Annotated in this window: 90 protein-coding genes, 1 tRNA gene, 1 rRNA gene and 4 pseudogenes (1 of these 96 running past the window's edge); 53 read left to right on the forward strand and 43 right to left on the reverse strand. The window is 60.0% G+C overall.

Annotation, left to right across the window (positions count from 1 at the left end):
- Together RS887_RS08740 and tyrS are read right to left on the reverse strand one after the other, a co-directional pair.
- Positions 1-682: ribosomal RNA gene (locus tag RS887_RS08740) — 16S ribosomal RNA — on the reverse strand; it reaches 855 nt to the left of the window's first position.
- Between the two features lie 494 nt (positions 683-1,176).
- Complete coding sequence (tyrS, locus tag RS887_RS08745) at positions 1,177-2,376, reverse strand: tyrosine--tRNA ligase (protein ID WP_322615275.1); 1,200 nt, start codon at positions 2,374-2,376, stop codon at positions 1,177-1,179.
- Positions 2,377-2,588: 212 nt separating this feature from the next.
- Between tyrS and RS887_RS08750 the strand changes: the two genes are divergently transcribed.
- Together RS887_RS08750 and RS887_RS08755 are read left to right on the forward strand one after the other, a co-directional pair.
- Positions 2,589-4,007 (forward strand): peptidoglycan DD-metalloendopeptidase family protein, encoded by a 1,419-nt coding sequence (locus RS887_RS08750; RefSeq protein WP_322615048.1) that lies wholly within the window; start codon positions 2,589-2,591, stop codon positions 4,005-4,007.
- 3 nt (positions 4,008-4,010) lie between these two features.
- Positions 4,011-5,102: an anhydro-N-acetylmuramic acid kinase gene (locus tag RS887_RS08755; RefSeq protein ID WP_322615049.1), complete on the forward strand. Its 1,092-nt coding sequence runs from the start codon at positions 4,011-4,013 to the stop codon at positions 5,100-5,102.
- 68 nt (positions 5,103-5,170) lie between these two features.
- On the opposite strand, the gene erpA is transcribed toward RS887_RS08755, so the two are convergent.
- Both erpA and argC read right to left on the reverse strand, forming a co-directional pair.
- Complete coding sequence (gene erpA / locus RS887_RS08760) at positions 5,171-5,521, reverse strand: iron-sulfur cluster insertion protein ErpA (protein ID WP_007906865.1); 351 nt, start codon at positions 5,519-5,521, stop codon at positions 5,171-5,173.
- Positions 5,522-5,687: 166 nt separating this feature from the next.
- On the reverse strand, positions 5,688-6,722 hold the full coding sequence (gene argC / locus RS887_RS08765; protein WP_085716545.1) for an N-acetyl-gamma-glutamyl-phosphate reductase: 1,035 nt from the start codon (positions 6,720-6,722) through the stop codon (positions 5,688-5,690).
- Between the two features lie 135 nt (positions 6,723-6,857).
- Between argC and hemJ the strand changes: the two genes are divergently transcribed.
- The 6 genes from hemJ to coq7 all read left to right on the forward strand — a co-directional run bounded on the left by hemJ (position 6,858) and on the right by coq7 (position 11,416).
- Positions 6,858-7,289 carry a protoporphyrinogen oxidase HemJ gene (gene hemJ / locus RS887_RS08770; protein WP_008017444.1) on the forward strand — a complete coding sequence of 144 codons (432 nt, stop codon included), beginning with the start codon at positions 6,858-6,860 and terminating at the stop codon, positions 7,287-7,289.
- Positions 7,290-7,322: 33 nt separating this feature from the next.
- The gene (locus RS887_RS08775; protein ID WP_322615050.1) at positions 7,323-8,291 is read left to right on the forward strand and encodes a nitronate monooxygenase family protein; all 969 of its coding nucleotides are present in this window, start codon (positions 7,323-7,325) and stop codon (positions 8,289-8,291) included.
- Between the two features lie 93 nt (positions 8,292-8,384).
- Entirely contained in the window at positions 8,385-9,350 is a 966-nt protein-coding gene (locus RS887_RS08780; RefSeq protein ID WP_322615051.1) for a DUF805 domain-containing protein, read from the forward strand.
- A gap of 61 nt (positions 9,351-9,411) precedes the next feature.
- Positions 9,412-10,200, forward strand: coding sequence for an SDR family oxidoreductase (locus tag RS887_RS08785; protein WP_322615052.1), 789 nt, complete (start codon positions 9,412-9,414; stop codon positions 10,198-10,200).
- Between the two features lie 80 nt (positions 10,201-10,280).
- Positions 10,281-10,619, forward strand: coding sequence for a histidine triad nucleotide-binding protein (locus RS887_RS08790; protein ID WP_007986008.1), 339 nt, complete (start codon positions 10,281-10,283; stop codon positions 10,617-10,619).
- 149 nt (positions 10,620-10,768) lie between these two features.
- Positions 10,769-11,416, forward strand: coding sequence for a 2-polyprenyl-3-methyl-6-methoxy-1,4-benzoquinone monooxygenase (gene coq7 / locus RS887_RS08795; RefSeq protein ID WP_322615053.1), 648 nt, complete (start codon positions 10,769-10,771; stop codon positions 11,414-11,416).
- 192 nt (positions 11,417-11,608) lie between these two features.
- Here the strand turns inward: coq7 and speD are convergent, their stop codons facing one another.
- Positions 11,609-12,400 carry an adenosylmethionine decarboxylase gene (gene speD, locus RS887_RS08800; RefSeq protein WP_322615054.1) on the reverse strand — a complete coding sequence of 264 codons (792 nt, stop codon included), beginning with the start codon at positions 12,398-12,400 and terminating at the stop codon, positions 11,609-11,611.
- Positions 12,401-12,639: 239 nt separating this feature from the next.
- A complete protein-coding gene (locus RS887_RS08805; RefSeq protein ID WP_007941657.1) occupies positions 12,640-13,062 on the reverse strand; it encodes an OsmC family protein in 423 nt (140 codons plus the stop codon).
- Positions 13,063-13,290: 228 nt separating this feature from the next.
- Here RS887_RS08805 and crp point away from each other — a divergent pair, with 228 nt between their 5' ends.
- Entirely contained in the window at positions 13,291-13,935 is a 645-nt protein-coding gene (crp, locus tag RS887_RS08810) for a cAMP-activated global transcriptional regulator CRP (RefSeq protein WP_322615055.1), read from the forward strand.
- Positions 13,936-13,945: 10 nt separating this feature from the next.
- On the opposite strand, the gene RS887_RS08815 is transcribed toward crp, so the two are convergent.
- The 4 genes from RS887_RS08815 to RS887_RS08830 form a co-directional block, all read right to left on the reverse strand.
- Positions 13,946-14,647, reverse strand: coding sequence for a lipoate--protein ligase family protein (locus RS887_RS08815; RefSeq protein WP_322615056.1), 702 nt, complete (start codon positions 14,645-14,647; stop codon positions 13,946-13,948).
- A 99-nt stretch (positions 14,648-14,746) separates the two neighbouring features.
- A complete protein-coding gene (gene trpC, locus RS887_RS08820; RefSeq protein ID WP_322615057.1) occupies positions 14,747-15,583 on the reverse strand; it encodes an indole-3-glycerol phosphate synthase TrpC in 837 nt (278 codons plus the stop codon).
- Entirely contained in the window at positions 15,580-16,629 is a 1,050-nt protein-coding gene (trpD, locus tag RS887_RS08825) for an anthranilate phosphoribosyltransferase (protein ID WP_111289415.1), read from the reverse strand. Before trpD ends, trpC begins: the two co-directional genes overlap by 4 nt.
- Before the next feature lie 9 nt (positions 16,630-16,638).
- Entirely contained in the window at positions 16,639-17,232 is a 594-nt protein-coding gene (locus RS887_RS08830; RefSeq protein WP_007980194.1) for an aminodeoxychorismate/anthranilate synthase component II, read from the reverse strand.
- A gap of 408 nt (positions 17,233-17,640) precedes the next feature.
- Here RS887_RS08830 and estP point away from each other — a divergent pair, with 408 nt between their 5' ends.
- Complete coding sequence (estP, locus tag RS887_RS08835; protein ID WP_322615058.1) at positions 17,641-19,551, forward strand: esterase EstP; 1,911 nt, start codon at positions 17,641-17,643, stop codon at positions 19,549-19,551.
- A gap of 171 nt (positions 19,552-19,722) precedes the next feature.
- On the opposite strand, the gene trpE is transcribed toward estP, so the two are convergent.
- The 10 genes from trpE to RS887_RS08885 form a co-directional block, all read right to left on the reverse strand.
- Positions 19,723-21,204: an anthranilate synthase component I gene (trpE, locus tag RS887_RS08840; RefSeq protein ID WP_322615059.1), complete on the reverse strand. Its 1,482-nt coding sequence runs from the start codon at positions 21,202-21,204 to the stop codon at positions 19,723-19,725.
- A 69-nt stretch (positions 21,205-21,273) separates the two neighbouring features.
- Positions 21,274-22,092 carry a phosphoglycolate phosphatase gene (locus tag RS887_RS08845; RefSeq protein WP_322615060.1) on the reverse strand — a complete coding sequence of 273 codons (819 nt, stop codon included), beginning with the start codon at positions 22,090-22,092 and terminating at the stop codon, positions 21,274-21,276.
- The gene (gene rpe, locus RS887_RS08850; protein ID WP_322615061.1) at positions 22,089-22,763 is read right to left on the reverse strand and encodes a ribulose-phosphate 3-epimerase; all 675 of its coding nucleotides are present in this window, start codon (positions 22,761-22,763) and stop codon (positions 22,089-22,091) included. Before rpe ends, RS887_RS08845 begins: the two co-directional genes overlap by 4 nt.
- A 115-nt stretch (positions 22,764-22,878) precedes the next feature.
- Positions 22,879-24,027: an iron-containing alcohol dehydrogenase gene (locus tag RS887_RS08855; protein ID WP_322615062.1), complete on the reverse strand. Its 1,149-nt coding sequence runs from the start codon at positions 24,025-24,027 to the stop codon at positions 22,879-22,881.
- Between the two features lie 237 nt (positions 24,028-24,264).
- Entirely contained in the window at positions 24,265-25,089 is an 825-nt protein-coding gene (locus RS887_RS08860) for an ABC transporter permease (RefSeq protein WP_322615063.1), read from the reverse strand.
- 12 nt (positions 25,090-25,101) lie between these two features.
- Positions 25,102-26,349 carry an ABC transporter permease gene (locus tag RS887_RS08865; RefSeq protein ID WP_057396328.1) on the reverse strand — a complete coding sequence of 416 codons (1,248 nt, stop codon included), beginning with the start codon at positions 26,347-26,349 and terminating at the stop codon, positions 25,102-25,104.
- A gap of 199 nt (positions 26,350-26,548) precedes the next feature.
- Complete coding sequence (locus tag RS887_RS08870) at positions 26,549-27,592, reverse strand: ABC transporter substrate-binding protein (protein ID WP_008017426.1); 1,044 nt, start codon at positions 27,590-27,592, stop codon at positions 26,549-26,551.
- A 48-nt stretch (positions 27,593-27,640) separates the two neighbouring features.
- Complete coding sequence (locus RS887_RS08875) at positions 27,641-28,765, reverse strand: ABC transporter ATP-binding protein (RefSeq protein WP_322615064.1); 1,125 nt, start codon at positions 28,763-28,765, stop codon at positions 27,641-27,643.
- Between the two features lie 294 nt (positions 28,766-29,059).
- The gene (locus RS887_RS08880) at positions 29,060-29,713 is read right to left on the reverse strand and encodes a response regulator transcription factor (protein WP_007993216.1); all 654 of its coding nucleotides are present in this window, start codon (positions 29,711-29,713) and stop codon (positions 29,060-29,062) included.
- A 46-nt stretch (positions 29,714-29,759) separates the two neighbouring features.
- Entirely contained in the window at positions 29,760-32,156 is a 2,397-nt protein-coding gene (locus RS887_RS08885) for a PAS domain S-box protein (protein ID WP_322615065.1), read from the reverse strand.
- A gap of 73 nt (positions 32,157-32,229) precedes the next feature.
- Here RS887_RS08885 and RS887_RS08890 point away from each other — a divergent pair, with 73 nt between their 5' ends.
- Positions 32,230-33,219, forward strand: coding sequence for an alpha/beta hydrolase family protein (locus RS887_RS08890; RefSeq protein ID WP_322615066.1), 990 nt, complete (start codon positions 32,230-32,232; stop codon positions 33,217-33,219).
- 152 nt (positions 33,220-33,371) lie between these two features.
- On the opposite strand, the gene RS887_RS08895 is transcribed toward RS887_RS08890, so the two are convergent.
- The 3 genes from RS887_RS08895 to RS887_RS08905 are packed head-to-tail and all read right to left on the reverse strand — an operon-like array spanning position 33,372 to position 35,828.
- A complete protein-coding gene (locus tag RS887_RS08895) occupies positions 33,372-34,139 on the reverse strand; it encodes a TerB family tellurite resistance protein (RefSeq protein ID WP_322615067.1) in 768 nt (255 codons plus the stop codon).
- A 1-nt stretch (position 34,140) separates the two neighbouring features.
- The gene (gene murU / locus RS887_RS08900) at positions 34,141-34,812 is read right to left on the reverse strand and encodes an N-acetylmuramate alpha-1-phosphate uridylyltransferase MurU (protein WP_322615068.1); all 672 of its coding nucleotides are present in this window, start codon (positions 34,810-34,812) and stop codon (positions 34,141-34,143) included.
- Positions 34,809-35,828, reverse strand: coding sequence for an aminoglycoside phosphotransferase family protein (locus RS887_RS08905; RefSeq protein ID WP_322615069.1), 1,020 nt, complete (start codon positions 35,826-35,828; stop codon positions 34,809-34,811). Before RS887_RS08905 ends, murU begins: the two co-directional genes overlap by 4 nt.
- Positions 35,829-35,958: 130 nt before the next feature.
- Here RS887_RS08905 and RS887_RS08910 point away from each other — a divergent pair.
- The 11 genes and pseudogenes from RS887_RS08910 to RS887_RS08960 all read left to right on the forward strand — a co-directional run bounded on the left by RS887_RS08910 (position 35,959) and on the right by RS887_RS08960 (position 50,139).
- Positions 35,959-38,756: pseudogene (locus RS887_RS08910) on the forward strand (LPS-assembly protein LptD).
- Positions 38,737-40,053, forward strand: a complete 1,317-nt coding sequence (gene surA, locus RS887_RS08915; RefSeq protein WP_322615070.1) for a peptidylprolyl isomerase SurA — start codon at positions 38,737-38,739, stop codon at positions 40,051-40,053. The pseudogene RS887_RS08910 and the gene surA overlap by 20 nt, the downstream one beginning before the upstream one ends.
- Positions 40,050-41,039, forward strand: coding sequence for a 4-hydroxythreonine-4-phosphate dehydrogenase PdxA (gene pdxA / locus RS887_RS08920; RefSeq protein WP_322615071.1), 990 nt, complete (start codon positions 40,050-40,052; stop codon positions 41,037-41,039). Before surA ends, pdxA begins: the two co-directional genes overlap by 4 nt.
- On the forward strand, positions 41,036-41,854 hold the full coding sequence (rsmA, locus tag RS887_RS08925; RefSeq protein ID WP_322615072.1) for a 16S rRNA (adenine(1518)-N(6)/adenine(1519)-N(6))-dimethyltransferase RsmA: 819 nt from the start codon (positions 41,036-41,038) through the stop codon (positions 41,852-41,854). The genes pdxA and rsmA overlap by 4 nt, the downstream gene beginning before the upstream one ends.
- A 115-nt stretch (positions 41,855-41,969) precedes the next feature.
- Positions 41,970-42,350, forward strand: coding sequence for a Co2+/Mg2+ efflux protein ApaG (gene apaG, locus RS887_RS08930; RefSeq protein WP_322615073.1), 381 nt, complete (start codon positions 41,970-41,972; stop codon positions 42,348-42,350).
- Entirely contained in the window at positions 42,350-43,231 is an 882-nt protein-coding gene (locus tag RS887_RS08935) for a symmetrical bis(5'-nucleosyl)-tetraphosphatase (protein ID WP_322615074.1), read from the forward strand. Before apaG ends, RS887_RS08935 begins: the two co-directional genes overlap by 1 nt.
- Before the next feature lie 33 nt (positions 43,232-43,264).
- Positions 43,265-43,594, forward strand: coding sequence for a thiosulfate sulfurtransferase GlpE (glpE, locus tag RS887_RS08940; RefSeq protein ID WP_060541633.1), 330 nt, complete (start codon positions 43,265-43,267; stop codon positions 43,592-43,594).
- Between the two features lie 297 nt (positions 43,595-43,891).
- Positions 43,892-45,814, forward strand: coding sequence for a PrkA family serine protein kinase (locus RS887_RS08945; protein WP_322615075.1), 1,923 nt, complete (start codon positions 43,892-43,894; stop codon positions 45,812-45,814).
- A gap of 204 nt (positions 45,815-46,018) precedes the next feature.
- A complete protein-coding gene (locus RS887_RS08950) occupies positions 46,019-47,290 on the forward strand; it encodes a YeaH/YhbH family protein (protein WP_008017412.1) in 1,272 nt (423 codons plus the stop codon).
- Positions 47,287-48,849 (forward strand): SpoVR family protein, encoded by a 1,563-nt coding sequence (locus RS887_RS08955; protein ID WP_085716517.1) that lies wholly within the window; start codon positions 47,287-47,289, stop codon positions 48,847-48,849. The genes RS887_RS08950 and RS887_RS08955 overlap by 4 nt, the downstream gene beginning before the upstream one ends.
- A 63-nt stretch (positions 48,850-48,912) precedes the next feature.
- A complete protein-coding gene (locus RS887_RS08960) occupies positions 48,913-50,139 on the forward strand; it encodes a multifunctional CCA addition/repair protein (protein ID WP_322615076.1) in 1,227 nt (408 codons plus the stop codon).
- Positions 50,140-50,222: 83 nt separating this feature from the next.
- Here the strand turns inward: RS887_RS08960 and folK are convergent, their stop codons facing one another.
- A complete protein-coding gene (folK, locus tag RS887_RS08965) occupies positions 50,223-50,741 on the reverse strand; it encodes a 2-amino-4-hydroxy-6-hydroxymethyldihydropteridine diphosphokinase (protein WP_322615077.1) in 519 nt (172 codons plus the stop codon).
- Positions 50,732-51,088 carry a dihydroneopterin aldolase gene (folB, locus tag RS887_RS08970; RefSeq protein WP_322615078.1) on the reverse strand — a complete coding sequence of 119 codons (357 nt, stop codon included), beginning with the start codon at positions 51,086-51,088 and terminating at the stop codon, positions 50,732-50,734. Before folB ends, folK begins: the two co-directional genes overlap by 10 nt.
- A 74-nt stretch (positions 51,089-51,162) precedes the next feature.
- Between folB and plsY the strand changes: the two genes are divergently transcribed.
- A complete protein-coding gene (plsY, locus tag RS887_RS08975; protein WP_007993197.1) occupies positions 51,163-51,732 on the forward strand; it encodes a glycerol-3-phosphate 1-O-acyltransferase PlsY in 570 nt (189 codons plus the stop codon).
- A 23-nt stretch (positions 51,733-51,755) separates the two neighbouring features.
- Here the strand turns inward: plsY and tsaD are convergent, their stop codons facing one another.
- Positions 51,756-52,781 (reverse strand): tRNA (adenosine(37)-N6)-threonylcarbamoyltransferase complex transferase subunit TsaD, encoded by a 1,026-nt coding sequence (gene tsaD, locus RS887_RS08980; RefSeq protein ID WP_008017404.1) that lies wholly within the window; start codon positions 52,779-52,781, stop codon positions 51,756-51,758.
- A gap of 199 nt (positions 52,782-52,980) precedes the next feature.
- Between tsaD and rpsU the strand changes: the two genes are divergently transcribed.
- The 5 genes from rpsU (at position 52,981) to RS887_RS09005 (ending at position 61,515) form a co-directional block, all read left to right on the forward strand.
- Positions 52,981-53,196: a 30S ribosomal protein S21 gene (rpsU, locus tag RS887_RS08985; RefSeq protein WP_002551877.1), complete on the forward strand. Its 216-nt coding sequence runs from the start codon at positions 52,981-52,983 to the stop codon at positions 53,194-53,196.
- Positions 53,197-53,676: 480 nt separating this feature from the next.
- Complete coding sequence (gene dnaG, locus RS887_RS08990) at positions 53,677-55,644, forward strand: DNA primase (RefSeq protein WP_322615079.1); 1,968 nt, start codon at positions 53,677-53,679, stop codon at positions 55,642-55,644.
- A gap of 67 nt (positions 55,645-55,711) precedes the next feature.
- Complete coding sequence (rpoD, locus tag RS887_RS08995) at positions 55,712-57,559, forward strand: RNA polymerase sigma factor RpoD (protein ID WP_322615080.1); 1,848 nt, start codon at positions 55,712-55,714, stop codon at positions 57,557-57,559.
- Positions 57,560-57,676: 117 nt separating this feature from the next.
- A complete protein-coding gene (locus tag RS887_RS09000) occupies positions 57,677-61,423 on the forward strand; it encodes a bifunctional diguanylate cyclase/phosphodiesterase (protein WP_322615081.1) in 3,747 nt (1,248 codons plus the stop codon).
- Positions 61,424-61,438: 15 nt separating this feature from the next.
- Positions 61,439-61,515, forward strand: a tRNA-Ile gene (locus RS887_RS09005).
- Between the two features lie 153 nt (positions 61,516-61,668).
- Here the strand turns inward: RS887_RS09005 and RS887_RS09010 are convergent.
- Positions 61,669-62,301, reverse strand: coding sequence for a peptidase M41 (locus RS887_RS09010; protein ID WP_322615276.1), 633 nt, complete (start codon positions 62,299-62,301; stop codon positions 61,669-61,671).
- Between the two features lie 181 nt (positions 62,302-62,482).
- A complete protein-coding gene (locus RS887_RS09015) occupies positions 62,483-64,837 on the reverse strand; it encodes a glucose/quinate/shikimate family membrane-bound PQQ-dependent dehydrogenase (RefSeq protein WP_322615082.1) in 2,355 nt (784 codons plus the stop codon).
- Positions 64,838-65,022: 185 nt separating this feature from the next.
- Between RS887_RS09015 and RS887_RS09020 the strand changes: the two genes are divergently transcribed.
- The 10 genes and pseudogenes from RS887_RS09020 (at position 65,023) to RS887_RS09065 (ending at position 75,922) form a co-directional block, all read left to right on the forward strand.
- Positions 65,023-65,484 (forward strand): Lrp/AsnC family transcriptional regulator, encoded by a 462-nt coding sequence (locus RS887_RS09020; protein ID WP_007980298.1) that lies wholly within the window; start codon positions 65,023-65,025, stop codon positions 65,482-65,484.
- Between the two features lie 221 nt (positions 65,485-65,705).
- Entirely contained in the window at positions 65,706-67,388 is a 1,683-nt protein-coding gene (locus RS887_RS09025) for a flavin monoamine oxidase family protein (RefSeq protein WP_322615083.1), read from the forward strand.
- Positions 67,389-67,400: 12 nt separating this feature from the next.
- Positions 67,401-68,195, forward strand: a complete 795-nt coding sequence (locus RS887_RS09030) for a carbon-nitrogen hydrolase family protein (protein ID WP_322615084.1) — start codon at positions 67,401-67,403, stop codon at positions 68,193-68,195.
- 48 nt (positions 68,196-68,243) lie between these two features.
- Positions 68,244-70,673, forward strand: a complete 2,430-nt coding sequence (gene pqqF / locus RS887_RS09035) for a pyrroloquinoline quinone biosynthesis protein PqqF (protein WP_322615085.1) — start codon at positions 68,244-68,246, stop codon at positions 70,671-70,673.
- Between the two features lie 158 nt (positions 70,674-70,831).
- Positions 70,832-70,906 carry a pyrroloquinoline quinone precursor peptide PqqA gene (gene pqqA / locus RS887_RS09040; RefSeq protein WP_003444522.1) on the forward strand — a complete coding sequence of 25 codons (75 nt, stop codon included), beginning with the start codon at positions 70,832-70,834 and terminating at the stop codon, positions 70,904-70,906.
- An 81-nt stretch (positions 70,907-70,987) separates the two neighbouring features.
- Positions 70,988-71,899, forward strand: a complete 912-nt coding sequence (gene pqqB / locus RS887_RS09045) for a pyrroloquinoline quinone biosynthesis protein PqqB (RefSeq protein WP_322615086.1) — start codon at positions 70,988-70,990, stop codon at positions 71,897-71,899.
- Between the two features lie 63 nt (positions 71,900-71,962).
- Positions 71,963-72,714 (forward strand): annotated as a pseudogene (pqqC, locus tag RS887_RS09050) (pyrroloquinoline-quinone synthase PqqC).
- Positions 72,711-72,986, forward strand: a complete 276-nt coding sequence (pqqD, locus tag RS887_RS09055; RefSeq protein ID WP_007959876.1) for a pyrroloquinoline quinone biosynthesis peptide chaperone PqqD — start codon at positions 72,711-72,713, stop codon at positions 72,984-72,986. Before pqqC ends, pqqD begins: the two are co-directional and overlap by 4 nt.
- On the forward strand, positions 72,958-74,130 hold the full coding sequence (gene pqqE / locus RS887_RS09060; protein ID WP_322615087.1) for a pyrroloquinoline quinone biosynthesis protein PqqE: 1,173 nt from the start codon (positions 72,958-72,960) through the stop codon (positions 74,128-74,130). The genes pqqD and pqqE overlap by 29 nt, the downstream gene beginning before the upstream one ends.
- Positions 74,096-75,922 (forward strand): S9 family peptidase, encoded by a 1,827-nt coding sequence (locus RS887_RS09065; RefSeq protein ID WP_322615088.1) that lies wholly within the window; start codon positions 74,096-74,098, stop codon positions 75,920-75,922. Before pqqE ends, RS887_RS09065 begins: the two co-directional genes overlap by 35 nt.
- Positions 75,923-76,026: 104 nt before the next feature.
- Here the strand turns inward: RS887_RS09065 and RS887_RS09070 are convergent, their stop codons facing one another.
- Positions 76,027-76,185 carry a YqaE/Pmp3 family membrane protein gene (locus RS887_RS09070; RefSeq protein ID WP_003228885.1) on the reverse strand — a complete coding sequence of 53 codons (159 nt, stop codon included), beginning with the start codon at positions 76,183-76,185 and terminating at the stop codon, positions 76,027-76,029.
- A gap of 203 nt (positions 76,186-76,388) precedes the next feature.
- Positions 76,389-77,671 (reverse strand): annotated as a pseudogene (locus tag RS887_RS09075) (aspartate aminotransferase family protein).
- A 169-nt stretch (positions 77,672-77,840) separates the two neighbouring features.
- On the opposite strand from RS887_RS09075, the gene RS887_RS09080 reads away from it, so the two are divergent.
- Positions 77,841-78,770 (forward strand): LysR family transcriptional regulator, encoded by a 930-nt coding sequence (locus RS887_RS09080; RefSeq protein ID WP_008017383.1) that lies wholly within the window; start codon positions 77,841-77,843, stop codon positions 78,768-78,770.
- A 227-nt stretch (positions 78,771-78,997) separates the two neighbouring features.
- Here the strand turns inward: RS887_RS09080 and RS887_RS09085 are convergent, their stop codons facing one another.
- The 4 genes from RS887_RS09085 to RS887_RS09100 form a co-directional block, all read right to left on the reverse strand.
- A complete protein-coding gene (locus tag RS887_RS09085) occupies positions 78,998-80,776 on the reverse strand; it encodes an acyl-CoA dehydrogenase C-terminal domain-containing protein (protein ID WP_322615089.1) in 1,779 nt (592 codons plus the stop codon).
- A gap of 264 nt (positions 80,777-81,040) precedes the next feature.
- Positions 81,041-82,837, reverse strand: a complete 1,797-nt coding sequence (locus tag RS887_RS09090) for an acyl-CoA dehydrogenase C-terminal domain-containing protein (RefSeq protein WP_322615090.1) — start codon at positions 82,835-82,837, stop codon at positions 81,041-81,043.
- Positions 82,838-82,922: 85 nt separating this feature from the next.
- A complete protein-coding gene (locus RS887_RS09095) occupies positions 82,923-84,215 on the reverse strand; it encodes a GGDEF domain-containing protein (protein ID WP_322615091.1) in 1,293 nt (430 codons plus the stop codon).
- Positions 84,216-84,366: 151 nt separating this feature from the next.
- Positions 84,367-86,508, reverse strand: coding sequence for a cytochrome-c peroxidase (locus RS887_RS09100; protein ID WP_322615092.1), 2,142 nt, complete (start codon positions 86,506-86,508; stop codon positions 84,367-84,369).
- A gap of 1,112 nt (positions 86,509-87,620) precedes the next feature.
- On the opposite strand from RS887_RS09100, the gene RS887_RS09105 reads away from it, so the two are divergent.
- Entirely contained in the window at positions 87,621-89,366 is a 1,746-nt protein-coding gene (locus RS887_RS09105) for a hypothetical protein (protein ID WP_322615093.1), read from the forward strand.
- A gap of 147 nt (positions 89,367-89,513) precedes the next feature.
- Here RS887_RS09105 and RS887_RS09110 read toward each other — a convergent pair.
- From RS887_RS09110 to bioB, 7 genes and pseudogenes are all read right to left on the reverse strand, one after another.
- Positions 89,514-91,318, reverse strand: a pseudogene (locus RS887_RS09110) (phenylacyl-CoA dehydrogenase).
- A 278-nt stretch (positions 91,319-91,596) separates the two neighbouring features.
- Complete coding sequence (locus RS887_RS09115; RefSeq protein WP_322615094.1) at positions 91,597-91,893, reverse strand: pyrroloquinoline quinone biosynthesis protein PqqE; 297 nt, start codon at positions 91,891-91,893, stop codon at positions 91,597-91,599.
- A gap of 123 nt (positions 91,894-92,016) precedes the next feature.
- A complete protein-coding gene (bioD, locus tag RS887_RS09120; RefSeq protein WP_111285614.1) occupies positions 92,017-92,697 on the reverse strand; it encodes a dethiobiotin synthase in 681 nt (226 codons plus the stop codon).
- Complete coding sequence (bioC, locus tag RS887_RS09125; RefSeq protein ID WP_322615095.1) at positions 92,694-93,506, reverse strand: malonyl-ACP O-methyltransferase BioC; 813 nt, start codon at positions 93,504-93,506, stop codon at positions 92,694-92,696. The genes bioD and bioC overlap by 4 nt, the downstream gene beginning before the upstream one ends.
- Positions 93,499-94,230, reverse strand: a complete 732-nt coding sequence (locus RS887_RS09130) for an alpha/beta fold hydrolase (protein ID WP_322615096.1) — start codon at positions 94,228-94,230, stop codon at positions 93,499-93,501. The genes bioC and RS887_RS09130 overlap by 8 nt, the downstream gene beginning before the upstream one ends.
- Positions 94,223-95,401: an 8-amino-7-oxononanoate synthase gene (gene bioF / locus RS887_RS09135; protein ID WP_322615097.1), complete on the reverse strand. Its 1,179-nt coding sequence runs from the start codon at positions 95,399-95,401 to the stop codon at positions 94,223-94,225. The genes RS887_RS09130 and bioF overlap by 8 nt, the downstream gene beginning before the upstream one ends.
- Positions 95,402-95,560: 159 nt before the next feature.
- Positions 95,561-96,616: a biotin synthase BioB gene (bioB, locus tag RS887_RS09140; protein WP_111285606.1), complete on the reverse strand. Its 1,056-nt coding sequence runs from the start codon at positions 96,614-96,616 to the stop codon at positions 95,561-95,563.
- A gap of 92 nt (positions 96,617-96,708) precedes the next feature.
- Between bioB and RS887_RS09145 the strand changes: the two genes are divergently transcribed.
- From RS887_RS09145 to rarD, 5 genes are all read left to right on the forward strand, one after another.
- Complete coding sequence (locus tag RS887_RS09145) at positions 96,709-97,449, forward strand: ComF family protein (RefSeq protein WP_322615098.1); 741 nt, start codon at positions 96,709-96,711, stop codon at positions 97,447-97,449.
- A gap of 63 nt (positions 97,450-97,512) precedes the next feature.
- Complete coding sequence (locus RS887_RS09150) at positions 97,513-98,277, forward strand: TOBE domain-containing protein (protein WP_322615099.1); 765 nt, start codon at positions 97,513-97,515, stop codon at positions 98,275-98,277.
- 66 nt (positions 98,278-98,343) lie between these two features.
- Positions 98,344-100,245: a PhoX family phosphatase gene (locus tag RS887_RS09155; protein ID WP_322615100.1), complete on the forward strand. Its 1,902-nt coding sequence runs from the start codon at positions 98,344-98,346 to the stop codon at positions 100,243-100,245.
- Between the two features lie 211 nt (positions 100,246-100,456).
- A complete protein-coding gene (locus tag RS887_RS09160; RefSeq protein WP_108231659.1) occupies positions 100,457-101,431 on the forward strand; it encodes a serine/threonine protein kinase in 975 nt (324 codons plus the stop codon).
- A gap of 205 nt (positions 101,432-101,636) precedes the next feature.
- Entirely contained in the window at positions 101,637-102,524 is an 888-nt protein-coding gene (gene rarD, locus RS887_RS09165) for an EamA family transporter RarD (protein WP_322615101.1), read from the forward strand.
- 215 nt (positions 102,525-102,739) lie between these two features.
- On the opposite strand, the gene RS887_RS09170 is transcribed toward rarD, so the two are convergent.
- The gene (locus tag RS887_RS09170) at positions 102,740-103,258 is read right to left on the reverse strand and encodes a glycine cleavage system protein R (RefSeq protein ID WP_008017358.1); all 519 of its coding nucleotides are present in this window, start codon (positions 103,256-103,258) and stop codon (positions 102,740-102,742) included.
- A 547-nt stretch (positions 103,259-103,805) separates the two neighbouring features.
- Between RS887_RS09170 and RS887_RS09175 the strand changes: the two genes are divergently transcribed.
- Positions 103,806-105,983, forward strand: coding sequence for a malate synthase G (locus RS887_RS09175; protein WP_322615102.1), 2,178 nt, complete (start codon positions 103,806-103,808; stop codon positions 105,981-105,983).
- Between the two features lie 109 nt (positions 105,984-106,092).
- Here RS887_RS09175 and RS887_RS09180 read toward each other — a convergent pair whose 3' ends face one another.
- The gene (locus RS887_RS09180) at positions 106,093-106,554 is read right to left on the reverse strand and encodes a response regulator (protein WP_085716483.1); all 462 of its coding nucleotides are present in this window, start codon (positions 106,552-106,554) and stop codon (positions 106,093-106,095) included.
- 253 nt (positions 106,555-106,807) lie between these two features.
- On the opposite strand from RS887_RS09180, the gene RS887_RS09185 reads away from it, so the two are divergent.
- The 7 genes from RS887_RS09185 to RS887_RS09215 all read left to right on the forward strand — a co-directional run bounded on the left by RS887_RS09185 (position 106,808) and on the right by RS887_RS09215 (position 115,251).
- Positions 106,808-108,748, forward strand: coding sequence for a putative nucleotidyltransferase substrate binding domain-containing protein (locus RS887_RS09185; RefSeq protein ID WP_322615103.1), 1,941 nt, complete (start codon positions 106,808-106,810; stop codon positions 108,746-108,748).
- Positions 108,745-109,452: a 3'-5' exonuclease gene (locus tag RS887_RS09190; RefSeq protein ID WP_322615104.1), complete on the forward strand. Its 708-nt coding sequence runs from the start codon at positions 108,745-108,747 to the stop codon at positions 109,450-109,452. The genes RS887_RS09185 and RS887_RS09190 overlap by 4 nt, the downstream gene beginning before the upstream one ends.
- A 226-nt stretch (positions 109,453-109,678) precedes the next feature.
- Positions 109,679-110,197, forward strand: coding sequence for an RNA polymerase sigma factor (locus RS887_RS09195; RefSeq protein ID WP_322615105.1), 519 nt, complete (start codon positions 109,679-109,681; stop codon positions 110,195-110,197).
- A complete protein-coding gene (locus RS887_RS09200; RefSeq protein WP_322615106.1) occupies positions 110,194-111,168 on the forward strand; it encodes a FecR family protein in 975 nt (324 codons plus the stop codon). Before RS887_RS09195 ends, RS887_RS09200 begins: the two co-directional genes overlap by 4 nt.
- A 269-nt stretch (positions 111,169-111,437) precedes the next feature.
- Positions 111,438-113,873, forward strand: coding sequence for a TonB-dependent siderophore receptor (locus tag RS887_RS09205; RefSeq protein ID WP_322615107.1), 2,436 nt, complete (start codon positions 111,438-111,440; stop codon positions 113,871-113,873).
- A 71-nt stretch (positions 113,874-113,944) separates the two neighbouring features.
- Positions 113,945-115,075, forward strand: coding sequence for a PepSY domain-containing protein (locus RS887_RS09210; protein WP_322615108.1), 1,131 nt, complete (start codon positions 113,945-113,947; stop codon positions 115,073-115,075).
- The gene (locus tag RS887_RS09215; protein WP_322615109.1) at positions 115,072-115,251 is read left to right on the forward strand and encodes a hypothetical protein; all 180 of its coding nucleotides are present in this window, start codon (positions 115,072-115,074) and stop codon (positions 115,249-115,251) included. The genes RS887_RS09210 and RS887_RS09215 overlap by 4 nt, the downstream gene beginning before the upstream one ends.
- Positions 115,252-115,343: the final 92 nt, after the last annotated feature.

The following is a 115,343-nucleotide window of genomic DNA, read 5'->3' on the forward strand; positions in this document are numbered from 1 at the left end:
CTACACAGGAAATTCCACCACCCTCTACCATACTCTAGCTTGTCAGTTTTGAATGCAGTTCCCAGGTTGAGCCCGGGGCTTTCACATCCAACTTAACAAACCACCTACGCGCGCTTTACGCCCAGTAATTCCGATTAACGCTTGCACCCTCTGTATTACCGCGGCTGCTGGCACAGAGTTAGCCGGTGCTTATTCTGTCGGTAACGTCAAAATTGCAGAGTATTAATCTACAACCCTTCCTCCCAACTTAAAGTGCTTTACAATCCGAAGACCTTCTTCACACACGCGGCATGGCTGGATCAGGCTTTCGCCCATTGTCCAATATTCCCCACTGCTGCCTCCCGTAGGAGTCTGGACCGTGTCTCAGTTCCAGTGTGACTGATCATCCTCTCAGACCAGTTACGGATCGTCGCCTTGGTGAGCCATTACCTCACCAACTAGCTAATCCGACCTAGGCTCATCTGATAGCGCAAGGCCCGAAGGTCCCCTGCTTTCTCCCGTAGGACGTATGCGGTATTAGCGTCCCTTTCGAGACGTTGTCCCCCACTACCAGGCAGATTCCTAGGCATTACTCACCCGTCCGCCGCTGAATCAGAGAGCAAGCTCTCTTCATCCGCTCGACTTGCATGTGTTAGGCCTGCCGCCAGCGTTCAATCTGAGCCATGATCAAACTCTTCAGTTCAAACATCTTTGGGTTTTGAGAAAACCCTAAACTTGGCTCAGCAATCGTTGGTTACATCTTTGATTTCTCGCGGAGTAACTTGTGATGCTGATAATCTGTTGACTAGCAGTCTGACTCCACAAGCACCCACACGAATTGCTTGATTCAGTTGTTAAAGAGCGGTTGGTTAAGAGCTTTCGTCTCAACCGAGGCGCGCATTCTACAGCAGCCTCATTTGCTGTCAAGTGATTATTTTCAGAAGTTTTCAAGGAATCCTTAACAACTTCAACCACTTGCGCTTTCGATCTCTCGTCAGCGGGAGGCGAATTCTACAGCGTCACACGCTGCTGTCAACGCCTCTTTTTCAACTTCCTTTCGGCTTCGATGACTTGAAGCAATCTGCTGCCGAAACCTGCGTAACTCTTTGTTTTCCAAGGAGTTTTCCGTTTCGACTGCGCCGGAAGTGGGGCGAATTATAGGCTTCTAAAATTCGCCGTCAACACTTTATTTCAACTTTATTCAGCCTTCAGCGTAATACGCGCAAATGCCTTCTTGCCAGCCTGGCAAACATGGGTTGCACCCAGCGCGTATATAAAGGTGCGATCAACCACCTCACCATCGATACGCACACCACCCGAACCGAGAAGATCTCGTGCCATCGCCGAGTTCTTCACCAGACCAGCCTTATTAAGGACAGCAGCGATCGGCATATCTTCGGCAGCCGTCAACTCGATCTCTGGCAGATCATCCGGCAGCTCGCCTTCCTTCATACGGTTACCAGCTGCACGATGAGCATTGGCCGCAGCCTCCTCACCATGGAAGCGTGCAACGATCTCTTCAGCCAGCTTGATCTTGATATCGCGCGGATTGGCACCCGCCTCCACATCAGCGCGGAACGCATTGATCTCATCCATGGAGCGGAAGCTGAGCAATTCGAAGTAGCGCCACATCAGCACATCCGGAATGGAGACCAGCTTGCTGTACATCACGCCCGGCGCTTCCTGGATACCGACGTAGTTGCCCAGGGACTTGGACATCTTCTTCACGCCATCCAGGCCTTCAAGCAGCGGCATGGTCAAAATGCACTGGGCTTCCTGACCATAGCCACGCTGCAGCTCACGCCCCATCAGCAAGTTGAACTTCTGATCGGTGCCGCCGAGTTCGACGTCCGCCCGCAGAGCTACCGAGTCGTAACCCTGAACCAGCGGATAAAGGAACTCATGAATGGCGATTGGCTGATTGGTCGTGTAGCGCTTGTCGAAGTCATCGCGCTCGAGCATGCGAGCCACGGTGTACTGCGAAGTCAGGCGAATGAAGTCGGCCGACCCCATCTGATCCATCCAGGTGGAGTTGAACGCCACCTCGGTTTTTGCCGGATCCAGAATCTTGAAGACCTGAGTCTTGTAGGTCTCGGCATTTTCGAGGACCTGCTCGCGAGTGAGCGGCGGGCGCGTAGCACTCTTGCCGCTCGGATCACCGATCATCCCGGTGAAGTCACCAATCAGGAAGATCACCTGATGCCCCAGCTCCTGGAACTGACGCAGCTTATTGATAAGCACGGTGTGACCCAAGTGCAGATCCGGAGCCGTTGGATCGAAGCCCGCCTTAATACGTAGCGGCTGGCCACGCTTGAGCTTTTCAATCAGCTCGGACTCGACCAACAGTTCTTCCGCACCACGTTTGATCAGCGCTAGCTGCTCTTCAACCGACTTCATAACAGACCCGCAAGGCTCAGATTCAAAGGGAACCAACCATACAAGATCGCGCGTCAAATACAAGGTTTGCCCGGCGCACGGACGCCAATCCGCAGACAGGGTGCCTGCGGACTTGCTTCAAAGATGATTTGGTTATATTTTATACAGTTATTTCATCTTCATCATGTCATTCATCTTTTCCAATTCATCTTTTTTCAAAGTCAAAATCACTTATGACCACAGAATCGTCTAAAGCGCCGCCGCTTTACCCGAAAACCCACTTGCTCGCCGCAAGTGGCATCGCCGCCCTTCTCAGCCTGGCGCTCCTGGTATTCCCTTCCAGCGATGTTGAAGCCAAAAAGACGACTCTGAGTCTTGAACTGGAAAGTCCTGCTGAACAACTGACACAAGATCAAGACGCTGCTGACGCCGTTCAAGCCACAAATGAACCAGCAACATCTCCCTTCGCGCAGATCGACAACAGCGCCGAGGACACCCAGGAAACAGCTCAAGCCGAGCCGGCGCCGGTCGTCGAAGAAAAGAAGCCGGCAAGCCACAGGGAAGTGATCGTTGCCAAGGGCGATACCCTCTCTACGCTGTTCGCGAAAGTCGGCCTCCCCACCACCTCAGTGCATGAAATACTGGCCAGCGACAAGCAGGCCAAGCAATTCAGCCAGCTCAAGCATGGGCAAAAACTCGAATTCGAACTGAGCCCTGACGGCCAGTTGAACAACCTGCACAGCAAGCTCAACGACCTCGAAAGCATCAGCCTGACCAAGAACGACAAGGGCTACACGTTCAACCGCATTACCGCGAAACCGACTGTGCACTCCGCTTACGTTCACGGCGTGATCAACAGCTCGCTGTCGCAGTCCGCGGCCCGTGCCGGCCTGTCCCACAGCCTGACCATGGACATGGCCAGTGTGTTTGGCTACGACGTGGACTTTGCCCAGGATATTCGCCAAGGCGACGAATTCGACGTGATCTACGAGCAAAAGGTGGTCAACGGCAAAGCCGTCGGCAACGGCCCGATCCTGTCGGCGCGCTTCACCAACCGCGGCAAGACCTACACCGCCGTGCGCTACACCAACAAACAAGGCAACAGCAGCTACTACACCGCTGACGGCAACAGCATGCGCAAGGCGTTCATCCGCACACCGGTGGACTTCGCCCGCATCAGCTCGAAATTCTCCATGGGCCGCAAACACCCGATCCTGAACAAGATCCGCGCCCATAAAGGTGTCGACTACGCTGCGCCGCGAGGCACGCCGATCAAGGCTGCCGGTGATGGCAAGGTGTTGCTGGCCGGACGCCGTGGTGGCTACGGCAATACCGTGATCCTTCAGCACGGCAATACCTACACCACGCTCTACGGCCACATGCAAGGCTTCGCCAAAGGCGTGAAGACTGGCGGCACGGTAAAACAGGGCCAGGTGATTGGCTATATCGGCACCACCGGCCTCTCCACTGGCCCGCACTTGCACTACGAGTTTCAGGTCAATGGCGTCCACGTCGACCCGCTGGGCCAGAAACTGCCAATGGCCGATCCGATCGCCAAGGCAGAGCGCGCACGCTTCCTCGCCCAGAGCCAGCCGATGATGGCGCGCATGGAACAGGAAAAAGCCACTCTGCTGGCTTCGAGCAAGCGTTAAGTCATGGCGCTCTATATAGGTGTGATGTCCGGGACCAGCCTTGATGGCCTGGACATCGCGCTGATCGAGCAAGCCCCGGCGATCAGGCTGATCGCCTCCCACTACATTCCGATGCCCGTTTCCCTGCGCGCCGAGCTGCTTGGCTTGTGCGCCAGCGGCCCGGACGAAATTGCCCGCTCCGCCATCGCCCAGCAGAACTGGGTGAAACTGGCAGCCCAAGGGATTCATGCCCTTCTCGGCCAGCAGCAACTGAAGCCTGACAACATTCGTGCAATTGGTAGTCATGGCCAGACCATCCGCCACGAACCGGCACGCGGTTTCACCGTGCAGATCGGCAACCCGGCCCTGCTGACGGAGCTGACCGGCATCACCGTGGTCAGCGACTTCCGCAGCCGCGACGTGGCTGCCGGCGGGCAAGGCGCACCGCTGGTTCCCGCCTTTCATGAAGCCTTGTTTGAAGAACGGGCCGGCAACCGCGCCGTGCTGAACGTAGGTGGTTTCAGCAATCTCAGCCTGATCGAGCCCGGCAAACCGGTTGCCGGTTTCGATTGCGGCCCGGGCAATGTGTTGCTGGACGCCTGGATTCATCAGCAACGCGGCGATCACTTTGACCGTGACGGCCAATGGGCTGCCAGTGGCAACGTTCAACCGCTGCTGTTGAATGCACTGCTCAGCGATCCGTTCTTTGTCACCAAAGGCCCGAAGAGTACCGGCCGGGAAGTGTTCAACCTGCCATGGCTGACACAGCATCTGGCACAACTGCCAGCCTTCAGCGCCGAAGATGTTCAGGCGACGCTGCTTGAGCTGACCGCGCTGACCATCATCGAGTCACTGCAAAGCGCCCAGGCAGACACGCAGGAACTGCTGGTCTGCGGCGGCGGCGCCCACAACACCGCGCTGATGAATCGCCTGGCCAACCTGTTGCCTAACGCCAGTGTCAGCAGCACCGCGACTTACGGTGTAGACCCCGACTGGGTCGAAGCCATGGCCTTCGCGTGGCTGGCTCATTGCTGCCTCGAAGGCATCGCGGCCAACCGTCCGAGCGTTACCGGTGCCCGTGGTTTGCGCGTACTTGGCGCCATCTACCCCGCATAAATCTTCCACACAGCAAAACGCCGCAAGACCCTGAGGCCGTGCGGCGTTTTGTGAAACAGGTGCACTGATCAGATCGAGAACGAAGAACCACAGCCACAGGTGGTGGTCGCATTCGGGTTCTTGATGACGAAACGCGAACCTTCCAGACCTTCCTGGTAGTCCACTTCGGCACCCGCCAGGTACTGGAAGCTCATCGGATCGACCACCAGACTCACACCTTCGCGCTCGACGATGGTGTCGTCATCGGCCACTTCTTCATCGAAAGTGAAGCCGTACTGAAAACCTGAACAACCGCCGCCCGTAACGAATACGCGCAGCTTCAAGCGATCATTCCCCTCTTCATCGACCAGGCTCTTCACCTTGTGCGCGGCACCGTGGGTGAATTGCAAAGCCGTGGGGGTGAAGGATTCGACGCTCATGCTGACTATCTCCCGGCGTTACGCCGTCATATTGCGTGATGACGCGCATTATCCGCTTCTCCTAGAAAAGCGGTCAACTATTGTTATGGTATATCAACCAACCCAATCGCCGGCCCGAAATGCAAAAAGGCCCGTCAGACGGGCCTTTTGCTGTACTCGATAAACCTTACGGCAGCATGCCTGCGTGAGACAGGCCCAGACGCTCATCCAGCCCGAACAGAATGTTCAGGTTCTGCACGGCCTGACCCGACGCCCCCTTGACCAGGTTGTCGATCACCGAAAGCACCACCACCAGATCGCCGTCCTGAGGGCGATGCACGGCGATACGGCAGACGTTGGCACCCCGTACGCTACGAGTCTCCGGATGGCTGCCGGCTGGCATTACATCGACGAACGGTTCGTTGGCATAACGCTTTTCAAACAGCGCCTGCAGATCCACCGAACGATCAACAACCGTGGCGTAAAGCGTCGAGTGAATGCCGCGAATCATCGGTGTCAGGTGCGGAACGAAGGTCAGGCCGACGTCCTTGCCTGCTGCACGACGCAGCCCCTGGCGAATTTCCGGCAGGTGACGGTGACCTTTGACGGCATAGGCCTTCATGCTTTCCGAGGTCTCGGAGTACAGAGAGCCTACGGAAGCACCACGACCGGCACCGCTGACGCCGGATTTGCAATCAGCAATCAGATGCGAAGCATCGGCCAGGCCGGCTTCGAGCAATGGCAGGAAACCCAATTGCGTTGCAGTCGGATAGCAGCCCGGCACGGCAATCAGGCGCGCTTTCCTGATCTGCTCGCGATTGACTTCCGGCAAGCCGTACACAGCCTCGTCCAGCAACTCCGGTGCGCCGTGCGGCTGGCCGTACCACTTGGCCCATTCATCCGCGTCTTGCAGACGGAAGTCGGCCGACAGGTCAATGACCTTGGTCCCGGCCGCCAGCAGTTCGCCCGCCAAGGCATGGGCAACACCGTGCGGCGTGGCGAAGAACACCACATCGCAAGCACCGAGGGTCTTGATGTCCGGAACGCTGAACGCCAGGCCGTCGTAATGGCCTCGCAGGTTCGGGTACATGTCGGCCACGGCCAGGCCAGCCTCGGATCGGGAAGTGATGACAACCACTTCAGCTTGCGGATGTTGCGCCAACAGACGCAGCAGTTCGACACCGGTGTAACCCGTGCCGCCGACGATACCGACCTTGACCATAAACCTGCCCTCAACGAACCCACTGGAAAGCCGTCGATAATAGGGCGCGCGCGCCCCTGCGACAACCGTCAAGGTGACGTGCGGAGCCTCAAGCCTCTACTATTCCGGCTACCGTGAATTGGGGAATAACCAAATATGCTTTATCTGTGGCTCAAAGCGCTTCACATCGTCAGCGTCGTCAGCTGGTTCGCCGGCCTGTTTTACTTGCCGCGCCTGTTCGTCTATCACGCTCAAAGCGAAGATACCGTCAGCAAGGAACGCTTCAGCATCATGGAGCGCAAGCTCTACCGGGGCATCATGGGGCCGGCGATGATCGCCACGTTGATATTCGGCGGCTGGCTGATCAGCCTCAATCCTAGTGCGTATTTCACTCAGGGTGGCTGGATGCACGCCAAGCTGACGCTGGTGGTGATTCTTATCGGCTACCACCACATGTGCGGCGCGCAGGTAAAACGTTTTGCCCGTGGCGAAAACACCCGCAGCCATGTCTTTTATCGCTGGTTCAATGAGGTTCCGGTTCTGATATTGCTGGCAATCGTAATTCTGGTCGTCGTTCGGCCGTTCTAAATCCAACAGGCACAACTCACCGGGGTACTTCCAATGTCGCTGCCCGCTCTGCTCGAACAACGTTTGCGTCTGCCCGTGGTGGCAGCGCCGATGTTCCTGATCTCCAATCCGCAATTGGTACTCGCCTGTTGTCGCCAGGGCGTGGTCGGCAGCTTCCCGGCCCTGAATCAGCGTGAAAGCAGCGGTTTCAAGGCCTGGCTGGAAGAAATCGAAGCGGGGCTGGCGACACTGGAAAGCCCCGCACCTTATGCCGTGAACCTGATCGTCCATAAAAGCAATCCACGCCTGCAGGCGGATCTGCAGATCTGCGTCGAACACAAAGTGCCGATCGTGATCACCAGCCTCGGTGCCGTGAAAGAACTGGTCGACGCGGTCCATGGCTACGGTGGCCTGGTGTTCCATGATGTGACAACCCGTCGTCATGCCGAGAAAGCGGCCGAAGCAGGCGTGGATGGTTTGATCGCCGTGGCGGCCGGCGCCGGTGGGCACGCCGGGACCTGGAGCCCGTTCTCGCTGATTGCCGAAATCCGCCAGTTCTTCGACAAGACCCTGTTGCTGGCCGGTTGCTTGAACCACGGCCACGAAATTCTTGCCGCCCAATTGCTCGGCGCGGATCTGGCCTACTTCGGCACGCGATTTATCGGTACGACCGAAAGTCACGCACCTGATGCCTACAAAGAAATGTTGCTGACTTCCAAAGCGGCGGACATCATCCATACTCCAGCCGTGTCAGGTGTCCCCGCGAGCTTCCTGCGCCAGAGCCTGGAGGCCGCCGGTTTCGACACGGCCGCCTTGCAAGGCAAGGGCGAGATCAACTTCGGTTCCAAGCTCAAACCCGTGAGCGATGAGGCCAAAGCCTGGAAGACCGTTTGGTCCGCAGGCCAGGGTGTGGGAGAAATCGAGGACTTGCCGAGCGTCGAGCAGTTGATTGCACGTCTCGACGCGGAGTACCGCCAGGCCCTGGAGCATGCGGCCCGGTTGCCCAAACGCTGGCCGCGCTGATCGTAAAACTTGGCCAACCTCACCCGGCTGGCCTTATACCCGCACGGACACAACATTCTTCTTTCAACCTCTCTCGACAAGGATGCCTCGAATATGGACGAAAACCGTTTCAAGATCGTCTTCGAGGGTGGCTTGCTGCCCGGTGTCGACATCACCACGGCCAAGTTCAACCTCGCCGAGTTGTTCAAAAGCGATGTCGCGGCCATCGAGCGCCTGTTCAGCGGGCGCCCGGTAGCGCTCAAACGCAACCTGTCGCAGGCTGATGCCCAGACCTATCTCCAGGCGTTGAGCAAAACCGGTATCGACGCCCGCATCGAAGGCGAAACACCGATCGAGTTGAACCTCGCCGACGTGCATGACCATACCCCGGCCAGCAGCCAGGCAGATTTGGCAGATCCTCAGTCCCCTTACGCTCCACCTCGCGCCCCCGTCGGCGAAGCCGTGGCGGAATTCGCCACACTCAAGCCATTCAGTTTCGATGGCCGTATCGGCCGCTTGCGTTACCTCGCCTGGACGCTGGTGGTGTCAGCTGTGCTCCTGGCCGTTTGCGGGGTGTTTGCCTTGGTCGCTCTGGCTCTCATCGGTTCGGATTCGACCGCCGGCCTGATATTGGGCAGCTTGCTGGCCTTGATCCTGTTTGTCGGATTTGCCTTCGTCAGCATCCAGATCACCGTTCAACGTTTGCACGATGTCGGCTGGTCCGGCTGGCTGTGGCTGCTGAACCTGGTGCCGTTCGTTGGCAGTTTCTTTCCGTTCGTGATCATGGTTGTGCCGGGCAACGACACCACCAACCGCTACGGCCCGCCGCCTCCGCCGAACGGTACCGCGGTCAAGGTATTGTCTTCGCTGTGGCTGATCGTTATCGCGCTGATTCTGTTCGGCACGCTGGCCGGTGGCCTCACGGCGATACGGGAAGAATACAAAAGCGCCGCCCAGAGCAGCTACGAAAGCAGTTCGGTCACCACGGATGAAATCGACGTCGAGGTCGAACCGCTGCCAAATTCCGCCAACGATGCAGCCGAAGAGGCCCAGCCCCCTGTAGACTCTGCGAAAGAATGAACAGCGCTCCTGGCCCGTGACACCTGCGTCGCGGCGCGGAGCTGTTGCGATGGAGAACTGCATGACCCGTTACGCTCTGATCACTGGCGCCTCCAGCGGCATCGGCCTGGCCATGGCCGAAGCGCTGGCCCGGCGAGGCCGCAGCCTGCTTCTGGTGGCCCGACAACGTGATCAGCTGGAAAGCATTGCGATTGAACTGACCCAAAGGTTCGGTGTGGAAGTGTTGTTCCGTGCCTGCGACCTGGGCGAACCGTTGCGCCTGTCCGGATTCCTGCTGGAGCTTGAGGAGGGCGACCGGCAGATCGACCTGCTGGTCAACTGCGCCGGTATCGGCACATGCGGCCCGTTCCTGGCCCAGGACTGGATGACCGAGCAAGACCTGATCGAAGTGAACATCCTCGCCCTCACCCGCCTGTGTCACGCCATCGGCAACAGCATGGCCCTGCAGGGCGGCGGGCAGATTCTGAATGTGGCCTCGGTGGCGGCGTTTCAACCGGGACCGTGGATGAGCACCTATTACGCCAGCAAGGCCTATGTGCTGCACTTTTCCGAAGGATTGCGCGTCGAGCTGAAAAAGTGCGCGGTCAAGGTTTCCGTGCTCTGCCCCGGACCGACCCGCACGGCGTTTTTCCGCACCGCGCAGCTCAACAGCGACAAACTGACCAACAGCAAGCTGTTGATGAGCCCCGAAGAAGTGGCGCTCTACACCGTGCGCGCACTGGAAAAGAATCGAGCGATCATTATTCCCGGGCGGCGCAACCGCTGGTTTGCCTTCCTGCCAAGGCTCGGCTCGCGCTGGCTGACTCGCACAATCGCCGGCATGGTCAACAAGGCTTACTGCCCGCGCTGATCCAACTCAAGGTAAAAGGCTGGGCGCTGGCATAAGCCATGAGTACACTCAGGCCAGCCCAAACAACGGAGAAAACAGCTGTGGATACTCTGTTCACCAAGATCATCAACCGGGAAATCCCGGCGAAGATCATTTACGAGGACGACCAGGTACTGGCCTTCCACGATATTGCCCCACAGGCACCGGTACATTTCCTGGTGGTCCCGAAGAAACCGGTGCGCACCCTTAATGACCTCACCGAGGACGACAAGGCGCTGGCTGGGCATATTCTGTTCACCGCGCAGCGTCTGGCCCTGGAACTGGGCTGCGAAAAAGGCTTCCGCGTCGTCATGAACTGCAATGAAGAAGGCGGGCAAACCGTCTACCACATTCATATGCACGTACTGGGTCAGCGCCAGATGCACTGGCCGCCGGGCTGATTGCGGTAATCCCTGTGGAGGCGGCGCACTGCCGCTTTCACAAAAGGCATCACAGCACTGTCACAGCCTCTGCATCACAATGACCCAGCGCAATCCTTCCCCGGCCGTTTGGGTTAAAATGGCCACCGAAATTCCCCCCGGAGGTCAGCATGACTACCCAACGTCACTACTCGCCCATTGACCGCCTTCTGCTGCAAGCCGATGCCGCGATTCGCACCCTGCTGCCCTTCAGTGGCCAGCCGTACCGTCCGTCGCCCGCCATCGTGCAGCCGGATGCGAAAATGAGCGACGAAGACACGCGCCACGTTGCCGGCCTGATGCGCATCAACCATACCGGCGAAGTCTGCGCCCAGGCGCTGTATCAGGGGCAGGCGCTGACCGCCAAACTGCCGCAAGTGCGTGCTGCCATGGAGCATGCCGCCGAAGAAGAAATCGATCATCTGGTCTGGTGCGAGCAACGCATCCATCAACTGGGCAGCCACACCAGCATCCTCAATCCGCTGTTTTATGGAATGTCTTTCGGGATTGGCGCAGTGGCCGGCCTGATCAGCGATAAAGTCAGCCTGGGGTTCGTTGCGGCAACGGAAGACCAGGTGTGCAAACACCTGAACGAACACCTGGAACAATTGCCGGCCGAGGATGAAAAATCCCGGGCGATCCTTGAGCAGATGCGTATCGATGAAGAACAGCATGCCGAAAGTGCACTGGATGCTGGCGGGTTCCGCTTTCCGGCGCCGGTGAAATTCGGGATGAGCCTGATGGCCAAGGTGATGACCAAGAGTACTTATCGGATCTGACTCCGTTTTTTTGTAGGAGCGAGCTTGCTCCGGGCGGCGTTCCGACGAAAAACGTCAGGGCAACACGTTTATGCAGCAAACACGCGTTATCGTTGACGTCCATCGCGAGCAAGCTCGCTCCTACAAGAGCCACCAGTCAGAATAAAAAAGGCGACTGCCGTGAGGGAGTCGCCTTTTTTACGCCTGAAAATCTTACGCCATGTTGCGCGCGTAGAAGATTTCGAGCATTTCGTGTTTCACCCGCTCGGTCACCTGGGCGCGTTGCCCAGAGGACAGGTTGCTGGTGGCGTCGCCGAACAGGTAGTTATCCAGTTCGAAGTTCTTCAGCAGCATCTTGGTGTGGAACAGGTTTTCCTGGTACACGTTCACGTCGGTCATCTGGTACGCGTCGTATGTGTCTTCGGAGAGGTAGTTCTGGATCGAGTTGATCTCATGGTCGATGAAGTGCTTTTTGCCTTCAACGTCACGGGTGAAGCCGCGCACACGGTAGTCCACGGTCACGATGTCCGAATCGAACTGGTGAATCAGGAAGTTGAGCGCTTTAAGCGGTGAAATGACCCCGCAAGTCGACACGTCGATGTCTACACGGAAAGTTGCAATACCGCTGACCGGATGGATTTCCGGGTAGGTGTGCACCGTGATGTGGCTCTTGTCGAGGTGGGCCAGAATGATTTCGGGCAGCGGGCCCGGGGATTCTTCGATCTGACTGTCGGTCGGGGTTACCGGCTCCTCGGAGATCAGGATCGTGACGCTGGCGCCCTGCGGCTCATAGTCCTGACTGGCAATGTTCAGGATGTTGGCACCAATGATATCGACAACTTCCGTGAGAATCTGCGTCAGGCGTTTCGCGTTGTACTCTTTATTGATGTACTCGACGTAAGCCTGCTGGTCTTGCGGGGTTTCCGCGTAGCAGATGTCATAGATGTTGAAGCTCAAGGTCTTTGTCAGGTTATTGAACCCGTGGAGCTTGAGTTTGCTTTTCACCGTTAAAAACTCTCTATGTGCTTGCGGCCCGGCCGCGTGATCAAGCATGCCCGTCAGATGCGAACAACGCACCTGCGTAGGACGGTTAACACCTCTTCGCGATGGCGATTTTGGTTGTCTGTTCGGGTACGAGGCCTGTCGGCTGACGGGCCACTACCCTGAAAAAAGTGGCGCATTATGCAGACGTCAGCTTGGGTTCGCCAGAGTCTGCACAGCTTTTATGATAGTTGAATGTCGATTCAACCGAGCTCGATGATTTCGTAGTCGTGGGTGATTGCCACGCCTGCCGCGCCGAGCATGATCGAGGCCGAGCAATACTTCTCGGCAGACAATTCGATGGCGCGTTTTACCTGGGCTTCTTTCAGGCCGCGCCCCTTGACCACGAAGTGCATGTGGATCTTGGTGAAAACCTTTGGATCTTCGGTCGCACGCTCGGCTTCAAGGAAAGCTTCACAGCTTTCGACCGCCTGGCGGGACTTCTTGAGGATGCTGACCACATCGAAATTGCTGCAACCGCCAACACCCAGCAGCAGCATTTCCATCGGCCGGACACCCAGATTGCGTCCGCCGGCATCGGGCGGACCGTCCATGACCACGACATGACCGCTACCGGATTCGCCGAGGAACATGGCTTCGCCAGCCCATTGGATGCGTGCCTTCATCGCCAAGACTCCACTGTATAAAAAAGGGTCGCCAGCTTAGCACAGGCCCCGTGATTGACAGCGCCCGGCGTCCTAGGACATATCCCACCGCCTTGTAGGTAAATGCTCGAATATTTCAGGAAGTGTCTGTTAAGCTGACGCCAATTCGATGGCGCATGGCCAGCTTTATTCCAGCGGTCGCTATTTATAAAAACCAAACACACCGTGCAGTCTTTTCGGGATACAACCATGGTTGCTATTGCCCCCAACCCCAAGATCAAAAACCTCGACAAGCTGTTGATGCATTGCCAGCGCCGCCGTTATCAGGCCAAGAGCAACATCATTTGTGCTGGCGACCGCTCGGAAACGCTGTTTTTCATCCTCAAAGGCTCAGTCACCATCCTGATCGAAGATGACGACGGCCGGGAAATGATCATTTCCTACCTGAACGCCGGGGACTTTTTCGGCGAGCTGGGCCTGTTTGAGCAGGCCGGCCTGGAGCAGGAGCGCAGTGCCTGGGTGCGGGCCAAGGTTGAATGCGAAGTTGCGGAAATCAGCTACGCAAAATTTCGCGAATTATCCCTGCAGGATCCGGACATTCTTTACGTCCTCAGCGGACAAATCGCACAGCGCCTGCGCAACACCACGCGCAAGGTCGGTGACCTGGCATTTTTTGACGTGACCGGCCGCGTTGCCCGCTGTCTGCTGGAGCTGTGCAAACAGCCAGACGCCATGACTCACCCCGATGGCATGCAAATCAAGGTGACCCGTCAGGAAATCGGGCGGATTGTCGGTTGTTCCAGGGAGATGGTCGGTCGCGTGCTCAAGGATCTGGAAGAGCGCAACCTGGTGGACGTCAAAGGCAAGACCATGGTGGTCTTCGGTACGCGATAAGCTCGAAAACCTAGCCGCTGAACATCTGCGCCAGCATCAAACGGTAGAGTTCATCGAGGCGCGCCAGTGCATCCTGCGCCTTGAACTTCTCATGCAACGCAATGTGGCTTTCGGCGCGGACTCGTTGCTCCAGACCGCAGGCCTCATTGAAACGATTGACCGCGGCGACCATCGACTCTCGCTCGTTATCCAGCAGCATCGCCCCATGTACCAGCCCCACCGGACGCTGCCCGCCCTGACTCTGGCGCCAGCGCTGGGCGGTACCGACCATTTTGCGTCCATCGAGGTTGACGTTGAAGCGACCGTCACAAAAAGCGCCTTCGATTTCCCCCAGAGATGAAGTGCCACCCAACTCATCGAGCAACTGGCAGATCGGATCGCACAAGCGCCGGTAACCGGTCTCTATACGGTTCAAATCCCCTTCGTTGCGTGGCGGCGCGTAAACCAGTGCGATGTTGATGGTCGAGTCCGATTGCGGCACCGGCTCGCCACCGGTTTCACGCAACAGCACCGGCCAACCTGCCGCCGCCGACACTTCGCACGCCGCCTCGAAACCGGGCAAGCGATTCAAGCGGCGCGGCATGACCAGCGCCCGATCGCTCGGCTGCCAGAACAGCAGGCCGAACTCGGCGTCGCCGGCGCAGACCGAGGCCAACAGATCCTGCTCGGCTTGCAGGCCGGCTTCGATGGTCATAGAGACTGGCAGCGACATAGGCGACTCCGGCAGACATGAGGTCTTTAGGGGATTTGAGGGCCTCATCGCGGGCAAGCCCGCTCCCACAGGGAGTCGGGTTGCCTGCAATGGCGGGGATCAGTCGAGGGTCGAGCCGCTGACAGGCACACCGCGCTCAGGGAAGAACAGGCGCTGCAACTCGGTACCCGGGCTTTCGGCACGCATGAAGGCTTCGCCCACCAGGAACGCGTAGACGTCGCTGATTTCCATCAGTTCGACATCGGCGCGGTTGAGAATGCCGCTCTCGGTGATGACCAGACGATCACGCGGGATACGAGGCAACAGGTCGAGAGTGGTTTCCAGGCTGACGTCGAAGGTGTGCAGGTTACGGTTGTTGACCCCAACCAGCGGCGTGTCGAGGGTTTTCAACGCGCGCTCCAGCTCATCGCCATCGTGCACTTCAACCAGCACATCAAGATTGACGCTTTTGGCCACGGCCGCCAGCTCGGCCATTTTCACGTCGTCCAGCGCGGAGACGATCAACAGCACGCAATCGGCGCCCAGCGCACGAGCTTCGACGATCTGGTACGGATCGATCATAAAGTCCTTGCGGATCACCGGCAGGTTGCACGCGGCACGGGCCTGCTGCAGATAGGCGTCGGCGCCCTGGAAGTAGTCGATGTCGGTGAGTACCGACAGGCAGGTCGCGCCGCCCTTCTCGTAGCTTCTGGCGATATCGGCGGGAATGAAGTTCTCGCGGATCACGCCTTTGCTCGGCGAGGCTTTCTTGATTTCGGCAATGACTGCCGGCTGCTTCAGCTTGGCCTGGGCCAGCAAGGCCTTGGCAAAACCACGGGGTGCATCGGCCGCCTTGGCCAGACTTTCCAGCTCGCTCAGGCTCACACGGGCGCTACGCTCGGCCACTTCCTGAACTTTGCGGGCCAGAATGTTTTCCAGAACCGTCGGTACACTCATCCCTCATTCTCCACTTTGAATACCGCGGTAAAGGCACCCAACTCCTCGAGTTTCTCCCGAGCGAGACCGGTGTGCAAAGCGTCGTGCGCAAGCTCCACGCCCTGTTTCAAGCTACTGGCCAAATCAGCTGCGTACAGCGCCGCACCGGCATTGAGCACAATCATTTCGGCGGCTTTCTGGCCGTTCTCGGTTTTGCGTTTGCCCAATGCGTCGCGGATCAGCGCCAGCGAAGCTTCCGGGCCATCAACCGACAGACCGTGCAGGCTCTGGCTCTTCATGCCCAGATCTTCCGGCTCGACCCAATACTCGGTGATCTCGTTGTTTTTCAGCTCGGCAACAAAAGTCGGCGCGGCGAGACTGAACTCGTCCAGACCATCCTTGGAATGCACTACCAGTACATGTTTGCTGCCCAGACGCTGCAATACTTCCGCCAGTGGCCGGCACAAGGCCTGGGTGAATACGCCTACCACCTGATGCTTCACACCGGCCGGATTCGTAAGCGGGCCGAGCATGTTGAACAGCGTGCGCAGGCCAAGATCGCGGCGCGGACCGGCGGCGTACTTCATGGCTTTGTGATGGGTCTGGGCAAACATGAAACCGATGCCGACGTTGTCGATGCAGCGCGCGACTTGCACCGGGGTCAGGTTCAGATAGATACCGGCGGCTTCCAGCAGATCGGCACTGCCGCTCTTGCCCGATACCGCACGGTTGCCGTGCTTGGCCACAGTGCAACCGGCCGCCGCGACTACAAAGGAAGAAGCTGTGGACACGTTGAAGATGTTCGCACCGTCACCGCCGGTGCCGACCACATCGACCACACCGTCGAGTGTCTTGAGTTCGACCTTGTCCGCCAGCTCGCGCATCACCGACACGGCACCGACGATTTCGTCGATGCTTTCGCTCTTCATGCGCATGGCCATCATGAACGCGCCGATCTGCGCGTCGGTGCATTGCCCGGTCATGATTTCGCGCATGACGTCGCGCATTTCATCGGTACTGAGGTCGAGGTGATCGACGATGCGGCTCAGGGCTGTCTTGATATTCATGAAAAGTCCTTAGCGCGTGCCGCCGGTTTGTTTGAGGAAGTTGGCGAACAGTTCGTGGCCCTGCTCGGTGAGGATCGATTCCGGGTGAAACTGCACGCCCTCGATGTTCAGGGTCTTGTGACGCAGGCCCATGATCTCGTCGACCGAGCCGTCTTCGAGCTGGGTCCAGGCCGTCAGCTCCAGGCAGTCGGGCAGGGTTTCGCGCTTGACGATCAATGAATGATAGCGGGTCACCGTCAGCGGACGATTCAGGCCTGCGAATACACCCTTGTCCTCGTGAAATACCGGGCTAGTCTTACCGTGCATCACTTGACGGGCGCGCACCACGTCACCACCAAAGGCCTGGCCGATGGATTGGTGACCAAGGCAGACGCCAAGAATCGGCAGTTTACCGGCGAAATGCTTGATCGCTTCAATCGAGATGCCGGCTTCGGTCGGGGTGCAAGGACCGGGGGACACAACGATACGCTCAGGATTGAGGGCTTCGATTTCAGCGATGGTCAGTTCATCGTTGCGCACGACTTTGACCTGGGAGCCGAGCTCGCCCAGGTACTGCACAACGTTGTAGGTAAAGGAGTCGTAGTTATCGATCATCAGCAACATGGCGTTAAGAACCTCTTGAATTCACTGACTTTAAAGATGGCCTTCGAATGATTGACCCGCAGAGCGCTGCACTTTGTCAGGTGCCGGAGTAGCGCCAGCAAAGCGGCATTTCAAACAGGTAAAGAAGGCAAAGCGGTACAGGTCCGGCCAGGCCGGCAAAAGAATTCAGGCGCGCCAACGCCAGCGGGCGTGTGCCTTGATGACTTGATCCAGGAGTTTACTGATGATCAACACGGGGAAGGTCTCATTCGTACGTTCCGGCACAGTAACTTAGCTGGGCAGAGCGTGCAATATCGCCGGGGGTACTGCCTGCGAAACTATTAAAGGCTTCGCGACAGATGGCAAAAGGCCGAAAGTTTTTGGTACTGTCGTTTCGTTCACTACAACAATAAATAAACGGACTTGCTCATGATCAAACAGTCGTTGTTTGTACCGCTCGCAGGATGCTTGCTCGCGATGGCATGCGCCCAGGCGGTCGCCGCACCCAATCCTTATACAAACTACATTGTCTTCGGGGACAGCCTCAACGACGCCGGGACCTTTGCCGACACGGGCGGGCCTGCCTCGGCGACACAACGCTTCACCAACCGTACGGGGCCGGTGTATCTGGATGGCAGCGGCGAAGTCCGCTCGCTCAACTCCACGCAGATACTGGGTGGAAAACTGGGGTTCTCGGCGGACCAGACCGCGTCGTCATCTTCGGCGGTGCGCGCCAGCAACGGCCAGCCCGATGGCAACAACTGGGCCGTCGGCGGCTACCGCACGGATCAGATTCTGGATTCGATCACCAGCACATCCGCCACCGGCGATCGCACCCGAGCCGGATACCTGCCGTCGAACAACTTCCGCGCCGACCCGAATGCGCTGTATTACCTGTCGGGTGGCGGTAACGACTTCCTGCAAGGTCGCGTCACCAGCCTGCCCCAGGCCAGCGCCGCCGCTGACAGACTGGCCGACAGCGTGCAGGCGCTGCAAACCGCCGGCGCCAAATACGTCATGGTCTGGCTGCTGCCCGATATCGGCTTTACCCCGGCGTTCAACGGCACCCCGCTGCAAGCGTTCACGTCCCAGCTCAGCACCCAGTTCAACACTGAACTGGTAAGCCGACTGCAAAACATCAATGCCTCTGTCATCCCGCTCAACATTCCGGTACTGCTCAAAGAGACGTTCGCCAACCCGGCACAGTTTGGCCTGGCCACCGACCAAAACCTCATCACCACCTGCTTCAGCGGCAACGGCTGCACCGAGAATGCCCGATTCGGTATCAACAGCGCCACGCCGGACCCGACCAAACTGATCTTCAACGACTCTGTGCACCCCACCGAAGCCGGGCAACGCCTGATTGCCGATTACGCGTATTCCCTGCTGGCAGCGCCGTGGGAGCTGACCTTGTTGCCTGAAATGGCCCAGGGCACCGTGCGCGCGCATCAGGATGAATTGCGCAATCAGTGGCTGGCCGATTGGGAAAACTGGCAAGGCGTCGGCCAATGGCGAGCCATTGTTGCCGGCGGCGGACAGCATCCGGACTTTGACGGTCAGGACAGCGCGGTCAGTGCCGACGGCAACGGAGCCAACCTGAACATCGGTGGCAGCTACCGTCTCGATGATGCCTGGCGCGTCGGCCTGGCGGCCGGTTTCTATAACCAGAAACTTGAAGCCGGCAACAACGATTCCGACTACAAGCTCAACACTTACCTGGGCACGGTGTTCGCCCAATACCAGCAAAACCGTGTGTGGGCCGACGCGGCGTTGACGGCCGGGCATCTGGATTACGACAGCCTCAAGCGTAAATTCCAGTTGGGCGTCAATGAGCGCGGCGAAAAAGGCGATACCAGCGGCTACGTCGAAGCCTTCAGCGCTCGCCTGGGTTACGACATTGCGCAACAAGCCAGCAGCCCCTGGCACCTGTCGCCGTTTGTCAGCGCCGATTTCGCCAAGGTGCAAGTCGACGGTTACTCGGAAGACGGCAACGACTCTACGGCGCTGACTTTCGCCGATCAGGACCGTATTTCCCGCCGCCTCGGCGCTGGCCTGCAGGGCAAATACCAGTTCACCCCGCAAACCCAGGTCTTCGGCGAAGTGGCCGTTGAGCGCGAGTACAACGATGACACCCAGAACGTGGGCATCAACCTCAACAGCCTGCCGAACAATCAGTTCACGCTGCAAGGCTACACCCCGCAATCCCACCTGAGCCGCCTGAACCTGGGGGTGAGCCACAACCTCACCCGGGACCTGGCACTGCGTGCCAGCTACAACATTCGCAAGGACGACGACTTCACCCAACAAGGCATCAATGTAGGTGTTGCGCTGGACTTCTGATGTGCAGGCAATAAAAAACGCGGCGCCCTCACAGGCGCCGCGTTTTTTTTATGGTGGTGAGGTCATTGTGGGAGCGAGCTTGCTCGCGATGAGGGCTTCACAGTCAACATTGATGTTGCCTGACCCACCGCTATCGCGAGCAAGCTCGCTCCCACAGGTTTTGTGGTCAACTCAGCTTTCCGGGGTTTGTTCGGCCAGGGCAACGGCACGGAACATTGCGCGGCGCTTGTTCAGGGTTTCTTCCCATTCCAGCGCCGGCACCGAGTCGGCGACGATGCCGCCACCGGCCTGCACATGCAGTTCGCCGTTCTTGATCACCGCCGTGCGGATCGCAATGGCGGTGTCCATGTTGCCGTTCCAGGCGAAGTAACCGACCGCACCGCCGTAGACGCCACGCTTGACCGGCTCCAGCTCGTCGATGATTTCCATCGCGCGAATCTTCGGCGCACCGGACAAAGTGCCTGCCGGCAGAATCGCTCGCAGTGCGTCCATTGCCGTCAGCCCGGCTTTCAGTTGCCCGGTGACGTTCGACACGATGTGCATCACGTTGGAGTAACGCTCGATCACCATTTTCTCGGTGAGTTTCACCGAACCGATTTCCGATACACGACCGGTGTCGTTACGACCGAGATCGATCAGCATCAGGTGCTCGGCAATTTCCTTGTCATCCGACAGCAGATCTTTTTCCAGTGCCAGATCAGCCTCTTCGTTGGCACCCCGCGGACGGGTGCCGGCAATCGGGCGCACGGTGATCAGGTTGTCTTCGACCCGCACCAACACTTCTGGCGAACTGCCGACGACGTGGAAGTCGCCGAAGTTGAAGAAGTACATGTAAGGCGTCGGGTTGAAGCAGCGCAGCGCGCGGTACAGATCGATCGGCGCCGCCTTGAAGTCAATGGACATACGCTGGGATGGCACGACCTGCATGCAGTCACCGGCCAGGATGTATTCCTTGATAGTGTCGACAGCTCTTTCGTAATCGTCCTGGGTGAAGCTGGAGCGAAACACCGGGTCAGCCGCTTGCTGCTGGCTGAAGTCCAGGCCACGGCGCGGGGTGATCGGCTGGCGCAGTTTTTCCAGGAGCTCTTCCAGGCGAGCGCGACCTTGCTCGAAGGCATCTTCCTGAGCCGGGTCGGCCAGTACGATGGCGTGCATCTTGCCGGCGAGGTTGTCGAACACCACAACGGCGTCGGAGACCATCAGCAGAATGTCCGGCACGCCCAGCGGATCCGGGTTCGGGCACTTGCCCAGGCGCTTTTCCACGTAACGCACGCAGTCGTAACCGAAGTAGCCCACCAGGCCGCCGTTGAAACGCGGCAGACCGGCAATGGTCGGCACGTTGTAGCGAGCCTTGAAGGCTTCGACGAAGGCCAGCGGGTCTTCCACGTCGTGGCTTTCGGTCTCGACACCATCGACGGTCACGCTGACGTGGTGATCGTGAACCCGCAGCACGGTGCGGCACGGCAGGCCGATGATCGAGTAACGCCCCCACTTCTCGCCGCCCTGTACAGATTCCAGCAAGTAGGAGTTGGGCTCGTCGGCCAGTTTCAGGTAGATCGACAGCGGCGTGTCGAAGTCGGCCAGGGTTTCGCAGGCAAGCGGGATGCGGTTGTAGCCGGCAGCGGCCAAACGCAGGAATTCTTCGCGGATCATGAGGTGCCTCGTGGCTTGAGGGTCGAACAGTCAGGTATGCAAACGCGCCGGAAACCGGCCAGGATCAAGTCAGGCGCGCCAACGCCAGCGGGCCAGGGCCTTGATGACTTTCATCCAGAGTTTGCGAGTGACCACCACGATGGCGTTTCCAGAAGGGGGTTTGACAGCGTCGGCCAACGTTATCTCAGCGGCCGGATCCAGGCAACCGGGAATTAGCTTGCGCAGGTCGTCGATCACCAGCGCCGGCGACTCTTCGGCAATCGGCCGGCCGTGGTTATAGCCGTAGCTCAGAGCCACGCACTTGACCCCAGCCGCTTTCGCCGCCAGCACATCGCTGCGCGAATCGCCGACGAACAACGACTGTGAAGCCGGGATGCTGGCCATTTTCATCACGAAAAACAGCGCGGCCGGGTCGGGTTTTTTCTGTGGCAGGGTATCGCCGCCGATGATCCAGCGGAAATAACGGCCGATTTTCATCTGATCCAGCAACGGCGCAACGAAACGCTCCGGCTTGTTGGTGATCAGCGCCATCTCGACACCCTGCTTTTGCAGCCATTTGAGGGTGTCGCGCACGCCGGGGTAAACCACGGTCAACTCATGGCTCTCGCCATAAGCCTGCATGAAATACTCCAGCGCCTGTTCAGCCTCGGTGTTATCGACCGCCGAATGATCAATACCACCGGCCAGCGCACGACGCACCAGCACTGGCGCGCCATTGCCGACCCATTCGCGCACCGCTTCCAGACCGGCGGGCTGACGACCGAGCTTGAGCAGCATCTTGTCCACAGCCACTGCCAGGTCCGGCACCGAGTCGATCAATGTACCGTCCAGATCGAACATCACCAGCCGCGGCAGTTGCCCCGGGAACAGCTGCTCAAAGCCACTCATGGGCGAGCCAGCGCCAGTTCGGAACGCATCTTTTCGATGACTTCCTGATAGTTCGGCGCATTGAAGATGGCCGAGCCGGCGACGAAGGTGTCGGCACCGGCCGCTGCGATTTCGCGAATGTTGTTCACGTTCACGCCGCCGTCGATTTCCAGGCGAATGTCACAGCCCGAAGCATCGATCAACGCCCGTGCTTCACGCAGTTTGTCGAGGGTGCTGGGGATGAACTTCTGCCCGCCGAAGCCCGGGTTGACGCTCATCAGCAGGATCATGTCGACCTTGTCCATCACGTGCTTGAGCACGTCCAGCGGGGTCGCCGGGTTGAACACCAGGCCCGACTTGCAGCCGCCTTCGCGGATCAGTTGCAGGGAGCGGTCGACGTGCCGGGTGGCTTCCGGGTGGAAGGTGATGTACGTCGCGCCGGCTTCGATGAAGTCGCCCACGATGCGGTCCACCGGGCTGACCATCAGGTGCGCGTCGATCGGCGCGGTCACGCCGTACTTGCGCAGCGCCGAACAGACCATCGGGCCGATGGTCAGGTTCGGTACATAGTGGTTGTCCATGACATCGAAGTGCACGAAGTCGGCGCCGGCGGCCAGGACGTTGTCCACTTCCTCACCCAGGCGGGCGAAGTCGGCGGAGAGAATCGACGGAGCAATTACGAAGGGCTGCATGACGCACCTTTTCTGAGCAGAATCACGATGGCGCGCATTGTATACCTCATGCTTTGACGCGCGCACCGTGAGTGCGATGATTGGAACCTGCCATCATCCATCAACGGCAAAGGCTCTAGTACGCCGCGCGATAGATCTTTTCGATATCGACGGCACTCAATTTGCGCGGATTATTGCGCATCAGGCGCTCAATCCCCGCCGCTTCCGCGGCCATTGACGGGATGGCGTCCTCGGGTACACCGAAACTGTGCAGGCCCAGGGGAATCTCCACGGCGGCACACAGTTCGGTCATGGCTTGCACGGCTTTGTCGGCCGCTTCATTGGCACTCAAATGCGCGATCTTCACGCCCATGGCCTCGGCTATATCCTGCATGCGTTCGACGCAGGCCATCTTGTTCCAGGTCATGACATGGGACAGTAGCAAGGCATTACTGACGCCATGGGCAATGTTGAAACGACCGCCCAGCGGATATGCCAGCGCATGCACCGCGCCAACCCCGGCATTACCGAACGCCATGCCGGCCATCAGGCTGGCGGTGGCCATGTCTTCCCGGGCTTGCAGGTTCGACGGATTGGCGTAGGCCTTGGGCAAAGCCTTGGCGATCAACTTGATGGCGCCGATGGCCAGGGAATCGGTAATCGGCGAGGCATTGACCGACAGATAGGACTCGATGGCATGCACCAGCGCATCGACACCGCTGGCCGCCGTAACACTGCGCGGACAGGTCAGGGTCATTTGCGGGCTGACCAGCGCCACGTCCGGCAGCAGGTAGTCGCTGACAATGCCCTTCTTCAGTTGCGCTAACTTGTCGGAAAGGATGGCGACATTGGTCACCTCCGAGCCGGTACCCGCCGTGGTCGGGATGGCGATCAGCGGCGGGCCTTTACGCGGGACCTGATCGATACCGAACAGATCCTCCAGCGCGCCGTGATATCCGGCATAGGCCGCCACGCTCTTGGCAATGTCGATGGCACTGCCGCCGCCCAGACCGATCAAGCCGTCATGCCCACCGTCGCGATAGACCTGCATGCAGTCTTCGACAATGGCGATTTCCGGGTCCGGCAGTACCCGGTCGAAAATCTCGTAGCTGCGTTCGCCCAGCTGCGCCAGTGCCAGTTCCACCGTGCCGGATTTGACCAGGGCGGCATCGGTAACAATCAGCGGGTTATCGATGTCCAGGCGTGCCAGTTCGGCGGCCAGTTGCTCGATGGCACCTGCGCCGGTGATCAATTTGTGAGCGATTTTGAAAGAGGAAATACTCATGTGCGCAGCCTCTTATAGATAGGGGAGCTGGGCACAAGAGTAGCTGGGGATTGGGGTTTGTCTGCCATTCAGGTCGTGAATGAACCGCGCGCCTGAAAACCACACAAAACACTTGTAGGAGCGAGCCTGCTCGCGATGGTCGCCAACGATAACGCGGGCCTTCTGATTGCCCGCGTCGCTCTCAGGTTCATCGCGAGCAAGCTCGCCCCTACAGTTACAGCGGATCGGTGTGTGGCTTCAGACCTGCGCAGTACGCAGCTTCTCGCTACGCCCACGCAGCCATTCCAGGGTCAGCAGCAGGATCACCGAGAAGGCAATCAGCAGCGTCGCGGCGGCGGCGATGGTCGGGCTGAGGTTTTCGCGGATGCCGCTGAACATCTGCCGTGGCAGGGTCGCTTGCTCGGGACCTGCGAGGAACAGCGTCACCACCACCTCATCGAACGAAGTCGCGAAGGCAAACAACGCTCCCGAGATCACGCCCGGTGCGATCAGCGGCAAGGTCACCCGGCGGAACGTGGTCAGCGGCGAAGCGCCCAGGCTCGCAGCGGCCCGTACCAGGTTGTGGTTGAACCCCTGCAAGGTCGCCGACACGGTGATGATCACGAACGGCACACCCAGCACGGCGTGCACCACGATCAGCGAGGTATAGCTGTTGCCGAATCCCAGTGGAGCGAAGGTCAGGTAACTGGCCACACCGATGATCACCACCGGCACCACCATCGGCGAAATCACCAGCGCCATCACCAGCGCCTTGCCCGGGAAGTCGCCCCGAGTCAGGCCGATCGCCGCCAGCGTACCGAAGATCATCGCCAACACGGTCGCTGCCGGGGCCACGATCATGCTGTTCTTCAACGAACGCATCCATTCCGCCGAGGCAAAGAAATCCTGGTACCAGTGCAGCGAGAAGCCTTGCAGCGGATAAACCAGAAAACTCCCGGAGTTGAACGACAGCGGAATGATCACCAGCACCGGCAGAATCAGGAACAACAGAATCAAGCCGCAGAGAATCCGCAAGCCGTAGAACCACACCCGTTCGATGGGCGACATATAAGGACTCAGCATTTCGTTCTCCCCTTAGCTCAGGCGCAGGCGACTGGCGCCCACCAGCCAGCTGTAAATCAGATAAAGCACCACGGTCGCCAACAGCAGCAACCCACCGAGTGCTGTCGCCATGCCCCAGTTGATGCTGGTGTTGGTGTAGAAGGCGACGAAGTAGCTGACCATCTGATCGTTCGGGCTGCCCAGCAATGCCGGGGTGATGTAGTAGCCGATGGCGAGGATGAATACCAACAGGCAACCGGCGCCGACACCGGCATAGGTCTGCGGGAAGTACACCCGCCAGAAGCTGGCGAACGGGTGGCAGCCGAGGGAAATCGCGGCGCGCATGTAGGTTGGCGAGATGCCTTTCATCACGCTGTAGATCGGCAGGATCATGAACGGCAGCAGGATGTGCACCATCGAGATGTAGACACCGACGCGGTTGAACACCAACTCGATCGGCTTATCGATGATGCCCATCGCCATCAGGCCGCTGTTGATCAGGCCGCCCGATTGCAGCAACACGATCCACGCCGCGACCCGCACCAGGATCGAGGTCCAGAACGGCAACAGCACCAGAATCATCAGCAGGTTGCTCTGGCGCGACGGCAGGTTGGCCAACAGGTAAGCCAGGGGATACGCCAGCACCAGGCAGATCACCGTGATGATCAGGCCCATCCAGAAGGTGCGGGCGAAGATGTCGAGGTAGATCGCCTGATCCGGGGTGGCCGGGGCGATTTCGCCGAGGTCGTCGATGCGATGATCGACAGCGGCCAGCAGGTAATACGGGGTGATGCTGCTGGTGTTGCGGCGCACCGCTTGCCAGTAGGCCGGGTCGCCCCAACGCTCATCGAGACCTTCCAGCGCTTCTTTATAAGAAGCCGGTTCAGTGGCGAGCGGCAAGGCGCGGGCGGTTTTGGTCAGCAGGCTGCGATAACCTGCCAGCTCCATGTTCAAGCGCTTGGACAGATCACCCAGGGTCTGATTCTTGCGAGCGTCGGCGAGGTCTTCGGCCGCCGCTTTGTAAACCGGTTCAGCGGGCAGGCCGCGGCCGTCCCAGCTGGCGATGGCCGTCACGGTGCGCGGCATGCCGCCGACCACTTCCGGGTTGCCAACGCTTTTGTAGAGCAGCGCCACGATCGGCACCAGAAACACCAGCAACAGAAACAGCACCAGCGGCGCAATCAACGCCTGGGCCTTCCAGCGGTTGACCCGCTCGGCGTGCTTGAGCCGCTGCTTCAAGGTGGGGTCAGTGCCCGCGTTCACGGGAACGGCGATAGCCATGGCGTACTCCGGAAATCTTTGATCATTGCAGAGGCGGGAAACCACCTCGATCGTTTAATACACACCGTTCAAATGTGGGAGCGGCGGTGCGGCGGTGCGACTTGCTCGCGAAGGCGGAGTGTCAGTCAACAATGATGTTGAATGAGCTGACGTCTTCGCGAGCAAGCTCGCTCCTACAGCGTAAGCCCGCAGAGCGGTCTTACTTGGCAGCCCAGGCGTTGAAGCGCTGTTCCAGTTGCTCGCCGTTGTCAGCCCAGAAGCTGACGTCGATCTGCACCTGGTTGGCGATGTTTTCCGGGGTGGTCGGCATGTCTTTCAGGACATCCTTGGCCAGCAGCGGTACGGCTTGGGTGTTGGCCGGGCCGTAGGCGATGTTTTCCGAGTAGGTCTTCTGCTGCTGTGGCATCACCGAGTAGGCGATGAACTTCTTCGCCGCTTCGGCACGCGCCTTGTCCAGGCCTTTCGGGATGGCCCATGCGTCGAAATCGTAGATGCCGCCGTTCCACACCACTTTCAGGTTGCTTTCTTTCTGCACGGCAGCGATCCGGCCGTTATAGGCCGAGCTCATGACCACGTCACCGGAAGCGAGGTATTGCGGCGGTTGTGCGCCGGCTTCCCACCACTGGATGTTCGGCTTGAGCTCATCGAGTTTCTTGAATGCGCGGTCCTGACCGTCCTTGCCGGCCAGCACTTTGTAGACGTCTTTCGGCGCAACGCCGTCGGCCATCAGTGCGAATTCCAGGGTGTACTTGGCGCCTTTACGCAGGCCACGCTTGCCCGGGAACTGCTTGGTGTCCCAGAAATCCACCCAACTGGTCGGTGCTGTCTTCAGCTTGTCGGCGTTGTAGGCCAGTACGGTCGACCACACGAAGAAACCCACGCCGCAAGGCTGGATCGCGCCTTTGACGTAGTCTTCGGTCTTGCCGAACAACTTCGGATCAAGCTGCTCGAACATGTCTTCGTCGCAACCACGGGACAGTTCCGGCGATTCAACCTCTACCAGATCCCAGGACACGCTCTTGGTGTCGACCATGGCCTTGACCTTGGCCATTTCGCCGTTGTACTCACCGGCCACGATCTTGCCGTTGCCTGCCGCTTCCCACGGTGCGTAGAAGGCTTTGACCTGAGCCGCCTTGTTCGCCCCGCCAAAGGACACCACGGTCAGGTCCGGGCCGGCCGCCATTGCGTGTGCCGCGCCCATCATGCCCAGTGCCAGAGCGGTGAATTTCAGGGATCTCAACATTTATTGTTCTCTCCACGTGCAGGGTTGGTGTTGGTATTGCCGGGGCGATCAATTCGCCTCTAAAAGAGGATCGAGCGCGCGAACGTGCTCGACCTGCCAGCCAAGCGGTACCACATCGCCGACAGCGAGCGAGGGATCAAGCTCGGCAATCGGCTGTTTCACGAAGAAGTCGGTCTTGCCACAGACTTCCATGCGAACCCGGACGTGGTCGCCCAGATAGATGAATTCCTCGACTCGCCCGGAGAAGCGATTGACGCATTGGTCACTGGAGCCATTGAGGCTCACACGCTCCGGACGGATGGACAGGGTCACCGGCTCGCCGGTCTTGCCGACATTCACCGCCAGCGCTTCAACTTTTTCACCACGCCCCAGTTCGACTACGCAGCGGTCGCCGGTCTGACTGTGCAGGCGGCCATTGAGGCGGTTGTTCTCGCCGATGAAATTGGCGACGAAGGTGTTTTTCGGCTCTTCGTAGAGGGTACGCGGCGGCGCGATCTGCTGGATTTCGCCCTGATGGAACACCGCCACACGGTCGGACATGGTCAAGGCTTCGCCCTGATCGTGGGTCACGTAGACCACGGTTACGCCCAGGCGCTGGTGCAGATGCTTGATCTCCATCTGCATGTGTTCACGCAGTTGTTTGTCGAGTGCGCCGAGGGGTTCGTCCATCAGCACCAGTTGCGGCTCGAACACCAGCGCGCGGGCCAATGCCACACGCTGTTGCTGACCGCCGGAAAGCTGCGCCGGGTAACGCTGGGCGAAGGTATCGAGCTGGACCATGCTCAGCACGCGCTTGACCCGGGCACTGACGTCGCTCTTGTTCATGCCGCGCACGGTCAGCGGGAACGCCAGGTTCTCGGTCACCGTCATGTGCGGGAACAATGCGTAGTTCTGGAACACCATGCCGATGTCGCGCTTGTGCGGCGGCACGTTGTTGATGGCGCGCCCGGCCAACAGGATTTCGCCCGCGGTCGGCGTTTCGAAGCCGGCGAGCATCATCAGGCTGGTGGTCTTGCCGGAGCCGGACGGCCCGAGCAAGGTGAGGAATTCGCCTTTGCGAATGTCCAGGTTGAGGTCCTTGACGATCAGGTTCTCGCCGTCGTAGCTCTTCTGCACTCCACGAAAGCTGACCAGAACATCATTGGCCCCTGCGCTTGAATCGACCTGGCTCATACCCACACCTTTGTTATTGATGACTGCTGTGGGGTTAAGCCTAGTGGACGCTGGGGACCACGCAAATCGGGGCGCAAGAGAGATTCGCCTCAGCCGGATGGAAGGCCGGGGGTAGGGATTGCCCTACAAGGATGGCGCGTTTTGGCAAACGCAGTGGCGAGCGGCCAGCTACAAGCCGCAAGTAACGGTAAAAGCGGCTCATCAGGCACGTCGTTATTGGATATGCGCACCCATAACGAGCTTATGCAGATCCCTGTGGGAGCAAGCTCGCTCCCACAGGTTCAGCGGTGTCGTTTAGAGGAGTTTGTGCTCCATCGCGTACTTCACCAGCTCCGCCAACGAGGTGATGTTAAGTTTCTGCATCAGCCGCGCCTTGTGGGTGCTGATGGTCTTGCTACTCAGCGCCAGTTGCTGGGCAATGTCGTTGACGTTGGCGCCCTGGGCCAGGCGTTCGAATACGGAAAATTCGCGCTCGGAGAGCAACGAATGCAATGGACGCGAGTCTGTCAGGCCCACCTCGAAGACCATGCGGTCGGCCAGTTCCGGGTCGATATAACGCCCGCCTGACGCCACTTTGCGAATGGCCGTCAGCAACAGTGCCGGATCGCTGTCCTTGGTTGCATAACCGGCGGCCCCGACCTTCAGCGCCCGGGCGGCCATCTGCGCTTCGTCGTGCATCGACAACACCAGGATTGCCGGCGGATTATTCAGGGCGCGAATCCGCGGAATGGCTTCCAGGCCATTGACACCCGGCATGGAGATGTCCAGCAACACCACTTCGCAGGGCACATGACGCAAGGTGTCGAGCAACTGCTCGCCGTTGCTCGCCTCCCCCACCACCAGCAAGTCCTTGGCCAGGCCAATCAGTTGCTTGATGCCTTCACGGACGATGGTGTGGTCTTCGGCTACCAGTACACGGATCACGTTTTTCTCCAGATTCAAGATCATTCGCGAGCAAGCCCGCGAAGGCGTCGATACAGTCAACATAACCTGTTCAGGCTGCATCCAGCGGAACGCGCACACTCAGGGTCGTGCCTTCACCCGGCTCACTCTCAAGGGATAACTCACCGCCCATGATCAACACCCGCTCGCGCATTCCGACAATCCCGAAGGACGTTGGCCTGCCAGGTGCAGCGACAAATCCTACGCCATCATCGCTGACCGTCAGACACAACTCGTCGCCTTCCAGCGCCAGCGTCAGTTCAACAGTATGCGCCTGGGCATGGCGCATGACATTGGTCAGCGCTTCCTGAAGGATCCGGAACAGGCCAATGGCCTTGGCGTCACTGAGCACCGGCAGATTATCCGGCACCTGCACCAGACACGGAATCTGCGTACGCGCCTCAAATCGTCGGGCCTGCCATTCGATGGCCGAGGCAATGCCGGCATCGAGAATCGGCGGGCGCAAGGCGGTCGCCACGTCGCGAACCAATTGGAAGAGTTGAGCGATCAGGCGCTTCATGCTGCCCAGGCGCTCGTTAAGGCCCGGATCGAGTTGCGCGTAAGCCAGTTCGCACATGGAGGTTTCCAACTTGAGCACCGTCAGCATCTGACCCAGTTCATCGTGAACTTCCCGGGCGATGCGCGCCTTTTCTTCTTCGCGCACGCTTTCCAGATGCGCGGACAACTCACGCAGTTGTTCCCGGGAGCTGGCCAGTTCAAGTTCGATGCGCTTGCTCTCGCTGATGTCCCAGACGATCCCGTCCCAGACATAGGCGCCGTCTTCCAGCTGACGTGTGATGGCCTTGATTTCCGCCCAGCGTTGCTCGCCTTGACGGGTGAGGATCCGCCCTTGCCACGACCAGTCGCTATCGGTATCCAGCGCATGGTCCTGTGTCTGGTGATAGCTGGCCTTGTCATCCGGATGCACCAGGCTGCGCAGGCCTTTATCGCGATGCGCCAGCGTGGCCGGCGAGTAACCCACCAGGCTTTCGCTGCCTTCGCTGATATAGGCAAAATCGATCTGACCGGTCACCGGCGCCCGCTCCAGCCGGAAAACCAGGCCCGGAACGTTGGCGGCGATGCCCTGCAGCCGCGCCTCGCTTTCCTGCAACGCGGCCAGGGCGCGGCGCCGCTCGGTGACGTCGTTGAGGTAGACCACCAGGTATTCGCCATCGCGAAAGCGCAGAAAACTCAACGAGACATCGGCCGGCAAAATGCTGCCGTCGGCGCGCACGCAGTTGGTTTCGAAGCTTTGCGGGCCCTCTTCACTGGCCCGGGCGCGCTTCCACAGGTTGAGCCAGCGGTCCATGTGCAGGCCGGGTTCGAAATCGATCAAGGGCCGATCGATGATCCCGCCAGGTGGATAGCCGAGCATGCTTTCCGCCGCGCGGTTGGCGTAGCGCACGTGGCTGTCCCAGTTGACCCAGAGGATGCCGACGGTGCTTTGATCGATGGAAAACTGGGTGAGCCGCAACGCCTCTTCGCCGGCGGCACGCAAGGCAATGTCTTCCTGCGCGGCCATCAAGCGTTGCTCCAGATTGCGCTGCTGGCGACGCTGCCAGAACACGATAGCCATGCAACTCAACGCCAGCACGGCCAGCAACAGGCAGAGGTTTTGCCAGAACCCGGGGGACTCGGTAAGCCGCGGATACTTGGCTTGCAGCCATTGATTGTGCAGTTGTTCCAGATCCTTGGCCGGGATCGCCCGCAATGCACTTTCGACGATGCCCGCCAACTCCGGCTTGTCGCGGCGCGTGGCCACCCGCAGCAGCTGCGGCAGGCCGACATCCCCGACCACCACCAACCCGGCGAACTCCGGTTCGACGGACAGGCGCCCCAATTGCGCCTCATCGACCACCGCATAAGCCGCCTGCTGGCCCGTCAGCAACTGCAATGCCTGACGCTCCATCGGGACGCCTTGCAGGTTCAGGTGCGGATAGTTGCTGTGCAGGTAATCGGCGATGGCGCTGGGCATGCGCACAGCGACGCGGGTTTGGCTGTCGAGCTTTTCCAGCTCGACCGTGCCAGCGCTTTTCTGGTCGCTGACCACCAGTTGCGGCACCCGCATGTAGGGGTCGGAAAACTGCCAGAGGCGCAACCCGCCAGGGGTTTGGGTCAGACCTGGGGCAATGTCGATTTCGCCCTCGCGGGCAGCGGCTTCCAATTGTTCAAGGTCAGGAAAGTTGCGCCAGCTCAGTTCGACGTTGAGGGTCTTTGCCAGCCACTTCATCAAGTCGACATTCACCCCGGACAGGCGCTGCAAGCGGCGATCGTATTGCGCAAAGGGCGCCTGCAACACCAGGCCGACCCGCAACTCGCTCTGCTGCGTCAGCCAGTGCTGTTGTTTCGGGGTCAACTGGGCAACATGCGCCGGGGGCTCGACCGCCGCCCAACCCATCAAGGGAAACCACAAACAGCCGATAACCCACAGGCAGCGAAAACGCATCATTGAACTCTCACACACTGACAAATACTGACCAACCCATTAGGCTGCCGGAACAACTTCTGGCCTGGAATATCCGATGCCCCCTGTCTACCGCCTGGCACTGCCAGCATTGTGCCTGTCGCTGATCCTGCCTTGCGTTTTTTCCGTCGAGGCGGCCGACCCGGCACCTGGCGCAGCAGAAAAAACTGCCGAAGAAAAACCACTCGAACGTCAGCCGCTGCCTGAGCGTAGTCAGGAGAAAGCGGCTGCACTTGAGCGAAAAGTCCCGGCTCAGGAACAGCAACAACTGCAAGCGGGCACCGACACGTTCCTGGCCTTGTGGAAACCGGCCAATACCGCCGAACCCAAAGGCGCGGTGATTATCATCCCGGGCGCCGGCGAAAGCGTTGACTGGCCGCAAGCGGTCGGTCCTTTGCGGCGCAAATTGCCGGACGCCGAATGGAGCAGCCTGAGTATCACCTTGCCGGACCTGCAAAGCGATGCCATTGCGCCACGAATCGTGGAAGCAGTGCCGACCCCCAAGGCTCCCGAAACCGGCAGTAAAGACTCGACCACCGCGGCCCCCATCGAACAGGTGGCCGGTGGCGAGGCCGATGTGGCCGACAAGGCCATCGCCGAAACCACCGAAGAACAATCCAGGGCAGATGCCGAGCGCATCTTCGCCCGGATCGACGCCGCGCTCGCCTTCACCGAACAACAAAGCGCCCGCAGCATCGTGGTGTTGGGGCATGGTACCGGCGCTTACTGGGCCGCGCGCTACCTGAGCGAGAAGCAGCCGCCGCAAGTCGAAAAGCTGGTGATGGTCGCTGCCCGGACACCGGTGACAGCGAAGCCCGAGCTGGCGGAGCTGACCCCGACCCTGAAACTGCCGACCGCCGATGTTTACTACAAAGACAAAGCGCCGGACCGCAACGCGGCACTGGAACGCCTGCAAGCCAGCAAGCGCTTGAAGTCATCGGCATTCAGCCAGGTCGCGCTCAAGGCGTTGCCGGATACCAAGGCCGAACAGGAACAACTGTTCCGGCGGGTGCGGGGCTGGTTGAATCCGCAGAACCCGGCGGACTGACAGACCGCGTCGCCCTCATCGCGGGCAAGCCACGCTCCCACAGGTTTTATGCCGATCACAAAATTGCGGACGACATAAAACCTGTGGGAGCGAGCTTGCTCCGGGCGGCGTTCCGACGATAGCGGTATCACTGGCGACGCAAATTTTCCGGGCTAACGAAAATCCCGCCGCTCCCGAATCAGCGTATAGGCGTTATGCAGTTCACGTGTTCGCTCGGTGGCCTCACGAACCTGCGTCGCCGTCGCGCCACTGCCGGCAATCTTGTCCGGATGATGGCGACTTAGCAGGCGCCGGTAAGCACGCTTGATCTGCGCCGGTTCAGTGGTGGCCGACACCCCCAGAAGCCTTAACGCATCCTGATAACTTGGCACGTTGTTGGCCAATGGCCGCTTCTGCGGCTCATAGTCGTGAGCCAGCGCCTGCACCTGATGCGGCGTCCAGCCCAACCACTTGCCCCATTGGCCGATCAATTCACGCTCACTGCTGCCGGCACGACCATCGGCCCACACCATTCGCCAACAGGCGCGCAACACACCTTCCGCCGCATGGGGCTGGGCACTCAGGCGACGCAAATAACCGCGTAGCCGGTCGCGGCCCGACTTGCCGCGATTGAACGCGGCAATCGCACGGCGCCGGGCCGGCTCGGACATTTCCAGCGCACGCATTTCCGCTCGGGCCTGCTCAATGTGCCCGGCCATCACCTGGCCGTCGCACTTGGCCAGGCGCCCCAACAGGACAAACAGCAATTCGTCGTTTCGCAGCACCGGGCGACCACCCAGTTTTTCCCGCAAGTGCCCCCAACTCTGCAAGTGCAAGCGCCGGTCAAGCGCCTGCCCCAACAATGCGCCAAGCATGGCCCCCGGAATGCTGGCTATGGCAAAACCCGCTCCGGCTCCAATCAGAGTCCCTGGCCACAGCATGTCAGCGGCTCGCTTCTATCAATGATTCAACTTCGGCCAGTCGCTCGTGAGTGCCGACGTCGACCCAGTGCCCTTTCAACTGTTCGCCAGTCACTTGACCGTCAGCCATGGCTTTGCGCAACAGCGGCGCGAGCTTGAAGGCACCCGCGGTGCAACCGTCGAACAGTTGCGGATGCAACACGGCGATGCCGCTGTAGGTCAGGGTGGCGCCCTCCGGCTGACCGTCGCGCACCAGGGTGTCGACCAGGCAGAAGTCCCCGGCCGGATGATGGGGCGGGTTGCTGGTCAGCACCAGATGCGCCAGACCGTTGATGGGTTGATGCAGCACGCTGAAGTCGTAATCGGTCCAGATATCACCATTGACCACGACAAACGCTTCATCCCCCAACAACGGCAACGCGCGGAAAATCCCGCCGCCGGTTTCCAGGGGCTCGCCCTCCGCCGAGTACCGGATGCTCACGCCATAGCGCGATCCATCGCCCAGAAAGTCTTCGATCTGCTGACCGAGCCAGGCGTGATTGATCACGATGTCGGTAAACCCGGCGGCGGCCAGCGCGCGCAGGTGATACTCGATCAGCGGCACCCCGCCAGCACGAACCAGCGGTTTGGGTGTGGTCAGGGTCAGCGGGCGCATGCGCTCGCCTTTGCCCGCGGCCAGAATCATTGCCTTCATGCTGTCACTCCGGCACGCAGACTGGCCAGCAGCACATCCAGCTCGGCCAATTCAGGACGGCGAGCGATCACGGCATCTATATAGGCAAAGAAACGCGGCACATCACCCAGATAGCGCGGTTTGCCATCGCGATGGCAGATGCGCGCGAAAATACCGATGACTTTCAGGTGACGTTGCACGCCCATCAAGTCGCTGGCACGCAGGAAGTCCTCGAACTCGGGCTGAACCGGAATACCGAGTTCGCCCGCCCGCTGCCAGTAGCTTTCGAGCCAGCCATGCACTCGCTCCTCGGGCCAGCTGAGGAAGGCGTCCTTGAACAGGCAGGTCACGTCGTAGGTCACCGGGCCATACACCGCATCCTGGAAATCCAGCACACCGGGATTGGGCTCGCTGAGCATCAGGTTGCGCGGCATGTAGTCGCGGTGCACCAGGACTTTGGGTTGTGCCAGGGCGCTGTCGATCAACAGTTCGCTGACCTGCTGCCAGAGTACCTGCTGCGCCGCATCGAGCTCGATGCCCAATTCGCGCTTCACATACCACTCGGGGAACAGCTCCAGTTCGCGACGCAGCAAAGCCACGTCATAGCTCGGCAGCGGCGCAACCATCGGCAACTGCTGGAAAGCCAGCAACGCTTGCAGGGCATCCTCGAACAAATCGTCGGCGTTTTCGCTGTCGATGACGTCCAGATAGGTCTTGTTGCCCAGGTCATTGAGCAAAAGAAAACCGCGCTCGAGGTCTTCGGCATAAACTTTCGGCACATTTATTCCGGATTTCGCCAGCAAAAAGGCGATATCCACGAAGGGTTTGCAGTTTTCCTGCGGCGGCGGCGCGTCCATCACGATGAAACTTTTGCCATCGCCTTCCCAGCGGAAATACCGCCGGAAACTTGCGTCGCTACTGGCCGCAGTCAACGTGGCCGGGGGGACGGCGCCCCAACCCTGCTCGGCAAAAAGGGTTGTCAATTGCTCATCGAGCCAAACTTTCAGGTGTTGCAAGCGTACATCTTGATCAGGCATTGCAAGGGTCTCCGACGGCGCTAGCCGTCAAGCGGGTCATGCTTTATTATCCAGCATCTTTTTCAGACCATCGAGAGGCGTGCGGCCCACACCGCGGGCAGATGGCACGCAGGAAGCCCGGACTAATAAGATGGCATTGAAATCCCCCGCGTTTCGTAAAAAATTTCCGTTGTTGGTTACCGGCAGTTTGCTGGCGCTGCAACCCCTTGCCACTTCCTACGTGGTCGCTGCGGAACAGTTTGACTGCTCAGTCTCTGCTTCGGGTTCCTGGGACTGCGCGCCAAAGACGCCGGCGGCTGCATTGCCACCGCGTCCCGTCCATGAGGGCAGCGCCGTCTCCGCCACTGGCGAAGCCCCGGCCGAGAGCGGTTCCAGCGAAGAAACCGGCGCCAAGCCGGTGCTGGTCACCGAATCCAAAGGCCGCGGCCTGAAGTCGCGTAGCGCAGACTACAGCCACCTCGACTGGGTTCCCCGCGAGCAACTCACCGCCGCTCAATTGGCCGAAACCGGTCCTTATTGCTCTGGTTCCTATGTCGAACCGATTCGTCCTGGCATGGATGACAAGACGAATAAAAGTGACGCTCCAACCTTTATCGGCGCAAAAGCCTCCCGCTATAAGCAGGATGAGCAAATCGCGACCCTGGCCGGCGACGTTGTCATGCGTCAGGGCAGCATGCAGGTCGAAGCCGACGAAGCCAACCTGTACCAGGCCGAGAGCCGTGGCGACCTGAACGGCAACGTGCGCATCCGCGACAACGGCGCCCTGATCGTCGGCGACCACGCCGACGTGCAGCTCGACACCGGTGAAGCCAAGGTCGACAACGCCGAATACGTGATGCACAAATCGCGCATCCGCGGTAATGCGTTGTACGCCAAGCGTGCCGAGAACGCGATCATCCGCCTCAAGGATGGTACGTACACCACGTGCGAACCGAACAGCAACGCCTGGCAGCTCAAGGGCAACAACATCACCCTGAACCCGGCCACCGGTTTCGGTACGGCGACCAACGTGACACTGCGGGTCAAGGACATTCCGGTCCTGTACACGCCGTACATCTATTTCCCGATCGACGACCGTCGCCAGTCCGGTTTCCTGCCGCCGAGCATCGGCACCGGCAGCGATACCGGCTTCATGCTGGTCACCCCGTACTACTTCAACCTGGCGCCGAACTACGATGCCACGTTGTACCCGCGCTACATGGAAAAGCACGGCTTGTTGATGGAAGGCGAATTCCGCTACCTGACCAAGTCCAGCGAAGGCCAGTTCGGTGCGGCGTACCTCAACGACGAGAGCAACGATCGCGACAAGCAGTCCGACGCCGAAAAACCCGCTACATGTACAACTGGCAGCACAAGGGTGGTCTCGACTCGCGAGTGTTCACACAAGTCGACTACACCAAGATCAGCGATCCGTATTACTTCCAGGATCTGCAGACCGACCAGATTGGCGTGAAAAGCAACGACTATGTGAACCAGCAGGGTTCCGTCACCTATCGCGGCGACAGCTATACCGCTCGCGTGAACGCCCAGGCTTACCAACTGGCAACCGTATCGAACATTACGCCGTACGACCGCCTGCCGCAGCTCACCCTCGACGGCATGCTGCCTTACCATCCGGAAGGACTGGACTTCACGTACAACACCGAGCTCGTACGCTTTGACCGGGATCTGCAGAACGGGACATACTTTGACGAAGACGGCGTCGGCTCTCCCCGTCTTGATAACAACGTTCAAGGTCTGGCTCGCGCCACTGGCGACCGCCTGAATCTCGCTCCGGCCATCAGCTTGCCGATGAATACCACGTACGGCTTCCTGACACCGAAACTCAAGTACCAGTACACCCAGTACCAACTGGAGCTGGACAGTACTGGCAAAGGGCAGATTGCCAATCAGACCGCAGAACAGGACAGGCTCCTGGGAACGTTCGACAGCAACCAGAACCGCGGCGTACCGATCGCCAGCATCGACAGCGGCCTGTACTTCGATCGCAATACCCAGTATTTCGGCAAGAACTACCGCCAGACCCTCGAACCGCGCCTGTTCTATCTGTACGTGCCTGAGGTCGACCAGGAAGACATCCCGGTATTCGATACCAGCGAATACACCTTCAACTATGCGTCGCTGTTCCGTGACAACCGTTTCTCCGGCTCCGACCGTGTCGGCGACGAGAACAAACTGTCCCTTGGCGTGACCAGCCGCTGGATCGAAGACAACGGTTTCGAGCGTCAACGCATCAGCGTCGGCCAGGCCTTGTACTTCAAGGACCGCGAAGTTCAATTGCCGGGTATCGATGCAAAGACCCGCCAGGATACACAGGCCAACGTTTCGCCTTACGCCCTGGAATACGAATATCGCTGGAACCGCGACTGGCGTACCACGGCCGACTACAACTGGGACCCGGACAGCCGCAGCCCTCGCTCGGGCAGCGCGATGTTCCACTACCAGCCTGAAGACAACCCGAACAAGATCGTCAACGTCGGCTATCGCTATCGCAACGACCAGATCCGTTACGACCAGAACACCGGTAAGTGGACCGTGGGCGGTGGAGACTACGGCACCCCTGGCCAGCCTGGCTACGTGAAGGATTACTACAAGATCAAACAGCACGACTTCTCGGTCATCTGGCCGATCGTGCCGCAATGGAGCGCTATCAGCCGCTGGCAGTATGACTACAACCGCAACCGTACCCTGGAAGCCTTCGGTGGTTTCGAGTACGACAGCTGCTGCTGGAAACTGCGCCTGATCAACCGTTACTTCGTTGATTACGACGAGTTCAGCCAGCAAGCACCGGAAAACGAAAAAGGCGACCATGGCGTCTTCCTCCAAATTGTTCTGAAGGGACTCGGCGGCCTCACCGGCGCCAAGGCAGAGAGCTTCCTCGACAAAGGCATTCAAGGTTATCGTGAACGTGAAGACCAAGCTTTCTGATTGTCTGCGCCCGCTGATGCTGGGCGCGCTGTTCCTGAGTACGGCGGCCAGTGCCGCCGTACAGTCCATCGATAAAGTGGTGGCCATCGTCGACAACGACGTGGTCATGCAGAGCCAACTGGACCATCGCGTTCGTGAAGTTCAGCAAACCATTGCCAAGCGTGGATCTGCCGTGCCGCCAGCCAGCGTGCTGGAGCAGCAGGTACTTGAGCGCCTGATCGTCGAAAACCTGCAATTGCAGATCGGCGATCGCTCCGGCATCCGCATTACCGATGAAGAGTTGAACCAGGCGGTCGGCACCATTGCCCAGCGCAACAACATGTCGGTCGAGCAATTCCGCGCCGCCCTGACTCGCGATGGCCTGTCTTATGACGACGCACGCGAGCAGATTCGTCGCGAAATGGTCATCAGCCGTGTACGCCAGCGTCGGGTTGCCGAGCGCATTCAGGTCTCCGAGCAGGAAGTGAAGAACTTCCTGGCTTCCGACCTGGGCAAAATGCAGCTGTCCGAAGAATTCCACCTGGCCAACATCCTGATTCCTACGCCGGAAAGTGCCAACTCCGACGCGATTCAGAATGCAGCCAAACAGGCCGATGCGGTTTACCAGCAGCTCAAGCAAGGCGCTGACTTCGGTCAATTGGCAATCGCCAAGTCCGCCAGCGAAACCGCTCTGGAAGGTGGTGACATGGGCTGGCGTAAAGCCGCTCAATTGCCACCTCCGTTCGATCGCCTGCTGAGCACCATGCCGGTGGGTGATGTCACCCAGCCAATGCGCACGCCGGGTGGCTTCATCATCCTGAAGATCCTCGGCAAGCGTGGCGGCGAAACCCAGATGCGCGATGAAGTGCATGTGCGCCACATCCTGGTCAAACCAAGCCCGATCCGCGACGAAGCGAAAACCAAGGCCCTGGCCCAGTCGCTCTACAGCCGTATCGAGGCTGGCGAAGACTTCGGCGAACTGGCGAAAAGCTACTCGGAAGACCCGGGTTCTGCCCTCAACGGCGGCGACCTGAACTGGATCGACCCGAACGCGCTGGTGCCCGAGTTCCGCGAAGTGATGGCCAGGACCCCGCAAGGTCAGCTGTCCAAGCCGTTCCAGACCCAATACGGCTGGCACGTCCTGGAAGTCCTTGGTCGTCGCGCCACCGACAGCACCTCACAGGCTCGCGAGCAGCAAGCAATGACCGTTTTGCGTAACCGCAAATACGACGAAGAGCTGCAAACCTGGCTGCGTCAGATCCGCGACGAAGCGTACGTGGAAATCAAACTCCCTGGCGCCGACCAGGCAGCGCAGTGAAACCGCAACGTTTCGCGCTGACACCCGGTGAACCAGCCGGCATAGGTCCCGACCTGTGCCTGCTGCTCGCCTCGCAAGCCCAGCCCCACCCCCTGATTGCCATTACCAACCGCGACCTGCTCATTGAGCGGGCCGCGCAACTGGGCGTGGCTGTCGATTTGCTGCCGGTCACGCCGGACAACTGGCCGGATGCACCCGCGCCAGCCAACAGCCTGTATGTCTGGGATACCCCGCTCAATGCCAAGGTCGTCGCCGGGCAACTGGACAAGGCCAACGCGGCCTTCGTTCTGGAAACCCTGACCCGGGCTGGCCAGGGCTGCCTGAGCGGGGATTTTGCCGGCATGATCACCGCGCCGGTGCACAAAGGCGTGATCAACGAATCCGGTATCGCCTTCTCCGGGCACACGGAATTCCTCGCCGACCTGACCCACACCGCGCAAGTGGTGATGATGCTGGCCACACGCGGTTTGCGCGTGGCCCTGGTGACCACTCACATGCCCCTTCGCGAGATTGCTGATGCAATCACGCCGGAGCGTCTGGAACGCGTCACGCGAATCCTGCACGCCGACCTGCAAAACAAATTCGGCATCGCCCAGCCACGCATCCTGGTCTGCGGGCTCAACCCCCATGCCGGTGAAGGCGGACACCTGGGCCATGAAGAAATCGATATCATCGAACCCACATTAGAGCGCTTGCGCGGCGAGGGCATGGACCTTCGAGGTCCCCTGCCCGCCGACACTCTGTTTACCCCCAAATATCTGGAGCACTGCGATGCGGTGCTGGCGATGTACCACGACCAGGGCCTGCCGGTGCTGAAGTACAAAGGCTTTGGCGCGGCAGTCAACGTGACCCTCGGCTTGCCGATCATCCGCACTTCGGTCGACCACGGCACTGCCCTGGATCTGGCCGGCAGCGGCAAGATTGACACCGGCAGCCTGCAAGTCGCCCTGGAAACCGCCTACCAGATGGCCGAGACCCGTTTATGACCGAGCAATACCAACACAAGGCGCGCAAACGCTTTGGCCAGAACTTCCTGCACGATGCCGGCGTTATCGACCGCATCCTGCGCTCCATTCATGCCAAGGCAGAAGACCGCCTGCTGGAAATCGGCCCGGGCCAGGGCGCACTGACCCAAGGCCTGCTCAGCAGCGGCGCCCAACTCGACGTGGTGGAACTGGATAAGGACCTGATCCCGATCCTCAACCAGCAGTTTGCCGGCAAGAGCAACTTCAACCTGCATCAGGGCGATGCACTGAAGTTCGACTTCAACAGCCTGAATGCCGCGCCTGGCAGCCTGCGAGTGGTCGGCAACCTGCCGTACAACATCTCCACGCCGCTGATTTTTCACCTCTTGCACAACTCGCACCTGATCCGCGACATGCATTTCATGCTGCAAAAGGAAGTGGTCGAGCGCCTGGCTGCCGGCCCGGGTGGTGGTGACTGGGGCCGCCTGTCGATCATGGTTCAGTACCACTGCCGGGTCGAGCACCTGTTCAATGTCGGCCCAGGCGCGTTCAACCCGCCGCCGAAAGTCGACTCGGCCATCGTGCGCCTGGTGCCTCACGCGGTACTGCCTCACCCGGCCAAGGATCATCGACTGCTGGAGCGCGTCGTACGCGAAGCGTTCAACCAGCGCCGCAAAACCCTGCGCAACACCCTCAAGCTGCTGCTGAGCAACGCCGAAATCGAAGCCGCCGGCGTCGATGGCAGCCTGCGTCCCGAGCAACTCGACCTGGCCGCCTTCGTACGCCTGGCCGACAAGCTCAGCGAGCAGGCGCCACAAAAGCCTGTCGCTGACTGACAGGCGATGAGCGCTATCGGGTAGGACGCCACTCTGGTCTACTACCCGATACTTGGCCTAGACTGAACTCCATCAGCTACGCCCCGCGTCCCGCTTCGTTTTTAAGGCCCCTTGCATGTCCGATCCTCGTTATCAGGTCGACGTCAGCGTCGTCACCCGCTATCTGGCAGAACAATCGCAACCCGAGCACGACCGCTTTGCCTTCGCCTACACCATCACCGTGCAAAACAATGGCCTGATACCGGCCAAACTGCTTTCACGGCACTGGGTCATCACCGATGGTGACGGGCATGTCGAAGAAGTGCGCGGCGCAGGCGTGGTGGGTCAGCAGCCGTTGATCGACCCCGGCAAGAGCCACACCTACAGCAGCGGCACGGTCATGACCACTAAGGTCGGCACCATGCAAGGCACCTATCAGATGCTTTCCGACGACGGCAAACATTTCGATGCCATCATCGCGCCCTTCCGCCTGGCGGTGCCCGGAGCCCTGCACTGATGGCAACGTACGCGGTCGGTGACCTGCAAGGCTGTCTGCAAGCCCTGCAATGCCTGCTCAAACAAGTGGCGTTCGACCCACAACGGGATCACCTGTGGCTGGTGGGCGACCTGGTCAACCGTGGCCCGCAATCGCTGGAAACCTTGCGCTTCCTCTATAGCATCCGCGAATCGCTGGTGTGTGTGCTCGGCAACCACGACCTGCACCTGCTGGCGGCCGGACGCAACATCGAACGCCTGAAGAAAGCCGATACCCTGCGCGAGATCATTGAAGCGCCGGACTGCGCCGAGCTGCTCGAATGGCTGCGCCAGCAAAAGCTCATGCACTACGACGAACAGCGCAACGTTGCGCTGGTCCATGCCGGCATTCCACCCCAGTGGTCGCTGCGCAAAGCCTTGAAGTGTGCCGCCGAAGTCGAGACTGCCTTGCGTGACGACAACCTGTTGCCGCCCTACCTCGATGGCATGTACGGCAACGATCCGGCGAAATGGGACAACGACCTCAAAGGCGTCACGCGCCTGCGGGTAATCACCAACTATTTCACCCGCATGCGTTTTTGCACCGCTGAAGGCAAACTCGACCTCAAGAGCAAGGAAGGCCTCGGTACTGCACCGCCTGGCTACAAGCCTTGGTTCCAGCACAAGGAACGCAAGACCAAGGATCTGAAAATCCTCTTCGGTCACTGGGCCGCACTGGAAGGCAAGTGCGACGAACCGGGTATCTCGGCCCTCGACACCGGTTGCGTCTGGGGCGGCGCCCTGACCCTGATGAATGTCGACAGCTTTGAGCGCCTGTCCTGCAAATGCGACGAACACGGTCATGCCGTGCCGCCAGTCGCCTCATCCATCCCCCAATCATCGCCAGCCAGCGCCCCGCGCTAGACTACCCATTCTGCCGAGCCACAGGAGCCCGCCATGAGCGAATTCAAACGTATCCCCCCCGAACAGGCTCAGGCCCTGCGTGAACAAGGCGCAGTAGTGGTCGACGTCCGCGACCCGGCCACTTTTGCCGCCCTGCACATCGCAGGCTCGAGGCATCTGGACAATCATTCCCTGCACGCTTTCATCCAGGGTGCCGACCTCGATGCACCGACCGTAGTGGTCTGCTACCACGGCAACTCCAGCCAGGGGGCGGCCGCCTACCTGATCAGCCAGGGCTTCTCCGACGTCTACAGCATGGATGGCGGATTCGAGTTGTGGCGTACGACCTACCCTGCGGAAACGGCGCAAGGCACCTCCGAATAATTTTTTTGTAACGTTGCAGGCCCCGGCTTCCGCGGGCTCGCGCGGTGGCAGACGAACGGTCTGCCACAACTAATTACGTATCTCGCCTTTACCTCCCGAATTCCCAACTATCCTTAAGCCCAGGCCATCCAAAACAGGGGAGAGCCGGTACACCGGCGCACGGGTCATCGGGAGTAGCTTTCGGAGTAGTCAGCTCCGGGAGAGTTCTGGGGGGTAAACAGCAATCGCCTGTTCGGTTGCTGCCAGCATCGACTGAGTGATCCGGCGTCGGCTCCACGTATCGAGCGAGGTGACGTCATGAGTATCTTTAGCCACTTCCAACAACGCTTCGAGTCCACACGCCAGGAAGAACTCTCGCTGCAAGAGTATCTTGAGCTGTGCAAACAAGACCGCAGCGCCTATGCCTCCGCCGCCGAGCGTCTATTGCTGGCCATTGGAGAACCGGAGCTGCTCGACACCTCGACCAACTCGAGACTGTCACGCATATTCTCCAACAAGGTCATCCGCCGCTATCCGGCCTTTGAAGACTTCCACGGGATGGAAGAATGCATCGACCAGATCGTGTCGTATTTCCGCCACGCCGCTCAGGGCCTGGAAGAGAAGAAGCAGATCCTTTACCTGCTCGGTCCCGTCGGTGGTGGTAAATCGTCCCTGGCTGAAAAGCTAAAGCAACTGATGGAAAAGGTGCCCTTCTATGCGATCAAGGGCTCGCCGGTTTTCGAGTCGCCCCTGGGTCTGTTCAACTCCACTGAAGATGGAGCGATCCTCGAGGAAGACTTTGGCATTCCACGGCGCTACCTCAACACCATCATGTCGCCATGGGCGACCAAACGCCTGGCCGAATTCGGTGGCGACATCAGTCTGTTCCGCGTGGTGAAACTCTACCCGTCGATCCTCAACCAGATCGCCGTGGCCAAGACCGAACCTGGCGACGAAAACAACCAGGACATCTCGGCACTGGTGGGCAAGGTCGATATCCGCAAACTGGAAGAGTTCCCGCAGAACGACGCCGACGCCTACAGCTATTCGGGTGCACTGTGCCGGTCCAACCAGGGCCTGATGGAATTCGTCGAAATGTTCAAGGCACCGATCAAGGTGCTGCACCCATTGCTGACCGCCACTCAGGAAGGCAACTACAACAGCACCGAAGGCCTCGGCGCGATTCCGTTCACCGGGATCCTGCTGGCCCACTCCAACGAATCGGAATGGCACACCTTCCGCAACAACAAGAACAACGAAGCCTTCATCGACCGGATCTACATCGTCAAAGTGCCGTACTGCCTGCGGGTCAGCGACGAAGTGAAGATCTACGACAAGCTCTTGTTCAACAGCTCGCTGGCCAAGGCCCATTGCGCGCCAGACACCCTGAAGATGCTGGCCCAGTTCACCGTGCTCTCGCGCCTCAAGGAGCCGGAAAACTCCAACATCTACTCGAAGATGCGCGTGTACGATGGCGAGAACCTCAAGGACACCGATCCGAAAGCCAAGTCGATCCAGGAATACCGCGACAATGCCGGTGTCGACGAAGGCATGAACGGTCTATCGACCCGTTTCGCTTTCAAGATCCTGTCGAAGGTCTTCAACTTCGATCCACACGAAATCGCCGCCAACCCGGTGCATCTGCTCTACGTACTGGAACAACAGATCGAACAGGAACAGTTCCAGGCAGAAACCCGTGAACGCTACCTGCGCTTCCTCAAGGAGTACCTGGCACCGCGCTACATCGAATTCATCGGCAAGGAGATCCAGACCGCCTACCTCGAGTCCTACAGCGAGTACGGCCAGAACATCTTCGATCGTTATGTGCTGTACGCCGACTTCTGGATCCAGGACCAGGAATACCGCGACCCGGAAACCGGCGAAATCCTCAACCGCGTAGCCTTGAACGAAGAGCTGGAGAAAATCGAAAAACCGGCCGGCATCAGCAATCCGAAGGATTTCCGCAACGAAATCGTCAACTTCGTCCTGCGCGCCCGGGCCAACAACAACGGCAAGAACCCGACCTGGCTCAGCTACGAAAAACTGCGGGTGGTCATCGAGAAAAAAATGTTCTCCAACACCGAGGACCTGCTGCCGGTCATCAGCTTCAACGCCAAGGCCAGCAAAGAAGACCAGCAGAAGCACAACGACTTCGTCACACGGATGGTCGAGCGCGGCTACACCGACAAACAGGTACGACTGCTGTCCGAGTGGTACCTGCGGGTCAGAAAATCACAGTAACCCGCTGCCGGTCAGACCGGTTGTCGTCAGCCAGAGGCCTGTGTACGCGTTTTCTGTTACACAGACCTCTGGAAGGTGTTCGAAAGTCGGTAGCGAGGTACAGGCAGCATCCAAAAGCGCTTGGGGGAGCGTGAACATCCCTTGGCACCGGTCCGATGCTGCATAACCGCTCGCCCCTTTCAGGACAGCTTCTAAGGAGCAGTCATGAGCTATGTGATCGACCGACGTCTCAATGGCAAGAACAAGAGCACGGTGAACCGCCAGCGGTTTCTGCGGCGCTACCGTGATCACATTAAAAAGGCTGTCGAAGAGGCGGTCAGCCGACGCTCCATTACCGATATGGAACACGGCGAACAAATCAGCATTCCCGGCCGCGACATCGACGAACCGGTACTTCACCACGGTCGCGGTGGCAAGCAGACGATCGTGCACCCGGGCAACAAGGAGTTCACCAGCGGCGAACATATCGCCCGCCCACCGGGAGGCGGTGGTGGTCGAGGCCCTGGCAAGGCGGGCAATTCCGGTGAAGGGATGGACGAATTCGTCTTCCAGATCACCCAGGAAGAGTTCCTCGAGTTCATGTTCGAGGATCTCGAACTGCCAAACCTGGTCAAACGCAACCTGACCGGCACCGATACCTTCAAGACCGTACGTGCCGGGATCAGCAACGAGGGCAACCCGTCGCGGATCAACATCATCCGTACCCTGCGTTCAGCCCACGCCCGGCGAATCGCCCTGTCCGGCAGCAGCCGGGCAAAACTGCGCGAAGCCAAGGAAGAACTTCTGCGACTCAAGCAGGAAGAACCGGACAACTTCGGCGATATTCAGGAAATAGAAGCTGAGATAGAAAAACTCAGCGCACGTATTCACCGCATACCGTTTCTCGACACATTCGACCTCAAGTACAACCTGCTCATCAAGCAACCGAACCCCAGTTCCAAGGCCGTGATGTTCTGCCTGATGGACGTGTCCGGCTCGATGACCCAGGCGACCAAGGACATCGCCAAGCGCTTCTTTATCCTGCTGTACCTGTTCCTCAAGCGTAACTATGAAAAGATCGACGTCGTGTTCATCCGCCATCACACCAGCGCCCGTGAAGTGGATGAAGAGGAGTTTTTCTACTCCCGGGAAACCGGCGGTACCATCGTCTCCAGCGCCTTGAAACTGATGCAGGAGATCATGGCCGAGCGCTATCCGAGCAACGAGTGGAACATCTACGCCGCCCAGGCCTCCGACGGTGACAACTGGAACGACGACTCTCCGATCTGCCGCGACATCCTGATCAACCAGATCATGCCATTCGTGCAGTACTACACTTACGTTGAGATCACCCCTCGCGAACACCAGGCCCTGTGGTTCGAATACGAGCGCATCGCCGAAGCCTTTTCCGACACGTTTGCCCAGCAGCAACTGGTCTCGGCCGGTGATATCTATCCGGTCTTCCGTGAACTCTTCCAGCGCAGGTTAGTGACATGACCGCCAAAGAGCAGAAGCGCCAACCTATTTCCACCGGCTCGGAATGGACGTTCGAGCTGATCCAGGCGTATGACCGCGAAATCAGTCGTATTGCGGCCGGTTACGCCCTCGATACGTACCCTAACCAGATCGAAGTAATCACCGCCGAACAGATGATGGACGCCTATGCCTCCGTTGGTATGCCGCTGGGTTATCACCACTGGTCCTACGGCAAACATTTCCTCAGTACTGAAAAATCCTACACTCGCGGCCAGATGGGGTTGGCGTACGAGATCGTGATCAACTCCGACCCATGCATCGCCTACCTGATGGAAGAAAACACCATCTGCATGCAGGCGCTGGTGGTGGCCCATGCCTGCTACGGGCACAACAGCTTTTTCAAAGGCAATTACCTGTTCCGCACCTGGACCGACGCCAGTTCGATCATCGATTACCTGGTGTTTGCCAAGCAGTACATCATGCAATGCGAAGAGCGCCACGGTATCGACGCGGTCGAGGACTTGCTCGACTCCTGCCATGCACTGATGAACTATGGTGTCGACCGCTACAAGCGCCCCTATCCGATCTCCGCGGAAGAAGAGCGTCGCCGGCAAAAGGACCGGGAAGAGCATTTACAGAAACAGATCAACGATCTGTGGCGAACCATTCCCAAGGGCGCGGACAAGTTCAGCGAAAAGGACAACGCACGCTTCCCCGCCGAACCTCAGGAAAATATCCTGTACTTCATCGAAAAACATGCGCCGCTGCTGGAGCCATGGCAGCGGGAAATCGTGCGCATCGTGCGCAAGATCGCCCAGTATTTTTATCCACAGCGTCAAACCCAAGTGATGAACGAAGGTTGGGCCACGTTCTGGCACTACACCCTGATGAACGACCTGTACGACGAGGGCCTGGTCACCGACGGCTTCATGATGGAGTTCCTGACATCCCACACCAGCGTGGTGTTCCAGCCGGGCTTCGATAGCCCCTACTACAGCGGTATCAATCCGTATGCCCTGGGTTTTGCCATGTACCGCGACATCCGCCGCATGTGCGAACACCCTACGGAAGAGGATCGCCGCTGGTTCCCGGAAATAGCCGGCTCCGACTGGCTGTCGACCATCAAGTTCGCCATGAGCAGCTTCAAGGATGAGAGCTTCATCCTGCAGTACCTGTCACCCAAGGTGATCCGTGACCTGAAGCTGTTCAGCATTCTCGATGACGACCAGAAGGACGACCTGTTGGTGCCCGCCATTCACGACGAAGGCGGCTACCGCATCATCCGTGAAACCCTCGCGGCACAGTACAACCTGGGCAATCGCGAACCCAACGTGCAGATCTACAGCATCGACCGGCGCGGCGATCGCTCCCTGACCCTGCGTCACCAGCAACACGACCGCAAACCGCTGGGAGAGTCCACCGAGGAAGTGCTCAAGCATCTGCACCGCCTGTGGGGCTTCGACATTCACCTGGAGACCCTGCAAGGGGACCAGGTAATGAAAACCCATCATGTTCCACCCAGGAGCGAGCACAGCGAAGGCGATTACGGCCGCCTGGACCTGGCTGTCATTCATCTTTGACACTGTTTCGGCCTCCGAAAGCCCGACGCAACGGTTATCCTGTCGAGCTAACGGAGGTTTTTTATGCGGATCTATAAAGTCGGCGGCGCGGTACGCGATCGCTTGCTCGGCAAACCGGTCACCGATATCGACTGGGTCGTGGTCGGTGCTACTACCGAAGAAATGCTCTCCAAGGGTTTCCGTCCGGTAGGTGCGGATTTCCCGGTGTTTCTTCATCCCAAAAGCGGTGAGGAATACGCCCTCGCCCGCACCGAGCGCAAAAGTGGGCGCGGCTACGGCGGGTTCACGTTTCACGCCAGCCCTGAAGTCACCCTCGAAGAAGACTTGATCCGTCGCGACCTGACCATAAACGCCATGGCCGAAGACGATCAGCAGAACCTGACCGACCCCTACCACGGCCAGCGCGATCTCGAAGCGCGCCTGCTTCGCCATGTTTCCCCGGCATTTGCCGAAGATCCGCTCCGGGTCCTGCGTGTTGCCCGCTTTGCGGCGCGTTATGCGTCGCTTGGCTTTACCGTCGCCCCGGAAACCCTGGAACTGATGCGTCAACTCAGCGAGTCAGGCGAGCTTGAGGCGCTGACCCCGGAGCGCAGCTGGAAGGAAATCTCCCGCGCCCTGATGGAAGATCAGCCACAGGTGTTTGTTGAGGTTTTGCGCGCATGCGACGCCCTCAAGGTACTGATGCCAGAGGTCAACGCGCTGTTTGGCGTACCGCAACCACCAGCCCACCACCCGGAAATCGATACAGGCGCACATACCCTGAGCGTTTTGCAGCAAGCCGCCATACACAAACAGCCACTGACCGTGCGCTGGGCCTGCCTGCTGCACGACTTGGGCAAGGGCCTGACGCCAGAGGAGGAATGGCCGCAACACATTGCCCACGAGTTCAAGGGTTTGAAGTTGATCAAGGCGGTCAATGAACGCTTCAAGGTGCCCAGAGACTGCCAGGAACTGGCCCTGCTGGTGGGCGAGTATCACACCCATGGGCATCGCGCCCTTGAGCTGAAGCCATCGACATTGCTGGAATTGCTGCAAAGCTTCGACGTTTACCGTCGGCCACAGCGGTTCGAGGAGTTCATCACGGCATGCGAGATGGATGCACGAGGGCGCAAAGGACTGGAAGAAAGAAGTTATCCACAGGCGGATTATTTGCGCGGCGCAGCAATCGCTGCTCGCAGCGTGGCGGTTCAGCCGTTGCTGGAGAAAGGCTTCAAGGGACCGGAACTGGGGGAGGCGATCAAGCGCGAGCGGCTCAAGGCACTGAAGATGTACAAAGCGGCGTCGTCCTGAAAAGCCTCGCGAGCAGGCTCGCTCCCACAAGTGTTGCGCTGAACCCTGTGGGAGCGAGCCTGCTCGCGAAGATGTCAGTCAGCTCACATCAAATCTGAAGGCGTCAGTTGCTCACCGCGCCATTCAAAAGCCACCGGCGCCAGCACCTGATCGATCTGCGATTCGGCCCACAACGTGGCGAAACTTTTGCCTACGCCCGGGTGCACGCGATCCGGCGCTATCAACGACAACGGCCACAGAACAAAAGCATTTTTCAGGATTTCTGCCCGCGGCAAGATCAAGCCATCGAAGTTGCCCGTCAGATCACCGAACAACAATACGTCGATATCCAGCGGCAAACCTCGGCGATCCGGTGCATATCGGCCGTTATCGGCCTCAATGAATTTCAACCGGCGATCCAGCTCCATGAGCGGCAGATCGGTATACGCCGACACCACGAAATTGAAGAACGGCCCGCTCTTGATACCTACCGGCTGGCTCTCGAACACCGCCGAACAGCGGATATCGACAAGGAACGCCGCTAACGCATCGAGCCCCGCCCGCAAATGTGTTTCACGCTCGATATTGCTACCGAGCCCGAGGTATACCTGAGTCAGCGACATCCGCGCTCGATCTCCACGCCCACACCGCCAGTGGCAGCCGGGATGGCGCCGGGTTTGGTCAGTTTCAGGCGCATCCAGGTGATCTTGAATTCGCTCATCAGCACTTCAACCAGACGCTCGGCAAAGGTCTCGACCAACTGGAATTGCGCCTGCTCGGCAAATGCCTGGATGCGCGAGGAAACACTGGCGTAGTCGAGCGCCAGGGTCAGGTCATCACCGGCTGCGGCCGGGCGATTATCCCAGGCGAAGCTCAGATCAAGACGCAAGCACTGTCGGATGCTTCGTTCCCAGTCGTAGGCACCAATCACCGTGTCGACTTCCAGGCCCTCGATAAACACTCTGTCCAAGCACTTCTCTCCGCTACACGACAAGGGCGCAATGCGCCGTTAGAATCAGGGCTTCCTCGCCCGGAATAGTTAGCATGTTTTGGTTATTGGCGATCCTCGCCTACCTGCTCGGCTCTCTGTCCTTCGCCATTTTGCTCAGCCGCCTGACCGGTAACCCCGATCCGCGAATGAGTGGCTCGGGCAATGCCGGTGCCACCAACATGTTGCGCCTGGCCGGCAAGAAACTCGCCATCCTGACCCTGCTCGGCGACCTTTGCAAAGGCCTGCTGCCGGTACTGATTGCGCGTCTTGCGGGCCTTTCGCAGCAGGAGCAGGCCTGGATCGGCGTCTATGCCGTCATCGGCCACTTGTTTCCGCTGTACTTCCGCTTTCGCGGCGGCAAGGGTGTCGCCACCGCTGCCGGCATGTTATTGGGACTGTACCCGCCTGCAGCCCTTCTGGCGGTCTGCGCCTGGCTCTTGACGTTCTACCTGACCCGCACCAGCTCCCTGGCCGCCCTGATCGCCACGCCGCTGACCCTGCCTTTGCTGGCCTGGCAAGAACCGGCGGCCCTGCTGCCCATGAGCACGCTCACCGGGCTGATCGTCTGGCGTCATCGCGGCAATCTACGCGACCTGTTTGCCGGGCGCGAACGGCATTTCTAGTTGCCGGGCATGAGCGCCCCTCATCACAACGCCGACAATTGCTCCATCGGCCAACGCGCCTGCACGCTGATCGCCAGGCTTTCCTGCTGACCGGCCTGCAAGCGCTGACAACCGGCAAAGGCGATCATCGCGCCGTTGTCGGTGCAGAACTGCGGACGGGCATAGAACACATCGCCCTTCATGTCGCCGAGCATTTTCTCCAGAGAAGTGCGCAACGCCTTGTTGGCACTGACACCGCCAGCGATCACCAGGCGCTTCATGCCAGCGGCTTTCAAGGCACGCTTGCACTTGATGGTCAAAGTCTCCACCACGGCCTGCTGGAACGCCAGCGCGATGTCGCAACGGGCTTGCTCGCCGTCGTCCCCGGCGCTGACGCACTGCTGCCAGGTATTCAACGCAAAGGTTTTCAGGCCACTGAAGCTGAAATCAACGCCCGGGCGGTCGCACATCGGACGCGGGAAAACGAAACGTCCTGCAACGCCCTGCTCCGCAAGGCGAGCGATCTCCGGTCCACCCGGATAATTGAGACCCATCATCTTGGCCGTCTTGTCGAAGGCTTCGCCGGCAGCGTCATCCAGGGTCTCGCCCAGGAGTGTGTACTGACCGATTCCGTCGACCTGAACCAGTTGCGTATGGCCACCCGACACCAACAAAGCGACGAACGGAAACTCCGGCGGTTGCGACTCCAGCATCGGCGCCAGCAAGTGGCCTTCCATGTGATGCACGCCGAGAGCCGGAATGCCCCAGGCAAAGGCCAGCGCCTGGGCACAGGAAGCCCCTACCAGTAACGCGCCCACCAGGCCAGGACCCGCGGTGTAGGCGATCGCATCGATCTCGGTCGGTACGCAGTCGGCCTCGGCCAACACCTGACGAATCAAGGGCAGCATGCGTTTGACGTGATCGCGCGAAGCCAGCTCCGGCACCACACCGCCATAGGCGCGGTGCAGGTCGATCTGACTGAACAGCGCATCGGCCAGCAGGCCGCGCTCACTGTCGTAAAGTGCGACACCGGTTTCGTCGCAGGAGGTTTCTAATCCCAGTACTAGCATGGGTTTGCGCCTTGTTTAGGCTGAATTCGAAGGCGCGCATAATAGTCGTCGCGTGATGCCCCGACCAGCGGTTTTCGATCAGAGGCTTTGCATTCCGAGCGATGAGGGGTTAACATCCGCAACCCTTAAAAACCGACGTCTTCAAGTGCTCTTTTGCCGCGAGGATGTTGACCCCGGTAATGAATGAAGGTAGCTCTGGATGCCAGCCGTCAAAGTAAAAGAGAACGAACCCTTCGACGTAGCTCTGCGTCGTTTCAAGCGCTCCTGCGAAAAAGCCGGTGTACTGGCTGAAGTTCGTAGCCGCGAATTTTACGAGAAGCCAACTTCTGAGCGTAAGCGCAAAGCAGCAGCCGCTGTTAAGCGTCACGCCAAGAAAGTTCAGCGCGAACAGCGCCGCGCCGTTCGTCTGTACTAATACACAGACGATCGTAGCAAGCTTCTGCCAAGCCCGGCCCTCAGCCGGGCTTATGGCATTTGCGTAAAACGCTTGATGCTTCACTGTCAAAGCCGCAGATGCGACCGAGACAAATCTGCTTCACCGCGTCAGACCTGGCTCTTTTGCCAGCGGTGCACGTCTTTTCTGACGAGCCTTTCAAGGCTACTGACGAGCACACCCACTGATTCCTCTCACGACGATCAGCCCAAGGCACCTGCTTGCGTGCCAGATGATGAGCTATCCGAGGCCTGTGATTGGCCGCAGCGGATTCAGCGCAACACATTCAAACAGTCGAATACTGATTGGTATTAACGTCAGTGGATTTTCGGCAGATACACTTCCCGACAGCGATTACGCAGACGACACTGGTCGAGCCGCACACTTTGTGCGCCTCAAACAATGACCGCGTTCGGTCGCCGTACGTTTCGGGTTCCTTTCAGCGCAGATGACGAGAACGCCATGGCCGGGCTAATTCCCCAGAGCTTCATTGACGACCTTCTGAACCGCACCGACATCGTCGATGTGGTCAGCTCGCGCCTGCAACTGAAAAAAGCCGGCAAGAATCACACCGCCTGCTGCCCGTTCCACAAAGAAAAGACTCCGTCGTTCAGCGTCAGCCCCGACAAGCAGTTCTATTACTGCTTCGGCTGCGGCGCTGGCGGCAACGCCCTCGGCTTCATCATGGACCACGATAACCTGGATTTTGTCCAGGCCGTCGAAGAACTGGCCAAAGCCGCCGGCATGGAAATCCCCCGCGAAGAAAGCGGCCGGCCGCACAAACCGCGACAGCCGACCGATTCGCCGCTGTATCCGCTACTCAGTGCCGCCGCCGACTTTTATCGCCAAGCGCTGAAAAGCCACCCATCGCGCAAGGCCGCCGTGGATTACCTGAAAGGTCGCGGGCTGACCGGCGAAATCGCCCGGGACTTCGGTCTCGGCTTTGCTCCGCCCGGCTGGGATAACCTGTTCAAGCACTTGAGCAGCGATACCCTGCAACAAAAAGCCATGATCGATGCCGGCCTGCTGATCGAAAACGCCGAAAGCGGTAAACGTTACGACCGCTTCCGTGACCGCGTAATGTTCCCGATCCGCGACAGTCGCGGGCGCGTCATCGCCTTTGGCGGCCGGGTATTGGGCGACGACAAGCCGAAATACCTGAACTCCCCGGAAACCCCGGTTTTCCATAAAGGCCAAGAACTCTATGGCCTGTACGAAGCGCGCAAGACCAACCGCAACCTTGACGAAATCATCGTCGTCGAGGGTTACATGGACGTCATTGCCCTGGCCCAGCAAGGCTTGCGCAACGCCGTCGCGACCCTGGGCACCGCCACCAGCGAGGAACACCTCAAGCGGCTGTTTCGCGTCGTGCCCAGCGTATTGTTCTGCTTCGACGGCGATCAGGCCGGTCGCAATGCTGCATGGCGAGCATTGGAGGCAACACTTTCGAGCCTGCAGGACGGTCGTCGCGCACGCTTTCTGTTCCTGCCCGAGGGCGAAGACCCGGACACCCTGGTCCGCTCCGAAGGCACCGACGCCTTCCGCGCACGCATCAACCAGCACGCGCAGCCTCTGGCCGATTACTTCTTCCAGCAACTGACAGAAGAAGCCGACCCGCGCTCGCTTGAGGGCAAAGCCCACATGGCTACCCTCGCCGCGCCGCTGATCGACAAAGTCCCGGGCGCCAACCTGCGTACCTTGATGCGTCAGCGCCTGAGTGAAATCACCGGCCTGAGCGGCGAAGCGGTAAGCCAGCTGGCACAAAGCGCCCCGCAAGAAGCACCGCCGACCTACGACCCGGGCATCGATTACGACGCAATGCCCGATTACAGCGACTATCATCAGCCGCAGGCACAGGAAATGTATGTGCCGCAGCAGGAATGGACGCCGAAGAAACCCGGTGCAGGAGGCAAGAAATGGGACAAGAAACCGTGGGACAAGAATGGCAAACGGGGCGGTGATCGCGATCAACCCCGCGCGCCACGGGTGCCCGCCGCTGTAGAACCGCCGACCCTCGCCGCCTTGCGCACTCTGCTGCATCACCCGCAACTGGCCGAAAAAGTCGAGGATGCCGGGCACTTCGCCGCCGAGGATCACACCAACACACAATTGCTGGTGGCGCTACTCGAAGCCGTGCAGAAGAATCCCAAGCTAAACTCAATTCAGTTGATTGCGCGCTGGCACGGCACAGAACAAGGCCGCCTGCTCAAAGCCCTGGCGGAAAAGGAGTGGCTGATTGATGGAGACAACCTTGAACAACAGTTTTTCGACACCATTACTAGCTTGTCAGCCCGCCAACGCGAGCGAAACCTGGAACAACTTCTTAGAAAAGCGCGTCAAAGCGAATTGACCAGCGAAGAGAAAAATCAACTGCGCGACCTATTGAGTCGCAATGTTTCCGCATCAAACCCGACCTCAACTGGCGCGTGAGGTCATAGCTCAGGTATAATCCTCGGCTTGTTTTTTGCCCGCCAAGACCTTCAGTGGATAGGGTGTTATGTCCGGAAAAGCGCAACAGCAGTCTCGTATCAAAGAGTTGATCACACTTGGTCGTGAGCAGGGCTACCTGACTTACGCGGAGGTCAACGACCACCTGCCGGAGGATATTTCAGATCCGGAACAGGTGGAAGACATCATCCGCATGATCAATGACATGGGGATCAACGTATTCGAGGTTGCGCCAGATAAGGATTCCCTTATGCTGGCCGACGCCGATACCGACGAAGCCGCAGCCGAAGAGGCCGCTGCAGCGTTGGCTGCGGTCGAGACCGACATTGGTCGCACTACCGACCCGGTGCGCATGTACATGCGCGAAATGGGTACGGTGGAGCTCCTCACACGTGAAGGCGAAATCGAAATCGCCAAGCGTATTGAAGAGGGCATCCGTGAAGTGATGAGCGCAATTGCGCACTTCCCTGGCACGGTTGATCATATTCTCTCCGAGTACACCCGCGTCACCACCGAAGGTGGTCGCCTGTCTGACGTCCTGAGCGGTTATATCGACCCGGACGACGGCATTGCGCCGCCTGCGGCAGAAGTGCCGCCGCCGATTGACGCGAAAACCGTCAAGGCGGATGACGATTCCGACGACGAAGACGGTGAAGCCTCGGATGACGAGGAAGAAGCCGAAAGCGGTCCGGATCCGATCATCGCCGCCCAGCGTTTTGGCGCTGTGGCCGATCAGATGGAAATCACCCGCAAGGCGCTGAAAAAGCACGGTCGTCACAACAAGGCAGCGATTGCCGAGTTGCTGGCCCTGGCCGATCTGTTCATGCCGATCAAACTGGTGCCGAAGCAATTCGAAGCCCTGGTCGAGCGTGTTCGCAGCGCCCTGGATCGCCTGCGTCAGCAAGAGCGCGCAATCATGCAGCTCTGCGTTCGTGATGCGCGCATGCCGCGTGCGGACTTCCTGCGCCAGTTCCCGGGCAACGAAGTCGACGAAAGCTGGAGTGATGCCCTGGCCAAAGGCAAAGGCAAATACGCTGAAGCCATTGGCCGTCTACAGCCGGACATCGTCCGTTGCCAGCAGAAGCTGACCGCGCTGGAAACCGAAACCGGTTTGACCATCGCCGAAATCAAGGACATCAACCGTCGCATGTCGATCGGTGAGGCCAAGGCCCGCCGCGCGAAGAAAGAGATGGTTGAAGCCAACTTGCGTCTGGTGATCTCGATCGCCAAGAAGTACACCAACCGTGGCCTGCAATTCCTCGATCTGATCCAGGAAGGCAACATTGGCTTGATGAAAGCGGTAGACAAGTTCGAATACCGTCGTGGCTACAAATTCTCGACTTATGCCACCTGGTGGATCCGTCAGGCGATCACTCGCTCGATCGCCGACCAGGCCCGCACCATCCGTATTCCGGTGCACATGATCGAGACGATCAACAAGCTCAACCGCATTTCCCGCCAGATGCTGCAGGAAATGGGTCGCGAACCGACCCCGGAAGAGCTGGGCGAACGCATGGAAATGCCTGAGGACAAGATCCGCAAGGTATTGAAGATCGCAAAAGAGCCGATCTCCATGGAAACCCCGATCGGTGATGACGAAGACTCCCATCTGGGTGACTTCATCGAAGACTCGACCATGCAGTCGCCAATCGATGTTGCAACCGTTGAGAGCCTTAAGGAAGCGACTCGCGAAGTGCTGTCCGGCCTCACTGCCCGTGAAGCCAAGGTACTGCGCATGCGTTTCGGTATCGACATGAATACCGACCACACCCTCGAAGAGGTTGGCAAGCAATTCGACGTGACCCGTGAGCGGATTCGTCAGATCGAAGCCAAGGCGCTGCGCAAGCTGCGCCACCCGACGAGAAGCGAGCATCTGCGCTCCTTCCTCGACGAGTGATACCAGAACCCCCGGCCCAGGCCGGGGGTTTTGCTTTATGGCAGATTAATATCTCAGCACCTCCCCCCGTAGCCCGTCTACACTCGAAACATTCCCCAGAGCCATAACGAGACCGTTATGCCCAGACTGCCGACCGTGCTTTTTTTGCTGTCGCTGATGACCTGGACCGCAACGGCTGGCGCGCTGACTCTAACCGACGATGAACGTAGCTGGCTGGCGGCTCACCCGGACTTGCGCCTGGGTGTCGATGCATCGTGGCCGCCCTTCGAGTTTCGCGACGATGAGGGCCGCTACCAGGGCCTGGCTGCGGATTACATCGAGGTCATCCGCAAAAGGCTGGCAACCCGGCTCACGCCCATCGAGCCGGTGAGCTGGACCGCCGTCCTGGAACAAGCCAAAAAGGGCAAACTGGACCTGCTGCCGGGCATCATGTCGACCCCGGAGCGCCAGAAATACCTGTCGTTCACCCGTCCCTATCTGGATTTTCCGATTGTCATCCTGGCCCATGTGGGGGGCCCCCAGCCACACAACCTGCAAGAACTGTACGGCCTGAAAATTGCCGTGGTGGAAAACTACGCCCCCCACGAGCTGCTGCGCACCCACCACCCCGACCTGAACCTGGTGGCGATGCCCAATGTCAGCTCGGCGTTGCAGGCACTGGCCACCGACGCAGTAGACGCCGTGGTGGGTGATCTGGCGTCCAGTGTCTGGAGCCTGCGCCAGCTCAGGCTCGATGGGTTGTATGTCAGCGGTGAAACCCCCTATCGCTACCAACTGGCCATGGCGGTACCTCGCAACAACGCAATGCTTGTCGGTATTCTCGACAAAGTCCTGGCGGACATGAGCCCCGCCGAAATCAGTGCCATTCAGGAGCATTGGGTCGGCAACGTCCTCGATCATCGAACGTTTTGGAATGACCTGTTGATCTATGGCCTGCCCGGATTGCTGCTGCTGACCATCGTGCTGGCGTCGGTTATCCGAATCAACCGCCGCCTGAGTTCGGAAATCGCCCGCCGGGTCGATCTTGAACAGGAACTGCGCAGCAGCGAGTACCACTACAGAGGCCTGGTGGAGAGCCTGTCGGCCATCGCCTGGGAAGCAAAGGTCACCGACTACACCTACAGCTATGTATCGCCCCACGCCGAAGACCTTCTCGGCTATCCACTGTCCCATTGGCTGATTCCGGGCTTCTGGCGCAACATCATTCACCCCGCCGACTTGACCCGCGCCCAGAACTTCTGCGACCACGAAATACTGGCCGGGCGCGATCACCGCCTCGATTACCGGGTGATCACCGCCGACGGCCGCTGTCTTTGGGTGCGCGATATCGTCAGCCTGATCGAACACGGACATGAGCCGGTGTTGCGCGGGTTGATGATCGACATCACCGACGCCAAGCGCACCGAAGAAGCGCTGCGCCTGTCAGAACAGAAATTCGCTTCGGTGTTCCAGCAATGCCCGGACATTCTGGTGATCGCGCGCCTGAGCGACGGTTGCCTGCTGGAAGTCAACGAAGCGTTCGAAGAACAGATCGGCCTCAAGGCCGAGGACGTCATTGGCCACACCGCCACCGACTTGAACATCTGGGGAATACCCGGCGTTGGGCCGGGCCTGTTGCAACGCTTGCAGGCCGGCAGCATCCGCAACCTGGAAATGCCCTTTCGTCGCAGCAATGGCCACGTGTTTACCGGCCTGATCTCAGCTGAACCGTTCAATCTCGACATGACATCGGCGCTGGTGGTCGTGGTGCGGGACATCACCCAGCTCAAGGAAACCCAGCAGCAACTGCAAACCTCCGAAGAAAAATTCGCCAAAGCCTTCCACGCCTCCCCCGACGGCTTACTGCTGTCGCGGCAAAGCGATGGCTTGCTGCTGGAGGTCAACGACGGCTTCAGCCGCATTACCGGGTTCAACAGCGCGATGTCGGTGGATCGCTCAGCGCTGGAGCTCGGTATCTGGGTCAACCTTAACGAACGCAAACAGATGCTTGATCTGTTGCACCGGGACGGTTTCGTCCGCGACTTCAGCTGCCATATCCGCCGCAGTGACGGGCAGATCCGACTCTGCGAAGTGTCCAGTCGCCCACTGCCGATTGGCGATGACGACTGCATGCTGACCATCGCCCGGGACATCACCGAGCGACACCTGATGCAGGAAAAACTGCAACAGGCTGCCACCGTGTTCGAGAGCACCGCCGAAGGCGTATTGATCACCGATACCCAGCAACACATCAGCGCGGTCAATCGTGCGTTCACTGAAATCACCGGCTACAGCGAGAGCGAAGCCCTGGGCCATACGCCACGCCTGCTCGCCTCGGGTCTGCACGACAGCGCGTTTTACGCGGCCATGTGGCATCAATTGACTGCCGAGGGTCACTGGCAAGGCGAGATATCCAACCGACGCAAGAACGGCGAGCTCTACCCGAGTTGGCTGACCATCAGCGCCGTACGCAACCGCGAAAAATTCATCACCCACTTTGTTGCGGTATTCGCCGATATTTCCAGCCTCAAACACGCCCAGGCCAAACTCGACTATCAAGCGCATCACGATCCGCTGACTGGCCTGCCCAACCGCACTCTGTTTGAAAGCCGCTTGCTCACCGCGCTCAATAGCCAAAAGGAAAATGGTGGCCAGGGTGCCGTGTTGTTCCTTGACCTCGACCGCTTCAAGCACATCAATGACAGCCTGGGCCACCCGGTCGGCGACCTGTTGCTCAAGGGCATTGCCGTACGTCTCAAGGAGCAGTTGCGTGATATAGACACCGTCGCGCGCCTGGGCGGTGACGAGTTCATTATCCTGCTGCCGGGCCTGCAACAACCCAGTGATGCCGACCACATCGCCACCAAGTTGCTCAATTGTTTCGCCGCGCCGTTCCAGGCCGGTGAACACGAGTTTTTCATCAGCGCCAGCATCGGCTCCAGCCTCTATCCGAAAGATGGCTGCGACGTTGCCACACTGATCAAGAACGCCGACGCCGCGATGTACAGCTCCAAGGCCAAGGGCCGCAACCGTGTCGAAAGCTACACCCGCGACCTCACCGCCCAGGCCAGCGAACGCGTGGCACTGGAACACGAACTGCGCCGCGCCATCGAACGCAACGAGTTGCACCTGTGCTACCAACCGAAAATCAGCCTCGAAGACTACAGCCTGGTCGGCGCCGAAGCCCTGATCCGCTGGCGCCATCCGACCTTTGGCGACGTGCCGCCGGAACACTTCATCCCGCTGGCTGAAGAGAATGGCATGATCCTGCAAATCGGCGACTGGGTCCTGGAAACCGCGTGCCGGCAGATGGCCGAATGGCACCGGTTGTACGAAAATCCCGGCCCGCTCTCGGTCAACCTTGCCGGCGCCCAATTGCGCCAACCCAACCTGCTGGGCCGTATCGAACAGTTGCTCAAGGACAACCGCCTCAACCCGGGTTTCCTGCAACTGGAAATCACCGAAAACTTCATCATGAGCCAGGCCGAAGAAGCGCTGGCGGTACTGCATCAACTCAAACATCTGGGTGTGCAACTGGCCATCGATGACTTCGGCACCGGTTACTCGTCCCTGAGTTACCTCAAACGATTGCCACTGGACATCCTCAAGATCGATCAATCCTTCGTCCGCGGCCTGCCGGACGATCCCCACGATGCGGCGATCGTAAGCGCCATCATCGCGCTCGGACGCAGCATGCAATTCACCGTGATTGCCGAAGGCGTCGAGACCCAGGCGCAACAGCAATTCCTCGCCGCCGAGGGTTGCGAGCAAATCCAGGGTTACATCGTCAGCCCGCCACTACCCCCGGACGAATATGCCGCGACGTTTCTTCGTACAACCGTAATGGCTTTTTCGGATGGCACAGTCGCGAAACCGTCGTTATAATCCGCGGCCTACTGAGGGCCTATAGCTCAGTTGGTTAGAGCAGAGGACTCATAATCCTTTGGTCCACGGTTCAAGTCCGTGTGGGCCCACCAAACAAGAAAGCCGCGTTCATACGCGGTTTTTTTTCGTCTGACGTTTAGTTAAGGAACCTGTAGGAGCGAGCTTGCTCGCGAAGAATCCAAGGGCGCCGCTGGGCATCTGGCTTTACGCGTAATCGTTCACGACCTTCGCGAGCGAGCTCGCTCCTACAGGGAGCGGGCCCGACTTATTTCCAACCGCTCAAGCATTTCACGGGTCAACACGATCTCATAGGTGTCCGCCGGCCTGCCCCATTGCTCCACGAGCACCATGCGATCTACCAGACTCTCTCCCAGCTCGGTAATGGTCTCGGACAGCATCTCGACGATTTCCTGAGTCCGCATCCACAGGCAATCATTGATCGCTTTCATCTCGGTCGTGATGCTGTCGGACGACGCTGGATCGGTATCGGGATAGGCGATGTTACGCAGCAGATGCTGAAGCTCCCTGATCTTTGCGTAATCCTGCTCCGCCCCCTGCTCGCCTTTGAGGATGGCTGTGGCTTTCGGCTTGTCGACGCGTTTTCCGGCTGAAGGTCTTGAAGGCAGTGTCTGCGCCATTGCGCCAGCCAGGAGCACCATCATCCGGGCTTCCAGGTGCTCCTTCATGGTTTCTATCGACGAAATCGGGCGCACCAGCGTAATGCAGGCCCCTCCCTGGTGCCGCAAGTCCATGGTCACCGTCAAGGTCACGCCGCCCGTGGCAAAGCCCAGGGCGCGGGCCACGACGTAGTGGCCCATTTCGTGATGGGCGATCTGCAGGGCATGATCGCGTACTGCGGGGGGCATCTTCCTCGTCATATCCATTGCCTCGGAACCTTCGTTCTCGCATTCGACTACGAGTGACGGTCGCTGTCCATCCTGATGCCCCGCGCAATGTGGGAGCGAGCCTGCTCGCGATGGATTTGAAAGCACCGCGCCTATACAGGAAGCACGCGTTATCGTTCACGACCTTCGCGAGCGAGCTCGCTCCTACCTCACCTTATTTGGGCAAAGCGTAGGCAATCACATAATCCCCACGATCGGTCGACTGACGCGCACCGCCCACCGTCAGCAGGATGTACTGCTTGCCGGTTTTCGGCGAAACGTAAGTCATCGGCCCGGACTGGCTGCCCACCGGCAAGCGCGACTTCCAGATTTCGTTGCCGTTGCCGGTATCGAAGGCGCGCAGGTAGAAGTCCTGGGTGCCGGCGAAGAACAGCAGGCCCGATTGGGTGGCGAGTGACGCGCCGAGGGTCGGCATGCCGATCGGGATCGGCAGGTGCATGCGGATGCCCAGCGGGCCGGTGTCCTGCACGGTGCCGACCGGAACTTGCCACATCAGTTTGTGGGTCTTGAGGTCGATGGCGGACATGGTGCCGAACGGTGGTTTCTGGCACGGAATGCCGACCGCCGAGAGGAAACGCTCGCGCATGGCGCCGAACGGCGTGCCTTCCTGCGGCACCACGCCCATTTCGATGCCGCTGGCCCCGGCTTTGATCTTGTCGCGCGGGATCATGTAGTTGGCCAGGCCCAGGCGCATGTCGTTGACGAACATGTAGTTCGTGTTCGGATCGACCGAGACGCTGCCCCAGTTCATGCCGCCCAGCGAACCCGGGAATTGCAGGGCACGGTCCATCCCCGGAGGGGTGTAGACGCCTTCATGGCGCATGCCTTTGAACTGGATGCGGCACATCAACTGGTCGAACGGTGTGGCGCCCCACATGTCGGATTCGCTCAGGGTCTTGTTGCCGATTGACGGCATGTCGACCGAGAACGGCTGGGTGGGCGAATAGCGCTCGCCGGGGACCTTGCCTTGCGGCACCGGGCGTTCCTCGACGCGGGCAATCGGCACGCCGGTCTCGCGGTTGAGCAGGAAGATCTCACCCTGCTTGGTAACTTGCGCCAGGGCTGGCTGAGTGCCACCCTTGTCGTCCGGCACGTCGTACAGCAGCGGTTGCGCCGGCAGGTCGAAGTCCCACAGGTCGTGGTGGGTGGTCTGGAAGTGCCAGCGTACCTGGCCGGTTTTTACGTCGATGGCGACGATGGACGAGCTCCACTTGTCGTCGAACCCGGTACGTTGACCGCCAAAGAAATCTGGCGTCGCGTTGCCGGTCGGCAGGTACACCAGACCGAGTCTGGCGTCGTAGGACATGGCCGACCAGACGTTCGGCGTGCCACGGGTGTAGGTCTCACCGGCCGGCGGACGTTTGGTGGTGTTCGGATTGCCCGGATCCCATGCCCACACCAGCTCACCGCTGCGCACGTCGTAGGCACGAACCACGCCCGGCGGCTCGCCAGTGGAGTAGTTGTCAGCCACGCGGCCACCGACGATCACCACGTCCCCTGCAACCAATGGGGTCGAGGTCTGCTGGTAGTAACCGGGCTTCACTTCGCCCATGTCGGTGGTCAGGTCGACAGTACCGTGGTTGCCGAACTCTTCGCAGGGCTTGCCGGTGTCGGCATTGATGGCGATCAGGCGCGCATCGCCGGTCGGCAGAAACAGACGTTTCGTACAGGATGTTGGCTGATTGTCCGAAGAAGCCGGGGTTTCGGAGTAGCCCAGGCCACGGCAACGCTGCCAGTTGGGCGCGGTGCCTTGCGGGTCGAACTTCCAGCGCTGGGCGCCGGTGTCGGCATCCAGGGCGAAGACTTTGCCGTAGGCGGTGCAGGTGTAGACCGTGTCACCGATTTGCAGCGGGGTGTTCTGGTCTTCGGCACCGGCACCGGTGCTTTGCGGGATGTCGCCGGTGCGGAAGGTCCAGGCGACCTGCAACTTGTCGATATTGGCTTTGTTGATCTGGTCCAGCGCGGCAAAGCGATTGCCGGCGGTGGTGTTGCCCCAGTGAGCCCAGTCTTTCTGCTCGGTGCCCGGCGCGACCGGCGTTACCCCAGGCTCAACGGTGGCCTTGACCACATGGGTCGGGACGAACATGTAGGCCATCGTCGCAACGACGCCCACGCCCAGAATGCCGGCCAGACCGTAAGCACCACGCCCGCCGGTCGCGCCCGAAGCGCGGACCAGGGTCGGATAGATCAGCGCCACAACCAGGCCGATCACAGCGAAGGTCAGTACCCGCGAGACCAGCGGCCAGTATTCGAGACCGGCATCCCATACCGCCCAGATCGCCGTGAGGACCAGCGCCACACCATACAGCCAGGCGCCGAGCGGCTTACGCCGGGCGATCATCCACCCGGACACCAGCATCGCCAGGCCCATCAGCAGGAAATACCCACTGCCACCGAGCGCGATCAGATAGCCACCGCCACCGGCCAGGCCGAGCCCGATCAGAGCAATCAGCACACCCAGCCCCGCCAGCAACCATTTGCTGCCGGCGGCAGCCCCAGAATTGTTCATGTCGGAAATTTTCCCCATTTGTGACAAGCCCGGAATAATGTACTAACCAGTTACTTATGGCAATTTGTCGCAGGCACAAATGTCATGAACGGTACCCAGGCCAGATCAGGGATCCGTCGCGAGCGCCGTACAGAATCTGCCTGTAACATGCTTGCGCACTGATCCATACCGCTGGAGATAACCCTTTGCCTGACACTCGCCCACCCGTTCTCGATGAAATCGACCGCCAGTTGATTGCCGCCCTGCAGATCAACGCCCGCGAGAGCGTGGCCATGCTGGCCCGGCAACTGGGCATCGCCCGCACCACGGTCACCTCGCGCCTGGCTCGGCTGGAAAAGGCCAAGGTGATCACCGGTTACGGCGTACGTCTCGGGCAGCGAGTGGTGGATGGCGGGTTGCAGGCGTATGTCGGGATCACTGTGCAACCGCGTTCCGGCAAGGAGGTGTTGCGACGCCTGAGCGCGATGGCGCAGGTACAGCAGCTGTGTGCGGTGAGTGGCGAATTTGATTATGTGGCGTGGTTGCGCACTGATTCGCCGGAGCAGCTGGATCAGTTGCTGGATCAGATTGGCAGTGTGGACGGGGTGGAGAAGACCACGACTTCGATCATCTTGAGCAGCAAGATTGATCGGGGGCAGCCGGTTTGAGTTTGTACCGGTGGATTTGAGGTACCCGGTCGGACCTCTTCGCGAGCAGGCTCGCTCCAACATTGGACAGTGTGTAGCAATAGATCGTCATATTGATATGTGATATGGCAAAACGACGACACTTTGCGTCTTATTAACGTGTTCCGTGCTCTCTAGAATGGCTGGCATCTTTTCCTATACTCAGATGCGCATTCCGCGTCGGGTCGCCAGCAAGGTCAGCCATGAACAAGAACAATCGCCATCCTGCAGACGGTAAAAAACCAGTCACCATTTTCGGCCCGGACTTTCCCTTCGCTTTCGACGACTGGATCGAGCACCCGGCTGGTCTGGGCAGCATTCCCGAGCACAATCACGGCGCCGAGGTGGCGATTGTCGGCGGCGGCATCGCCGGCCTGGTGGCCGCTTATGAGCTGATGAAGCTGGGTCTGAAACCGGTCGTCTACGAAGCTTCGAAAATGGGTGGCCGTCTGCGCTCGCAGGCGTTCAACGGCGCCGAAGGCATCGTTGCCGAATTGGGCGGCATGCGCTTCCCGGTGTCGTCCACCGCGTTCTATCACTACGTCGACAAACTGGGTCTGGAAACCAAACCTTTCCCTAACCCGCTGACCCCCGCGTCGGGCAGCACGGTAATCGACCTCGAAGGCCAGACCCATTACGCACAGAAGCTGTCGGATCTCCCTGCACTGTTCCAGGAAGTGGCTGACGCCTGGGCCGATGCCCTTGAGGCCGGCTCGCAGTTCTCGGATATCCAGCAAGCCATTCGCGACCGTGACGTGCCGCGCCTCAAGGAGCTGTGGAACACCCTGGTGCCGCTGTGGGACGACCGCACCTTCTACGATTTCGTCGCCACCTCCAAGGCGTTCGCCAAGCTCTCGTTCCATCACCGCGAAGTATTTGGCCAGGTCGGCTTCGGCACCGGCGGCTGGGACTCGGACTTCCCCAACTCGATGCTGGAAATCTTCCGCGTGGTGATGACCAACTGCGACGATCATCAGCACCTGGTGGTCGGCGGCGTGGAACAGGTGCCGCAGGGGATCTGGCGTCATGTACCGGAGCGTTGCGTGCACTGGCCAGAAGGCACCAGCCTCAGCTCCCTGCACAACGGCGCACCGCGTACCGGCGTGAAGAAGATTGCCCACGCGCCGGGTGGCCGTTTCGCCGTCACCGACAACTGGGGCGACACCCGCGAATACGCCGCGGTGCTGACCACCTGCCAAAGCTGGCTGCTGACCACCCAGATCGAATGCGACGAAACCCTGTTCTCGCAAAAGATGTGGATGGCCCTGGACCGCACCCGCTACATGCAGTCGTCGAAAACCTTCGTGATGGTCGACCGCCCGTTCTGGAAGGACAAGGACCCGGAAACCGGCCGCGACCTGATGAGCATGACCCTCACGGATCGCCTGACTCGCGGCACCTACCTGTTCGACAACGGCGACGACAAGCCGGGGGTGATTTGCCTGTCGTACTCGTGGATGAGCGACGCACTGAAAATGCTCCCGCACCCTGTGGAAAAACGCGTGAAACTGGCGCTGGATGCACTGAAAAAGATCTACCCGAAAGTCGACATCGCCGCGCGGATCATCGGCGATCCGATTACCGTGTCCTGGGAAGCCGACCCACATTTCCTTGGTGCATTCAAAGGCGCCCTGCCCGGCCACTACCGCTACAACCAGCGCATGTACGCGCATTTCATGCAGGACGACATGCCGCCCGAACAGCGCGGGATCTTCATTGCCGGCGACGACGTTTCATGGACGCCGGCCTGGGTCGAAGGCGCGGTGCAGACCTCGCTCAACGCGGTGTGGGGCATCATGAAACACTTCGGCGGTGCAACTCACGCCGAGAATCCGGGTCCAGGCGATGTGTTCAACGAGATCGGTCCGATCGCCCTGCCCGAGTAAGAGGAATCCGAAATGCGCGTAGCCCTTTACCAATGTCCGCCGCAGCCTCTGGATGTCGCCGGCAACCTGCAACGCTTGCAGCAGCTTGCGCTGGAAGCCAAGGGTGCGGACCTGCTGGTGCTGCCGGAGATGTTCCTGACCGGCTACAACATCGGCGTCGATGCCGTCAGCGTGCTGGCGGAGGTGTACAACGGTGAGTCGGCGCAGCAGATCGCGCGCATTGCCAAGGCGGCCGGGATCGCCATCTTGTATGGCTATCCCGAGCGCACTGCCGACGGCCAGATCTACAACGCCGTGCAATTGATCGACGCCAATGGCGAGCGCCTGTGCAACTACCGCAAGACGCACTTGTTCGGCGATCTCGATCACTCGATGTTCAGCGCAGGTTCCGACGAGTTTCCCATCATTGAGCTCAACGGCTGGAAGCTCGGTTTCCTGATCTGCTACGACCTGGAATTTCCGGAAAACGCCCGACGCCTGGCCCTGGCCGGTGCCGAGCTGATTCTGGTGCCGACCGCGAACATGATTCCGTTCGATTTCGTCGCCGATGTCACCGTGCGCTCCCGCGCCTTCGAAAACCAATGCTATGTGGCTTACGCCAACTACTGCGGCCATGAAGGCGACATCCGCTATTGCGGTCAAAGCAGCATCGCCGCACCGGATGGCAGCCGCATCGCTCAGGCAGGCCTTGATGAAGCATTGATTGTCGGTGAGTTGGATCGTCAGTTGATGCTCGACTCCCGTGCCGCCAATCGTTACTTCCTCGATCGCCGCCCTGAGCTTTACGGCGACCTGAACAAGCGCTAGTCCACTCTAATCCGCTAGCATTGGCACTTCACTGTTCTGGAAGTGCCCATGCCCGCGCTGAATCACCCTCGCCCCCACACTGAAACCCTGGCCAATGGTCTACGGGTGACCTTGCGTCATGCCCCGAACCTGAAGCGCTGCGCAGCAGCGTTGCGCGTCGCTGCGGGCAGCCATGATGTGCCGCTGGCGTGGCCCGGCCTTGCGCATTTTCTTGAACATCTGCTGTTTCTGGGGACTGAGCATTTTCCCGCAGGGCAAGGGTTGATGGCCTACGTCCAGCGTCATGGCGGGCAAGTGAATGCGCGGACCAGCGAACGCACCACGGACTACTTTTTCGAACTGCCGCCCCAAGCGTTTGCCGGTGGGCTGGAGCGTCTGTCAGACATGCTCGCCCATCCGCGCATGAATCCGGACGACCAGCAACGGGAACGGGAAGTGTTGCAGGCGGAATTTGTCGCCTGGTCGCAGGATGCCGCAGCACAGCAACAGTCTGCTTTGTTCAGCGGGCTTGGCGAGGCTCATCCATTGCGGGGTTTTCATGCCGGCAATCGTGACAGTCTGCCGCTGCAGCTACCCGAGTTTCAGCAGGCGTTGCAGGACTTTTATCAGCGGTTTTACCAGACCGGGCAAATGACCTTGAGCCTGGTCGGGCCACAGAGTCTCGATGAATTGAAGGCGATGGCCGAAGCCTTTGGCAACGTCATTGCCAAAGGCGAAACAGTCACTCAACAGCCTCCGGCGCCACTGATGGATGCCTCGGCCAACAGTTATCAACAGGCTGGCGAGCGGCGCCTGGATCTGCTGTTTGCCCTTGAAGCCCTGCCCGAACTTTCTGCCGAGGCGCTGGCGTTCCTGTGCCACTGGCTGAACAGGGCAAAACCCGGCGGCTTGTTGGCGGACCTGCGCGAACGCGGGCTGGCCGATCAGCTGAAGGCCCAGCCGCTGTACCAGTTCGCCAGTCAAGCCTTGCTGCATATCGAATTCACCCTGCCCGCCGCGTCCCCGGCTACAGGCATCCGCGAATGCCTGATGGACTGGCTCGGCTTCTTTGCCGAACAAGACTGGCGCCCATTGCGCGAAGAGTACGCCACCCTGCTCCAGCGCCAGCAGCAAGTCAGCAGCGCCTTGCAACTGGCCCGACTGGACAGCGAACAACGTGAAGTCGGGTTAACCGAGCCAGGTGTTACAACCCTCAAACAGATCCTCAAACAAATCGGCGCTGTGGATAACTTCAGCGGCCCATGGCAATTGCCGACACCCAACCCGTTCTTGCGCTCCGAAGCACCGGCACCCAACGCCGGATTGATTCGCGGCCAGACCAGTGCCCACCGCGGCCTGCGCACGTTTGCCCAGGACCGTTCGCGCAGCCGCCGTGAACGTTCGCCGATGCAATTCAGCCAGGCATTCCCGGACAACGCTGTTGAAGGTGCGATCTATCTGCGCTGGCGTCTGGGCTCGACTCCCGGCAGCCACCTTCAATCACGACTGGAAAACAACCTGCAACCGTTGCGCGAAGACGCGTGTCAGGCCGGTGTGGATTTTTCCTTCAGTGCGTCGGGCAACGAATGGCTACTGAAGTTGAACGGGCTACAAGAGCCGATGCCCAGCGTCCTGGAGCATGCGCTGAAAGAACTGACACAACCTGATGCCGCTGCCTCACAAGCCGAACCGACGAGCGTGGCGCTAATACCGATTCGGCAACTGCTCAAGGCATTGCCCGATCACTGCCTTGCGCACACCGCGAACTCGGATGACTTGCAGCAACTCTGGTCGAGTGCGCGATGGGATGGGCTGGCCGTCGGGTTATCGGCTCAGACTCAAGCGGCCATGGGTCTGGCCCTGAGCCGCATACCCGGCACGCCGGACAATCAACTGACGCCGCCCGCTTCGATCCATTCACAGCATCTGTGGAGCCATGTCGATACCGCCTCCAGCGAGCACGCGCTGCTGCTGTTCTGTCCGACAGCCACCCAGGCGATAGCCGACGAAGCCGTGTGGCGGTTGCTCGCTCACCTCTCCCAGACGCCGTTCTACCAGCGCCTGCGGGTGGAGTTGCAATTGGGTTATGCGGTGTTCAGCGCCCTGCGGCAGATTCACGGGCAAACCGGGCTGCTGTTCGGCGTGCAATCGCCTAGCGTTGCGCCGATGGAGCTGCTGCAACACATCGAGCAATTCCTGAATCAATTGCCGGACCTGATCCAGGCGCTCGACGACAGCACCTTCAACGCTCAACGCCAGGCTCTGGCGGATCAATTTTCCAGCGCCGCACTCACCACCGGTCAAGCGGCCGAATTGCTCTGGCAGGGCAAGCTGGCCGGCCACTCGTCGGAATATCTGACGCAATTGCCCCAGTCCATTGTGCAAATTGATCGGGCTGCTCTACTGGATATGGCCCGACGCCTGAATCAGGCCGAGGGCGGCTGGCGCTGCCTGGCCAGCTCGGCCAGCCCGGGTGAGCCATGGCAAGCGGCAAAATGATCATTACTGGGGCTGCAAGGAGCTTTCTCAAAGTTTCACGGGCAATTTCTTTGAAATTTTGAGTAACATAGCAACCTAACTATCTGGAACATCTCTGACTTGAGGTGGACTATATCTATAGATAGCGCTATCCCACCCTACATGAAGGAGTTCGATTTATGGCCTGGACCAAACCTGCTTACACCGACCTGCGTATCGGCTTTGAAGTCACCATGTACTTCGCAAGCCGCTAATCTCTGCTTTGGCAGATGAGCAGCACAACGCCTCGGTTATCCGAGGCGTTTTATTTTCAGCGTTGAAATGATGGAGCGCCCATGTTTGTCCAGATTCTAGGTTCCGCTGCCGGCGGCGGTTTTCCCCAGTGGAACTGCAACTGCGTGAACTGTGCAGGCTTTCGCGACGGTAGTCTGCGGGCCAAGGCGCGGACGCAATCATCCATCGCGATTTCCGATGACGGCGTGAACTGGGTGCTGTGCAACACCTCCCCGGACATCCGCGCCCAACTCCAGAGCTTCGCCCCGATGCAGCCGGGCCGGGCCCTGCGCGATACCGGGATCGGCGCGATCATCCTGATGGACAGCCAGATCGACCACACCACCGGCCTGCTCATGCTGCGTGAAGGGTGCCCGCATCAGGTCTGGTGCACCGACATGGTCCACGAAGACCTGAGCAGCGGCTTTCCGCTGTTCAACATGCTGACCCACTGGAACGGCGGGCTGAACTGGAACCGCATCGAACTCGACCGCAGCTTCAGCATCCCGGCCTGCCCCAATCTGCGCTTCACCCCGTTGCCGCTGCGCAGCGCCGCGCCGCCGTACTCGCCGCATCGCTTCGACCCGCACCCGGGGGACAACATCGGCCTGATCATTGAAGACCTCAACACCGGCGGCAAACTGTTCTACGCGCCGGGCCTGGGCAAGGTGGATGCGCCGCTGCTGGAGATCATGGCCGGCTGCGATTGCCTGTTGGTTGACGGCACCTTGTGGGATGACGATGAAATGCAGCGCCGCGGCGTCGGCACCCGCACCGGCCGGGAGATGGGCCATCTGGCGCAAAACGGCCCCGGCGGCATGCTCGAAGTGCTTGAGCAACTGCCTGAACAGCGCAAGGTGCTTATCCACATCAACAACACCAACCCGATTCTCGATGAGGATTCGCCGGAGCGGGCGGAGCTGGATCGGCGCCAGGTTGAAGTGGCTTTTGATGGCATGAGTATTGTGCTGTAGCTAATGGCCCCAGACGCCAGATCAGGCACTAAAGAATCCACCGGTTGTACCCGGAGAAAAGCAATGACCGACACCCCAATGTCCCCCGCCGAATTCGAAGCGGCCCTGCGCGCCAAGGGCGCCTATTACCACATCCATCACCCCTACCACGTGACGATGTATGAAGGCCGGGCGAGCCGTGAGCAGATCCAGGGCTGGGTCGCCAACCGTTTCTACTATCAGGTGAACATCCCCTGAAGGACGCGGCCATTCTGGCTAATTGCCCGGACCGCGAGATTCGCCGCGAGTGGATTCAGCGCCTGCTCGACCACGACGGTGCGCCCGGTGAAGACGGCGGCATCGAAGCCTGGCTGCGCCTGGGCCAGGCCGTGGGGCTCGACCCGGACCAGTTGCGTTCCCAGGAGCTGGTGCTGCCCGGTGTGCGCTTCGCCGTGGACGCCTACGTCAACTTCGCCCGTCGCGCCCGCTGGCAGGAAGCCGCCAGCAGCTCGCTGACCGAACTGTTCGCCCCGCAAATCCACCAATCGCGCCTGGACAGCTGGCCACAGCACTACCCGTGGATCGATCCGGCCGGCTACGAATATTTCCGCACGCGTCTGGGCCAGGCACGGCGTGATGTCGAGCACGGTCTGGCGATCACCCTGCAGCACTACACGACCCGGGAAGACCAGGAGCGCATGCTGGAAATTCTCCAGTTCAAACTGGACATTCTTTGGAGCATGCTCGATGCCATGAGCATGGCCTACGAACTGAAACGCCCGCCGTATCACAGCGTGACCGGAGAACGGGTCTGGCACAAAGGAATCACCCTATGAGTTTCGATCGCAGCAAGACCCCGACCTGGCGGCCCGGCTACCGCTTCCAGTACGAACCGGCGCAAAAAGGCCATGTGCTGCTGTACCCGGAAGGCATGATCAAGCTCAACGAAAGTGCCGCGCTGATCGGTGGTTTGATTGACGGAGAGCGGGATGTCGCGGCGATCATCGCCGAACTCGATCGACAGTTCCCCGGCGTGCCCGAGCTTGGTGACGACATCGAGCAATTCATGGAGGTTGCCCGTGCGCAGCACTGGATCGAACTTGCCTGATGCATCGGTGCAAGTACCGCCCACACCTGAAGTCGGCCTGCCGCTGTGGCTGCTGGCCGAGCTGACCTATCGCTGTCCGCTGCAATGCCCGTATTGCTCCAATCCGCTGGACTTCGCCGAGCAAGGCCAGGAGCTGAGCACCGAACAGTGGATCAAGGTGTTCCGCGAAGCGCGAGAAATGGGCGCGGCGCAACTGGGCTTTTCCGGTGGCGAACCCCTGGTGCGTCAGGACCTTGCCGAACTGATTGCCGAAGCCCGCCAACTGGGCTTTTACACCAACCTGATCACCTCCGGCATCGGCCTGACCGAGCAGAAAATCAGCGACTTCAAGAAGGCCGGCCTCGATCACATCCAGATCAGTTTCCAGGCCAGCGACGAGCAGGTGAACAATCTGCTGGCCGGTTCGAAAAAGGCCTTTGCGCAGAAACTGGAAATGGCCCGGGCGGTGAAGGCCCACAGCTATCCGATGGTGCTGAATTTCGTCACCCATCGGCACAACATCGACCAGATCGACCGCATCATCGAGCTGTGCATCGCCCTTGAGGCGGACTTTGTCGAGCTCGCCACTTGCCAGTTCTACGGCTGGGCGCAGCTCAATCGCGTCGGGCTGTTGCCGACCAAGGAACAGCTTGTCCGAGCAGAGCGCATCACCAATGAATACCGCGCCAAACTCGAAGCCGAAGGCCATCCGTGCAAGCTGATTTTCGTCACCCCGGACTATTACGAAGAACGCCCGAAAGCCTGCATGAATGGCTGGGGCAGTATTTTTCTGACGGTCACGCCAGACGGAACCGCCCTGCCCTGTCACGGTGCCCGACAGCTGCCGGTACAGTTTCCCAACGTGCGCGACCACAGCATGCAACACATCTGGTACGACTCGTTCGGCTTCAACCGCTTTCGCGGTTATGACTGGATGCCCGAGCCGTGCCGCTCCTGTGACGAGAAAGAAAAAGACTTCGGCGGCTGCCGCTGCCAGGCATTCATGCTCACCGGCGATGCCAGCAACGCCGACCCGGTGTGCAGCAAGTCGCCACAACACGGCGTGATCCTCAAGGCTCGCGAAGAAGCCGAACACGCGACCCAGACCATTGACCAACTGGCCTTTCGCAATGAACGAAACTCACGCCTCATCGCCAAAAGCTGAACCTCTCAGCGCTGCCAAAGCCGTCGCGGCCGGTATCGATTTTGCCGAACTGCAGGTCGGTCGACAGGGCCTGTTCTGGAACGAGTACCGCCCCGAAGACGCGGCGTGCCGGATCTGGCAGTGGCATGACGGCGCAGCGAAATGCCTGACGCCACCGGGCTTCAGCGTGCGCAGTCGTGTGTACGAATATGGCGGTGGAGCGTTTTGTCTGACGGACGACGGTATCGTTTTCGTCAACGAGGCCGACCAGCAGTTGTATCGGCAAACACTGCAAGGCGAAGCGCCCGAAAAGCTGACGTACGGGGTGTGCCGTTACGGCGATCTGCAATGTGCCGAAGGGCAGGTTCTGGCAGTCGAGGAACATCGCGATCAACACCGGCTGGTGGCGATCGATCTGAAGGATGGCGCACGTCATCTGCTGGCCGAAGGAGCTGATTTCTACGCCGCGCCGACGTTGAGCCCGGATGCCCGGCGCCTGGCCTGGATCGAATGGAGTCACCCATATCAGCCGTGGACTGCAACCCGTTTGATGGTTGCCGAGCGCCATGCCAACGGTGGATTTGGCGAGGCTCGTTGTGTGGCGGGCGACGGTGCTCAAGAGTCTGTGCAACAACCACGGTTTGATGCCGGCGGTCGCTTGTATTGCCTGACGGATCGCGCCGGTTACTGGCAGCCATGGAGGGAGTCCGGAAAAGGCCTGAGCCCATTGCCAAGTGCCACCGCCGACCATGGCCCCGCGCCCTGGCAACTCGGCGGCTGCACCTGGTTGCCGCTGAGTGAAGAAAGCTATCTGGCCAGTTGGACCGAAGGCGGGTTTGGCCGATTGGGCATAGGCGGCGATTCCAGCACCGACTTCACCGGCGACTACAGCCGCTTCCGCCATCTCGCCGTTGATGAGCAGTTCATCTATTGCATCGCGGCATCACCCGTCAGTTCAACCGCTGTCATCGCCATCAACCGCCAGAGCCGGCAAGTGAAGGTATTGGCCGGCGGCATCGCACCACTGCCTCCCGAACAGATCAGCCGCCCGCAAACCTTGCGCTACCCAAGTGGCTCAGGCGAAGCACACGGCTTCTTCTACCCGGCGATGACCGGCGAGGCGAAACCGCCATTGGTGGTGTTCATCCATGGCGGACCGACGTCGGCGTGCTACCCGATGCTCGACCCGCGCATCCAGTTCTGGGCCCAGCGGGGCTTCGCCGTGGCCGACCTCAACTATCGTGGCAGCAGCGGTTATGGCCGGGCCTATCGCCAGGCACTGCACCTGAGTTGGGGCGATGTGGATGTGCAAGACGCCTGCGCTGTGGTCGGGTACCTCAACGAGTGCGGCTTGATCGACGCCGACAAGACCTTCATCCGCGGCGGCAGCGCCGGTGGCTACACCACCCTTTGCGCCTTGGCCTTTCACAACGTGTTCCGCGCCGGCGCCAGCCTGTATGGGGTCAGCGACCCGGTGGCGCTGGGGCGCGCGACCCACAAATTCGAAAGCGACTATCTGGATTGGCTGATCGGCGATCCGCAACTGGATGCCGAACGCTACGCGGCCCGCACGCCGCTGCTGCATGCGAGCAACATCCGCGTGCCGATGATCTTCTTTCAGGGAGAACTGGATGCCGTGGTCGTCCCGCAACAGACCCGCGACATGGTCACGGCGCTGCAGGACAACCGCGTCCTGGTCGAAGCGCATTACTACGCCGACGAACGCCACGGCTTTCGCAAGGCCGGTAACCAGGCCCATGCGCTGGAGCAGGAGTGGCTTTTTTATCGAAGGGTGATGGAGCACGCCAGCTGAAATCGGCGGTGCTTCAATCGCTGGCAAGCCAGCTCCTACACAACGGTGATCTCCTGTAGGAGCTGGCTTGCCAGCGAAAGCGATCTATCTATTGCCACAAAAACTCAGCGCTTGGCGATGATGTAAACCGCATGCACGATCCCCGGAATGTAACCGCACAACGTCAGCAGAATATTCAGCCAGAACGCTCCGCCGAATCCTACTTGCAGAAACACACCGAGTGGCGGCAACAGGATGGCGATGATGATGCGAATAAAGTCCATGGGCAGCTCCTGATTGGGGTGGGCTCGTTCGAGCCCTACAGCTAATCGACCCGTGCCGTTTGTCAGGGTTCAGTCCCTCTACTCCCGTGCGGTGCCCTTCATTGAATTTCGCAGACAAAAAAACGCCTCACGCCAAAAGAGTCAGGCGTGAGGCGTGCGTTTTACCGCGAGACGGTTCTGGAAATTGTGCAGGGCGCGTCGGATCAGACGGCAATCCCTTTGCGGCACTGCAATTGCGCGGTGCGTACGCGGGAGAAAGCGCGCGCCAGGCGCAGGAGCATTTCATCGATGTTGGCGTTGCTGATATTCAACGCAGGGGTAAAGCGCAGGCAGTCGGGTTGCGGGGCATTGAGCAGCAAGCCTTCGTACAGCGCGGCCTTGACCACCGCGTCAGCGGAATCGTCCGACAGCGTCAGGCCCCAGAGCAGCCCTTGTCCGCGCAGCTCGCCGTGACCGTATCGATGGGCCAGACGCCCCAAGCCTCCGCGCAGGTGTTGACCCGTTTCTGCGACGTGCTTGAGGAAAGCCTTGTCCTGCACCGTAGCGAGCACCGAAAGCCCCGCGGCGGTCATCAACGCATTACCGTGATGAGTACCCGTCACTTCGCCAATGTCGAAACAGCAAGCCTTGCCCCGCGCCAGCAGCGCGGCCAGGGCACGCCGCCGCCCAACCCTTTGCCGAGCACGACGATGTCCGCCGTTACGCCATAGGACTGTTCCGCGAGCAAGGTGCCACAACGACCAATGCCGGTTTGCACTTCGTCGAAAATCAGCAAAATGCCGAGTTCACGGCACAGGCGTTCGACACCCTTGAGGTAATGTGCGGTGGCCGGAATCACGCCGGCTTCGCTCTGGATCGGCTCGAGCATGATCGCTACGGTCCGTTCATCCACGGCCGCATGCAAGGCCGGAAGGTCATTGAACGGGACATGGCTGAAGCCCGGTAGTTGCGGCTCGAATCGGTTGATCAAAGTCGAACTGTCCGACGCCGAAATCGTCGCCAGGCTCCGGCCATGGCAACCGTTGTTGGCCACAATGATTCGCGATGCACCGCCGCGATGCTGCTGGCCCCATTTGCGCGCCAGTTTGATCGCCGCCTCACAGGCTTCGCTGCCGGTATTGAGCAGATAAGCCTGATCACTGCCGGTGCTGGCACACAGATGTTCGGCGACGCTGAGCATGCCGCGGTTATGCAGGCCGAAACCCGGATTGATCAGCGATTGAGCCTGGGCAGTGATTGCGTTGACCAGCACCGAAGGGCTGTGACCAAGGCTGTTGGCCCCGCCACCCTGGGAAAAATCCAGATACGCACGGTCATCGCTGTCCCACAACCATGAACCCTGACCACGCACGAACACCTGTTTCGGCCGCTCGACACTGGGCATCAAGTACTCGCTGGAAAGGTTATCGCCTTGGGATGGCAGGGAAGCGTCCAGAACCAGATCATCAAGACTGGGAGGACTGCGACGCAGACTGAACAGATTCATCTGAAAAAACCTCTTTTGAGGTTTTTTGCCTTACCTATGTAAACACCATCGAAACAAACGGTATTCATCGCGCTCTATGGCCCTGTAAGCCCTGTGAATGCGGTTAGACTAGGCTCAGACGAGGTGTTCAGCCATTTCGATTTCTCAGCATTTTCAATAAGCATTACTTATGGATTTCAAGCAACTGCGTTATTTCGTCGCGGTCTATGAAGAAGGCCACGTGGGCCGGGCCGCCGAGCGCCTGTCCATCTCCCAGCCGGCGCTGTCCCAGCAAATCCGCCACCTGGAACAAAACCTCGATGTGAGCCTGTTCGAGCGCAGTAGCAAACGCCTGTTGCCGACGCTCGCCGCCCACACGCTGTACAACCATGCCCTGCCATTGCTCGATGGCCTGCAACGGGCTCGGGAAGCGCTCGGCAACTTCAAGGGGCAGGCGCTGCGCACCCTGGCCATCGGTGTACTGCAGACCGTGCACACCAGCCTCGTTCCACAGATGCTCGAGCGAGTACGCAAGGCGCAGCCGCATCTGGTGGTGCAGATCTACGAACTGACCGGCCTGGAAATCGAGCGGCGACTGCTCAACGGTTCTCTGGACATCGGCATCAGCTACCTGCCACCCCGCCAGCCTGGTTTGCACGGCGTGATGTTGTACGAGGATGAACTGACCCTGGTCATCCCGGCAGAACATCCGTTGCGTGAATTCAAGAAAGTGTCCATGAGTCAGGCCGCCGAGCTGCCGATGTTGCTGCTGGGCGAGGAATTTCAAATAAGGCAGATCTGGCAGGCACAACTGGCCAGCCTCGGACGTCGCCCACAGGTGCAAGCCGAACTGAACAACATGGCCGGTATCCTCGACAGCCTGCCGCACACGCGCCTGGCGACGGTACTGCCCGGGCGTTCGCAAAAGACCCATGGCAACCACGAACTGCTGTGGAAACCTCTGAGCGAACCGCGGGTGCCGCTGAAAGTCGGTCTGGTGTGTCGGGATGTGCAACGGCAGCAGACTTCTCTGGCATTGCTGCGGACATTGCTGGAAGAGGTGATAAATGGCCCGGATGTGCGCATGAACAGCGCGCAGGCCCTGGATGGGCTGAGCTAGAAACTTTTCTTTGGGCATAAGAAAACCCCGCCGAAGCGGGGCTTTGCAGACTGTTTCCCTGACATCCATTTCACTCCGCCGTCCTGGCAGAATCCTACGTGTCCCTGTTGTTGCTTTGCGCTTCCTGCGCTACGTCCATGTGAAGTAGATTAGCTCTGGATCCAATTTGCATCTATGGGAGAACAGCAGCACGTTATGTAAGAGAATGCTTACAAAATGCTACTGCCTCAGAATTGTCCTGCATCCAGCAGGAACAACGATTCGCTACCGGCCTTCACCGATGCGCTCAACGAGTGAATGCGCGGCAACAGGCGGGCGAAATAGAACCGCGCCGTGCCCAGTTTGCTGGCGTAGAAATCGTCTTGCGCTTCCTTGCCGAAAGCCGCCTTGGCCATCAGGGCCCACATGTAGGCGTAGGCCACGTAGCCGAACACCTGCAGATACTCGACCGACGCCGCGCCGATCTCGTTCGGGTTGGTTTTGACCCGATCGAGCAACCACGCGGTCAGTTCATCGAGGGTGGTCACGGCGTCGTTCAGCGGCTTGGTGAACTCGGCGAGGTCCGCGCTGGCGGTCGCCGTGAAGTGGCGGATCTCGTCGGCGAACAGGTTGTAGAACGCCCCGCCGCTACCGACGATCTTGCGCCCGACCAGGTCCAGTGCTTGGATGCCGTTGGTGCCTTCGTAGATCTGGGTGATGCGCACATCACGCACCAGCTGCTCCTGGCCCCATTCACGGATGTAACCGTGGCCGCCGAAGATCTGTTGGCCGTGCACGGTGGTTTCCAGGCCGAGGTCAGTCAGGAACGCCTTGGCCACCGGGGTCAGCAACGCCACCAGGTCTTCCGCACGCTTGCGGGTGGCGGCATCTTCGCTGAACTTGGCGGTGTCCAGTTGCATCGCCACGTAAGTGGAGAACGCACGGCCACCTTCGTTCGAGGCTTTCATGGTCAGCAGCATGCGACGCACGTCCGGGTGGACGATGATCGGGTCAGCCACTTTGTCCTTGTTCTGTGCGCCGGTTGGCGCACGGCTTTGCAAGCGATCACGCGCGTATTCCACGGCGTTCTGGTACGAGCGCTCGCCAGTGGCCAGGCCCTGGATACCCACGCCCAGTCGCTCGTAGTTCATCATGGTGAACATCGCCGCCAGGCCTTTGTTCGGCTCGCCGACCAAATAACCCACGGCCTCGTCGAAGTTCATCACGCAGGTGGCGGACGCCTGGATGCCCATCTTGTGCTCGATCGAACCGCAATTCGCCGGGTTGCGCGCGCCCAGGCTGCCATCGGCATTGACCATGAACTTCGGCACCAGGAACAGCGAAATGCCTTTCGGACCCGCCGGTGCATCCGGCAGCTTGGCCAGCACCAGGTGGATGATGTTCTCGGTCAGGTCGTGTTCGCCACCGGTGATGAAGATCTTGGTGCCGCTGACCTTGTAGGAACCGTCGGCCTGAGGCTCGGCCTTGGTGCGGATGATGCCCAGGTCGGTACCGGCGTGGGGTTCGGTCAGGCACATGGAACCGGCCCAGATGCCGGCATACATGTTCGGCAGGTACGCGGCTTTCAGCTCTTCGCTGGCGTGGGCGTTGATCGACAGGCAAGCGCCGGCGGTCAGCATCGGATACAGACCGAACGACAGGCTGGCGGAGTTGACCATTTCTTCGACCTGGGCGGAAACGGCCTTGGGCATGCCCATGCCACCGTAGGACGGATCGCCACCGACACCGACCCAGCCGCCTTCTGCGTAGGTCTGATAGGCCTGCGGAAAACCTGCCGGCGTGGTGACGGCACCGTCCGTCCAATGGCAACCTTCTTCGTCAGCGGCGCGGCTCAGCGGTGCGATGCTTTTGCTGGTGACCTTGCCGGCTTCTTCCAGGATGGCTTCGACCGTTTCTGCATCGACGGTCTCGGCCAGTGCAGGCAGCTCGGCCCAGAGTTTGGCGACCTCGAAAACTTCATTGAGGACGAAGCGCATATCGCGCAGGGGCGCTTTGTAGTCAGCCATGGCAAACCTCGCAAGATCTATACAGGTGATTCACAGGAAGAGTGTTTTCGTTGGGTCGGAGTGTACATCAACAACTTTTGTGACACATAGAGTCAGCTCATGACTGTTTTGTTATTTTTAGTCATTGCCGAGGGCGGGAGTGAACGGATGAAACTGTAGGAGCGAGATAGCTCGCGAAAAACCCGAAGACGCCGCGGGCATCTGGTTTTACGCGTTTTCGTTGACGACCATCGCGAGCAGGGCTCGCTCCTACAGGGGGCGATGTCAGAGCGCAAACATCTCCGCTGGCAGTTGCATCAGGCAATCGCTACCCGCTTCGATGGCCGCCCGATGAGCGGCCGTGCGTGGCAACAGACGCTTGAAGTAAAACTCGCTGGTCGCCAGTTTGCCCCGGCAGAAATCGCCATCGCTGCTGCCAGCATCGAGCTGCGCCTGAGCCACCAGCGCCATGCGCAACCACAGGTAGCCGAGGATGATGTAACCGCTGTACATCAGGTAATCCACCGACGCGGCACCGACTTCGTCAGGATTTTTCATCGCCGCCATGCCGACCCTGGTGGTCAACTCACCCCACTGCTGGTTCAGTTGATTGAGCTGCGCCACATACCCGGCCAGTTGTGGATGCCCGGCATTCGCCACACAGAACTTGTGGACGATTTTGGTGAACCCTCGCAGCAGCTTGCCCTGGCTGCCAAGTACCTTGCGCCCCAGCAAGTCCAGCGCCTGTATACCGTTGGTACCCTCATAGATCGGCGCGATCCGACAGTCGCGGACCAACTGCTCCATACCCCATTCGCGAATGAACCCGTGGCCGCCAAACACCTGCATGCCGTGGTTGGTCACCTCCAGCCCGGTGTCGGTCATGAAGGCTTTGCAGATCGGTGTGAGGAACGCCAGCAGGTCTTCGGCATCCTGACGCGCCGTTTCATCCGGGCTCAAGTGTGCAACGTCGAGCAACTGCGCCGTGAAGTAGGTCAGCGCGCGATTGCCTTCGTTGAAGGCTTTCATCGTCAGCAACATCCGCCGCACATCAGGGTGCACGATGATCGGGTCAGCGGCTTTTTCCGGTGCTTTCGGGCCGGTCAGCGAGCGCATCTGCAAACGCTCGTTGGCGTACTTGATCGCGCCCTGGAAGCTCGCCTCGCCCAGACACAGCCCTTGCATGCCGGTGCCCAGCCGCGCATGGTTCATCATGGTGAACATGCAGTTCAGGCCCTTGTTCGCTTCACCGATCAGGAAACCCTTGGCCCCGTCAAAATTCAGCACACAGGTAGCCGAGGCCTTGATGCCCATCTTGTGTTCGATGGAGCCGCAAGACACGCCATTGCGCTCCCCTGCCTCGCCCGAGGCATCGGGCAGGAACTTGGGCACGATAAACAGCGAAATGCCCTTGGTCCCGGCCGGTGCGTCCGGCAATTTGGCCAGCACCAGATGAATGATGTTGTCGCTCATATCGTGCTCACCGGCAGAGATGAAGATCTTGCTGCCGGAGATCGCGTAACTGCCATCGGCCTGAGGTACGGCGCGGGTCTTGATGATGCCAAGGTCAGTGCCGCAATGGGCTTCGGTCAGGCACATGGTGCCAGTCCATTGGCCAGCGGTGAGCTTCCTCAAATAGATCTGCTTCTGCTCTTCGGTGCCATGGGCGTGGATCGCCGACATCGCACCGTGGGTCAGGCCGGGGTACATGCCCCACGAAGTGTTGCTGGAAGCCACCATTTCGCTGATGACCAGCCCCAGAGAGCTCGGCAACCCTTGGCCGCCGTACGCTGGATCAGCCGCCAGGCCATGCCAGCCGCCCTCGACATATTGTGCGAAGGCCTGCTTGAAGCCCGCTGGCGTGGTAACCACGCCATTGTCGAAATGGCAGCCTTCTTCATCGCCGCTGCGGTTGAGCGGCGACAGTACGTTTTCGCAGAATTTCGCGCCTTCTTCGAGGATCGCATTGACCATGTCCGGGCTGGCATCGGTGGCCCCCAGCGCGACGTAGTTACTATGAAAGTCGAAGACGTGGTCGATCAGAAAGCGCATGTCGCGCAAGGGAGCTTTGTACTCGGGCATGGTCATTCTCCGTCGGCAGATTTCTTCAACCTACTGCCGACGACCACGCCTCACAATCACAGTCCAGACGCTGAATGCGTCATCATCACTCAACCGTAGCCGCGTCCATGCGCACCGCGCCACGGCGGTTCTGCCCGAACGCCATCACGCAGTTGCGCCCGGCGCCCTTGGCGCTGTAGAGCGCCTGGTCAGCGGACTTGAGCACCTCTTCCGGGGTGCGTTGATCGATCCGTTCGGCAACGCCGATACTGACCGTCACCGATACACTCGACGCACCGGAGCCGGCACGCCGCCGGCGCCCCTGATTATCGTCCTGCGGGCGATTTTCCTGATTACGCAGCTGGATGTTGTAAGTGGCGATGGACTCGCGGATGACTTCCAGGTGCGGCATGCACTCTTCAAGGGTCTTGCCTGCAAACACCAGGGCGAATTCCTCGCCGCCATAGCGATACGCCTTGCCGCCACCGCCGATTTTTGCCAGCTTGCTGGCCACCAGCCGCAGCACCTGGTCGCCGACATCGTGGCCGTGGGTGTCGTTGAATTTCTTGAAGTGGTCGACGTCACTCATCGCCAACACGTAGTTGCGCCCCAACCGTTGCATGCGTTCATTCAGCGCTCGACGGCCCGGCAGCCCGGTCAGTTCGTCGCGGAAGGCCATTTGATAGGCTTCATGGGCGACGGCGGCGGCGATCATCAGCATCACCTGGCTGCACATGATGTTCAGCGTGAACGGCAGGATGAAAGTTTTCGGCAACATCCAGAACAACCCGAGCAGCCCCACCCATTGCGCGGCATGCAGCGGTCGCGGGCTACGCCAGTATTGCCAGGCCAGCAGCCCAAACGCAGCAATGAACACCGGATAGGACAACTGGATCAGGCTCATCCAGGCGCCATGCAAAGCGGGCCAGCGAATCTCCGACAACCAGATCAGCAGCGCGTGCGGATAGCTTTGCTCTAGCCCCAGCGCCACGCTTCCGACCGCCAGCAATACGGCGAAACGCGCCACCATGTCCTGGAACAGATGGGTGCGCTCCTGCCATGCCGCGAAGATGCCAAACAGCAACGGCAGCAGCAGGCAACACAAATGAAAGACCACGGCGGCATCGTCGCGCACCTTGCCGTTGTCGCGGTAATAGTCAGTCTGGGTGTCGAGCAAGAAGTAGGCGATGTACACCGTGACCATCAGAAACAGTTCACGCTGACGTCGGTATACCGCGCAATAGGCGCCACCGAGCAACAACACCAGGGTGGGCAGCACGTTAAACAGCGAGGTGAAGAAGACGTTCAGATCCTTGATGTATGCAGCCGCAAGCCCCGCCAGCAACAGCAGTAATGACGGCAGGAAGTGACTGAAACGCACAGCGGAAGAACGCGGCAAGGGTAAAGCTCCGACCGGTCAAATCAATTGATGGCAATGTGCCAACCACTGTAACGGCAGAAACTCCGATTTACTGAGTGAAATACTGCGGTATTTGTAAAAAGGCGTCACTGGCGTCCATCGGTCACCAGTGACGCAAGGGCAAAACCTGTTACAGGTCGTTGTTGAACGGTTGCAGCGGCCCTTCCATACGTGTGCGACCTTCCGCACCGACCGGTCTGAGATGCATGTCGGCGTCCTGCGCCTGCCGGGTAGTGATCTTCGGATTGGCCGGTTTTTGCGCGACCGAGTTTTCATCACCCTTTTCGCCCTGAGGCAGTACCAGCGACGGGTGGTCAAACGGCGCCCGTTCCCACGCAACCCGAGGATCGGTCAGGCCGACTTCCATGAATTTGACCAATGCATCCACTTCATCCGGGGTCAGGTTCAGCCGGGTCATGTTCGGGTCGAGGTTCGAACCGTTGTGCTGGTTGACCGCCAGGTGCTCGAAGCCACTGGTGTTGCTGGCATCTTCGCCACGCCGGTCCCCGCCACGGTTGTAGAACTCCATGACCTGTTGCAGCGTTGCGCGACTGCCGTTGTGGAAATACGGCCCGGTCAACGCGATGTTGCGCAAGGTCGGCGTCTTGAAGGCGCCATCGACCGCGTCGCGGAAACCGACACTGGGCTTGAGCGTCGCATCACAAGGGATGGCCGGGCTCAAAGGCGCTTCGAAGGTGCACACATCAACTTCCAGCGGGTCAGGGATCTGGCCGCCCTGGAGCAAGGTGTTGTACTGGCGAGTGAAGGACAACGGATTACCCCAGGCATCCGAGCCACCGAGCGCCAGGTCTTCCGATGTTGGACGCACCCCGGTGTTGTAGAACCCGTTGTCGTACAGCGTGGTCAGGTTGTCGGCCATGACCATGCGCTCGATCCGTTCCCGAGGATGGAACAGCAACCGGCTGCCGGCGTTGGTCAATTCCGCACCACCGTGGCAACTGATGCACTTGCCCTTGCCCAGGAACAGGTTCATGCCCTGGACCTGCTGGTTATTCATGGCTGTGTGATCACCCTGCAGATAGGCATCCAGCGGCGCCTGGTCCGAGATCAGCGTGGACTCATACATCTGGATCGCCAGCCCGAAGAACAGCGGGAAGTTCGCCTCCATCTGGGTGTAGGGTGCACCGCCCAGCGAGACCTGCTGCGTGGCATTCCACAGGCGCGGCTGGAACGCGTTCTTGATCAGTTCACGGTAGGTCGGCCGATGACCACCGGATACCGGCCCGAGTACCGAATCGGTCGACGAAATCCGCTGTTGCTTGAGCATCAAGGTATCGAGCATGCGCCGGCCGATGTCGGCGAAGGTACGCCCACCGCAGGACATTTCCACCGGGCTGCCGGGAGGCCCTACCGCTTGCGAGGCGGCGGCAGCATCCTTGAGCGCCAGCCTGACTTTGGTCGCCACGCCACTGCGATCGCTGGTCACGAAAATCCCGGCGTCAGGGTCGCGATTGCCGAACGGCGAGAAGCCATTGAAGACGTTATTGGCCCTGCCATCCCAGAAGTTGCGCACGTTCAACGCGGCGTTGATCACCGTTGGCGCGTTGCGCCCGGTGCTGCGGCGAACATTGATACCGCCCACCTGGAAGATGCCGTCCGGTTGCAGAATGCACTTGTCGAACCGCGACTGACGGGGCTTGACGAAGTTGGCGTCGAACACGCCTTGAGAGCCGATCACATCGTCACTTGAATAGACAATCGCCGAGTTGCGATCCAGCGGATCAGCCAGCACATGGGTCGGGAAGTCGCTTTTCTTCAACAGGTAGTTCGGACCGCCCTTGCCACCGGATCTGGTGGTGTAGGCCGGCACGTCACCCGGAATATCCGACGCGGTAAACGGCTTGTTGAAGATCGACGAGACGTTCGCATTGGTGTTCGCCTGTCCCGGGTTGATCTGGTTGGTGGTGCGGTGATCGACACCCGCGTGGAAGTGACAGGACGCACAAGCGGTGGAACCATCGCTGCCGATCTCCATGTCCCAGAACAGTGCCTTGCCCAGGAGCACTGCCGCCGAGCGATTGACCACGTAGTCGGTCATCAGGTCGACTTTGCGCCCGTCTTCGGTTCCCGAAGGGTCGGGTGGTGTCAGGCCGCGCAGAGACTGCAGGCTGGGCACATCCGGCACGGCCGGAACGACCCCGACTGGGTCTGCGGCCCAAACGTTCATGCCAGCCAGGCCGGTGGCGAAAAGAGCCATCGCCATCGCACGGATCAGGCAGGTGGCTCGCAACGTGTTCAAATACTCAAACATGACAGCGTTCCCGATTCAGTATGGAGTCATCAACTCCGTGATTTCCCTGTTGCGAGATGAACTCATCGCCATGGATCTTGCTGCCCGCTCGATTAGCCGCATCAACTTCAAGTTGCATGGGCAAGGCGAGACCTGACTGGCAAAGCACTCTCGCGGCCCAGGCCTTTTTTTAAAAAATGATATTTCGCGCCATTGGATGGCGCTAGATACAACTCTAGTCGCAACAAAACATTTCAACAGAAAATTTCAATATTATTTTATTCACACCAATTCCAAAAACCCTACTGATAACAGCGACTGCGCACTGTTCCTCAGTTCTGGTTAAACTTCGCCCCATTATTGGGTGCCATTCCCCAAACAGCCCGCGACAGGCGATCACCAACGACCTCTAAAAGCCAGTATTTAAAGGGCATCACGCCACCAGGCTGCGCTTTCTTGAAGCTGGCAGAGTATTTGCTGACCAAAACACCGCGGTGTAAACGGCACTTTAATAAACACCTGAAAACCTACATCGCCAGCCAATAAAAACATCCATCAGACATACAAAATCCATTCGTGCGCAAGTTGCACTGCGCCAGCTATTGCCTTTTTTATTTATACCTCCCATTCAAGATCACTTCCTCACCACCCTCTTCAATACTTCCTCTTGCACATCTCCGACTTTAGTCTTATTTAAAAGACATTACTTCTCAACCACTACTACCGGAAACACACCCAGTAAAATTTTTTACAGCACTCCAAACTTGGGCATATATCCCCACCTACTTTGGCGCTAATCACACAACTATAACTTTGTGTATATCACCAACATCAGCGTAGCCCGCATTTTTGCTGGCTGACAAGCGTTTGTGCCAATCAGGCACGACTACTGCTATGTGTCCCTCAGGCTCAAGGAAATGTCTCTCGCGATTGCATTCGGAACCGGCCCCATGCAACGCAGGTTGAAAGCATCCAAAGGGTAGGTGTCGATGATCTACCACCTCACCTCCTTCTGGATTGAGCCTCACATTCGACGCGCTCACCTCTGCACTTCTCTTGCGCGGGATTCAGCGCATTAAAGGGTCTGCAAGTCGATTGACCGGCAACTGGTCCTGAAACGTTTGGAGAGAACCATGACCTCATCTGAAGTACACGACAGAACGCTTGGCATACCGTCGCTCCCTGGCAAACTCGGTCGCTACACACTGTTCGCCAGTGTCGTTGCCATCGCACTGGCCGTCGGAGCGGCAGATCCTGCAATGGCTAAAAACGGGACGGCCAAACCCCCCGTCAAGGGCGCAACCCCGCCGTTCTCGACCCCCACCCTACCGGATCCGGTGTTCGCAGACCCGAATGCGGTCCATGGCTTTGACGTCACCGGGTTTATCCAGAACATGACCCTGGACTCCACCAATGCCAACTGCCCCGGCACCACAGACCCGAGTCGCTTCGGGGGCACCGTCCAACTGAACGGCGTCACGATAACCGTCCCTTGCAACACGATCATGCAGATGCCGGCCAACACCCTGAGCTGGGCGGACTTTGTCCACGGCGGCTCACTGGCACTCAACAAAACACCACCGGCCTATCCTTCGTTCGAGATCCATGTGGTGGGCAACTTTGTCGCCAACAAAAAAATTGCCGGGCTGATTTATGTCTCGCAACAATCAACCAATGCCGGCAGCGGCTACATCTCACGAATCGACTACACCAACGGCAACATCGAAGTTGACAGCGGCAACCCTTCGCTACCGACCATCATCCAGATCAACGATCCGAACGGACGCTTTGGTCGCCCGCAAAGTCCCGACCCCCGTTTCTCCGTCGATGACGCCAACCCCACCATCCACGCCGCCACCGGCTACCCGATGTGTGTGCCACGCACCATCTCCGGCGACGATGCCCTCTGCCCGCAGAAAAACCGGCCTAAGGTGGTCACCCCGACCACCACAAACAACTGCCGTAACTTCAACCAGGCCGGTGTAACACTGCCGGCCAGCGGAGAGCTTTCGCCACCGGCAGTCGGTCAGGTCTTTTGCAGTCAATTCGTCATGAAGCGGTTCAGCGATGCGACGCGCACTGCGACAGATCCCGACCCGACACAACAGGCACCGTTCGAAGTCGGCGACTTCATCAGCTACGCCGGCACATTGTTCAAATCCGCGACCACGGGCAGCCCGGACTTCATCTCCGCGCACACCATCGAGGCCAATGTCGGGATCTACACCCAACCGGGTACTCAGCCCAGCTACCTGTCTATCGGGGAATTTGGTGTGGGGACTGCTGACCCTGCGGCGGTCGCTATCGGCGGTGCAGCCCAGGAAACGCAGGACCGGATTTTCCTTGAAGCCTCGACCACCGACATCAAGACTCCGGTCGACATTTACCTGATCGATGTCAATCCATCGACGGGCGAACAGACCAATCGCTGGGTGACACCCTTTGAGATGACGGGTGAATGCAACCCTGCCACCGGTCTTGCCACCAGCTGCCTGGGAGCTTCGGGCGGCATCACCACCCAGAATCTGGGAGCCCAGCCACAACGCGCCAGGTTGCGCGCAACCAAGGCCCCGACCGGCCTGCTCAGCCAACCGACCCGTACCTTGCGTGTCGTTGCGCGTTCCTTGTGCGCTCCACAAAACTCCCTTTCCCAGACCGCCGTGGACAGTTGCATTCAAAACGCCAGCCGGCTGACCGTAGCCAATGGTTTGACTGCAGGACAATACGTGGCACCGGTGTTCGAGTTCATCTTCCCCGAAGGCGTCAGACCCGGCGATCCGAATGTTCCGAACGACTTCTGGCACCTGCCGTTCATCCGCAACGGAGAAGGCGCGAGCACCCCGACTGGCGTCGGCCCTCTGGAACCAACGCCATGGTAAGAAACGCCTGACAGCAGAAAATCGAGCAAAAAAAAAACCGCCGCTCCCGGAGGACGCGGCGGTTTCTTTTTGAAGGACTGCGTTAGGGGGCGTTCTCAATTAGTTTTCACGCTGCGAAAACTAATTGAGAACGCCCCCCCCTAAGACTTAGTAGCCCAGATCGAAGTTCTCTTCTTTCATGTCCATCAGGTTGTTGGCGCCCGACAGCATGGTTGCAACGTGAGTGCGGGTACGCGGCAGGATGCGCTGGAAGTAGAAGCGCGCAGTCTGCAGCTTGGCGGTGTAGAACGCCTCTTCGGACGTGCCGGCAGCCAGTTTCTCGGCAGCCAGGCGCGCCATGTCAGCCCAGAAGTAGGCCAGGCAGGCGTAACCGGAGTACATCAGGTAGTCCACGGAGGCCGCGCCGACTTCTTCGCGATCTTTCATGGCGGCCATACCGACCTTCATGGTCAGCTCGCCCCATTCCTTGTTCAGTGCAGCCAGCGGAGCGACGAACTCTTGAACCGCTTCGTTGCCTTCGTTGGTCTGGCAGAACTTGTGGACGATCTTGGTGAAGCCTTTCAGAGCCTCGCCCTGGGTCATCAGCACTTTACGGCCCAGCAGGTCGAGTGCCTGGATACCGGTGGTGCCTTCGTACAGCATCGAAATGCGGCTGTCGCGAACGTTCTGCTCCATGCCCCACTCGGCGATGAAGCCGTGGCCGCCGTAGATCTGCACGCCGTGGTTGGCCGATTCGAAACCGACTTCGGTCATGAATGCCTTGGCGATTGGCGTCATGAAAGCCAGCAATGCGTCGGCTTTCTTCTTCTCTTCTTCGTCCACACCGTACTTGACGATGTCGACTTGCTTGGCGGTGAAGTAAACCATCGCACGGTTGCCTTCGGCGAATGCCTTCATGGTCAACAGCATGCGGCGTACGTCAGGGTGAACGATGATCGGGTCAGCGGCTTTGTCCGGTGCTTTCGGGCCAGTCAGCGAGCGCATTTGCAGACGGTCGCGAGCGTATTTCAGGCCGCCCTGGAAACCGACTTCGGCGTGGGCCAGACCTTGCAGAGCAGTACCCAGACGCGCGGTGTTCATAAAGGTGAACATGCAGTTCAGGCCTTTGTTCGCCGGGCCGATCAGGTAACCGGTAGCGCCGTCGAAGTTCATCACGCAGGTGGCGTTGCCGTGGATGCCCATCTTGTGTTCCAGGGAACCGCACGACACGGCGTTACGCGTGCCAACCGAGCCATCGGCGTTCGGCAGGAACTTCGGCACGATGAACAGGGAGATGCCTTTGGTGCCAGCCGGTGCATCCGGCAGGCGGGCCAGTACGATGTGGACGATGTTGTCGGCCATGTCGTGTTCACCGGCCGAGATGAAGATCTTGGTGCCGGAAACCTTGTAGGAGCCGTCGGCCTGAGGCTCGGCCTTGGTGCGCAGCATGCCCAGGTCGGTGCCGCAGTGCGGCTCGGTCAGCACATGGTGCCGGTCCACTCGCCGGAAACCAGCTTGGTCAGGTAAGCCTCTTGCTGCTCAGGGGTGCCGTGCTCGGAGATGGTGTTCATCGCACCGTGCGACAGGCCTGGGTACATGCCCCACGACCAGTTGGACTCGCCGACCATTTCACTGATGGCCAGCCCTAAGGATTCCGGCAGGCCTTGGCCACCGTGCGCTACGTCGTGGGCCAGGCTTGGCCAGCCGCCTTCGACGAACTGTTTGTAGGCTTCCTTGAAGCCAGTCGGGGTCTTAACGCCGGACTCGCTCCAGGTGCAGCCTTCGAGGTCGCCCACGCGGTTCAGCGGAGCCAGTACCTGCTCACAAAACTTGGCGCCCTCTTCGAGAATGGCGTCAACCATGTCCGGAGTTGCGTCCGCACAAGCCGGCAGGCTCTGATAGTGCGCTTCGTAGCCGAGCAGTTCGTCACGTACGAAGCGAATATCACGCAAGGGGGCCTTGTAGTCAGGCATAGCGATAAACCTCTGTTGATGTAACCGGGAATGAACGACCGCGTTGATTTGCTGTGGCGGTCAAACAGTTGTTTGAAACATACGTTTACGCCCAAATCTTGTCAAGCGTCGATCTTTTGCCGTTCGTCATCGCAGGTCTGGACACACAGGCACACGACAACGCTACCGCGCGTTCGAAGCAGCCCGCCATACAGGAAAGATTAGTTGAGCAAGAAAGACTTACGCAGAAAAACGCCGCGAACAGGCGCGGCGCTGGAAGGTGCGAATTCAGTGAAAAATCAAGCGTAGGTATCGATCAAGGTTCCGAGCACTTCATCGGCTGCCTTGGCGACTTTCACGCCCAGCGCCACTTGAAATTTGCCCTGAGACATTTCGAGCACGTTGCTGGCCAGGTCCGATTGCTGGCTGCGATCAACGGAACGCAATCGATCAACCTGGGCCTCGGAAGACTGGCTGGTGACCGAGCGTTCAATTGTGGTGTTGGCGATCTGCCCGGCGGCTTGATCGACGCGGTTCTGCCCTGTCTGAATAGTGCTCAGACCGGCATAAAAAGCGCTGCTTCCTGAGATTTCCATGGGAGAACCCGTCCTTGCAAAGGATCAACAGCGGGCATTGAAGCAGAGTGGCCGGCAAAACGCCCGACAAAAACACTAATGGCACAGTGCCTTGTCATAGGCAAAGCCCGCATTGCAAAAACGTCAGTCCAACAGGTCCAGTTGCAAGTGCTCGGCCACCGCTTCGGCCGTGATGGCCTTGAGTTTGGGCACACGCCCCAGGCACGGTGCTGGCAGGCGCTCGGCGAGGGTGGCAAGGTTTTCTTCAAGTCGCGAGGTCTTCGGGTCGATGATGTTGGCCACCCACCCGGCCAATTGCAGACCGTCCCGGGCAATCGCTTCGGCCGTCAGCAATGCATGGCTGATACATCCCAAGCGCACGCCGACCACCAGAATCACCGGCAGATCCAGCGCCATCGCCAGGTCCGACAGATTGTCCTGATCGGCCAGCGGCACGCGCCAGCCTCCAGCGCCTTCGATCAAAGTGAAATCGGCCTGCATGGCCAGAATCTGCCGCATCGGCGCCAGCAACGACTGCACTGTCAACGCCACGCCCGCCTCCCGCGCCGCCAGGTGCGGGGCAATGGCCGGTTCGAAGGCCACCGGATTGACCTGTGCATACGTCAGCGGCAGCGAACACTCCGCCAGCAAGGCCAGCGCATCGGCATTGCGCAAGCCTTTGGGTGTCACATCGCAACCGGAAGCGACCGGCTTGCCCGCCGCCGTGCTCAAGCCTGCCGAACGTGCCGCATGCAGCAGCCCTGCAGCGACCGTGGTTTTACCGACATCGGTATCCGTGCCGGTGATGAAATAGGCTGCGCTCATAAGGGTTTCTCCAAAACGGCGTACACCACTTGATAAGTCGCCGGCAGGCCCCGGGCCTGACGAAACTGCTCGTAAGCCTCAATCAGACCCAAAATCCGCGCCCGACCGGTCAAGCCACCCGGTCGGCCGGGATTAAGGTTGTGTGCGCCCAGCGCCTTGAGTTCATGGGTCAGGCTGCGCACATCCGGGTAATGCAGCACGTGCGGAAGGTTTTGCAGACTGACCATCTTCAAGCCGCTGGCCGCACACAACTGCTGATAAACACCGAACTCCCGGAAACGGTTGACGTGCACCATGCCATCGACCTGCCGCCAGCTGTCGCGCAATTCAAACAACGTCCCTGCACACAGACTAGCAAACGCAAAAATGCCACCCGGTTTCAGCACCCGACAGGCTTCACTGAGCACCGATTCGAAGTCCGCGCACCACTGCACCGCCAGGCTGGAAAAGATCAGGTCGCAAGTCGAATCCTGCAGTGGCAAACGCTCGGCATCGCCGGCCACGAAGTGCGCGGCACCGCCCAATGGCCGGGCATGGTTGAGCATGCCCTCGGCGATATCCAGCGCCACACCGTGACCGCCCGGAAATTGCTCATCCAGGGCACGACTGAAATGCCCGGTGCCACAGCCAAGATCCAGCCAACGCTGCGGTACGAAGTCCTGGGGCAAGCGCCTGAGCAATTGGCTGCCCACATCACGTTGCAACTCGGCCACGCTGTCGTAGCTCGCCGCTGCGCGGGAGAAGGAAGCGGCGACCTGGCGCTTGTCGGGCAAGGCGCCGGGCAGGTTGGGAAGGGATAAATCAGTCATCGCCGCACTCATGCAAAAAGGCCTGGATCGCCCCCGCCACACCGTGGGGATCTTCCAGGAGAAACGCGTGGCTGGCCTGTTCAATCAGACCGATTTCAACATCCGGCAGCAATGCCAACAACTCGCCCGCCGCTTGGGCTGGTACCAGCCCGTCATGGCCGGCGAACAGATGCAGTTGCGGACCGCGGAACGACTGCAGTGCCTGTCGTGTATCCAGTTGCGCGAGCACTTGCAGACCACTGAGCAGCACCGGCGCGACGGTGTTCGGTGCGCCACCGAGCAACAACCGCGACAATCCCCGCGGGTCTTCGGCGCCTTGGGCGCAGAGCAGAGAAAAGCGTTTCAACGTCGTGCGCGGATCGGCTTCACAGCCCGCCAGAAACGCATCGAAGGTTTCCCGGGGCATGGCACTGGCCCATTGTTCATGAGCGACAAAAGAAGCGTTGCTGGCCAGGGTGAACACACCACAGCAGCGGTCTGCGCGCCGGGCCGCCAACTCGCAGGCGAGCATGCCGCCCAATGACCAACCGCCAAGCCAGGCGTCTTGCGGCAGTGTCGAATCAAGCTCATCGAGCCACTCTTGAAGATCGCTCGACTCCAGCTCCGGCAACGGCTCGATCTCGACATGCAGGTGCTCATCCAGGCCGCGCAAGGCCGCCGCCAAAGGCTCCAGCGGTGAAACGCCAAGGCCCCAGCCGGGCAGCAGAATCAGACGATCACGCATGGCTTGGCTCCGGCTTCAGTTGCTGAAAACAATCGGCCAGTCCATTCAACAATAGCTGTACCTGGGCCTCGCTGTGAGCAGCCGTCAGCGTGACCCGCAGTCGGGCGCTGCCGGCGGGCACGGTCGGCGGGCGAATCGCGGTCACCATCAACCCGCGTTCGCGCAGCATGTGCGACAGGCGCACCGCGCGCCCCGCGTCACCGATCATGATCGGCTGGATCGGCGTGAAGCTGTCCATGAGTTCCAGGCCAATCTGTTCGGCGCCGTGGCGGAACTGGCGGATCAGCGTCTGCAAATGCTCGCGACGCCAGTGTTCGCTGCGCAGCAGCTCCAGGCTTTTCAACGTGGCACAGGCCAGCGCAGGAGGCTGACTGGTGGTGTAGATGTAGGGACGGGCGAACTGGATAAGACTTTCAATCAGCTCTTCGCTGCCAGCCACAAAGGCACCCGCCGTACCGAACGCTTTGCCGAGGGTGCCGACCAGTACCGGAACGTCATCCTGGCTCAAACCGAAATGTTCGACGATGCCGCCACCGTTGGCACCCAGCGGGCCAAAACCATGGGCATCGTCGACCATCAACCAGGCGCCTTTGGCCTTGGCTTCTCGAGCCAGCGCCGGCAAGTCGGCGATATCACCGTCCATGCTGAACACGCCGTCGGTGACCACCAGGGTATTGCCGGTGGCTTTTTCCAGGCGTTTGGCCAGGCTCGCCGGGTCGTTGTGCAGATAACGATTGAACCGCGCGCCGGACAACAGCCCCGCGTCGAGCAGCGACGCATGATTGAGCCGGTCTTCGAGCACCGTATCACCCTGCCCCACCAGCGCCGTGACCGCGCCGAGGTTGGCCATGTAACCGGTGGTGAACAGCAACGCGCGCGGGCGACCGGTCAGGTCGGCCAGCGCTTCTTCCAGGGCATGATGCGGGGCGCTATGGCCGATGACCAAATGTGACGCCCCTCCGCCCACACCCCACTTCGAAGCGCCTGCGCGCCAGGCTTCGATCACCTGCGGATGATTGGCCAGGCCCAGGTAGTCATTGTTGCAAAACGCCAGCAACGGCTGGCCATCGACCACCACTTGCGGTCCCTGCGGGCTTTCGAGCAGCGGGCGCTGGCGGTAGAGGTTTTCGGCACGACGGGCAGCAAGGCGTGCGGCGAGATCGAAAGACATGCAGGCCTCGACTTTCAAATGACATAGAGCTTTTTGTGGGAGCGGGCTTGCTCGCGAATACGGTCTGACATTCAACAAAGATGTTGACTGATACACCGCCTTCGCGAGCAAGCCCGCTCCCACAGGGTTTTGCATTCATTCAGTGGAAGCAGAGATTGCTCAAACAGCCGCGTTATAAAACTGCTCGCTGCTCTTCTGCTCCACCAGCGCCTGCTCGATCGCCGCCTGATGCACTTCATCGGCGTGCTCTTCGCGGGCTTCCGGCAGGATGCCCAGACGCGAGAACAGTTGCATGTCCTTGTCGGCCTGCGGGTTGGCGGTGGTCAGCAGTTTTTCGCCGTAGAAAATCGAGTTGGCACCGGCAAAGAACGCCAGGGCCTGCATCTGTTCGTTCATGGCTTCGCGGCCGGCGGACAGGCGCACGTGGGATTGCGGCATCAGGATGCGGGCAACCGCGAGCATGCGGATGAAGTCGAACGGGTCGACGTCGTCGGCATTTTCCAGCGGCGTACCGGCCACTTTCACCAGCATGTTGATCGGCACCGACTCCGGGTGCTCCGGCAGGTTGGCCAGCTGGATCAGCAGGTTGGCGCGATCGTCCAGCGACTCGCCCATGCCCAGAATACCGCCGGAGCAGATCTTCATCCCCGAGTCACGCACATACGCCAGGGTTTGCAGGCGCTCGCTGTAGGTGCGGGTGGTGATGATGCTGCCGTAGAACTCCGGCGAGGTGTCGAGGTTGTGGTTGTAGTAATCGAGGCCGGCCTTGGCCAGCGCTTCGGTCTGCTCCTGGTCCAGGCGACCGAGGGTCATGCAGGTTTCCAGGCCCAGGGCTTTCACGCCTTCGACCATCTTCAGTACATAAGGCATGTCCTTGGCCGACGGGTGCTTCCACGCAGCACCCATGCAGAAACGGGTCGAGCCGATGGCCTTGGCGCGAGCGGCCTCTTCGAGGACCTTCTGCACCTCCATCAGTTTTTCTTTTTCCAGGCCGGTGTTGTAGTGACCGGACTGCGGACAATATTTGCAATCTTCCGGGCAGGCGCCGGTCTTGATCGACAACAGGGTCGACACCTGGACGCGGTTGGCGTCGAAATGCGCGCGGTGCACCGTCTGCGCCTGGAACAACAGGTCATTGAATGGCTGAACGAAGAGTGCTTTGACTTCGGCCAAAGACCAGTCATGACGCAGGTTTGCAGTGGTGCTGGCGCTCATGGGCGATTCCTTGATTTATGCTTGGCTGGCGACCGGGGGAATGGAATACCCACAGGCGCGACACGGATGTTCGGCATATTTAAGGAAGAGCGATGCGCTGTCAACCACGATACAAAGGACCGGTTTACATCTGGTTAAAAAACAAACAGCACTGTTTGCTCTGCGATGAAATCGCCGACGGCACCCTCCCTGTCTGCATGGCCTGCGAAACCGAGCTGCCCTGGCTCGGCGATCACTGCCAGACCTGCGCCCTGCCGCTCCCGGCCGCGGGCCTGACCTGCGGCCATTGCTTGAAGCAGCCGCCGGCCTTCGAACAAGTGATTGCTCCCTGGACCTACAGCTTTCCGGTAGACAGCCTGATCACCCGCTTCAAACACAACGCCAAGTGGCCGTTTGGTCGCCTGCTCGCCGAACTTCTCGTTCAATGCCTGCAACATCGCTTCGAAGACGATCTGCAGCGACCCCATGCGCTGATCCCGGTGCCACTCGCCAGCCGACGCCTGCGCCAGCGCGGGTTCAATCAGGCGGCGATGTTGGCCCAGTGGTTGAGTGCCAGTCTTGATATCCCTTGCGACGAACGGCTGCTGCTACGAACCCAGGACACCGACGCGCAACAAGCCTTGAACGCCGACGCCCGCCGAAAGAACCTGCGCAACGCCTTCGCCCTGGCACCCGGCGCCGTCGTCAAAGGCCAGCACCTGGCCCTGGTCGACGACGTACTGACCACCGGTGCCACGGCCCAGGCCCTGGCTCGGCTGCTGATGGACGCCGGCGCGGCGAGGGTCGACGTCTATTGTCTGGCCCGCACGCCCAAACCCGGCGAGACACCCTGACTTGACTCGCGCAGCCCAAGCGGCCAACGTCCTCATCATCGTCACCACCCAAAGCGACTCGCCATGTCTTTGCCCACCTTGTTGTCCCAGCACATTGTCCGCCGTCCGCAGCGCATCGCCCTGCTGCAGCACATCGCCGAACAAGGCTCGATCACCCGCGCGGCCAAAAGCGCGGGCCTGAGCTACAAGGCCGCCTGGGATGCGATCGATGAACTGAACAACCTGGCACAGAAGCCGCTGGTGGAGCGGATTGTCGGTGGCAAGGGCGGCGGCGGTGCCCGCCTGTCCAACGAAGGCGAGCGAGTGCTGCGGCTGTACCAGAAGCTGCAAGCCTTACAGGCTCAAGTGCTGGAAGCCGCTGAAGACGCGAGCGACCTCGACCTGCTCGGGCGTTTGATGCTGCGCACCAGCGCGCGCAATCAGTTGCACGGCAAGGTGGTGGCGATCGAACCTCAGGGACGCAACGACCTGATTCGCCTCGAAGTCGCCGAAGGCGTGATCGTCGACGCGCAAATCACCCACGACAGCACCGAGCGCCTGGAACTGCAAATCGGCACTGAAGTCGTGGCGTTGATCAAAGCCGGCTGGCTCGATGTACTGGAAATCGACTCTGCTGAAACGCATGGAAACAATTGCCTGAAAGGCACCATCGAGAAGATTCTCGACGCCGACGATGGCCCCAGCGAAGTGCGCATTACCCTGCCCAACGGCCTGACACTGTGCGCCCTGGACGAACCGAGTCATTTGCGGGCATTGGGGCTGACGTGCGGCAAGCCGGTGCGCGTGGAGTTTTCACCGTCCAGGGTGCTGTTGGGCACACCACTGTAAACAGAACTGCAACAAAAGGTTCATTACTCATCATTATGGTGTCTGCAAAACCGCAGGGAGCCTGAAATGAGCCTATTAGAAGAAAACCAGTCCACCGACCTCGAAACCATGGTCGGCCTCAGTCGTCGCGGTTTCATCAGTGCAGGTGCCCTGTGCGGCGCCGCGATGTTCCTCGGCGGCAACCTGCTGAGCCGCAGTGTGATGGCTGCCAGCGTCAGCGCCGGTAACAGCCAGTTGCTGGGCTTCGACAGCATTCCCGCTGCCACCAGCGACGCCATCACCCTGCCACCGGGCTACAAGTCCTCGGTACTGATCAGCTGGGGCCAGCCTCTGCACAAGGATGGCCCGGCGTTCGACCCGAGCGGCAACGGCAGCGCCGAACATCAGGAAGCCCAGTTCGGCGACAACAACGACGGCATGAGCCTGTTCGAATTCCCGGGCGAAAAAGATCGGGCGTTGATGGCGATCAACAACGAATACACCAACTACCGCTACCTCTACGCTCACGGCGGCACGCCGCAATCGGCGGAAGAAGTGCGCAAGGCGCTGGCCTGCGAAGGTGTGTCGGTGATTGAAGTGCAGCGCAAGAACGGCCAATGGCAATTCGTCCAGGGCTCGCGCTATAACCGCCGTATTCACGGCAACGCCCCGATCAGCATGAGCGGCCCGGCCGCCGGCCATGCCCTGTTGAAAACCAGTGCCGATCCCCTCGGCAAGAACGTGCTCGGCACCTTCCAGAATTGCGCCAATGGCAAGACGCCCTGGGGCACCTATCTGACCTGTGAAGAGAACTTCACCGACTGTTTCGGCAGCAGCAACGCCGAGCAGAAATTCGACCCAGCTCAAAAGCGCTACGGTGCGGTGGTGACCAGCAAAGAGATCAACTGGCACCCGCACGACGAGCGCTTCGACCTGGCCAAGAACCCCAACGAGCTCAACCGTCACGGCTGGGTGGTAGAGATCGATCCGTTCGATCCGAAGTCGACGCCAGTCAAACGCACGGCCCTGGGGCGCTTCAAGCACGAAAACGCCGCCCTGGCCGAAACCGCCGATGGCCATGCCGTGGTGTACATGGGCGACGATGAGCGCGGTGAGTTCATCTACAAATTCGTCAGCCGCGACAAGATCGACCACAAGAACCCCAAGGCCAACCGCGACATTCTCGATCACGGCACCCTGTACGTGGCGCGTTTCGATGCGGGGGACGGTAACGCCGATCACCCGAAAGGCCAGGGAGAATGGATCGAACTGACCCACGGCAAGAACGGTATCGACGCCAGCAGCGGCTTTGCCGATCAGGCCGAAGTGCTGATCCACGCCCGTCTCGCCGCCAGTGTGGTGAAAGCCACGCGCATGGACCGCCCGGAATGGATCGTGGTCAGCCCCAAGGACGGCCAGGTCTACTGCACGCTGACCAACAACGCCAAACGTGGCGAAGACGGGCAACCGGTGGGCGGACCGAACCCACGTGAGAAGAACGTCTACGGCCAGATCCTGCGCTGGCGCACCGAGCGCGACGATCATGCCTCGCACACCTTTGCCTGGGACCTGTTTGTGGTGGCCGGCAACCCGGGCGCCCATGCCGGTACACCAAAGGCCGGTTCGTCGAACATCACGCCGCAGAACATGTTCAACAGCCCGGACGGTCTGGGCTTCGACAAGGCCGGACGCTTGTGGATCCTGACTGACGGTGATGTGAGCAACGCCGGTGACTTTGCCGGAATGGGCAATAACCAGATGCTCTGCGCTGATCCGGCGACCGGCGAGATTCGTCGTTTCATGGTCGGCCCGGTGGGCTGCGAGGTGACCGGGATCAGCTTCTCGCCGGACCAGAAAACCCTGTTCGTCGGGATCCAGCACCCGGGCGAAAACGGCGGCTCGACCTTCCCCGAGCATCTGCCCAACGGCAAGCCGCGCTCATCGGTGATGGCGATTACCCGGGAAGACGGCGGGATCGTCGGCGCCTGACAGGCCCCTATCGCGAGCAGGCTCGCTCCCACAGGATTTGTGCTGATTTGGAACCTGCACATAACCCTGTGGGACCGGGCTTGGTCCGGGCGGCGATCCGACGAAGGCGTCAGCCCAAACACTGCACATCTCAAGCCCACCCCCTAAAGCCGCGCCGTCTGCGCTACCATGCCTGGCCGGACGCAGCAGCCTGCTGCGCGCAGGAGTCAGCATGGCCCACCCGTTTGAAACCCTTACGCCAGACCTCGTGCTCGATGCCGTCGAGAGCATCGGCTTTCTCAGCGACGCGCGCATCCTGGCGCTCAACAGCTACGAGAACCGCGTCTATCAGGTCGGTATCGAAGACGCCGAGCCGCTGATCGCCAAGTTCTACCGGCCGCAACGCTGGAGCAACGAAGCGATTCTGGAAGAGCACCAGTTCACCGCCGAACTCGCCGACTGCGAGGTGCCGGTCGTGGCACCGTTGATCCACAACGGTGAAACCCTGCACGAACACAACGGCTTCCGTTTCACCCTGTTCCCCCGCCGTGGCGGTCGTGCGCCGGAGCCGGGCAACCTCGACCAACTGTATCGCCTTGGCCAGTTGCTCGGTCGCCTGCATGCAGTCGGCTCGACCAGGCCATTCGAGCACCGTGAAGCCCTGGCGGTGAAAAATTTCGGCCATGACTCACTCAATACCTTGCTCGACGGCAACTTCATCCCCCGCAGCCTGCTGCCGGCCTACGAGTCGGTGGCCCGCGATCTGCTCAAGCGTGTGGAAGATGCCTACAGCAACACGCCGCACCAGAACATCCGCATGCACGGTGACTGCCACCCCGGCAACATGATGTGCCGCGACGAAATGTTCCATATCGTCGACCTCGACGACTGCCGCATGGGCCCGGCGGTACAGGACATCTGGATGATGCTCGCCGGCGATCGCCAGGATTGCCTGAGCCAGTTGTCGGAACTGATGGATGGCTACAACGAATTCCACGACTTCGACCCGCGCGAATTGGCCTTGATCGAACCCTTGCGCGCCTTGCGCCTGATGCATTACAGCGCCTGGCTGGCCCGCCGCTGGGACGATCCTGCATTTCCCCGCAGTTTTCCGTGGTTCGGCACCGAGCGTTATTGGGGTGATCAGGTGCTGGCCTTGCGCGAACAACTGGCGGCGCTCAACGAAGAGCCGCTGAAGCTCTTCTGACCCCACCAGAAACCCTGTGGGAGCGAGCTTGCTCGCGATGACGGCAGCGAATTCAACATTGATACAAGCTGATCCACCGCTATCGCGAGCAAGCTCGCTCCCACAAGTTTTGTATTCACAAATGACCTACCTATTCAGTCAGGACATTCGCAAACAAATCTCCTTACAATCCCCTCTTTGTTAGCTGCCTAAGCAAGGATTCTGCATGCAAGCCGCCAACCCGCGTCGCGGGTACATTCTAGGCCTGAGTGCCTACATCATCTGGGGGCTTTTCCCCCTCTACTTCAAAGCCATCGCCAGCGTACCCGCCGTGGAAATCATCATCCACCGGGTGCTGTGGTCAGCGCTGTTCGGCACCTTGTTGCTGCTGGTCTGGAAGCATCCCGGCTGGTGGCGCGAGCTGCGGGAAAACCCGCGACGGCTGGCGATCCTGGCCCTCAGCGGTGCGCTGATCGCGGCCAACTGGCTGACCTACGTCTGGTCGGTGAACAACGGCCGCATGCTGGAGGCCAGCCTTGGTTACTACATCAACCCGTTGGTGAACGTGTTGCTGGGCATGCTGATCCTTGGCGAACGACTGCGGCGCATGCAATGGATTGCCGTTGGTCTGGCGGCTGTGGGTGTGGCGCAACAGGTGTGGCAAGTCGGCAGCCTGCCATGGGTGTCGCTGGTGCTAGCCCTGACCTTCGGCTTCTATGGCCTGATTCGCAAGCAAGCACCGGTCAAGGCACTGCCGGGGCTGGTAGTGGAAACCTGGATGCTGGTGCCGATTGCCCTCGGCTGGTTGCTGCTCAACCCAACCGCCAGCAGCGCCCAGGCCGAATTCTGGACCACCTCCCAAGCCTGGTGGCTGGTCGCCGCTGGTCCGATCACGCTGGTGCCGCTGGTCTGCTTCAACGCTGCTGCACGGCATTTACCCTACACGACACTGGGCTTTCTCCAGTATCTGGCGCCGACACTGGTGCTGTTGCAAGCGGTGCTGCTGTTTGGCGAGCACCTGTCGTCCAGCACCCTGGTAGCGTTCATGTTTATCTGGGCCGGTCTGGCGGTTTACAGCATCGATGCGTGGATAAGTTTGCGCCGCCGCAGCTGATCAAAAAACATACAAAGCTCCACAGGCCACGTCCACCGTGGCCTGCGTCGATCCTTCCCAAGGTTATCCACAGCGTGATCCCCGCCGATTGTGCGCAAGTGGCTGAAACTGCTGGTTTTTTGATCAAGTCCTGAAGAACCCCGGTCGGCGTGGCCTGGCGGGGTGTCTCTACAGGTTATCCACAGGCCGGTGCACCTTTAACTTGGATAACCTGATCAGGGATCACTGCGCAGCACCAATTCGACCATCAGATCGTCGGCCAGGGTTTCCAGGCGCGATTGCAGCACGTCCAGTGACAACGTCAGCGGGACAGCAAGAATCGCTTCGGCATGGAACAACGGCTCGCTGCTCATCGGTGCCGGGCGCACTTCGGTGACCAGCCGTTCCAGACTCACCCCCTGCTCGCTCAACAAGCGTGTGATGTCACGCACGATCCCCGGACGATCATTACCCACCAGTTCCATGGCGATCGGCTTCCAGGTGCAGGATTGTTCGATGCTGCTTTCGGCGACCAACACGCGAATGCCCTGGGCGGACAAGCCCTGCAGGGCATCGACCAATTCGTCGTAGGCCTCGGCCGGCACGCCCACCCGCAGAATGCCGGCGAATTGTCCCGCCATGCGTGACATGCGGCTTTCCAGCCAGTTGCCGCCGTGCTCGGCAATGCATTGGGCAATACGCTCGACTTGCCCCGGCTTGTCCGGAGCGAAAACTGTGAGTACGAGGTGATCCATGGCGCAGCCCTCTGGTCATGTTTTTTGTTATGGAAAAACAAGTATAGGCAAGGGTTGTCTCTGCGCTGAATCGGCTGACGCCATCGCTGGCAAGCCAGCTCCTACAAAAATTGCAAATACCCCCGTAGGAGCCGGCTTGCCGGCGATCCGATACACCGCCGAGCTAATGCCAACCAACAAATCGTGTACAACTTTTGATATTTAACTGGAACAATCCAATGGTTTTTTGAGAACATCACAATCCCCGACGTGACCGCAATGCGTCATGGGGTCGCAGAACGACGTAATTAGTCTAATTTTCACAACCGCAATTCATCATGTAGTATGCCGCAGCGCGCACTACATAATGTTGGATCGATGTCTGCCGCAGGCACGTTCGCAACCCTGAAAGCCCTGTCAGCAAGGCCCCAAGCCGTTGATTGGTCCCAACCCAGCCGCCCGTCATGGGCATGTACTGGTAGAGGGGTTTGTGGTTTAAATGGCCAAAGGCTTCATTGTTAAATTGAAGAGCTGAAAAGCGAAATAGCTGAGCAGAGTGAGGCAAGCAATGACTGAACACGTTCAAGTCGGTGGCCTGCAGGTCGCCAAAGTCCTGTTCGACTTCGTGAACAACGAAGCCATTCCCGGAACCGGCCTCACCGCCGATCAGTTCTGGGCCGGTGCCGACAAGGTCATCCATGACCTGGCGCCGAAGAACAAAGCCCTACTCGCCAAACGCGATGATTTCCAGGCTCGTATCGATGGCTGGCACCAGTCACGTGCCGGTCAACCCCACGACGCCGTGGCCTATAAAGCCTTCCTGCAAGACATCGGTTATCTGCTGCCAGAAGCGGCCGATTTCCAGGCGACGACGCAAAACGTCGATGACGAAATCGCCCGCATGGCCGGCCCGCAACTCGTGGTGCCGGTGATGAACGCCCGCTTTGCGCTCAACGCCTCGAACGCCCGCTGGGGCTCGCTGTATGACGCGCTCTACGGCACCGACGCCATCAGCGAAGCTGGCGGCGCGGAAAAAGGCAAAGGCTACAACAAGGTGCGTGGTGACAAGGTCATCGCCTTCGCCCGTGCCTTCCTCGACGAATCCGCGCCATTGGCGGCCGGCTCCCACGTCGACTCCACCGGCTACAAGATCGTCGATGGCAAACTGGTGGTCGCCCTTAAAGGCGGCAGCAACACCGGCCTGCGCAACGATGCCCAACTGATCGGCTTCCAGGGCGATGCCGCTGCACCGACCGCGATCCTGCTGAAAAACAATGGCCTGCATTTCGAAATCCAGGTCGACGCCAGCACCCCGGTCGGCCAGACCGACGCGGCCGGCGTCAAAGACATCCTGATGGAAGCCGCGCTGACCACCATCATGGACTGCGAAGACTCGGTTGCCGCCGTCGACGCTGATGACAAGGTGGTGATCTACCGCAACTGGCTCGGCCTGATGAAGGGCGATCTGTCCGAAGGCGTCGCCAAGGGCGGTCAGACCTTTACCCGCACCATGAACGCCGACCGCACCTACACCGCTGTCGATGGCAGTGAACTGAGCCTGCACGGTCGTTCGTTGCTGTTCGTGCGTAACGTCGGTCACCTGATGACCATCGATGCAATCCTCGACAAAGATGGCAATGAAGTGCCGGAAGGCATTCTCGACGGCCTGGTGACCTGCCTGTCGGCGATCCACAACCTCAATGGCAACAGCTCGCGCAAGAACAGCCGCACCGGCTCGATCTATATCGTGAAGCCGAAGATGCACGGCCCTGAAGAAGCCGCGTTCACCAACGAGCTGTTCGGTCGCATCGAAGACGTGCTGGGCCTGCCACGCAACACCCTCAAAGTCGGGATCATGGACGAGGAGCGTCGTACCACGATCAACCTCAAGGCCTGCATCAAGGCGGCGAGCGAGCGCGTGGTGTTCATCAACACCGGTTTCCTCGACCGTACGGGCGATGAAATCCACACCTCCATGGAAGCCGGCCCGATGGTGCGCAAGGCGGACATGAAGGCGGAAAAATGGATCGGCGCCTACGAGAACTCCAACGTCGATATCGGTCTGAGCACCGGCCTGCAAGGTCGCGCGCAGATCGGCAAGGGCATGTGGGCCATGCCTGACCTGATGGCGGCGATGCTCGAACAGAAAATCGCTCACCCACTGGCCGGTGCCAACACCGCCTGGGTACCATCGCCGACCGCTGCTGCGCTGCACGCGCTGCATTACCACAAGGTTGACGTGTTCGCCCGTCAGGCCGAACTGGCCAAACGTGCGCATGCTTCGGTGGATGACATCCTGACCATCCCGCTGGCGGTGAACTCGCAGTGGACCGCCGAACAGATCAAGAACGAACTGGACAACAACAGCCAGGGCATTCTCGGTTACGTGGTGCGCTGGATCGACCAGGGCGTCGGCTGTTCGAAGGTGCCGGACATCAACGACGTCGGCCTGATGGAAGACCGTGCAACGCTGCGTATTTCCAGCCAGCACATCGCCAACTGGCTGCGCCATGGCATCGTCACCGAAGACCAGGTCATGGAAAGCCTCAAGCGCATGGCGCCCGTGGTTGACCGCCAGAACGCCGGCGACGCACTGTACCGTCCGCTGGCCCCGAACTTCGACAGCAATATCGCCTTCCAGGCGGCGGTCGAACTGGTGGTCGAAGGCACCAAACAGCCAAACGGCTACACCGAGCCGGTCCTGCACCGTCGTCGGCGCGAGTTCAAGGCTGCCAATGGCCTGTAACTGAGCGTTTACGCCGGACATGAAAAAGCCCTGATCGAAAGATCAGGGCTTTTTCTTTTTTGGGCTGTCCGCGATCCCACAGCGGTTGCGCAGGGCCGACAGGTTTGAGCTAAGGCTTCATCCCAAGCTCACGCTTGACCAACTCAAGCAACTGCCCGGCATCGATCGGCTTGAGCAGAAAGTCCACCACGTTCAAATGCATCGCGGCGATCGCATCCTTCACGTCGGCGTCACCCGAGACAATGATGATCGGCAACGCCGCCCGAACCGACTCACGTATCTGGCGGATCAGATCCAGCCCGTCTACTTCGCCCATCCGCAGGTCGGTGATCATTAAACCGATCGAGGGCTTTTGGATCTCTGCCTCTGCCACCAGGATATTGAGTGCCGCTTTGCCACTGGCCGCTTTTTTGCAACGAATGCCTTCCAGCGCGAGGATCTCTGACAACAGCTCCCGGGCGTCTTTATCGTCGTCGACGATCAGCACCCGCTGCAGCGGCAGGTCAGGTTCCAGCATGACGGCACTGAGCAATTCCCGCTCGGCGTCACTCAAAATATCGTGGTCGGACATGGCGTTCCCTACATGTTCAGTTCAATGCCCTAGCACAGTGGTGAGACATCGCTAAGAGACCTTCAATGTGCACTTCGTCGTTTACTTTTCCTATATCAGGATAGAGCGATTTTTCTCTCAATTGCGTAAGGTTTTTCTGACATTCCGTCACACTCATTGCCTACCTAGACTTACGTCCAATGGGCACCCTGACCGTAGGGGCCGACCATGGGTGAGTCATCCGACAACAACAAATCCAAAAAAGACTGCGGTAATGGTTATGAGTAAAGCGGACGCCTTCACACAGGCAGGGAAAACTGCGGTGTTGCAGAACATCCAGGGCACGTTGCAATTCCTTCAGCGTTTCCCGCCCTTCAACCAGATGGAACACGCTCACCTGGCGTATCTGGTCGAGCAATGTCAGCTGCGTTTCTACGCCCCCGGCGAGAGCATCATCAAACCCGCCGACGGCCCGGTCGAGCATTTCTATATCGTCAAGCAAGGCCGGGTCGTGGGCGAGCGTCCGCATACGGCAAAAGGTGGCACCGAAACGGTCTTCGAGATCAGTACCGGCGAATGTTTCCCCCTCGCGGCATTGCTGGGTGAACGGGCAACCCGCACCGAACACCTGGCCGGCGAGGACACTTTTTGCCTGCAACTGAACAAGCCGGCGTTCATCCGCCTGTTTTCGCTATCGGATACCTTCCGCAACTTCGCCCTGCGCTGCGTCAGTAGCCTGTTGGATCAGGTCAACCAGCAAGTGCAGCAAAAAGCCGTGGAAACCCTTGGCACCCAATATTCGCTCAATACCCGGCTGGGCGAATTGGCCATGCGTCATCCGGTGACATGCGCCCCACAGACGCCGTTGCGCGAAGCCGTGACGTTGATGCACGAACAACAGGTCGGCAGCATCGTGGTGGTCGATGAACTCAAGGCGCCGCTGGGGATTTTCACCCTGCGCGACTTGCGTCAGACCGTGGCCGACGGCAGCAGTGATTTCAACGAAGCCATCGAAAGACACATGACCCGGGCGCCGTTTTTCCTGTCGCCGGATCACAGTGCGTTCGACGCGGCGATTGCCATGACCGAGCGTCACATAGCCCATGTCTGCCTGGTCAAGGACCAGCGCTTGTGCGGCGTGGTTTCCGAGCGCGATCTGTTTTCCCTGCAACGGGTCGACCTGGTGCACCTGGCCCGCACTATCCGCAATGCGCAGAAGGTGGAAAACCTGGTGGCGCTGCGGGGCGAAATCGGTCAACTGGTCGAGCGAATGCTGGCCCACGGCGCGTCTTCGACGCAGATCACCCACATCATCACCTTGCTCAACGACCACACCGTGTGCCGGGTGATCGAACTGACCCTCGCCGAAAAAGGCGACCCCGGCGTGCCGTTCAGCTGGCTGTGTTTCGGCAGTGAAGGCCGCCGCGAGCAGACCCTGCACACCGATCAGGACAATGGCATTCTGTTCGAAGCCAGGGATGCGGCCCATGCCGCCGAGATTCGCGGCAAGTTGTTGCCCATTGCCCAGCAGATCAACCAGAGCCTGGCGCTGTGCGACTTCACGTTGTGCAAGGGCAATATCATGGCCGGCAACCCGGAGCTGTGCCTGTCCCGGGCCGAATGGGCGCGACGCTTTGCGGCGTTTATCCGCGAGGCAACCCCGGAGAACCTGCTGGGTTCGAGCATCTATTTCGATTTACGCGTGGTCTGGGGCAGCGAGCAAGGCTGCGAGCAGTTGCGTCGGGGCATTCTCGATCAGGTCGGGGACAACCGTTTGTTCCAGCGCATGATGGCCGATAATGCGTTGCGCAATCGCCCGCCCGTAGGGCGTTTCCGCGAATTCGTGCTGACGCGCAAAAATGGCGAGAAGGCCAGCCTGGACCTGAAGATCCAGGGCCTGGCACCCTTTGTCGACGGTGCCCGGTTGCTGGCCCTGGCTCACGGTATCGAAGCGAACAACACACTGGAGCGTTTTCGCCAGTTGGTCGCCAGGGAGGTCATCGACCCCCTGGACGGCGCTGCGTACGAAGAGGCCTATCACTTCATCCAGCAAACCCGCATGCAGCAACATCAACTACAGACCCGGGAGAATTTGCCTTACTCGAACCGGGTCGATCCCGACAGCCTCAACCATCTGGACCGGCGCATCCTGCGTGAGTCCCTGCGCCAGGCACAGCGCCTGCAAAGCAGCCTGACGTTGCGGTATCAGTTATGAGCCTGTTTTCCTGGTTGCGCCCGACGCTCCCCACCCTGCCTGCCCACCTGCAACATCGGCTGGAACGCTTGCCGACTGCTGCCGACCTGGCGGAGTGCAGCCTGCGCGAGCAGCGCTGGGTGGTGCTCGATCTGGAAACCACCGGGTTGAACCTGAGCAAGGACCACCTGTTGTCCATCGGCGCCGTGGTGATCGAGGACGGGGCCATCGACTTTCGCCAGCAGTTCGAGCGCACCCTGCAATACCCGCAAGTAAAACTCGGCCCCAGCGTGCTGATCCACGGTATTGGCCCCAGCGCCATTGCGGCGGGCAGCGACCCGGCAGAAGCGCTGCTCGACCTGATGGAGTACCTCGGTGACAGTCCGGTGCTGGCCTTCCATGCGCCGTTTGACCAGCACATGCTCGGCCGTGCGCTGAAAGATCATCTGGGTTTGAAGTTGCAGCATCCGTTTCTGGACGTGGCGGACATTGCACCACTGCTGTGCTCCCAGGCGCACATTCGCGAGGCCGGGCTGGACGATTGGATCGACTGGTTCAAGCTCGAAGTCTTCGAGCGCCACCACGCCAGCGCCGACGCCCTGGCCACCGCCGAACTGGCGCTGATTCTGTTCAGCCGCGCGCGGCAACAGCAGATTCATAGCCCGTTGAATTTGCAGCAGCGCTTGAGTCAGTGGAAGCGCCGGCAGCAGGCGCCTTCCTTCTGAGTTTCAGGCCCCTCCTGTAGGAGCGAGCTTGCTCGCGATGATCCCAAGAACGCCGCGGGGCGCCAGGCTTCCCGCGTTATCGTTGACGACCATCGCGAGCAAGCTCGCTCCTACAGGGGCCGTCGCGAGATTCCCACCCGACCAACGCCAATTGCTTACCTCCCCCTCCTCTGTCACAATCGCAAACAATTCTCGTTAGTTAATATTTCCCAATCGGTAATGCTGCGTGTCGTCAATCCCAAGCCCTCAAAGTGAGCTCGTCGGTGCGTTGTATCGCGACCATCGCGGTTGGCTATTGGCCTGGCTTCGACGCAACGTCGCCTGCCCGCAGCGGGCCGAAGACCTGAGCCAGGACACGTTCGTGCGCTTGCTGGGCCGCGAGGAACTGAAGGCCCCGCTCGAGCCTCGGGCATTCCTGGTGGCGATTGCCAAGGGCCTGCTGTTCGATTATTTCCGGCGCGCCGCGCTGGAGCAGGCTTACCTCACCGAGTTGATGCGGGTTCCCGAAGCCGAACAGCCGTCGGCGGAAGAACAGCAGATGATCCTCGAAGACCTGAAAAACATCGATCGTTTGCTCGGCAAGCTTTCCAGCAAGGCCCGGGCGGCGTTCCTCTATAACCGTCTCGACGGCCTCGGCCACGCGGAAATCGCCGAGCGCCTGGGGGTGTCGGTGCCGCGGGTACGCCAGTACCTGACCCAGGGCATTCGCCAGTGCTACATCGCGCTATATGGTGAGCCGACATGAATCCGCTCGGTTCCAAACCGGTATCGGCCAAGGTGCTGGACGCGGCGATTGCCTGGCAGTTGTCCATGGATGGCGCCAATCCGGTGGAGCGCGAAGAGTTCGCCAAGTGGCACGCGGCCCACGAAGAGCACGCCCGCGCCTGGCGCCAGCTGGGCATGCTCGACCAGCGTTTCAGCGTGGCCACCGGCCCGGCTCGAACGGCGCTGCTGCAATCGCGCGAAGGCATTCGTCGACGGGTGCGCAAGCTTGGCAGTGGCGTAGCCAGTATCGTTGCGGTGATCGGCCTGGCGCTGTTCGCCGGGGAGCGTTATCTGCCGATCGACTATTGGCTGGCCGACCAGAGCACCGCCGTTGGCGAGCAGCGCACCCTGCGCCTGGCTGATGGCACGCTGATCAATCTCAACACCCACAGTGCCCTGGATGTGCGCTTCGATGAGAAGCAGCGACGCATCGTGCTTCAGCAAGGCGAAGTCCTGGTGGAAACCGGCCATGGCGATCCCCGGCCGTTCATTGTCGAAACCCGCGAAGGCAGTATGCGTGCACTGGGTACCCGGTTTCTGGTCAAGCGCGAAGAAGAAGGCACGCGCCTGAGCGTGCTGCAGTCGGCAGTGGCGGTTCATCCGCAATCCATCCCGGACGAACAGATCCTGCACGAAGGCCAGCAGGTACTGATCCGCAACAACGGCCTGGGCCCGGTTCTGGCCGTCAACCTCGGCGCGGATGCCTGGACCCGCGGCATGCTGGTGGTGGACAACACGCGGCTGGAAGATCTGGTGCATGAAATCGGCCGCTATCGAACCGGTTACGTCGGCGTCGCACCCGAAGTGGCCGACCTGCGCATCACCGGCAGTTTCCCGCTGCGCGACACCGACCTGGCACTCAATGCCCTGCTGCCGACCCTGCCGGTGCAGATCGAACAGCACACGCAATGGTGGGTGAAGGTCGTGGCCAAGGCCGCTACCAAGCCCTGAATCCGCACACAGACCCTTTGTGGCAAGGGAGCTTGCTCCCGCCGGGTCGCGAAGCGGCCCCCCATTTTCCAGTTAAAACGCATTGGCTGACTTTACGGCTGCTGCGCAGCCGAACGGGGGCAAGCCCCCTCGCCACAAAGGCGCACGCCTGAACCCTTCAGTGCCCACTGAATAACTGAATCGAAATTATTTTCATCCAGCCCTATCACTTTTCAATTCTCGTTCGGCACACAGGCAATTGATAAATATTTACATTCAGGAGCCGCTGTATGCCTCGTTCGCTAGACTCCCTGTTGCGCCGCAGTTTGCTCGCGGTTGCCATTGCCTTTTGCACCCCTTTGGCCAGCAGCCCACTGTTCGCCGCTGAACAGGCTTCCAGCGTTCGCGCCTACAACCTGCCGGCCGCTCCGTTGGCCAACACCCTGAACCAGATCGCCAGCCAGGCCGGCTTGGCCCTGGCCTTGACCCCATCCCTGGCGGCGGGCAAAACCTCGGCGCCAGTCAACGGCCAGTTCGACGCAGCCGGCGCTCTGCGTGAGGCCCTGCGTGGTACCGGCCTGCAACTGGAGCAAAGCAATGCGGGCACCTACAGCCTGGTGGCTGTGCCCGAGGGCGTGATGGCCCTGCCGGCCACCAGCGTGATCGGCGTGGAAGACGCTGAAAGCGCCTGGGGTCCGGCGCAGGGCTACACGGCCAAGCGCACCGCCGCCGGCACCAAGACCGACACCGCGCTGGTCGAAGCACCGCGCTCGATTTCGGTCGTCACTCGCCAACAGATGGACGACCGCAACGTGCACACCCTCGATGATGCCGTGCGCTACTTGCCGGGCATCACCGCCAGCAGCTTCGGCAGCGACACCCGCTCCGACTGGTTGCGCGTGCGTGGTTTCGGGCCGACCCAATTCCTCGACGGCCTGCCGCTGCCAAAAGGCGTGTACGCCAATCCGAAACAGGAAACCTGGAACCTCGACCGCCTGGCGCTGCTACGCGGCCCGGCCTCGTCCGTATACGGCCAGACCCCGCCGGGCGGCCTGCTGGACATGGTCAGCCGTCGCCCAAGCGCTGAAGCCAGCAGCGAGATCCAGCTGCAGTACGGCAGCGACAACCATCGCCAGATCAACTTCGCCAGCACCGGTAAAATCGACGACGAAGGTCAGTTTCTGTACAGCCTCAGCGGCGTGCTGCGCGACGGTGGCACGCCAATCGACCACATCGATGACATGCGCTACAACATTGCGCCAAGCCTGACCTGGAACATCGACGACGACACCAGGTTCACCCTGCTCACGCAGTTCACTCGCGACGATACCGGTATCACCAGTCAGTTCTATCCGATCCAGGGCACCAAGATCGACATGCCGTTCGGCGAGATTTCCCATCACAAGAACCTGGGTGATCCGAACTACGACTTCTACGACCGCACCTACTACGCGCTGGGTTACGCCTTCGAACATCGCCTGAACGATGTCTGGCAGTTCCGGCAGAACCTGCGCTATACCAAGTCGGAGCTGTCGTTCCAGACCGTGACCGTCAATAGCTACGGCCCCTCCTTCGGGTCTGTCGTCGACGATCAGGGCAACACCGGCCGTGGCACCACCAACGTCGACGAAGACATCGCCCAGTTCGCCGTGGACAACAACTTCCAGGGCGACTTCGTCACCGGCGACGTCAGTCACACCTTGCTGATTGGCCTGGACCACCAGCGCAACACCACCAACTACCTGTCGATCTTCGGTACCGCGCCGGGCATCAACGTCAACAATCCGATTTATGGCTTGCCGATCGAGCGTCCGGCACGCTCCACGGCCTTCTATGACTACGAACAGAAGACCCAGCAGACTGGCCTGTATATCCAGGACCAGATGGCCCTCGACCAATGGCGCCTGACCCTAGGTGGTCGTGAAGACTGGGTCCACACCGGAACCACGTTCTTCAACAAAGGTGATGCCACCAACACTGAGCGCGACAAGAACTTCAGCGGTAACGCGGCGATCAGCTACGTGTTCGACTCGGGCTTCGTGCCTTACCTGTCCTACGCCGAATCGTTCCAGCCGACCAGCAATGCCGTCGCCTCGCCGACCGAGTCGTTCAAGCCGACCGAAGGCAAGCAGTGGGAACTGGGTATCAAGTACCAGCCACCGGGCAGCAACACACTGCTGACGGCGGCTGTGTATGACCTGACCCAGAAAAACGTTTCCGTCACCAATAATGTGGGCAACGTGACGGTCACCAGCCAGACCGGCGAAGTGAAAGTCAAAGGCCTGGAGCTGGAAGCCGTTTCCGACGTGACCGAAAACCTCAAGGTCACGGCTGCCTACACCCTGGCCAAATCCGAAGTGCAAGAGGGCATCTACAAGGGCAATCGCCTGCAGCTGATGCCTAACCAGCAAGCGTCGGTGTGGGGCGACTACACCTGGCACAACGGCGCGCTGGACGGCTTCGGCATCGGCGCCGGCGCACGCTACACCGGCAACACCTACGGCGACCAGGCCAACACCTGGCTGGGCAAGGCCGGTGCCTACACGGTGTTCGACGCGGTGGTTCACTACGACCTCGGTCGCCTGGACAGCAGCCTCAAAGGCGCTTCCCTGGCCGTTAACGCGACCAACCTGTTCGACAAGGACTACATCTCCACTTGCGACAGCTTCTACTGCTACTACGGCGACCAGCGCAGTGTCGTCGCGAGTGCAACGTACAAGTGGTAACGCCTTGAGCTGACACGCCCAATGACCAGGCCGTCCTTCGAGGACGGCTTGGCCTTTCTGAAGGCCATGACATGAAAAGTAAAACCATTCGCCACTGGTCCGCTGTCCATACCTGGACCAGCCTGGCTTGTACGGTGTTCCTGTTGCTGCTGGCGCTGACCGGCCTGCCGTTGATCTTTCATCACGAGATCGATCACTTGCTGGGCAATGCGCCCGACGTGAAGGCAATGCCGGCGGACACCCCACACCTGAATTTGCAGCAATTGGCAGAGGCGGCCGAGCGACATCGCCCCGGTGAAGTCTTGCAATACTTCGGCTTCGAGGACGATGAGCCCAACGCGGTGCTGACGATCATGGCCGCGACCGCCGGTACCGAGCCGAACTCGTCCCACACCTTCATGCTCGATGCCCGTACCGGCGAAGCACTGGAAACGCCATCGGCCAACGGCGGCTTCATGCTGACCATGCTGCGCCTGCACGTGGACATGTTCGCCGGCTTGCCGGGCAAGTTGCTGCTGGCGTTCATGGGGGTTCTGTTCGTGGTGGCGATCGTTTCCGGAACGGTGCTGTACTTGCCGTTCATGCGTCGCTTGAAGTTCGCCACCGTGCGCCAGGACAAATCCACGCGCCTGCGCTGGCTCGACCTGCATAACCTGATCGGTGTCGTGACGTTGACCTGGGCCCTGGTGGTCGGCGTGACGGGTGTGATCAGTGCCTGCGCCGACCTGATCATTGCCGCCTGGCGCAACGACAGCCTGAGCGCGATGGTCGCGCCGTACCGCGATGCGCCGCCGCTGACGCAATTGGCACCGGCGACCCGTCTGCTCGACATCACCGAGGAGGTTGCGCCGGGCATGCAGCCGGACTTCATCGCCTTCCCCGGCACGCGGTTTTCCAGCGAGCACCATTACGCAGTGTTCATGAAAGGCAGCACGCACCTGACTTCACACCTGCTGACACCCGTGCTGATCGACGCCAGCACCCTGCAAGTCACCGCCGTGGCCGAGCGACCGTGGTACATGGACGCCATGGGCATGTCGCAGCCGCTACATTTCGGTGACTACGGCGGCATGCCGATGAAAATCCTCTGGGCGACCCTGGATGTGCTGACCCTCATCGTGCTCGGCAGTGGGGTGTACTTGTGGGTGGTGCGACGCAAGGCTGCCAGGCCTGTGCTGGAAAAAGCGGAGAGCGTGGCATGAAGCCCCGGCAGTCGAACTTCTGGAAAGTGTTCAGCCCCCCAATCGTCATCGCCCTGTTCAGCGCGGCAGGGTTGTTTGCCGCGTTGCTCGGGGATGGTGTGTGGGATTCGCTGAGCTGGCTGGGCTTGGGCATCCCCGCCGCGGTTGCCCTGCGGGGCCTCCTGCAACGCCACTGAAGCGACATCCCTTGTAGGAGCGAGCTTGCTCGCGATGCACCCGAGAGCGCCTCGGGGTGTCAGTCTTCCAGCGTCATCGTTGACGACCATCG

The sequence above is a fragment of the Pseudomonas sp. BIC9C genome, from assembly GCF_034541995.1.
Classification (GTDB): Bacteria; Pseudomonadota; Gammaproteobacteria; order Pseudomonadales; family Pseudomonadaceae; genus Aquipseudomonas; species Aquipseudomonas fluorescens_CC.

What these genes read in the sequence shown, in the direction of transcription:
- RS887_RS09025 (WP_322615083.1), top strand. Translation starts at nt 65,706, where the DNA reads ATGAACAAGAACAATCGCCATCCTGCAGACGGTAAAAAACCAGTCACC.
- rsmA (WP_322615072.1), top strand. Translation starts at nt 41,036, where the DNA reads ATGACCGAGCAATACCAACACAAGGCGCGCAAACGCTTTGGCCAGAAC.
- RS887_RS08895 (WP_322615067.1), bottom strand. Translation starts at nt 34,139, where the DNA reads ATGCTGTGGCCAGGGACTCTGATTGGAGCCGGAGCGGGTTTTGCCATA.
- RS887_RS09215 (WP_322615109.1), top strand. Translation starts at nt 115,072, where the DNA reads ATGAAGCCCCGGCAGTCGAACTTCTGGAAAGTGTTCAGCCCCCCAATC.
- apaG (WP_322615073.1), top strand. Translation starts at nt 41,970, where the DNA reads ATGTCCGATCCTCGTTATCAGGTCGACGTCAGCGTCGTCACCCGCTAT.
- RS887_RS09130 (WP_322615096.1), bottom strand. Translation starts at nt 94,230, where the DNA reads ATGCGTGATCGTCTGATTCTGCTGCCCGGCTGGGGCCTTGGCGTTTCA.
- RS887_RS08845 (WP_322615060.1), bottom strand. Translation starts at nt 22,092, where the DNA reads ATGAGTGGCTTTGAGCAGCTGTTCCCGGGGCAACTGCCGCGGCTGGTG.
- RS887_RS08880 (WP_007993216.1), bottom strand. Translation starts at nt 29,713, where the DNA reads ATGATCTTGAATCTGGAGAAAAACGTGATCCGTGTACTGGTAGCCGAA.
- RS887_RS09085 (WP_322615089.1), bottom strand. Translation starts at nt 80,776, where the DNA reads ATGGCTGACTACAAAGCGCCCCTGCGCGATATGCGCTTCGTCCTCAAT.
- crp (WP_322615055.1), top strand. Translation starts at nt 13,291, where the DNA reads ATGGTTGCTATTGCCCCCAACCCCAAGATCAAAAACCTCGACAAGCTG.
- trpC (WP_322615057.1), bottom strand. Translation starts at nt 15,583, where the DNA reads ATGAGTGTACCGACGGTTCTGGAAAACATTCTGGCCCGCAAAGTTCAG.
- RS887_RS08855 (WP_322615062.1), bottom strand. Translation starts at nt 24,027, where the DNA reads ATGAGTATTTCCTCTTTCAAAATCGCTCACAAATTGATCACCGGCGCA.
- rarD (WP_322615101.1), top strand. Translation starts at nt 101,637, where the DNA reads ATGCAAGCCGCCAACCCGCGTCGCGGGTACATTCTAGGCCTGAGTGCC.
- RS887_RS08830 (WP_007980194.1), bottom strand. Translation starts at nt 17,232, where the DNA reads ATGTTGCTGATGATCGATAACTACGACTCCTTTACCTACAACGTTGTG.
- RS887_RS09160 (WP_108231659.1), top strand. Translation starts at nt 100,457, where the DNA reads ATGGCCCACCCGTTTGAAACCCTTACGCCAGACCTCGTGCTCGATGCC.
- bioD (WP_111285614.1), bottom strand. Translation starts at nt 92,697, where the DNA reads ATGAGCGCAGCCTATTTCATCACCGGCACGGATACCGATGTCGGTAAA.
- RS887_RS08805 (WP_007941657.1), bottom strand. Translation starts at nt 13,062, where the DNA reads ATGAAGGCACGCATCCAATGGGCTGGCGAAGCCATGTTCCTCGGCGAA.
- trpD (WP_111289415.1), bottom strand. Translation starts at nt 16,629, where the DNA reads ATGAATATCAAGACAGCCCTGAGCCGCATCGTCGATCACCTCGACCTC.
- RS887_RS08755 (WP_322615049.1), top strand. Translation starts at nt 4,011, where the DNA reads ATGGCGCTCTATATAGGTGTGATGTCCGGGACCAGCCTTGATGGCCTG.
- RS887_RS09070 (WP_003228885.1), bottom strand. Translation starts at nt 76,185, where the DNA reads ATGGACTTTATTCGCATCATCATCGCCATCCTGTTGCCGCCACTCGGT.
- RS887_RS08945 (WP_322615075.1), top strand. Translation starts at nt 43,892, where the DNA reads ATGAGTATCTTTAGCCACTTCCAACAACGCTTCGAGTCCACACGCCAG.
- RS887_RS09010 (WP_322615276.1), bottom strand. Translation starts at nt 62,301, where the DNA reads ATGACGAGGAAGATGCCCCCCGCAGTACGCGATCATGCCCTGCAGATC.
- RS887_RS08955 (WP_085716517.1), top strand. Translation starts at nt 47,287, where the DNA reads ATGACCGCCAAAGAGCAGAAGCGCCAACCTATTTCCACCGGCTCGGAA.
- RS887_RS08875 (WP_322615064.1), bottom strand. Translation starts at nt 28,765, where the DNA reads ATGAGCCAGGTCGATTCAAGCGCAGGGGCCAATGATGTTCTGGTCAGC.
- RS887_RS09175 (WP_322615102.1), top strand. Translation starts at nt 103,806, where the DNA reads ATGACTGAACACGTTCAAGTCGGTGGCCTGCAGGTCGCCAAAGTCCTG.
- RS887_RS09155 (WP_322615100.1), top strand. Translation starts at nt 98,344, where the DNA reads ATGAGCCTATTAGAAGAAAACCAGTCCACCGACCTCGAAACCATGGTC.
- argC (WP_085716545.1), bottom strand. Translation starts at nt 6,722, where the DNA reads ATGGTCAAGGTCGGTATCGTCGGCGGCACGGGTTACACCGGTGTCGAA.
- RS887_RS08785 (WP_322615052.1), top strand. Translation starts at nt 9,412, where the DNA reads ATGACCCGTTACGCTCTGATCACTGGCGCCTCCAGCGGCATCGGCCTG.
- RS887_RS09100 (WP_322615092.1), bottom strand. Translation starts at nt 86,508, where the DNA reads ATGTTTGAGTATTTGAACACGTTGCGAGCCACCTGCCTGATCCGTGCG.
- RS887_RS09170 (WP_008017358.1), bottom strand. Translation starts at nt 103,258, where the DNA reads ATGGATCACCTCGTACTCACAGTTTTCGCTCCGGACAAGCCGGGGCAA.
- trpE (WP_322615059.1), bottom strand. Translation starts at nt 21,204, where the DNA reads ATGATCCGCGAAGAATTCCTGCGTTTGGCCGCTGCCGGCTACAACCGC.
- rpe (WP_322615061.1), bottom strand. Translation starts at nt 22,763, where the DNA reads ATGCAGCCCTTCGTAATTGCTCCGTCGATTCTCTCCGCCGACTTCGCC.
- RS887_RS08890 (WP_322615066.1), top strand. Translation starts at nt 32,230, where the DNA reads ATGCCCCCTGTCTACCGCCTGGCACTGCCAGCATTGTGCCTGTCGCTG.
- RS887_RS08750 (WP_322615048.1), top strand. Translation starts at nt 2,589, where the DNA reads ATGACCACAGAATCGTCTAAAGCGCCGCCGCTTTACCCGAAAACCCAC.
- RS887_RS09180 (WP_085716483.1), bottom strand. Translation starts at nt 106,554, where the DNA reads ATGTCCGACCACGATATTTTGAGTGACGCCGAGCGGGAATTGCTCAGT.
- RS887_RS09030 (WP_322615084.1), top strand. Translation starts at nt 67,401, where the DNA reads ATGCGCGTAGCCCTTTACCAATGTCCGCCGCAGCCTCTGGATGTCGCC.
- RS887_RS09190 (WP_322615104.1), top strand. Translation starts at nt 108,745, where the DNA reads ATGAGCCTGTTTTCCTGGTTGCGCCCGACGCTCCCCACCCTGCCTGCC.
- RS887_RS09000 (WP_322615081.1), top strand. Translation starts at nt 57,677, where the DNA reads ATGCCCAGACTGCCGACCGTGCTTTTTTTGCTGTCGCTGATGACCTGG.
- RS887_RS08780 (WP_322615051.1), top strand. Translation starts at nt 8,385, where the DNA reads ATGGACGAAAACCGTTTCAAGATCGTCTTCGAGGGTGGCTTGCTGCCC.
- RS887_RS09065 (WP_322615088.1), top strand. Translation starts at nt 74,096, where the DNA reads ATGAACGAAACTCACGCCTCATCGCCAAAAGCTGAACCTCTCAGCGCT.
- dnaG (WP_322615079.1), top strand. Translation starts at nt 53,677, where the DNA reads ATGGCCGGGCTAATTCCCCAGAGCTTCATTGACGACCTTCTGAACCGC.
- RS887_RS09145 (WP_322615098.1), top strand. Translation starts at nt 96,709, where the DNA reads ATGCGCTGTCAACCACGATACAAAGGACCGGTTTACATCTGGTTAAAA.
- RS887_RS08935 (WP_322615074.1), top strand. Translation starts at nt 42,350, where the DNA reads ATGGCAACGTACGCGGTCGGTGACCTGCAAGGCTGTCTGCAAGCCCTG.
- RS887_RS08960 (WP_322615076.1), top strand. Translation starts at nt 48,913, where the DNA reads ATGCGGATCTATAAAGTCGGCGGCGCGGTACGCGATCGCTTGCTCGGC.
- RS887_RS09105 (WP_322615093.1), top strand. Translation starts at nt 87,621, where the DNA reads ATGACCTCATCTGAAGTACACGACAGAACGCTTGGCATACCGTCGCTC.
- RS887_RS09015 (WP_322615082.1), bottom strand. Translation starts at nt 64,837, where the DNA reads ATGAACAATTCTGGGGCTGCCGCCGGCAGCAAATGGTTGCTGGCGGGG.
- RS887_RS08885 (WP_322615065.1), bottom strand. Translation starts at nt 32,156, where the DNA reads ATGATGCGTTTTCGCTGCCTGTGGGTTATCGGCTGTTTGTGGTTTCCC.
- hemJ (WP_008017444.1), top strand. Translation starts at nt 6,858, where the DNA reads ATGCTTTATCTGTGGCTCAAAGCGCTTCACATCGTCAGCGTCGTCAGC.
- RS887_RS08865 (WP_057396328.1), bottom strand. Translation starts at nt 26,349, where the DNA reads ATGGCTATCGCCGTTCCCGTGAACGCGGGCACTGACCCCACCTTGAAG.
- bioF (WP_322615097.1), bottom strand. Translation starts at nt 95,401, where the DNA reads ATGTCTTTCGATCTCGCCGCACGCCTTGCTGCCCGTCGTGCCGAAAAC.
- RS887_RS09210 (WP_322615108.1), top strand. Translation starts at nt 113,945, where the DNA reads ATGAAAAGTAAAACCATTCGCCACTGGTCCGCTGTCCATACCTGGACC.
- RS887_RS08905 (WP_322615069.1), bottom strand. Translation starts at nt 35,828, where the DNA reads ATGCCTGATCAAGATGTACGCTTGCAACACCTGAAAGTTTGGCTCGAT.
- RS887_RS08950 (WP_008017412.1), top strand. Translation starts at nt 46,019, where the DNA reads ATGAGCTATGTGATCGACCGACGTCTCAATGGCAAGAACAAGAGCACG.
- rpoD (WP_322615080.1), top strand. Translation starts at nt 55,712, where the DNA reads ATGTCCGGAAAAGCGCAACAGCAGTCTCGTATCAAAGAGTTGATCACA.
- bioB (WP_111285606.1), bottom strand. Translation starts at nt 96,616, where the DNA reads ATGAGCGCCAGCACCACTGCAAACCTGCGTCATGACTGGTCTTTGGCC.
- RS887_RS09185 (WP_322615103.1), top strand. Translation starts at nt 106,808, where the DNA reads ATGGTTATGAGTAAAGCGGACGCCTTCACACAGGCAGGGAAAACTGCG.
- RS887_RS09080 (WP_008017383.1), top strand. Translation starts at nt 77,841, where the DNA reads ATGGATTTCAAGCAACTGCGTTATTTCGTCGCGGTCTATGAAGAAGGC.
- coq7 (WP_322615053.1), top strand. Translation starts at nt 10,769, where the DNA reads ATGACTACCCAACGTCACTACTCGCCCATTGACCGCCTTCTGCTGCAA.
- pqqB (WP_322615086.1), top strand. Translation starts at nt 70,988, where the DNA reads ATGTTTGTCCAGATTCTAGGTTCCGCTGCCGGCGGCGGTTTTCCCCAG.
- folK (WP_322615077.1), bottom strand. Translation starts at nt 50,741, where the DNA reads ATGTCGCTGACTCAGGTATACCTCGGGCTCGGTAGCAATATCGAGCGT.
- RS887_RS08860 (WP_322615063.1), bottom strand. Translation starts at nt 25,089, where the DNA reads ATGCTGAGTCCTTATATGTCGCCCATCGAACGGGTGTGGTTCTACGGC.
- RS887_RS09150 (WP_322615099.1), top strand. Translation starts at nt 97,513, where the DNA reads ATGTCTTTGCCCACCTTGTTGTCCCAGCACATTGTCCGCCGTCCGCAG.
- erpA (WP_007906865.1), bottom strand. Translation starts at nt 5,521, where the DNA reads ATGAGCGTCGAATCCTTCACCCCCACGGCTTTGCAATTCACCCACGGT.
- estP (WP_322615058.1), top strand. Translation starts at nt 17,641, where the DNA reads ATGATCAAACAGTCGTTGTTTGTACCGCTCGCAGGATGCTTGCTCGCG.
- pqqD (WP_007959876.1), top strand. Translation starts at nt 72,711, where the DNA reads ATGAGTTTCGATCGCAGCAAGACCCCGACCTGGCGGCCCGGCTACCGC.
- RS887_RS08815 (WP_322615056.1), bottom strand. Translation starts at nt 14,647, where the DNA reads ATGTCGCTGCCAGTCTCTATGACCATCGAAGCCGGCCTGCAAGCCGAG.
- plsY (WP_007993197.1), top strand. Translation starts at nt 51,163, where the DNA reads ATGTTTTGGTTATTGGCGATCCTCGCCTACCTGCTCGGCTCTCTGTCC.
- murU (WP_322615068.1), bottom strand. Translation starts at nt 34,812, where the DNA reads ATGAAGGCAATGATTCTGGCCGCGGGCAAAGGCGAGCGCATGCGCCCG.
- tyrS (WP_322615275.1), bottom strand. Translation starts at nt 2,376, where the DNA reads ATGAAGTCGGTTGAAGAGCAGCTAGCGCTGATCAAACGTGGTGCGGAA.
- bioC (WP_322615095.1), bottom strand. Translation starts at nt 93,506, where the DNA reads ATGACTGATTTATCCCTTCCCAACCTGCCCGGCGCCTTGCCCGACAAG.
- RS887_RS08870 (WP_008017426.1), bottom strand. Translation starts at nt 27,592, where the DNA reads ATGTTGAGATCCCTGAAATTCACCGCTCTGGCACTGGGCATGATGGGC.
- glpE (WP_060541633.1), top strand. Translation starts at nt 43,265, where the DNA reads ATGAGCGAATTCAAACGTATCCCCCCCGAACAGGCTCAGGCCCTGCGT.
- RS887_RS09115 (WP_322615094.1), bottom strand. Translation starts at nt 91,893, where the DNA reads ATGGAAATCTCAGGAAGCAGCGCTTTTTATGCCGGTCTGAGCACTATT.
- rpsU (WP_002551877.1), top strand. Translation starts at nt 52,981, where the DNA reads ATGCCAGCCGTCAAAGTAAAAGAGAACGAACCCTTCGACGTAGCTCTG.
- RS887_RS08775 (WP_322615050.1), top strand. Translation starts at nt 7,323, where the DNA reads ATGTCGCTGCCCGCTCTGCTCGAACAACGTTTGCGTCTGCCCGTGGTG.
- pqqF (WP_322615085.1), top strand. Translation starts at nt 68,244, where the DNA reads ATGCCCGCGCTGAATCACCCTCGCCCCCACACTGAAACCCTGGCCAAT.
- RS887_RS09090 (WP_322615090.1), bottom strand. Translation starts at nt 82,837, where the DNA reads ATGCCCGAGTACAAAGCTCCCTTGCGCGACATGCGCTTTCTGATCGAC.
- RS887_RS09205 (WP_322615107.1), top strand. Translation starts at nt 111,438, where the DNA reads ATGCCTCGTTCGCTAGACTCCCTGTTGCGCCGCAGTTTGCTCGCGGTT.
- tsaD (WP_008017404.1), bottom strand. Translation starts at nt 52,781, where the DNA reads ATGCTAGTACTGGGATTAGAAACCTCCTGCGACGAAACCGGTGTCGCA.
- RS887_RS09200 (WP_322615106.1), top strand. Translation starts at nt 110,194, where the DNA reads ATGAATCCGCTCGGTTCCAAACCGGTATCGGCCAAGGTGCTGGACGCG.